Raw genomic sequence first — 115,343 nt, forward strand, 5'->3', positions numbered from 1 at the left:
AACCACCGACACCGGCACCCGCCACCACACCCCACCCACCATCCGGCACCACCCAGCCACAGCAACAAGATCAAACTAAGCTACGTGGCATTGCCGCCGGAGGCGCCCTTGACTGTCGCTCTTGATTTTGACTGTGGCTTTTGACTGTCGCAGTAGACGAAACCACCCGCCCACACCACCGCCGCCCACGCCCCGGCCACCCACAAACCAGTCAGAAGCGCCGTTTTTGCCAGCTACCGGAACCGGTGGGAAGAGGGCTGGAAACCGCCAGGCCAAGAGCAGGTTACCGGGCGATTGTCACAGACCACTGATATACGAGTGAGATATGAGGTGTGACATAGTGCTGCGCGGGGCGTACTCGACGCGCTCCACAGCATCGAAGGGCAAATCATGAACAAGGGCATCAAACTGCTGGCGGCGGGCATCCTGTCCGTCGCGCCGGTGGCGGCCTCCGCAGCCGCCGCGTCGGCCGAGGCGAACCCGACCGCGACGACCTGCAGCCCCTGGAAGCTCAGCGGGGTCCGCTACATCCAGGCCTGTGTGGACGTCACCGGAACGCAGGTGCACACCTACGGCTTTGTCAGCACCCCCGGCGACACCGCCTACTCCACCAACGCGACCATCACCGGCCGCGACGAGACCGCGGGCACCTTCCTCGGCTACCAGCCGAGCGTCGGCGTGCCCACGCAGAACTCCACCGTCCTCGTCGACGGGTCGACCGTGACGGTGCCGGCCGGCAGCAGGGTGCACTCGACGGTGTTCCTGCCCGGTGTCGCCGGTACCGGGACGCTGGTCGGCCCGGACCAGGCCTACTACCACGACCCCGACGTTCCTTCGGGCCCGCAAGGCGTGCCGGGGACGCCTCAGACGGTGACCGAGCAGATCACCGCCTGGGCCACGGTCAACGGCTGACCGTGTTGTCCGCGACCGGCTGAGTCAGCAGCCCGCGACCGCCTCCCTGTCTTCCGGGAGGCGGTCGCTTCGTTTTTCCTAGCTTCCTACCGGCACCTGGCACCGGCTTCTAACCGATCAGTACTGCGCGGAGATGCTCACTCCGCTGAACGCCGTCACCGCGTACAGACTGATGTACCGGTACCCGGCGGTCTGGTTCGTCACGGTGATGCTCTGTCCGTTCACGTTGGCGGCCGCCTGCGCGGTGTGGGTCTGGTTCGTGGCCCAGGTGTCCGGGTCGTAGAGCAGCTCCGCGGTGCCGGTGCCGCCGCTGGCCGTGACGGTCAGGGTCTGCTGTCCGGCGGGCAGGTAGATCCACAGATAGTCGTAGTCGCCCGCCTTCTCCGACTGGCCGCCGCGCGAGCAGCCACGGCCCAGTTCCTGCCGGTTGGCCGAGGTGCACGGCGGGGTCACCGTGACGTACTGCGTGGACGTCGAGGCCAGCCCCTTGGCGTCGTCGACGGTCAGTGCGATGGCGTAGGTGCCCGGCGCGCTGAAGGTGTGGGTGGGAGTGGGGCCGTCGGTGTCGGAGGTGGTGTTGTCGCCGTAGCTCCAGTGGATGCGGGTGACGGAGCTCCCGGTGTCGGTCGAGGTGTCGGACAGGTGCACCGACAGGCCGTGGACGGTCGCGGTGAAGGCGGAGGTCGGCGCGCCCGGGACCAGGCAGGCGCCGGCGGCGCAGGCGTCGAGCCAGGTGTCGAAATCGGCGTCGTAGGCGGTGCCGATGGAGTTGTAGACCTGGTATCCGCCCTGGAAGTCGCCGACGCGGAAGTGGGCGAGCATGGCCTGGACGAGGTCGGGGTGCTTCTCGAGCATGTAGCGCGTGGCCAGGTAGCCCCACACGTACGTGCGGTCGTTGGTGCTGTTGTCGTACGTGGTCTGGAACAGGGTGCTCAGCGCGAACGTGTGCTGACCGGCCTCGGCGATCGACTGGGTGTTGTTGATCCCGCGGTAGGTGTAGGAGTTGTACTCCGCCTCGCCTTCGACCCACCAGATGTCGGGAACGGTCATCTCCTGCGTGAAGTCGCCCTTCATCTCATAGGCGGCTTGCAGCAGGTGTGTGTACTCGTGGTTCAGGTTCCAGATGCTCGCCGGGAAGCCGTCGCCGGGGAACTTGATGTACATGATCGAGATCGGCGTGTTGCCCGGGTCGGTCGGAGTGCCGCCCAGCGTGATCCCGCCGTTGTCGGTGCCGTTGCCGAACAACGCCGTGGAGTACATGGTGTAGGCCCACTTGGTGGCGAAGACGGCGAGCCTGATGGTGGTCTCGTACTGCCCGGGGATCGGACCGTTGTCCTTGGTCAAGGCGTGGTAGTACGTGTCCTCGCCCTCCACGCTCGTGCAGGCGGCGTTCAGGTCCGAGGCGGACATCGCGTAGGTCAGGAAGGTGCGGTTCGAGCCGCAGGCGTAGGTCGTCGGCAGGATGGTCGACTGCAGGGTGGTGAGGTAGTCGCAGACGTTGAAGCTGCCGCATTCCGCGCCGTCCACGTAGTTCGCGACGATCGCCACGCGCAGCCAGATCGGTCCGCTCGGACCGGACAGCGGCGAGGTGCTCACCAGGTTCGCGGCCAGCGGGCGCACCACGGGCTGCAACGCCGGGGTGTCCAGAAAGCGCACGGTCTCGGCGGCGGCATTGGTGTCCAGCGCGTAGTTCGCCCCGGCGAGCAGGTCCTTGTGCTTCAGCGCGAAGGAGTCCAGCGCGGAGATGATGGCCGGGTGCGCGGTGACCGCGGCGATGTACGCGGGGAAGAAGTGGCCCCGGTAGACCGGGTAGAACACGGCGTTCACCGCCGCGTCCATGCTCGGGTAGGCGTCGTAAGAGCTGTTGTAGCCGTTCAGAACCCGCGCGTAGGCGCTCAGGTAGCGTGCCTGGTTATCGGAGCTGTCGCTCAGGGTTATGACATTGCCGAGGACGTCGCCGTTGATCGCGCTGACGTCACGGGAACGGGCCGTGGAGAAGAACGCGTCCAGACCGGCTTGGACCGGCGTGGCGAGGTCCTGGCCGTACGTCCCGACGGCGGCGGCGTTGTTGTACTGCACGTAGTATCCGGCGGTCAGGAAGAGGCCGAGCTGCCAGATGCCTTGTGTGTCGTCGCCGTGGTAGGTCTTCGCCGCCTGGCTGAACGCGTCGGCCACGGCCACCATCTGCGCGTCGCCGAAGACCGCGGCGGCGTCGGTGCCGGCCAGGTTGTACAGGGTATTGATACAGTCGGTGCTGGACGCCTCGACGTATGCGGCCAGCGCACTGCCGCTGCGACTGCCGAAATCGGCCGCGGTGCAGGACTGCGTGCCCGCTGATGGCGCTGCGGTAGTTGCAGTGTGCGCGGCGTCCGGGCCGGCCGGCCCGGAGCGGGCAGTCGCCGCCAGCGACGTGGCCGCGCCGATCGCGACCGGCGGGCTGGCCGGTGACAGCGTGACGCGGGTGCCGTCTTCCGGCCGGCTTTGATCTGCCGACGACTCAGTACTCGCAGTACTCGCAGTACTCGCAGTACTCGCAGTGCCCGCAGCACTCGCAGCACTCGCAGTATTCGGCGCCGGCGCGGCGGGCGCGGCGGCGCTCGCCGGCCCGGCGGCCATCCCGAGCGTCACGGCGCTGATCGCGAGGCCCGCGGCCAGGATTCTGGGCAGGGCGGATCGGTGGCGCATCCAGGGCTCCTTCGTGAAAGGCGGGGGCGTCCGGCGGAACGGCCGCGAGACGTGCCAAGAAGCTCTCACCGGCGCGCGGTGCTGACAACGGATCACGCGATAGAGCTACGGCGCCCGCGCGATAACACTTCCGCCCGATCCGAGCCGTGGGGACGAGTCCTTGACAGTGCTATGTGACATCACTAGCTTGCGTTTCGAACGTGTTTAAGACTGCTGATATCTGAGTGGAATTGTCGGAAGGTGAGAGCAACACCGAGGTCGAGGAGAAGACGACATGCCCAAAATCCGCAGCATCCTGCTGGCCGTGGCCCTGGTGGCCGCGCCGCTGACCGGGATCGGCGCCACGGCGCCGCCGGCATCGGCACTGGCGAACGGCCTGGCACTGACCCCGCCGATGGGGTGGAACGACTGGAACGCCTTCGGCTGCGCCGTGAGCGCGCAGCTGGTGGAGCAGACCACTGACAAGCTGGTCAGCTCCGGGCTGGCCGCCGACGGTTACAACTACGTCAACATCGACGACTGCTGGATGGCGCCGAACCGCGACTCCGCCGGGAACCTGGTCCCGGACCCGGTGAAGTTCCCCGACGGCATCAAAGCCGTCGCCGACTACGTCCACGCCAAGGGGCTCAAGCTCGGCATCTACGAGACGGCCGGCACCAACACCTGCGCCGGATTCCCGGGCAGCCTCGGCCACGAGACGCAGGATGCGAACACCTTCGCGGCCTGGGGTGTGGACTACCTCAAGTACGACAACTGCAACAACCAGGGAGTCCCGTCGCAGCAGCGCTATCGCGCGATGGGGACCGCCCTGGCCGCGACCGGCCGGCCCATCGTCTACAGCCTGTGCAGCTGGGGCACCGAGGACGTGGCGTCCTGGGGCGGCTCGGTCGGCAACCTGTGGCGCACCACCGGGGACATCAGCGCCGGCTACGGCAGCATGCTGTCGAACTTCCACACCAACGTGGCACTGGCCGCCGACGCCGGGCCCGGCGCGTGGAACGACCCGGACATGCTCGAGGTCGGCAACGGCATGAGCGCGGTGGAGGACCAGACCGAGTTCACGCTGTGGGCCGAGATGGCCGCGCCGCTGATCTCCGGCACCGACCTGCGCACGGCGAGCGCGAACACTCTGCGCATCCTGGGGAACCGGCAGGTCATCGCGGTCGACCAGGACGCACTCGGCCGACAGGGCACTGAGATCAGCAGCTCCGGCGGGTTGGACGTGCTGGCCAAGCCGTTGTCCGACGGCAGCGTCTCGGTGGTGCTGTTCAACGAGAACGCCGCGCCGGCCACCATCTCCACCACGGCCGCCGCGGCCGGCCTGGCCGCCGGCGCGAAGGGCGGCTACTCCCTGCAGGACCTGTGGACCGGCCGCAGCACGGTCAGCGGCGGCGTCATCAGCGCCGCGGTACCCGGCCACGCCGCGGTGATGTACAAGGTGACGCCGGCCAAGCACACGCTGCCGCCGAGCACGACGCTGCTCACCACGCTGCCGAGCGTGGGCGCCGGCCAGTCCGGGACCGCGTACTCGTACTTCACGAACAACGGTGTCGCCGCGGTCAGCGACGTCACCCTCGGCATGAAGCTGCCGGCCGGCTGGACCGCCAAGCCGCTGACCGCCACCCGCTTCGGCAAGGTCACCCCCGGGCACATGGCGATCTCCGCCTTCCGCCTGACCGCCCCGGCGACCCTGACCCAGCCGATCCAGACCGCGCAGATCGACGGCACGGAGACCGACCACTGGAGCGGCGGATCCGAGTCGTCCGCCTCGGCCGGCACCGTCCAGCTGGTCAACCCGCCGACCGCCCCGTACAAGGCGTTCACCAGCACCACCGCGCAGATGGGCCAACTCGGCAACGCCGTCTCGATCGTCGGCGCCGGAGCCGACGCCTGGGGCACCACCGACGAGTACAGCTCGGTCTACCGCCCCGGCGCCGAACACGACGGCTCCACCACCGTCGTCGAGGTCACCGCACAGGCCGCCACCAGCAACTGGGCCAAGGCCGGGATCATGGTCCGCGACGACATCACCGGCGTGGACAGCTCCCCGGGCTACGCGATCCTGGCGGTCACCCCCGGCAACGGCTACGTGCTGCAGTGGGACAGCACCGGCAGCGGCCACCTGGACAGCAACAGCTCACCGTCGAACTCCGGACTCGGGTCGGCCGCCTACCCGTCCTGGCTCAAGCTCGTCCGCTCCGGCTCCACCTTCACCGGCTACTACTCCACCGACGACATCACCTGGACCGAGGTCGGGACCGCAACCCTGCCCGGCGTCAACGCCACCCAGGACGTCGGCACGTTCATGACAGCGCACAACGAGGGTTCGGGGGATAGTGGCGAGGTCGACTTCGCGGGGTTCGCCACTTCGTGAGGTCGTGACGTCGTGACGTCGTGAGTTCGTGAGCCCGTGACGATCCGCAGGCCCGCCGCGGTGGCTTCGGCCGCCGTGGCGGGCTCATCGGATCGCCACCCGACCATGCAGCAAGACCGGCACCGCGACCAGAGCCGTCGCGCCGGCGACGAGCAGCACCCCGGCCAGCACCCGGCGGCCGCGGGGCCCGGTGTGGCGGGCGGCCAGCCAGCACAGGACGAACGCGGCCGGCGCCAGCACCGCGTCGTGCAGCAGGACGCCGCCCGCGAGCCACGCGGCCACGTTCCCGGGGTGCCGGATCGCCGGCTCGGTCAGCAGTCCGGCCGCCCCGTAGACCAGCACCGCCGCTCCGAGCAGGATCGTGGAGAAACGCAGGACTCTCATACGATCGCCTCCATCCGTCGGACCCACTTGGTCTGGAGCACGCCCGGGCGGTTCGGCACGATGATCCGCGCAGGATACCCGTGGTCGAGGGTCAGGGTCTGGCCGTTGAGCCGCAGGGCCAGCAGCGCGGCGGGATCGCGCACATACTCGCGCTCCATGACCATCACCGCGTACGCGCCGTTCTCCTCCATCGAGACCACGCGGACGTCGGCGTCGTGCGGGATCCCGGCCATGTCCATCAGGTCACTGATGCGGACGCCCTGCCAGTGCGCGTCCACCGACCAGCCCTCGACGCAGGCGATCGGCAGCGTGGCCGAGGTCTGGGGCAGTGCGGCCAGCTCCTGCCTGCTGAGACTGAGCTGCCGGGTGCCGCCGTCCACCTGCAGTCGCCAGTCCGCCGTCACGGCGGCCTCGGTGATCCCGGCCTGCCCGGCCGTGCGGTTGACCGGCACGCCGAGCTCGCCGACCCCGATGTCGCGCGGGGACAGCACCGACACCGGCCGCAGGCTGTCGACGGACTGCCCGACCGTGGCCACGGTCACCGTCCCGGCCGCGACGGCGGTCGTGGCGATGAACGCCCGGCGGGAGACGCCGTCCCGCCGTTCCTCGACGTCCCGCACCTGGGCCTGCGGCAGCTCCTTCTTCGGGTTCCGGTAGCCGCGGGCGATGGCCGGCGCCTTCACCCCCAGGTGCACGACGAGCGCCCCGACGGTGATCCACGCGACCCGATAGTGGGTCTGGATGAACGGGAACTGGTTGCCCCACACGTACCACTGCGCGGAGTTGAGCAGCCCGGTGACGAGCTCGAAGATCGCCCCCGCGACGAGGACCAGGATGCTCAGCCGTTCCAGGGCGTGGGCGACCGACTTCAACGGCGGCCACGCGAACAGCCTGGGGTACACGGTCCACAGCTTGGCCAGCAACAGCGGGATCGCGGCGGTACCGCTGGCCACGTGCAGTCCCTGCGTGAACCGGTAGCCCCAACTGGGCCGGGTCGGCAGATGATGCGCCAGCCAGGACGGCGGATGCTGGAGGACATGGCTGATCAGCCCCGTGACGAAGGCGGCGGCGAACGCGACGCCGAGCGCGGTGCCGATCAGGGTCGCGGTGCGCTCGTCATGCAGGCGGCTGCGGAAGCGCGGCAGCGGCGGTCGTCTCAGGATGGAGACCAGGTCCTTGGGAATGGCCTTGGGATTGGGTTTGCGCACGGCACCAGGAAACCGCTTGCACGGGCCCCGGCCCATGCTTCGACTCCTTACGAAGTGATGACGCCACCAGCCCCGTGATCAGGTCTTACAGACTGATGACAGCTCGGCGCGGTCCCTGCTGCCCGCACCGCTGTCTCAGCCATGGTGATCCCCATGAAGACGGGAATCGCCCCTGAGCCGCCACCCCACCGACCGCACCGGTACCGCACCGGCGCCGCGCTGGCGGTCCTGACCGCTCTGGTCGCGGGAACAGCCGTCGTGGTCCGGCTGCCCGTCGGCTCGCCGTGGTCGCGCGGGACACTGGGGTTCACCCTGCTGGCCGCTCTGTTCCTGCTCTACCTGAGCGGAGCGTGGCTTGTCAGGTCCCTGAACCGGGCCTGGGCCACGGCGCTGATGCTCGGCGGCGCGGCGGCGATGCAGCTCGCGGCGCTGACCGCGCGCCCTCGGTACTCCGACGACCTGTACCGGTACGTTTGGGACGGCCGGGTCCAGGCACACGGCATAGACCCCTACCGATACGTCCCGGTCTCCTCCCACCTGGCAGGCCTGCGCACGCCGGATCTCTTCCCGGCCACCGCCGGCCCCGGACACTGTGTGACATCGGGCCCTGACATCACCGCGGGCTGCACCCTGCTCAACCGGCCGCTCGTGCACACGATCTACCCGCCGGTCGCGCAGGCCTACTTCTGGGCCGTGCACTGGTCGGGGCCGCGCGGCGTGCAGGTGTTCGCCGCGATCGCGGCCGTGGTGGTCGCCGCCCTGCTCATCCGCGGTCTGCCCGGGCTGGGCGCGGACCCGCGGCAGGCCGTGCTGTGGGCCTGGTGCCCGCTGGTCGCGATCGAGGCCGGCAACAACGGGCACGTGGACGTGGTCGCCATGGTTCTCACCGCCGCCGCGCTGCTGGTCCTCGGAACCCGCCGCACGCTGACCGCGACCCGGGCGGCGGTCGGGGGTGCCGTGCTGGGACTGGCGGTGGCCACGAAGTTGACACCGGCGCTTCTGCTGCCCTCGGCGATCCGTCGGCGTCCGCTGCCGTTGCTCGCCTCGCTGTCCGGTGTCGTGGCAGCCGTCTACCTCCCGCACGTGGCGGCGGTCGGCGGCGGCGTCTCCGGATTCCTCAGCGGCTACCTGGACCAGGAGGGCTACGACAGCGGCAAGCGGTTCGCCGTCCTGGACCTTGTCCTGCCGACGTCCTGGGCCACGCCGGCCGCGCTCGTCGTCCTCGCCGCCACCGCGGTGCTGGTGTGGTGGTACGCCGATCCCGTCCGGCCGTGGCACGGCGCGGTGGTCATGACCGGGGTCGCCCTGCTCGTCGCGGCACCGGGCTACGCCTGGTACGCAGAGCTGCTCGTCCTGCTGGTCGCCTTCGGCGGCCGCTCGGCCGTTCCCTGGCTCGCTGTGCCGTTCGCCGGGTACGCCGGACAGATCGGGGTGAACCTCGCAGGGAGCTACGGCGTGGCAGCCCTCTTCGTTACCGGAGCGTGGCTGGTGCGGCGGCGCGCGGCTTCGAGCGCGGCGCGCGTCCCGGTTACGGTCTCCGCCGCCGACAACGCCAACGCCGACGCCAACGCCGACGCCGGAGCCGAGAGCTCGGTCCTGATCGACGTGATCCTGCCGTGCCTGGACGAGGCCGCGGCACTGCCGTTCGTGCTGGGACGCATGCCCGCGCGGTACCGGGCGATCGTCGTCGACAACGGCTCCGGCGACGGGTCGCCCGAGCTCGCCGCGCGGCTCGGCGCCGTCGTCGTCCACGAGCCGCGCCGCGGGTTCGGCGCAGCCTGCCACGCCGGGCTGCTCGCCGCTACCGCCGAAGTCGTCTGCTTCCTGGACTGCGACGGCTCCTTCGACCCGGCCGACCTGCCCAAGGTGACCGGGCCCGTGCTGGCCGGGCAGGCCGACTTGTTCCTCGGGCAGCGCCGGCCGACGTCCCGGGGCGCCTGGCCGCCGCACGCCCGGCTCGCCAACCGGCTGCTCGCGCACCGGATCCGCCGCACGACCGGCGTGGCGCTGCGCGATCTGGGGCCGATGCGCGCGGCACGGCGGACGGCCCTGCTGGAGCTGGAGATCACCGACCGGCGGTTCGGCTACCCGCTGGAGATGGTGCTCAAGGCCGCCGACGCCGGCTGGCACATCGGCCAGACCGACGTCCCCTACGCGCCGCGCACCGGGAAGTCGAAGGTCACCGGAACCGTCGGCGGCACCGTCAAGGCCGTCGCGGACATGCGCAAGGTCTGGAAGGCGGCCACCGGATGAGCACTCTGATCGTCATCGCCAAGACCCCGGTGCCCGGCCGGGTCAAGACCAGGCTGACTCCGCCGTTCACTCCCCCGCAGGCCGCCGCGCTCGCCGAGGCCGCCTTGGAGGACACCCTGCGGGCCGTCCTCGAAACCGACGTCGAGCACCGGCTGCTGGTCCTGGACGGTGCGCCGCGCGCGCCGTGGCAGCGGGACTTCACGGTGCTGCCGCAGGTCCCGGGCACCCTCGACCGGCGCCTGGCCGCCGCGTTCGCCCAGGCGGCGCTCCGCGATCCCGGTCCGGTCCTGCTCGTCGGGATGGACACGCCGCAGATCACCGCCGGCCTGCTCCGGTCGTGCCTGCCCGGCGCCGAGGACGCCACGCTCGGCCTCGCCGACGACGGCGGGTTCTGGTGTCTGGGGTTCCGAAAGCCGCGCTCGCAGGATCTGCAGGCGCACCTGCTCGGCGTCCCGATGTCCACCGACCATACCGGCCGTGACCAGCTTGGCCGGCTCCGGGCCGGCGGACTGCGCGTGCGGTTGGTGCCGACACTGCGCGACGTCGACACGGTCGAGGACGCGGAGCATGTCGCCGCCCTGGTTCCGCGGTCGCGGTTCGGCGTCCGCTTCAGGACCCTGCGACGCTTCGACGCCCCGGCCGGCGCGGGAAGCCACCGATGACCGCGATCGACCAGGCCTGGACCGGGAGCCGCGCCTATGCCGAAGCCCTCAGCGGCCCGGGACGCCCGCTGGTGCTGCGTACCAGCACCGGCCGGACCCTGGAGTTGGACGCGGCGCGCTTCACCGCGCCGCCGGACCCGGTGGACCGCGCGGTGCTCGACCGCTGCCAGGGCCCGACGCTCGACCTGGGCTGCGGGCCCGGCCGGCTGGTCGCCGAGCTGGCCCGGCGCGGCATCCCGGCCCTGGGCGTCGACGTGGCCCCGGCCGCGGTGCTGCTGGGCCGCGCGGCGGGGGCGACGGTGCTGCGGCGCAGCGTCTTCGGCCGGCTCCCGGGCGCGGGCCGGTGGCCCCATGCCCTGCTGATGGACGGCAACATCGGGATCGGCGGCGACGCGGCGGCCCTGCTGGCCCGGGTCCGGGGCCTGATCCGGCCCGGCGACGGGGAGCTGGTGGTGGAGACCGAGGCCGAGGACGTCCACGAGAACCACGTCGTCACCTTCGAGACCGGGGGCGAGCCGTTCGGCTGGACCCGGATCGGGACCGAGGCGCTGGCCGCGGTGGCCGCCGGCATCGGCCTGCGCAGCATCGCCCAGTGGTCGGCCGGCGGGCGGCGCTTCGTCGCCTTGGCCACCGCATGAGAACGAACCGCACCGAGGCCGGGCGCGAGCCCGGCGGGCAGGAGATACGAACCCTGATGAGAATCCTGGTCACCGGCGCCGCCGGGTTCATCGGATCGCACATCGTGGCGGCGCTGCTCGCCGCCGGCCACGAGGTCGTGGCCCTGGACGCGCTGCTGCCGGCCGTCCACCCGGATCCGGTCGCGGCCCGGAGCCGGCTGCCCGCCCCGGTCCGGCTGATCGAGGCCGACGTCCGGGACCCCGTCGCGGTCGCCGAGGCCCTGGTCGGCATCGACGCGGTCTGCCACCAGGCAGCGATGGTCGGACTCGGCGTGGATCTCGACGACGCGCCGCTCTACGCCGGCTGCAACGACCTCGGCACGGCGGTGCTGCTCTCGCAGATGGCCCGGGCCGGCACCCGACGCCTCGTGCTGGCTTCGTCGATGGTCGTCTACGGCGAGGGGCGCTACGACTGCCCGCAGCACGGCCCGGCCGCCGCCGCGCCGCGCCGGGAGTCCGATCTGGCCGCCGGCCGGTTCGAACCGGACTGCCCGCACTGCGGCGAGCGGCTGGTACCGGGCCTCGTCGAGGAGACGGCGGGGATGGACCCCCGCAACGTCTACGCCGCGACCAAGGCCGCCCAGGAATTCCTGGCCTCGGCCTGGGCGAGGGCGTGCGGCGGAAAGGTGGCCGCGCTGCGCTACCACAACGTCTACGGCCCCAGGATGCCGCGCGACACGCCCTACGCCGGCGTGGCGGCGATCTTCCGCTCGGCGCTGGCGGCCGGCCGCGCCCCGCTGGTGTTCGAGGACGGCGGCCAGCGCCGCGACTTCGTCCACGTCCGCGACATCGCCACCGCCAACGTCGCGGCCCTGGACTGGACGTCCGCCGCACCGGCCGGAACCTTCCGGGCCTTCAACGCCGGCAGCGGCACCCCGCACACCGTCGGCGAACTGGCGGCCGGCCTGGCTGCCGCCGTGGGCGGGCCGGCGCCGCGGAACACCGGACAGTACCGGCTGGGGGACGTGCGGCACGTCACCGCGTCCAACCGGCGATTGCGCGAGGAACTGGGGTGGGCTCCGATGGTCGGCTTCGCCGAGGGACTCAAGGAGTTCGCGAATGACGCCCGCTGACGCCCGGCTCGCGGCGCTCCCCCTCGTGGACGATCCGTACCAGCGCGCACGCGATGCCGCCGACCAGCTCGTCGCTCTCGCCGGACCGCACGATCTCGCGGTCGTGCTCGGCTCGGGATGGTCGGAGACGGTCGACGCGCTCGGCCCGGCGGAGCATGAGATCCTGTATACGAAGCTCCCCGGATTCAGTGCTCCGACAGCGGTCGGACACAGCGGCCGGCTGCGGTCCGTCGTGATCGGCGGACACCGTGTCCTGATTCTGTCCGGACGCACTCATCTTTACGAAGGCCGCGGTGTCGGCGCCGTCGTGCACGCGGTACGGACCGCTGTCGCCGCCGGCTGCGGAACAGTCCTGCTCACCAATGGAAGCGGCGGCCTGCGCGCCGATCTGCGACCCGGGCAGCCGGTCCTGATCAGCGATCACATCAACCACACCGGCGATTCCCCGCTGCGCGGGGCGACGTTCGTGGACCTGACCGACCTGTACTCGGCACGCCTGCGCCGCCTGGCCCGCACCGCCGCACCCGAGCTGACCGAGGGCACCTACCTCGGACTGCGCGGGCCGCAGTTCGAGACCCCCGCCGAGATCCGGATGTTCCGCGGCTGGGGCGCCGACCTCGTAGGCATGTCCACCACGCTGGAGGCCATCGCGGCCCGGGAAGCCGGCGCCGAGGTGCTCGGCATCTCGCTGGTCACCAACCTCGCCGCGGGCATGACCGGCGAGCCGCTGTCCGCCCAGGAGGTCATCGCGACCGGCGAGGCCGCGGCGGGCCGGCTCGGCGGCCTGCTGCACGCGGTCATCACAGGAGCCTGATGGCCTGTTCGGGCCCTGGCATCGGTGCCCCGGTCATGAACTCAATCCAGGAGCGCTGGCACCGATCGCGGTGGTCGGCCCCGGCCCTGGCCCCGGCGCCGGGGCGACGCACATCGCCCCGGCGCCGCTCTCGGCTACCGCTTCGCCGCCGCGGCACCGCACGCGGAGTTCGTCACCACGACGTAGCCGCTGAACGTGCCCCACGACGAGCGCTCACCGGCGCAGTCGACGAAGATCTGGCCGACGACGGTGGTGTGGGCCGGGCTGGAGTAGTAGGTGGTGGTGCAGGCGTAGTCCGCTTTGCACGCCGCGTAGGCGTGCGCCGGCGCCGTCGAGAAGGCGACGACAGAGGTGCCGAGGAGCGCGGCGACGGTGAGACGACGGATCAAGACTGCCTCCGGTCAGGAGCGACGAGATGTTCGCCGACTGGTATCAGTACTCTGAATTGTTCGAGTACTGCTGTATGTGCTACCGCCATCGCCGACCGGCCGCAAGAGGGTCGGCCCGAACACCGGGCGGTGCCGGTTTCGGCCTCGCCGGGGCGCGGGAGGCCCACCACCAGCGCCGCGTTCCGGGCCGGGCGTCGCGGGACCCCGCCGGGCCGCCCGGCCGTCCCACGAATGGCCCGGGACCGCCCGGGTGGTCTTCGCCGCCGCCGCGAATCCCGCCGCCGGCCTCGACGGGCACGTCGGAGCCTTCGTTCCCGGCCGCGTTCCCGGCGGCGTCCCGGGCCGGCGGGCCGCGACCTGCGGTTCCCCGTCCCGCCGCACGTCGGGATCGCGGCCAAGGTGGTGGTCATGGCTATCGACCTCAGGCAGACCGCCATCGATCCTGACGTCCCGACCATCCCTCCGACGCGCAACACCCAGGCCGCCCTCCGGGCCGCCCTGGACGACCTCCAGGGCAACATCCTCAAGAGCCACGGCCGCGACCACAGCAGGCATCTCCTCATCACTTTCAAGACCGACACCCCGCAGGCCCGGAAGGCGTCTCGGGACTGGCTCACCTCGCTGGTCCGGCGCGGCTACGTGACCTCGGCACTGGCCCAGTACGGCGAGGCGGCCGGCTACCGCGAGGTGCTCAAGACCGCCCGGGCCGACGGCGCCGTCACGGCGGCCGGCCGCATGGCGATGGTCCTGTCGGTCAGCCCCGCGTTCGTCGGCGCCATGGTGTCGGCCCAGGGGTATCGCGAGCTCCGGCTCGATACCGCGTTCACGCCGGACGACCCGGCGTTCCTCGCCGGCGCGAAGTCCCAAGTGGGCCTGCTCAACGACCCGCCGGTGACGGCGTGGGAGCCGGCCTTCCAGCGCACCCTGCACGCGATGGTCATCGTCGCCGACGACGACCCGGCGCAGCGCATCGACCCGCTCGTCAAGCTGCTCTCCTCGGAGCTGGCCGCGATGGGCGCCGAGGTCGCCGTCGAGTCCGGGACGGCCATGCGGTTCGGCCCGAACGGCGAGCCGCCGACCCCGACGTCGCCGGTCCACGAGCACTTCGGGTTCGCGGACGGGGTGAGCCAGCCGCTGTTCTACGCCCGCGACATCGAGCGGGCGCGGACCCGGAACGGCGGGATCGACGAATACGACCCCAGCGCGCCGCTGAACCAGGTGCTGCTGAAGGACCCGGCCGGCGGCGACGACGGCTACGGCTCCTATTTCGTGTACCGCAAGCTCGAACAGGACGTACCGGGCTTCCACGGCGACGAGGAGGCGCTCGGCCTGGAGATCGCCAAACACGCCGACGCCAAGGCGCACCAGGCGGCGCCCGAGGACGTCGCCCTGGCCGGCGCGTACATGGTGGGCCGGTTCAAGGACGGCACACCGGTGGTCGACCAGCAGCAGGACGGGCTGGTCTCGCTGCCGAACAACTTCGGCTACGACTCCGACGTCGACGGGGTTCGCTGCCCGGTCCAGGCGCACATCCGGAAGACGAACCCGCGCGGCGACAAGCAGCGGCAGTTCGCCGTTCCGCTGACTCAGGAACGCACACAGCGCATCGCGCGCCGCGGCATCAGCTTCGGCCCGGTGACGCTGACCCCCGGCCCCACGGACAAGGTGGGCCTGCTGTTCCTGTGCGCGCAGAGCAGCATCCCGGACCAGTTCGAGTTCATCCAGAAGGCGTGGTCGAACTTCGAGGACTTCCTGCGCCCGGACTGCGGCCTGGACCCGGTGATCGGGCAGCTGCCGTCCGGGGAGTCGCGGGACGAGGCGGTCGCCCAGCCGTGGCCGAAGCAGTACGCATCCCACAACCAGCTTGACGTCTCGCAGGCCCCGCCGAAGCCCACCGATGTGTTCTTCCGGAAGCGGGTCGGCCAGTGGGTGACGATGCGGGGCGGCGAGTACTTCTTCGTCCCCAGTCTGAGCGGTCTGCTGCGATTCGGGGACCTCGGCGAATCACAGGGAACCCGCAAGGGAGCACCGGCATGAGCACCGACATGAGCACCGACATGACGTCCACCCGGCAGGATCCGATCGTCGTCTTCACCGAGCTGTCGGTCGAGCTGACCGGCTACAACCGGGTGGAGCTGGCCGGCACCGGCCTGATCGAGCAGCACTACGACACCCTGCTCCGGCTGATCGGCGAGCGCGAGGCCGGGCACCTGTTGCAGGCCGCCGCGGACGCTCTGGACGCCGATCGCAAGAACCACGACGGCAAGGCGCTGCGGACCCAGGTCGTCGAGAGCAAGCGCTACGGGCCGGTGGTCATCAACCTGATCAAGCTCTGGTACCTCGGCAGCTGGTATCCGCTGCCCGGCTCCTACGCCGACGTCAACGGCTCGACCGCGGACGACGTCGAACACGTCGTGTCCGCGCAGGCCTACCGCGAAGGGCTGGTCTGGAGCGCCGCCGGGGCGCACCCGATGGGGGCCAAGCCGCCCGGCTGGGGGTCCTGGGCCGAAGCGCCCGCACTCCCCTCGCCCTGAACTGTGTGAGGCGTTCCACGACATCTGGAAGTGCTTCTTTAGGAGAACCCTGACATGGAACGGTTCGACATCGTCATCGTCGGCGGCGGCATCGCCGGCGCCACGGTCGCCAAGACGGTCATCGAGAAGGCCGCCGCCCGCCGCCCGGCCCGGCATCCCCGCATCCTGATCCTGGAGGCCGGGCGCGCCACCGCGATGAGCGCCGACAAGTACGACACCTACGTGGAGTCCTACCAGCAGGCGCTCGCCAAGGTCCCCAACTCCCCTTATCCGCCGACCGTCTCCGCGCCGCAGCCGGACGTGCTCGACATCAGCCGCCCGGTGATGGGCCCGGACGGCACCACGAAGATCCCCGCCGACAACGGCTACTTCGTGCAGATGGGCCCGTTGCCGTTCGGCAGCGACTACGCCCGCGCGCTCGGCGGCACCACGCTGCACTGGCTGGGCACCTGCCTGCGGATGCTGCCGAACGACTTCAGGATGCGGTCGGAGTACGGCCGCGGTGTCGACTGGCCGATCACCTATGAGGACCTGAAGCCCTACTACGAGCGCGCCGAGTGGGACATCATCGGGGTGTCGGCGGACGTCGAGCACCAGTACTACCCGGGCATCGGCGACGACCCGGCGACGTACTTCAAGAGCAAGAACACGACCAAGTTCCCCGGCGGGGAGTACCACTTCCCGATGGAGGAGATCCCCAGCAGCTATCTGGACGAGTACCTGGCGAAGAAGTCCGCCGGTCTGGTGGTGAAGCTGAAGGGGGACGACGGCCGGGAGTACAGCTTCCCGATCCGGATCAGCAACACCCCCGTCGGCCGGAACTCCGCGCCGAGCCCGAAGTACCAGCCGGTCGGCGCGGTCGGGAACGCCGACCGCGGGCAGCGCTGCGAGGGCAACTCCAGCTGCATCCCGATCTGCCCGGTGCAGGCCAAGTACAACGCCCTGAAGACGCTGTACGAGCTGATCGTGAAATACCCGGACCGGGACCCGAAGGAGGGCGAGAAGGAGAAGGCGCGGGTCTCGATCCGCAGCCAGTGCGTGGTCTCCAAGGTCGAGCACACGCAGCGTCCTGAGAAACAGGGCACTGTCACCGGGATCACCTACCTCAGGTACTCCGACGACGGCAGCCCGCCGGTGGAGGCGACGGTGACCGCGGACCTGTACGTCCTGGCCGCCAACGCCATCGAGAACGCCACCCTGTTGCTGGCCTCCGAGGCCGCCAACAACAGCGGGGAGGTCGGGCGGAACCTGATGGACCACCCGTTGCTGCTCACCTGGGGCCTGCTGGACGACAGCGCGGGGGCCTACCGCGGACCCGGGTCGACGTCGGGCATCCCGGCCTTCCGGGACGGCCCGTACCGTTCGGAGCGCACCGCGTTCCGGGTCGAGATCGGCAACTGGGGCTGGAACTTCCCGGAGAACGCGCCCTACGACACGGTCCACGACCTGGTCGGCGGGGCCGGCACCGGTACCGCGCAGCTGTACGGCCGACCGCTGCGCAAGCGGCTCGGCGAGATCCTGCCCAAGCAGTTCCGGATCGCCTGGGAGCTGGAGCAGGACCCTGCGCCGGGCAACCGGGTCACCATCGACGAACGGTACAAGGACGCGCTGGGCATGTACCGGCCGGTCATCCACTACGACCTGTCGCCGTACGTCCGCGCCTCGCTGCCGTGGGCCGCCGAGGCCAGCCGGCAGCTGTTCGAGCGGCTCGGCATCGGCGACAAGGTCCAGCGGCCGGAGTACAAGCCCGGCGACTACACGCACTGGGACGCCGGCGACCCGTCGGAGGTGGACTACGAGGGCAAGACCTACTGGGTCCGCGGCGCCGGCCACGTCGTCGGCACGCACCGGATGGGCGAGGACCCGGAGGACTCGGTGGTGGACAGCTACCAGCGGAGCCACGACCTGCCGAACATGTACATCGTCGGCTGCGGCAGCATGCCGACGCTCGGCACGTCCAACCCGACTCTCACCATGACCGCGCTCGCCATCCGCACCGGCGACCACATCGCGGCGCAGCTGAAGGAGAAGAAGGACGCATGAGCGACCAGCCGATGAAGATCCCCACGCTCGCCGACCTGAAGGCCGCGCTCCAGCTGGCCGTCGGCCTGGAACTCAGCACGATCCCGGTGTACCTGACCGGCCTGTACTCCATCCCGGAGGGCCGCAACACCGACGCGGCCCAGACGATCCGCAGCGTCGTCATGGAGGAGATGCTGCACATGACGCTGGCGGCGAACGTGCTGAACGCCATCGGCGAGGTGCCGAGCCCGGAGCCGGTCGACTTCCTGGACCGCAGGCACCTGAGCCCGATCCCGGCCTATCCGCTGGACAGCCCGCTGATCTCCGGGATCGGCACCCTGGAGCTGCTGCCGCTGTCACCGCACGCCGTGGACAACTACGTGCGGATCGAGCATCCGCTGCACGGGGCCGCCACGCTGCAGGCGATCCCCGCCCGGGCCGGCTCCTATCGGACGATCGGCGAGTTCTACCACGCGATCGACATCGCGTTGAAGGACCCGAAGATCTGCCCGGACCAGCTGTTCGAACCGGTGAATCAGGTCCCGGTCAGCGAGTACTACGGCGGCGCCGGCGACGTGGTACGGGTGTCCGACCGCAAGACGGCGCGCGAGGCCGTGCAGAAGATCGTGGAACAGGGCGAGGGGCTGCCCGAGGAGGACCTGCACAAGCCGGCGAAGACGGTCACCGACGCCGACCGGCTCGGCTCGGGCTGGCAGATGTACTCGCACTACGCGCGGTTCCGGGAGATCCAGGCCGGCCGCAAGTTCCGGCCGGACCAGACCGCCGGCGAGACCCCGGCCGGGGCGATGCTGCTGGTCGACTACGACCAGGTCGAGCCGGCCGAGTTCGAGCCGCGCAACGGCGACGGCGGCCCGGAGGCGGTGGCGCTGGACGAGTTCGACCTGGCGTATTCACTGCTGATCGACGCCGTCTACGCCGCGTTCGGCGGCGGCGGTTCGAACCATTCCGAGCCGCCGCTGACCGGGCTCCAGATCGCCGTGCACGCCATGTACGGCTTGAAGAACAAGGCTGTCGCGCTGATGCGCACCCCGAATCCGGAGCGGCCCGGCCGCACCCTGTGCCCGCGGTTCGGCTACGTGGCGATCGGCGGTGACCGGGACAAGCTCGTTCAGCGGGTCGAGGAACACAGCGGACACCGGTGATCCAACGATGAAGCTGAAGCTGAATCGGCGGCCTCCCCGCACAGCCTGCGGGGAGGCCGCCGCCCGGCGCCGCGGCTCACATCGACGGCGGCTCACCTCTGGGGCAACTCACATCGACGGCAACTCACATCGACGGCAGCGGGAGCGCCTCCGGCGCCTCATGCCGAGGCGGGGTCTGCGCGGGGACGAGCGCCGGGAAGGCCTGTTCGGCCCAGATGATCTTGCCGTGCGGGGTGTAGCGGGTCCCCCAGCGCTGGGTGAGCTGCGCGACCATGAACAGCCCGCGGCCGCCCTCGTCGGTGATCGCCGCGTACGTCAGGTGCGGCGAGGTGTTGCTGCCGTCGGAGACCTCCAGGATCAGGCTGCGGTCGCGCAGGAGCCGGACCCGCACCGGCTCCGAGCCGTAGCGGATGGCGTTGGTGACCAGCTCGCTCAGGGCCACCTCGGTGGCGAAGGACAGCTCGTCCAGGCCCCATTCTTCCAGTGTCGCGTTGCTCCACGCCCGGATGTCGGCGACGGCGGCCGGATCGGAGGGCACGTCGCGCTCCGCGACCCGGTCCGGGCCGAGCACCCGGGTCTTGGCGATCAGCAGGGCCACGTCGTCCTGCGGGTGCTCCGGCAGCAGCGCCTCCAGCACCGCCCGGCAGTTCTCCTCCGGCTCCCGGTCGCCTTGCGACAGCGCCGCGCGCAGCAGGTCCATGCCGACGTCGAAGTCCCGGGTGCGCTCCTCGATCAGGCCGTCGGTGTAGAGCACGATCTGGGTGCCCTCGGCCAGCTCCATCTGGGTCGACTCGTAGGGCATCCCGCTCGCGCCGAGCGGAGGGCCGGTCGGCAGGTCCGGGAAGACGACCTCGCCGCCGGGCGCGACCAGCGCGGGCGGCGGGTGGCCGGCGGTCGCGACGGTGCACACCCGGGTGGTCGGGTCGTAGATCGCGTACAGACAGGTGGCGCCGGTGACGCCGATCCCGCCACCGCTGTCGGTCTCCTCCTGGTCGATCCGGTTGACCAGCTCGTCGAGGTGGCCGAGCAGCTCGTTCGGCGGCAGGTCGAGGGCGGAGAAGTTGTGGACCGCGGTGCGCAGCCGGCCCATGGTGGCCGCGGCGTGCAGCCCGTGGCCGACCACGTCGCCCACCACCAGGGCGACCCGGCTGCCGGGCAGCGGGATCACGTCGAACCAGTCACCGCTCACCCCGGACTGCGCCGGCAGATAGCGGTGCGCGACCTCCAGGGCGCTCTGGTCGGGCAGAGCGCGCGGCAGCAGGCTGCGCTGCAGGGTCACGGCCATGGCGTGCTCGCGGGTGTAGCGGCGGGCGTTGTCGATGCTGACCGCGGCGCGCGCGACCAGCTCCTCGGCCAGCGAGCGGTCCTCGTCGTCGAACGGCTCGGGCTTGCCCGACCGCCAGAAGTTGACCACGCCCAGGATGATGCCGCGGGCGTTCAGCGGGGTGGTGATCAAGCTGTGGACACCGTAGTCCATGATGCGCCTGGTCAGCGCCGGGTCCTGGGCGTGCCAGCCGGGCGCGTCCGCGAGGTCCGGGACGACCTGCGAGCGGCCGCTGTCGAAGCCGCGGGCCATCGGGGAGGACGGGATGTAGGCGGTGAGCTTGCCGACCGGATAGAACGGGTAATCGGCGCGGATGCCGTGGACGGCGGTGCGGCGCAGGTTGACGGCGCCGGCGGTGGGCTCGTCGCCGTGCAGCACCGGGTCGGCGAGGTCGACGGTGACGAAGTCCGCGAAGCCGGGCACCGCGACCCGGGCCAGTTCCTCGGCGGTGCGCTCGACGTCCAGCGTGGTCCCGACGCCGGCGCCGGCCTCGTACAGCAGGGCCAGGCGCTGGCCGGCCACCTCGGCCTTGCCGGACAGCGCGAGCAGCTCGGTGGAGTCGCGGATGGTGGCGACGGTGCCCATGGCGCGGCTGTTCGGGTCGGTCGGCCGCTGGTTGACCACGACGAGCCGGCTGCCGACGTGGAGCAGTTCGTCGGTGACCGTCCGGCCCGACACCAACAGCTCGACCGTCTCCGGGGACAGGCCCGCGATGTCGCCCAGGTACCGGCCCTCGGCCTTGGCGGGCAGGCCCAGCAGGGCCCGTGCCTCGTCGTTGGCCAGCAGCAGCTGCCCGTCCTGGCCGACGATGACCACGCCCTCGCGGACCGCGTGCAGGACGGCGTCGTGGTGCTCGTACATCCGGGCCAGCTCGACCGGGTCCATGCCGTGCGTCTGGCGCTTCACCCGCCGGGCGATCAGCGCGGTGCCGATGGTGGCGATCGCGACGCCGGCGGCGCCGATGCCCAGGATCACCGGCAGCTGCCGGCTGCTGACGGCGGTGACGTGCTTGACCACCAGCCCGGCCGACACCAGGGCCGGGATCGAGCCGTTCGGGGCGAAGACCGGGACGGTCGCCTGGACCTCGTGGCCCAGCGGGCCGTGCACGCTCTCGGTGTAGATCTGCCCGTGCAGCGACGGGCCGATGGTGCCGACGAACCGCTGGCCGATCTTGCTCGGGATCGGGTGCGTGTAGCGGATCCCCTGGTCGTTCATGACCACGATGAAGTCCACGCCGGCCACCTTGCGGGTGGCCTCGGTGATCGGCTGGAGGATGGCCGTGGGGTTCGGCGTCTTGAGCGCGGCGAGCAGACCGGGGGAATGCGCGAAGGTCTCCGCGACGGCGATCGACTTGTTCCTCGCCTCGGCGTCGCTGTTCCGCCGCGACTCCAGAACCTGCGCGACGATCGCCCCGAACACGAGCAGGACCACGACCACGAGTTCCAGCGCGAATACCTGAGTAGCCACGCTTCGCCGGTTTCTCGCGATCAGCGGCTTTCTGAGTACACTCCACCGCCGGTCGACACGCTCGACCATGAAATTGTTTCTACCACTATGTCGGGATTATTCCAGCGGAAAATCTTCGCCGTCTCGCCCCTTGGAATCCGGCGTCCGTCCGGCCGTGGTGCTGGTCGTGCTGGTCGTACCGGTGGGACGGGTGATCACGAATCAGCCGCCTCAGGCACGAGGCCCAGGACCCGGAACGGCTGGCCGCCGTTGTCCACGATGGTCGAGTGCTGTTTGCCGGCGGCGACCCAGTCGATCTCGAAGTCGAACGTGCAGGCCGCGTGGTCGGTGAGCGCGACGTAGAACTCCTCGGACGATCCCGCGGAGACGCAGTAGTAGTCGCCGGAGCTTGGCGAAGGGCTGGCGACGATCTGCGGCGCCGAGGCGTCGAGGTCGACGGTGAACTTCCGTACCGGCTGCTCGCCTCCGCATCCGCCGCAGGGCAGGTACACCAGAACGCCTGCTTTCGGTGCGCTGGAGCGCTGCACGTCGACGACGCGGAATCCGCTGATCAAGATTTGATCAAGACTCTCGGTCTGGATGGTCACCGTCACCGCGCTCTGGGCGTAAATCCGCTCGAGCCCGGGCTCCTGAGTGAGGGGCGTCCCGTTCTCCAACGACGTGTTCAGCGCGGACTCGGTGCCCGGCCAGCAGTAGTCGGCCCCGCTGATGTTCATGCCCAGCACCGACGTCTCGATGGTCGCAGCCGCGGGGCCCGCCGCCGCGGCGGTTCCCGTCCCCGGCTGGCCGGCGGAGGTGCGGTCGGTATGGCCGGTGCGGTCGACGAGGTCCGCCGCTGAAGCCGCGGCCGCCAAGGCGAAGGCCAGCCCGGCGACGGCCACGAACATCCAGGTCGGACCGCCCACCGTGACCGTGGGCCGGTCGCCGGTCCCCACGACCTGCCTGCTCCGCGGTGCGCCGGCGACCTGGGCGACGGGTCCTGGACCGGCGGGCACCGGCCCGAACGCGGCCGATATCGGCCCGCTCGACTCGGCGCTGCGGCGACCCGTATGCGTTTCTTCGCCTGACTGCTCTCGCCGGTCCGCGAAGGTCGGGCCCCAGGCCGCGACCACGGAGACGAGGGCGACGCCGAGCGAGGTGGCCACCACCGACCGGTAGCCGGCGACGGCAAAGAGGCCATGGTGGTTGTAGTCGGCCAGAACGGCGGGACGCCGGGGACGACGGTGGTCGGGCTACGCATTCCGTCGGACGGCAGCAGCTTCTCGGTCCGGATCCTGGCGACACCGAGCCCGACCCGTACCTGATCAGTCAGGAACGGCTGGCGCGGTTCCGGCGGCACTTCGGCGGACCGGCGGTCGGTCGCCATCGGCGGGTGGCAGCTGATCGGGCTGTTCATGCACAAGCCCCCGGCGATCAACTCCGCACGAGCACGTGGTGCTGTTCAGCGGTGGCGCCCTGCTCGTCGGCGCGCCGTCTCTCGGACCGGTCCCGGCGGGCACTGCGGCCTGGAACCTCGGGCTGCGCTGCAACGGCCTCGTCGAGTACCGCTTCTCCGGGGCCACCGTGCGCGTCCGGTTGCTGCGAGCAGCAGACCTCGGCATACGAGGGAACTCAAAGCGGTAACCTCGACGCGCGCCATCCAAGAGCACAGCAAGAACACAGCAAGAACACGGCCAGAGATCGCGATCGGCGAGGCGGGGGAAAGCGAATGCCCGGGCACAGTGCACAGCCAGAAAGACTGCGTGCCGTTCGCGGCGTGGCGGCGGTCGCCGGTGTGGCGATCGCGGTGGCGGTGGTCGCAGGCTGCGCCAGCAGGAACGGGCTCGCGGCGCGGTCGGACAAGTCCCCTGACGGGGCGATCCAGTTCGCGGCAGCTCGGGTCGCCGCGGCGAAGAGCGTCCACGTCCACGGGACGGTCTCCGGCGGTATCTCCGGGACGGTCGACGGTTCGGTCGTCTTCGCGCCGACCCTGCAGGGCGAGCTGACCCTGACGACCGACCATGACGCGGACATGGTTCCCACCCACATCCTCTACGACGGCACGAGCTTCTACACCTCGATACCAAAGGGCTTCGGCGCCACCTCCAAGACCAAGCCGAACGCCTCGTGGTTCGCGATGAACGTGGCCGACCTCGTGCCGAAGAACTCGCGGGTCCTCAGCATGCTGAAATCCGACCCGGCGGCGCTCGTCAAGGAAATCCTGGCGAAGGGCAAGTTCACCCAGGCCGGGACGGGCAAGGCCGACGGCGTCGCCGCGACCCACTTCGCCGCCGACCTCGCCGGCGATGCCGCCGGCCACGCCGACGTCTGGCTCGACGCCTCCGGCCTCCCGGTCGAGATCGTCGTCCAGTCCGCCGCGGACAAGCAGCCCGCCAGCCGCACCGAGCTGCATTTCAGCCAGTGGGGCGAGCCGGTCGCGATCAAGGCTCCCCCGGCCGACCAGGTCCTCACCGAACAGGACGAGATCAACTTCGCGATCTCCGGCCAGCAGTTCAAGATCGGCGGCGACCAGCTGAACGGTTCGACGTTCGCGCAGAACGGCGGCGTCATCATCGGCGACCCTCCGTCGAGCGGCCCGACTCAGCCGATCTGCGTCCCGGTCAGCCTCCCGTCGCAGCCCCAGCAGGCCCAGCCGGCCCCGACGAGCGTGTGCCTCACGTTCTCGTCAACCGCCGGCGCGGTGAAGATCAACCCTTAGCCCCACCACCGCTGCCCACGCGCCTGCCACCACGCATCTTCTGCGCTCGCAGGCGACGGGTGATATCGGAGGGGTCTTCGCGCGTGCGCGGCGCGCCGACGTCGCGCGGCTCCGAGATGACCACCGCCAGCGTGGTCACGAGCAGGATCAGTCCGAGGATCAGCAACGTGGCGAGAAGGCCACCGGCATACATGACGATGTCTCCCTTCGTAGTGTCCAGGCATCCCTTGTGGCCCTGATCGGCGGGCTCAAACGATGGCCCCTCCACCGGATCGTCGACCTCTGGCGATACCCGCGCGGTATCGCCCTTGCGCAATCGGTCTTGGACAGCTGCCGAGGGCGGCTGCTGCACTGGGGTTGATCAAAGGAGTCAGCCATGACCGAATACCCCAACCCCAACCTCGACGCCAGGCGCGCACGCGGCATCGAGGCATACGCCCGGATATTCGGGCTGCCCGCATCGGCCGTGCCCGCAGCCATGGCCGCCCGCGTCGGACCCGTCTTCGCCGAGGAGGCCTTCGCCTCCGCCGGCGGACCGGCATGGTCGCACGAGGGGCTGACCGCCCGAGACCGTAGCATCGCCATCATCACGGCGCTGGCGGCCCAGGGCGTGTCCGGCGACCGCCTCGAAACCCACCTGCGGTTGGCGGGCGAGCACGGAATCGACCACGGCGGACTCACGGCGCTGATGACACTGCTGGCCAACTACATCGGGTACCCGTATGCGTCTGCGGCGATGGAGTCGGTCGAGCGTGCGGCGGAATCCGGTCTGCTGCCGATCTCTGACGGTTAGTACGGGGTTCCCCCTACCTCGAAAGCCATTGATCGGCATGGACGAACCAACGCGCATCCCATTGACTGGTCAACGTGACAGAGGTGAGGCGCCAGCCCAGCGGTCGCGATGGTTTCGCCTGGCCGATCTATGAGTCCATGCTTGGCAACGGCCTGCGGGTGGTGGTCAGCCCCGACCCGGTGGCGCCGATCGTCGCGGTGAACCTCAGCTACGACGTCGGCTCCAGACATGAGCCGCCGGGCAGACACGGCTGGGCCAAGCTCGCCAGCAACCTCATGTTCGAGGGATCCGCTCATGTGGCCAAGGGGCAGCACTTCGAGTGGGTGACCGAGGCCGGCGGGGCCGCTATCAATGCCTCCAGCAGCCAGGACCGCAACAACTTCTACCAGGTCCTGCCCTCCTCGCAGCTGGAGCTGGCGCTGTGGCTGGAGGCCGACCGCATGGGCGGGCTGAGGCCGACCCAGGAGTCCCTCGACAACCAGCGCGAGGTCGTGAAGAACGAGCGGCGCCAGCGCTACTACGACCCGCCGTACGGCCGCTGGGTCGAATATGCCCTCGAACTCACCTTCCCCAACGGCCACCCGTACCAGCACCCCGCCATCGGCACAGAGGCCGAGCTGGATGCCTTGACGCTGCAGGACATCCGGCTGTTCCACGCCACCTACTTCGTCCCCAACAACGCCGTGCTCACCGTGGTCGGGGACGCATATCCCGACCAGGTCATCGAGCTCGCGGAACGCTACTTCGGCGGCATCCGCGCGGTTCCGGCCGTCCCGCCGGCGCCGGACGGGACGCTGCCGGGGCTGAAGATCGGCGCGGCGCACCGCCGCGTCGAGCACGACGGCAACGTCCCGCGCCCCATGACGTTCTTCATGTTCCGCGCACCTGATTCCCGGAGCGGCGACTACCCCGCGGTCGAGGTGCTGGCCGCCGTGCTGGGCCGCGGAAAGGGCTCGCGGCTGTGGCGCAAGCTCGTCGTCGAGGAGCGCCTCGCGCAGCGTGAGAACTCTTACGCATCGTCGTGGAACCTGGCGTACGGCGCATCGGCGATGTTCGGTATGGTCAGCCCGCTCGACGGCGTCGAGCCGGCCGACGTCGAGTACGAGTTCGTGAACGTGCTGGACCGCCTGGCCGATGGCTCCGTCCCCATCTCAGAACCCGAACTGTCCAGGGCGAAGGCCCTGCTGGCCAGCGACTGGCTCAACGGAGTGAGCGAGGTCGGGGGCCGTGCCGATCTCCTTGCGCAGTACGCGCTGCTGAAGGGCGATCCGCGGATGATCTGCGAGTATCTGCCCGATCTGGCGGCGGTCACCGCCGAGGACGTGCACCGCGTAGCGGCGCTGGTACTCGCGCAGGACAACCGTGTGGCGATCGAGTACAAGGTCGCACCTCGCCGATGAGCGAGAACCAGTACCCTGCGATTCTTGTCCGACGTCCGGCAGGGCTGAAGCCGGCGCGCCACGCCGACCCCGCTTCCGCCCGACAGGTGAAAGGCTCGGAACGCCATGATTGAGATCTCGCCGCCGCCCCTCGACGATCGCGCCGTGACCATGGTCCCCGAGATCGTCATCCGCGATACCGGGCAGGATCCCCCGGCCGTCGCGACGGCTCTGAACGGCCGGCTGCGGCTCGGCGGTCCGGTGTCGGCACCCGTCTCGGCGTCGTACGTCGCGGACGACGCCGAGCTGAAGTTGTTCGTCGAGGAGAAGTCCGCGCAGTACCGGTACGACCTCGTCCATCTGGCGCTGACCGTCACCACCGGACCCGGGCAGGACCGGTTCGAGACCGTGGTGATCCGGCTTCGCCTGTCCGCCGACGGCACCCAGGCACCGATCGCCTGGTCGATGAGGCCCGAGCGGGTCACCGGCGAGGCGAAGCTCTCGACGACGTGGCGACTCGGCCCGCAGCTCAAACTCTTCGCCGCGGGGGTGGAGCACACGGAGACGAAGACGGACGGGGCGTGCTACCTGGAGGCGCAGAACGACCTGCGACCTGATCCGGAGTGGACGCTGCACCGCATCCGGGGCAGGGAGATCAGCGGCGTCCATCGGCTGACCCTGATCGTGTGCAGCCCGGTCGGCACCGAGACCACCCTCAGCGGAGCCATCGACGCCACCGTGGTCCGCGGCAAGCGTCCATGGCGGGAACACGCTTCCCTGCCTAACCTGCTGACGCTCTCCGCTGTGCTAAAGTAGCGCTGCGTTACGGTGGGCGCGTCCAACCCTTTACAGCTCCTGAGCGGTCGGGCGAACGAGGGGGCGGAGCTGTGTATGCCAGGGTTCAGCGACGAGGAGATCACAGCCCTCGCGACCGCCTTCGCGACCGGCTCCGGCGCCAAGCGGCTCCTGATCCGGTCCGGATTCCCGGCCGAGCACCTTCCATCGCAGACCACGATGACCGGGTACCAGTTCTGGTCGGAGATCAGCGAAGCGGTGGCGTCCGGGATCCTCGATGAGGGCCGGATCCGGATTCTCACCACGGCCCTCGAGACGTACCCCTACAACCCGGTCTTCAAGAAAGCCATGGCCGAAGCACCGGCCGGGAGGTCACGACCGCTGCGGGTACTCGTGATGGGAGCCGGACTCGGCGCCACCGCCGCCACCGCCGCCACCGCCACCGGCGGCCCGGCCCGCGCGATCCGTGCCGACCAGGAGTCCAGGCTCCTGCTCAAGGTCCAGGAACTCGGGCACCTGGAGGTGGAGCTCCTCCCCGCGGCAACGATCGACGACCTGGTCTTCGACAGGGCCCGGCCCCCGGACGTCCTGCATCTCATCTGCCACGGCGACCGCGGGGCGCTGGTGTTCGGGAACGAATTCGGCGATCCGCGCCGCGTCCCGGCGACCGCGATCGCGGATCTGATCAGGGCGTATGCGGTACGCCTGCGCGGAGTGGTTCTCAACGCCTGCTCCAGCGGCGACTGCGCGGAAGTCTTCGCGCCGCTGGCCGACACCGTCATCGCCCACAAGGGCGCGGTGGACGACGACTGTGCACGATTGTTCGCGGAGGAGCTGTACCGGGCCATGCGAGGTTCCGCCGACCTCGCCGAGGCGGCCGGGATCGCGGCCACGCGGCTGGCGGTGGGCAGCGCTCAGTGCCCCGAACTCCGCGACGGCCTGGTGGTGCTGAGCCGGAATGAGGGCCGCTGACATGGCGACCCGGCCGGACAGCGGTCAGGCCCTGCGGGACTGGGCTGCGGCGCATGCGCGGACCGTGGGGCGGTCGGGGGTGGGGCCTGCTCCGTTGACCGCATTGAACTTCACGTTGAAGCGGAAGATGTTCATCGGCGAAGACCCGGACGACCCGGTGTCCGTCGCCTGGATACGCCATCAGCGGCAACTGCAACTCATAGTCTTGAGTGACTTCATCAGCGTTTGGGATGAGGAGGGCTCGTTCCTCCGTGAAGTCACGATGGACGAAACGCTTGGATTCAATCGCCCAGCCGATGTTCTCGGACACTTCCCCACCTCCGATCTGGTCGCCCTGAACGACGACTACGGAGAGATTTCGTGCGTCGTGGAGCCCGAATCCGGATCCTTGTTCATGGGTGAGGAGATGTCGACGACGTGGTGGCGCGACCCCCATTTCACACTCGGTGCGCGCGGGGTGTTGGGTGGCGCGATTTCCGTGGCCATCAGCTATGGTGGTTCACAAATCAAGGAAGACCGGCTGATCGGCCAACATCCCGACGCGTCCGACCTTCCGTGGATGATGGATTGGCTACCCGGACCCGGACTCCTCCCCCGGCTGGTCGCCATCGACGGCGTCGACGGGCTCCACGTCTTCGACATGATCACCCTGAAACCTGCACGAGTCCTCGAAGTGGCAGGGGCCAGTGCCTTGGCCTGCGCACCGGACTCAGATCGTTCCACACTGGCCGTCGGCGACATGGACGGCGTGATCCATCTCGTTGATGTCGACGCCGGCACCGTGGTCCACACATTGAGCCAGCCGGACAACTTCAACTCGGTCAATTCCCTGTCATGGTCGCCCGACCCTTTGCGTCCCCTCTTGGCAGCGGGCACGGAAGACGGCACGGTACGTCTGTGGAGTCCCGACTCGGGGCGATGCTTGGCAGTCCTCGAGCATCCGGAAGCCATCACCAGCGTGGCACTGACCATCGATGACGCCGGACGAATGCTGCTGGCCACCGGCTGCGAGGACGGCAACGCACGTATTTGGGTCAGCGACACCTCGGCGCCGCAGAGCACTGCCTCCTTTCCCACAGGAGCCGCGGATGGCAAGTTCACCCTCACAGAACGCGCCACCACTGTCACCGATACCCAAATCATGGCGATGGCCTGGGAAGAAACATCCGACGGTGCACGACTGTTCACGGCCGGGACCATCGGATCCGCCTTCACCATCGACGCGACGATGGTGGAGACACGGGATACGGCCCACAACCTGATTGCCGAGGTTCACAAGCTCGAAGCGAAGAACACCGGCATCCGCGCGTTGACCTCCAGACACCGTGCCGGAAGGTCTTTGCTCGCGACTGTCGACGCCACGCGTCAAGCCGCCAGCGTGCGCGTCAGGGAGTACGGCGACTCGATCATGACGACCTACGAGGAGCGAAGCCCCCACTCCGGGGACGACATCCACATCGCCTGGTCGCAGGATCGCACCTGGCCCCTGCTCGCCATAGCTCAGCCAGGTTCCGGTGAAGGGGACGGGGGCACCGACCTCAGCATCCGTAGTTCGCGCGGCTGGGGACCGGCATCCCGGGGGCGGCACACCGATTGGCGCGTCACCGCACTGTCCTGGTCTCACCACCAGGTCAAGCCGTCGCTGGCCATCGGGGGCAAAGGCGGCCACCTCTCGATCTGGACACCGGACGACGGTAGGAAACCGAGCCTCGAATACGAGGTCAGCGGGTCCGTCACGCATCTGGGCTGGTCCCCCGATGGGGAACGCCCGCTATTGGCGGTGGCGACGGCCGTGCCGCACGCGGTGGAGATCTGGGACCCGGACGCCCGCACCCGTATTCGAACTCTGCTGCACCCGAACGACATCAAATCGATCGCCTGGTGGCAAAGCCGAGATGGCCTTCTGCTGTGCACCATGACTGGGGGCGGCTTCCTGCGCCTCTGGGAGCCGGTCACCGGCGAATGCGTGTATAACGACAACACCCTGCCGGTCTCGCGGAGAACCGCTGCCCTCCATCCGGAAGATCATCGACTGTGGTTGGCATCAGATACCCATTCGGGCCTGCGAATCTACGAACTCGCCCTAAAGAACACCGACGCGCCGCCCTCAGGACCCTACACACCCCCGCCGGCAACCCTCTGGGCCGCCGCCCACGGCCTCGTATCCCTCGGCGCCGGCGGCCTGTGGACGCCCCTCGGCGTCCTCGCCGACACCCTCGCGCTCCTGGCGAGCGACCGCCCGCGGCTGCACGACCCGCGCCTGGCTCCCCTGGCCGGCCACCAGGGCCTGGCCAAGCTGCGCTCGCTGCGCTGGCCGGCGCCGGCCCGGGTCGGGCTGGCCGCGCTGCTGCTGGCCGCGCAGCATGCGGCGGAGCGGGCCGCGCCGACCGGGACGGCTCCGGGCGCTCAGGTGGAGGCGCTGGTCAAGGCGCTGGCCACGGCCGTCGGGCCGGTCTCGGCCGGTTCGTCCCCGGTCGGCGCGCTCACCGAGGCGGCCGATGCCGTCAGTGACAAAACCCTGACGCTGCTGCGGATCCTCGGGCCCGAGGCGGTGGCCGCCGACCCGATACTGCCGTTGCGGCTCTCCGCCCATGTCCCGGAGCTTCCGGATCTACCACCGCAGCACACCACGGTGCTGCACAGTGATGAGCTCATCCGGCGGCACGACAGCACCGACCGCGCGGCCACGCCTGGGATCACGCCCGGTGTCGCCGGGGTGTCCCGGCACGGTCCGCTGCACGCCGCGTTGCCGACGCAGTTGGCCCTGCCCGATGACCTGCGCCTGGTCCGCTATGCCCGCGGCGAACTACTGCACCGCACACATCCCGCGCACCGGCCGCCGCCGAGCCGGTCGGTGGCCATGGTCCTGGACACGACCCCTGCGACGTTCGGCCGCTGCGAGGCGCTGCTGCGGCTGGCCGCGCACCTGGTCACCTCCATCGTCTGGCGCGCGGGGCACACCCCGAGCCTGGTCACGCTGACCGATCCGGACCGGGCCCGGGAGCTCGCCGAACCGGAGGACCTGCTGGCGGTGTGGACCAGCCGCACCCTCGAGCCGCCTGATTTCCGGCGCGCCCTGAAGACCGCCGAGGGTACCGCGAAGGACCTCGTCGTCATCCTGACGAACAGCCACGCCGTCCGCGACCGGCTCATGGTCGGCCGGACCACCCTCGGCTCGCGCTACCACCTGCTGACCGCGCACACGCCGACGTCCGCGCCGCCTCCCGCGGCGGTACACCCGAATCACCGGCAGCTGTTGACCACCACGAGCTCCGACCGGCTCATCGCGGTCCTGTCGGCCATCCTGGCGCAGAATCCGGAGGCGGCCCGGTGACCGCACCCACCTGGACGCCCGCGCTGCTCGGCACCGCGCACGGCGAGGGACGGATCCGGTGCGAGCTGTGCCCGCACGCCTGCGACCTGCGCGAGGGCCAGACCGGCTCCTGCCGGGTGCGGCGGAACCGAGACGGGGTGCTGGAGACGGCGACGTTCGCCTCGGCCGTGGCCCACGTCGACGCGATCGAGCGCAAGCCGCTGTACCACGTGCGGCCGGGTACCCGTGTCCTGACGACCGCCGCACCCGGGTGCACCTTCCGCTGCGATTACTGTGTCAACCACCGGCTCTCGCAGTACGGCCGCACGGGCGGCACCGGATGGGTCGGAGCACCTGCCGACCCGGCCGCTCTGGTCAGCAGGGCGATCGCGGAAAAGGCGGCCATAGGCCTGTCCTACACCGAACCGGGGTTGGCTCCCGAGCTCACCCTGGCCCTGGCCGAGCACGCCGCGCCGGCCGCCGTACCGCTGCTGTGGAAGAGCAACGGATTCCTCACCGCGCAAGCCGTCGACCTGGTGGCCCCGGTGCTCGACGCGGTCAACATCGACATCAAGGGCGCCTCGGAGGCCGAGCACCGGCGGCTGACCGGCGCCGCGCTGCGTCCGGTCCTGGACGCGGTGGAACGCTTCCGGGCCGCCGGGGTGTGGGTGGAGATCAGCACCCCGCTGATCCCCGGCGTCTCCGACGAGCTGCATCAGCTTGCTGCGATATCCCGCGAGATCGCCGGCATCGACCCGGGAATGCCATGGCACCTCCTGCGTTTCACCCCGGACTTCCGCATGGCCCGCGCGGCGCCGACCACACCGGACCGGCTCGCCGCGGGCGTCCGGGTCGGGAACGAGGCCGGGCTCGCTTTCGTCTATGTCGAGCGGGCGCTGGACGCGGCGGGCCGCCGGACGCGGTGTCCTGACTGTACGACCGTGCTCGTGGAGCGCGGGATCTGGGAAACACGAGAGCTCCGGTTGATCGGCGGGACGTGCCCCGGGTGCGCACGGCCGATCCCCGGCAGGTGGGAGTGAGCGCGGATGAACACGGACGAGCCCGAGCACGCCTTCGTGGAATCGCTGCCGGACCTGATCGAGCCCGGCGAGTACGCCGCCCATCCCGGCGGCGGCCTGGTCCGGCTGCGGATCGTGGTGAGCGCCGACGGCGTGGAGGTGCTCGGGGACGCGATGCGGCCGGTCAGCATCGAGGAACTGCTCGCCGCGCTCGGGGGCGGTCCGGTGGAGCAGATGCTATGCGGCTGACCGGGCGCGACGAGACTGCCACCGAGGCTGCCGTCGAGACCGCTGCCGAGGCTGCCGCCGAGACCGCTGACGCGCTCGCCTGCTTCGAAGCCGGTCTGGCCGCCGGCCTCGATCCGCAGCCCGCCGCCGGAACAGCGGCCGGAGCGGACGGGACGGCCGTGACGAGCACCTCGTCGTGGTGGAGCGGGCTGGTCTGTCATTCCTGCGGGCACACCTTCCGCCGAGGCGACAAGGTCCGGCCGGCGCCGGGCCGCTCGACCCCGGTCCATGTCGATCCGGCGCTGCGGTGCGGGAGCGCCGACGCTGCCGCGGATCGGCGCCAGCCGGTCGACGACCCCACCCCCGGGGAATTCGCGGCGGGGCTGACCGAGGCGTGGCCACCGCAGGACGGCGTTCCCGCCGTCCGGCTCGAACCCGACGACTGGCACGTCGCCAATGGGGATCGCCGGGGACGTCCGGTCGTGTGCCTGTACTGCGCCCACACGTTCCGGGCCGGCGAATACGTGATCCTGTGCCCGTGCCGGAGTTCGCGGGGAAGCACGTCGTCGGCCGGGGAGGGCTGCGGCGCGGCCGTCCACCGCGACCCCGCCGCCGGTCTGCCCTGCTGGGAGAACTGGTGCCCGGACGGAACAGTCACCGTCTGCCCGGTCCAACTGAACGCGCTCGGCGATCAGGGCCGCTGACCGAACCCGACCAGCCCTGACAGCCCCCTGCCAAAGGAGCGAGCAGCAGCCGATGACATCGAGGACCGAGGACCGCTTCGCCCGGACCCGGCTGGTCGAGGGCTGGGACCAGGACCGTCTGGCCGCGGCCACGGCGGTGGTCATGGGGGTCGGAGCGCTGGGCAACGAGGTGGCGAAGAACCTGGCCCTGGCCGGAGTGGGCCGCCTGATCCTGTGCGACCCGGACACGGTCGCGGTGGCCAACCTCAGCCGCACCGTGTTGTTCACCGAAGCCGACGTGGGCCGGCCGAAGGCGGACGTCGCGGCCGACGCGCTGGCCCGGCTCAGTCCGGGCACCGCGGTCACGGTCCGGCGCGCCGACCTCGTGGCCGGCGTGGGCCTGGGTGAACTGGCCGACGCCGACCTCGTCCTGGGCTGTCTGGACACGCTGCGGGCCCGCATGCGGCTGTTGGGACGGTGCGCCCTGGTCGACGCCGCGCTGGTGGACGGCGGCACCCTGCCGTGGGGCGGCGAGGTACGGCTCCGGCTCGCCGGCGACGAGGCGTGCTACGCCTGCGCGCTGAGCCCGCGCGAGCGCGGCGCGTCCGACCTCCCGTGGAGTTGCGCCGAACCGTTCGACGCGGGCCCGGTACCGAGCACGATCGCCGGGACCGCCGCCGTGGCGTCATGGATGACGTTCGCGGCGCTGGGCGTCCTGTTCGCCACACCGCCCCGATATCGGATCCTGGATATCAATGCTCTCACCGGACGCTCCGGCCCGGTCTCGGTCACCAGAGCGGCCGACTGCCCGCACCACCTGCCGCTCACCGGGCCGGTGGAGCCGATACCAGTCTCGGTGCGGGACACCGTCGGGGCGCTCCTGGAGGCGCTGCCCGCCGGTTCCGACCCGTTGGCATGGAGGGAGTTTCCGCTTCAGGCCCACTGTCCGCAAACGGGCGACTACGATCTCTGCCAAGCAGGTGACCCCGGAGCGGGCGGCTGTCCGGGGTGCGGGACGACGATGCGGACCAGGTCGAGTACACGACTCAGGGATGCCGCAGCGGGGCAGCACCTTGATGCACTGGGTGTGGCACCCGAGGAGATACTGCCGGTTCGATCGGCGAAGGGGGAATATCTGTGGCGCCGTCTGAGTCGATGATGCCGCCCCGCGATCCGGGCGAGGAGCCGGGCGGGTCGCGGCCCACGTTCTGGGACGACGGTCCGGAGATCAACCTCACGGAGGGCGAGGTCGACCGGTTCCGCCATGCGCTCGCCACGGTCTACCACACCGAGGGCAGGATGGCCGCGGTGCTGGAGGGCATCGGGTACGGCCGCGCCCGGTTCCCGGTCTGGGAAACCGCGACCGAGACCTGGCAGCAGGTGTTCTGGGAGTTCCAGAACGGCATCGTGGACCGGCCGTGGCGCCACCTGGTGATCGCGGCCTACGCGGCGTACCCGGGGAACGCAGTCTTCCGAGAGCTCGCCCGGCACTGTCTTCCCGATGCGCCCCAGCCCCAGCCCCAGCCCCAGCCCCGGGAAGACGCGGCGAGGCCCCGCTCTCCGGCGAAGCCGGAGACGGCCGCGCCGCCGGCCGTGGTCGACGACGTGTGCCACGTCATCGTCGAGATCGACGACGGTCAGGACGCCGAACAGATCAGAGCCGAGCTGGACCGCCTGGGCCTGCGGCCTGAAGTCAACTGGGTGGCGGGGAACAACATCTCTTTCCGTGTGGACGACGACGATCCGATCACCCTTCGCACCACCCTGGACGGCATCGGCAACGGCTACATCATCGTCGAGCCGGGCCGCCCCGACTACGTCCTGCAAGCCCTGCTGGTGTGCGGCCCGGACGGAAGGCGTTTCCAGATCACCGGGGCGCCGGCCCAGCAGACGGTGGCCAACATCGCCAACGATGTGCTCTACCAATACCCGACCTTCCGCGACAGGACGCGCCCCACGGTCGTCGATCTCGTCGGGCCGACCGGGCAGGGCGACCGGCTCGACCCGGACGACACCCTGCACGACGCCGGCATCCGGGACGGCGACGAGCTGCGGGTGGGGTTCCAGGCCACGGCCGGCGCCGTCCATCCGCAGCACCGCGAAGAAGCGCTCTACCGCGTTCGCAACCAGATCGTCGCCTACGCCAAGGCCCACGAGGGCTTCGGCGTGGAGGTCGACTGGCCCCAGCTGCCGAGCGAGTACACCCTGGAGTTCCGCGCCCGCAGCTTCGCGCCGAACCCGGACGGCGGCGCCGAGCCGGTGGAGATCGACCGGCCGCACCGGGTGATGATCCAGTTCGGCCCCGACTTCCCGATGACGCCGCCGCAGGTGTTCTGGCTGACCCCGATCTTCCATCCGAACGTCTACCCGATGTACGAATGCGAAGCGGCCCGCAACCAGCCGCACGCGCGCGGTCTGGTCTGTCTGGGCGAGCTGGCTATGTCGTACCAGCCCTCGCTGGACTTCGGCGAGCTGTGCCAGACGCTCGTGGACATCGCCGGATTCCGCAACTACCGGCTCTTCGAGCCCACCGGCTGGGTCGACGCGCACGGCAACCCGCTGGTCGTCGACGACTTCTTCGACGAGGACGCGATGAAGTGGGCCTGGGCCCACCAGGACCGCATCGCCGCCATCGGCGGTCGGTTCGCGGCCCGGCGCGACACCACGACACCGGTTTTCCGCAACTCCATCGAGCCGCTGGACCAATGAGCGTCGACATAGATCTGTACCGGACCGACGACTACGTGCCGGCCGGCCAGCTGCCCCTGGGGCCGATGCTCAGCGCGGCGCTCAGCCCGGTCGTGGGCGAGGACCTCGCCGATTACAGCGTCCTGGTGTCGTTCCTGCCCGTCGCCGAGGAGCAGGAGCTCAGCGGCTCGCCGACGCTGGTGAACCTGCGGGCGCAATGTGGCTACGTCCTGATTCAGATCAACCGCGGGGACGAGGTCGTCTACCGGCACCCGCACACCGTGCGCGAGATCGTGGGCGAGCCCCTGCAGCGCGTGCTCGCCGAGCACTTCCCCGGCGAGTCGCACTGGGGATTCGGACTCAGCGGCCCCGGACTCGAGCAGTTCGCCCTCGTGCGCCCGGCGCCGCGGATCCACAACGAGGTGTCCCTCGGCAGCACGCCGACCCGCCGGCCCCGGCTCAATGTCGAAGAGGTGCCCGAGGAGGAGCCCGCGATCTCGACCCTGGCCGAGCTCGGCGTCGGCGGCGACCCGGCCCGGTCGGACGCTCCCGTCGAGATCGTGGTGCGCGCCGACGTCTTCGACACGCTGGCCAAGAACGGACTGTTCTCGGGCGAGATCGAGGAAGGCGGCTTCCTGGTCGGCAACGTCTATCGGGACGGCGAGAACTCCGGGCGCCACCTCATCGAAGTCACGGCGGCGGCGCCCGCGGAGCGCACCGGGGCTTCGCTGCTCCGATTCACGTTCACCGGGGAGAGCTTCCTGCGCATCGGCGAGCAGATCACCCGCAGACACCGGGGCGAGCGGCTGATCGGCTGGTACCACACGCATCTCTTCCCCGCGACGGAGAACTTCGGACTCTCCTCCATCGATGTCTCCCTGCACCACGGCACCTTCCGGCAGCCCTGGCAGACAGCAGCCCTCGTGAACCTCTCGGACGAAGGCAGGACTCTGCGTTTCTACCGCGCGGCCGGCGACGAGATGCTGCTCACGTCCTACTGGGTGGCCGGGGATGACAGCCGTTAGCCCGGCCCTCGGCCTGGACGCCGAGGCGACCGCTCGCAGAGCCGTGGCCTGGGCCGCGGCGGCCGGCCCGGACCCGGCCCGGCCCGACTCGGGGGCCGGTCCGCCGCCCTACGGGCCGTTGCGCGCCGCCGGGTCGCTGGCCCGGCCCACCCCGGAATCGGTGTCAGCCCTCGGCGAACTCGTCCGCGACACCGCCGCGCGCCTGGGGGCCGGCCGGCCGCCGTTCGCGGACCACGGCGGCGCCGGGCCCGGCGCGCTGTTCCTGGCGGCCGCGGCGGGAGGGCGGAAGGAACCGCTGACGGCGACGCGGCTCACCGAGCTCATCGACGTGCCCGAGCTGGTCGGCTCGGCGCCGGCCGAAGGTGCCTGGCTGGACGCCTTCGCGCGGCACGCCGTCGTCGGCCCCTGGCTCGGCGTCCCGGACAGCCCCACCGAGGCGCTGTTGCTCGCCTCCCCGCTCACCGAGGTGCTGTACCGGCCGGCGGCGGCCCGTGGCAAGACCGGCACGGCCCGGCAGGTCGCCTTGGCGGTGGGCATGCTCGCCCGCCCGCGCGGCACCGAGGTCCTGCGGGCCGCGGCGGCCGGCTGGTCGGCGGATCCGGCGGTCCTGGCCTGGCGCACCGGCCTGCTCAGGCGGCTGGTCCAGGACGGGCCGGCCGAGCGGCGGTTCGTCGCGGACGTCTACGTCACCGCCCGCCTGTGGCACGGAGCCGAGTGGGACCGCCGGGTGCGATGGGCGGGGCGGGCGTTGACGGATCCGAAGACCATCAGCGATCTGGCGATAAGGACCCTGGAGTACTGGGCGCCGCTGGCGGTCCTGGAGCGCGGCGGATCGCTGCTCGTCCGCGAGCGACGTCCGCTGCGCGCGGCCGAGGCCGTGCTCGCGCTGGTCCGGCGGCACCGCCTCGCTTGAGCCGCCGCACTGTCAGGAGAGGAGAAGCACCAGGTGAGTCCAGGCAAGCGCACGATCGGGTTCGTCCCCTTCGAACCGCAGCGGTTCGGTGACCGGTGGCTGATGGCCGAGTTGGACACGCCGGACCTCACGGTCGGCGAGCTGCTGCGCGAGCTGCCCGCGCTGTCGACGGCCCCGTTGACCCCGGAGCACCTGGAACTGAAGGTCTGCAACGTCATCCACGTGATCGAGGCAGCCGGTCCGGACACGCCCTTGTTCGTTCCGCCCGGGATCGCCATCGGCGGACACGCCGAGACCGAGCCTGGTCCGCATCTGCCGCCGGCCGTCGCCGTCGCCGTCGAGAAGCAGCCTCCGCTGTACGCGAAGCCCGGCCATCCGGAGACGCTGAGCGAGCGGGAGGCGGTGCTCTTGGCGCACACCCCGGAGATCAACCGCGCGGCCGCCTACCTGGAGCGCGGCCTGTCGGTGCTGATCCGGTGCGAGAAGCTTCTCGTCGAGCATCTGGCGGGCGAGATGGCGGGCAGGTCGGGCCGGCCGAGCCAGCAGATCCGGGCGGCGGGCACCGATGCGCCGATCCTGCCCGGCCTCGGGTCGAACAGCCGCGCCGACGTGCTCGCCGCGCTCAAGGACGCGGTCACCCGGGCCGCGCCGGGGGACGTCCTGGTCGTGCCGTACCTCGACCTGCTCGCCGGGGGCACCGACAGCGCGTTGTCCAGCGAGGCCCGCGACCTCACCGAAGCGCTCTACGAGCAGGCCGAGTGTGTGCTGCTGGGGTTCATCGATCCATCGCTGAACGTCCCCGAGGTCCTGGCGAACCGGTTCGCGGTCAGGCTGGCCGTGGACATCCTGCCGCGAGAGGTCGCGACCGCGGACGACAGCCGGGTGCCGGTCGGACAGGCCCTGGTGACCCGCGAGGAGGCCGGCTTGTTCAAGGACTTCGACGCCGCCGGTCTGTACAAGCACGTCGCCGGTATGAACGCGGTGCGGCTGCGCCACGCCATCCGCTTCGCGTTCCATCAGCACGCGCGCCAGGACGCGTCCGCCGAGGAGTTGACGTTCGCCGATCTGCTGAACGAGGTCCGGACTTTCAAGGCCCGGACCTCCACCTCGTTCGAGGTGCCGAACGTGACGTTCGACGCCATCGGCGGCTATGACGAGGTCAAACGCGAACTCGCGCAGGCCCTGGCCATCATCGGAGGGGCCGCCGACCTGCCTGAAGCACTGCGTCACGATCTGGTGCCGCGCGGCTTCATCTTCCACGGGCCTCCGGGCACCGGCAAGACGCTGTTCGCGAAGGCGATCGCGAGCACGCTCGGCGGCACCCTGCTCGTCGTGTCCGGGCCGGAGGTCACCGACATGTACGTCGGGGAGAGCGAGCGCAAGGTCCGCGAGCTGTTCGCCGAGGCCCGCCGGAACGCGCCCGCGGTGGTCGTCTTCGACGAGTTCGACTCGATCGCCGCCCAGCGCAGCGGCCGTGACGACGGCGGCAGCCGGGCCGGCAACGCGATCGTCGCGCAGCTGCTCACCGAGCTCGACGGGTTCCGTCCCGAGGTGCCGGTGCTCATCATCGGGACCACGAACCGCCTGGACCTGATCGACGAGGCGCTGCTGCGGCCCAGCCGCTTCCGGCCGATCCGCATCGACCTGCCCGATGCCGCCGCGCGCGTGGAGATCGCCCGCTGGCATGCCGCGCACTTCGGGGTGGCCGCCAGCCCGGCGCTGCTCGAAGCGGTGGGCCGGGCGACCGACGGCCTCAACGGCGACGACATCCGGTCGATCTTCCGCGACGGCCGGGCCGACGAACTCGCCGGCAGCCGCCGCCCGGTCGACGCGCGCCGGCTGGGCGAGCTCGTCGGCGCGCTCCGGCGCGGCCGGCAGCAGCGCGACGCCGACCGGAGCACCGCGGCCACCGCCCGGCGGGCCGCGGCGCGCGGCCGGCAGGAGACGAACGCCCGCGTGGTCCTGGTACCGCGCACCGGAGACGACATGCAGGACGACGCCTCGACGGACCCGCCGGGGGCCGGCCGGCCCGCGGCGACCGGCACCGACCCGGCCAGGGAGGTCTTCCCCCGATGACCGAGAGCAGGACCGACCCCCTTCGCGGCCGGATCGTGGCGCGCACCTTCGCCAGCCGTCTGGACCAGCTGAAGAACGACTTCGTCGGCCGCGGCGAGACCATCGACCTGATCGGCCTGGCCATGCTGTGCCGGGAGCACGTGCTGCTCATCGGACCGCCGGGCACGGCCAAGACGGCGCTGCTGAACCGGTTCGGCGAGCTCCTGGACAGCCCGCCGTTCACCTACCTGCTCAGCCGGTTCACGGAGCCGGCCGAGTTGTTCGGCCCGCTCGACGTGCACCGGTTCCAGCACGAGGGCGAGTACCGGGTCAACACCGACGGCATGCTGCCGCAAGCCCACCTGGCCTTCCTCGACGAGGTGTTCCAGGGCAGCTCGGCGATTCTCAACACCCTGCTGACGCTGATCAACGACCGGCGTTTCCACAACGGCGCCACCGTCGAGCGGTGCAATCTCATCACCCTGCTGGGCGCCACCAACGAGGTGCCGGACGATCCGGTGCTCGCGGCTTTCGGCGACCGGTTCCTGCTGCGCTGCCGCCTGGAGTACGTCGCCGACGACGAGATCGAGGACCTGCTCGCGGTCGGCTGGTCCGACGAACGCCGGATCATCGCCCGGTCCGGCCTCGCCGGGGCTGAGGTCCCACGAGACCGGGCCGTGTTCAGCATGGCCGATCTGCGTGTGCTCCAGCAGTCGCTGGCCGCCGTCGATCTGGGGCCGGTGAGCGCCACGTACGCGCGGATCATCAGGGACCTGCGCGAGCAGGGCGCGGTCTTCTCGGACCGCCGGGCCGTCAAGGCCCAGAAGGTGATCGCCGCCTCCGCGCTGCTCGCGGGCCGCGCGAAGGCGGAGCAGGCGGACCTCGCGGCGTTGGTCCACGTGTGGGCGGACGGCCGCGACGAAGCGGTGTTCCGCCGGGTCGTCACCGGTCACGGCGTCCCGGTCTCGGAGTCCGGGCACCGGGTCCGCGATCTGGCCGACATCAGGATCGATCTGCGCGAACTCCTGGCCCGTCAGGAGCGGCTGGCCGCGCAGGAGGAGTATCACGAGGTGCTGCGGCTGCTGCGCCGGCTGGCCACGGAGGTCCGCAACAGCCACCCGGCCGAGGGCGCGCTGCTGAAGGAGATCCAGGACGAGGTCCGCGGCACCATCACCAGATTCCGTGAGCGGTACCGGGAGGAATTGGACGATGTGTAACCCCCGCCGTGTGCGCGTCACCGCCACCCGCGAGATCGCGGAAGTGTGGGAGCAGCAGGTGCGCAGGCAGATTCAACGCACCGGCCAGGCCGTGGCCGAGGTGCGGATCCGCGAGCCGCTCGGTGCGATGCTCGGCACCCCCACCCTGGCCGCGCTGGCGACCGTGCTCGCCAAGACCCCGGGCTGGGAGCGGCAGGGCGACGCCTACCAGCACGACCTCGACGGCGGGTACGTCCGGTACGACCCGGGCACCCGCGAGTTGGAGATCGTCGCCGTCCGCACCGCGGAGGTCACGGTGACCGCCGAGGCCACGGCCACCGCGGTCGGACGGCTGACGGACGAGCTCCGGGAGGAGGGCGAGGGCATGTACTACGACGACGAGTGGGGCGGCGTCACCGAGCAGGACGCCCGGCGGAGCGCGCAGCAGCACGCCGCCGCGAGGCTCGACGCCACCGCCCGGATCCGCCTGAACGAGGCCCACCGCGAGATCGACGAACAGCGGGGAGCGGAAGTGCTGGCCGAGGCGGAGGGCAAGGCCGACACCGAGCTGTCGGCGGCCGTCGCGGCGCGCTCCGGGCAGCTCCGGGACGAGGCCGCCGAGCGGTTGACCGCGGTCGGCATCGCGGGCCGGAACCTGTTCTATCAGGCGCTCGGCACCGCCTACCGCGACGCGATCACCGCCTATGCCCGGAGCCGTGGCGCGGACCATCTGCACTGCACCGAAGACGGCGGTGTCATCGACATCGAGTTCGAGCTGGACGTGAACTGATGCGGGTCCGGGTCAGATTCCGGTTCGACGCCGCGACCGGCGAGGTCCGGACGTTCCTCGTCGAGGACGTCGACCGCCGCGCCCCGGCCGCCGACCACGACGCCCGGCACGACCGGGTTGCCGCCGAGATCGGCCGGGTCGTCGAACAGCACGCCGTCGTCGAAGAGCTGCCCGCCGGCGTCGCGCCGCCGGAGCGCACCCAGGCCGGTCCGGACCGGGACCGGGACCGGGACCGGGACCGGGACCGGGACCGGGACCGGGACCGGGACCAGGACCGAAGCCGAGACCAGGACCGAAGCCGAGACCAGGACCGGGACCGGGACCGACCGGACGAGGGCGAGGCGCCGCCGCGCACCGAGGGGCGGCCGCTGCGTGGCTGAGAGCTCTTTCCTCCTCGACCGCGCCGCCGGATGCTATCTGGCTGCGGGTGAACGCGCCGAGGCAGCACGCTGCTACCACGCCTCGGGCTCGTACCTGCGAGCTGCCGTCCTGTACTCGGAACTCGGGCTGCACCGCGAAGCGGCCGACGCCTACGCCGCCGCCGACATGGCCGATTTCGCGATCTGGCATCTCGCCCACCACGTCGGCGACATCGCGAAGGCGCGCGCCCTGAAGGCCGCCGGGCCGCCCCGGACCGTCGTCGCGCAGCTGCGCTGGAGACTCGCGCTGGCCCGGTGCGACGTGGCCGAGCAGCGCGCCGATTTCGGCCCGCTGCGGGTGTTGGCCGATGCCTGCGCGTACTTGGAGAAGCCCGGGGGCGTTCCCGACCACTACGTGGAGCAGTGGGCGGTGACCGTCGCGACGTGTATGGGGCGGGAGGATCAGGTGGCACTGCTGTACGCGGCCGGTGTCCGCAGCGGACGGGTCGACGCCGCCGACCGCTGGGCCTCCTGGTCCCGGAAAGTCCTGCAGTGCGAACTCGTGCTGCCCGCTCGGGGGTCCGCCTCCGCCTACTCCGCCGGGCGCTGATCATGGCATATCGACGCGACCAGGACCGACCGAATCAGCGGCCTGCGGCACCGGGCGGGTCCGCGCCGACGCCGAACCCGCCGGCCGAGGGGACCAGGCGTCCGCCGAGGGGTGTCGTCACCGAGCTTCGGGACGACGCGCCGAGCGGCCCGGGATCGCCGCCGCCACCGAGTCCCGGAACCGGCGGCAGCGATCCCGGGCCGGTCTCCCCCGACCGGGTCGGCGGCCGGTTCCACACCGCGGCGGCCACCCTGGTGTTCGCCGGCCAGGTCGGTGATCTCGGCCGCGCCGACACGCTGCGGATCGCGCACTCGCCGTCGGCCGGCGCGTGGTGGGCCGTGGCCGAACTCCCTATCGACGTAGGGCGCGAACTCACGTCCGCGACGCGGGGCACGCCGTATGTGGAGCTCCACGGCGGCCTGGTGCGCGACCGGCTCTGGGGACCGCCGCCGTCCGGCGACGGCCCGGGAGCCGACCCGGACACGCCGCCGGACCTGGGCGATGTCGGTCTGCTGGAGGTGGTCCGCACCGCCGGCCTGCACCCGGCCCCGGCCCGCAGGCGATCCGAGCTGGCGGTGCTGGTGCCCGGGTTCGGGTTGGCGGCGGTCGTGCAGCGAGCCCTGGACCTGGACCTGGCCGTCACCTATCGAGTCGTGACGCTGAGTCCGTTGTTCGACGAGTCCGACCGGCGTGACACGCGGTTCGAAGTTGTCCTGCGCAGCCCGTCGGGACCGCTCCCTCCGGCCTTCATCAGTGCTCTGCGACGCGATCCCTTCGTGCTGACCTGCCGACGGGTCGGCGAGCATCTGCTGGTCCAGGACCATCTGGCCTCCCCGCTTCCCGACCACCACCTCGCGACCCTGGCCGGGCACAGTACGACCGGCACCTGGGTGCTCGCCGAGACCGCCTTCGGCTGCCATGCCGTGACGACCCGGAGCGGCGGGACCTACCACGACGGCGCCGGCCTGGTGCGCCTGACCGACGACTACGAGCTCGTCGACGCCCCACCGGAATCGACCGCCGACGGCACCCGCCCGGACCCGCCCGAGCTCCGCCTCGTGGCCGCGACCACGTCCGGCACGGCCGTGGACGCCATGCTGCTCGACGACGCCGACCTGGCCTGTCTGCCCGACCTGCTGGCCGGCCGGCCCCTCGCGGAGTCCGCCCTGCTCGCCCGCGGCCGCGACCACCACCTGGTCCTGGCCCCCGGCGGCCTGCTCGACCAGCTGGCCGTCGGCGAACCCGTCTACCGGATCGGCCCGGGACCCCTCTACCTGCCGCTGGGCCGCCGCCTTCAACCGGCCCTCCCGCCGGAGGCGCGCCGGCGCCTCTTCCCGACCAGCGAGACACGCGCGGTCGTCGTGATACGCAGCGACCGGGCTCTGGCCTTCGACCTGACCACGTGCCAGCCGATCTGGACCCTGTGGACCGGCAACCGGCCGCCGCTCGACCTCCAAGTTCCGGCCGATGTCGCGAAGGCCCTCGACGCCTTCGACAAGCGCCCGGAACCCGAGCCGGTCATCACCCCGCAGCCGCCGGCCGACCGCGCGGACGTACCGCGCGCCGCTACCGGGCAGGAACGGCAGCCGGTGACCCCGCGCCCGGCCGTCCCGGTGACAGAGCTTCCCGGCTATTCCGAATGGGCCACCCCACAGCCGATGAGCTGGCGCGAGCAAGCCTGGCTCGCCGAACGTAGAGGTGAGTTGGTGCGAGCTGCCGAGATCTATGAGAACAACAGGGATTTCCGGCGGGCCGCGCATCTCTTCGAACTCGCTGCCCGTGAGGCCTCTCAGCATGAAGACGTGCGAAGGCGTGATTCCTGAGGCTGAGCCCCTCGGTCTCTCCGCAAGGTGCGCCCAAGAACTGGCTACACGTTCCGTCAGCTCACGACGCTCGTGGAGCAACCGTCCTGATGACGTCCATGGCTTCGACAACGATCTCCGAGGCCGTAGAGCCCTCGGTCTGCGTCGCCTTGAAGAAGACCACGCCTGCCCTCCCTCTGAATCGAGAGCGCGAAACCGCCCCACTCCCGATCACAGCGCAGCAGACCAGCGCGGCGTCAGGAACAGCGGAAAGCAAGCGCGCGGCACCACTGCGAATCCGCTGACGGGTGCCACGGGACAAGGTCCCTTCGGGAAAGACACAGATACACTCCCCGGCTCGCAAGGTCTCCACTACAGCATCGAGGCCGGCTGAATCGCCTGTCCCCCGCTCGATCGGGAGCTGTCCGAGCCGATCAAGAAGCCTTCCCACAACGGCGATGACCAGAGCGTCCAGTGGGCTGTCATGGTTGGCAATGAGGACCACCGGGCCTGAGCGAGGGACGGCCTCCAGCCCCATAACGCCCAAGCGGCCCTACCCACGCACGAAGACACACCCCACGGCACGACAGACTCGATACGCGAAGGTCATCAGTGACTCCCTGAGACTAGGGGGCGACAAATTCCAGCCCTCCCCGGTGGAGTGCGTGCCATCTGAAACGCTGCCCAGAGCATCCGAGACAGATTCACCGAATAGCGTGCGTATATATCAAGACCGGAATCGAACGAGGCCCGCGGGGTCGGCCTCAGCGGTCTTCTGTTGACGTACGTCCAGGGATCAGTATTCGAAATGACAACCCATTTGAGGTACCGATAAACCTCTTGCTCCGACATCATGATCGACATCTCCGGCCAGTCCGTCCACCCCGAACGCACCGCAGACCAGCGCCGACCTCTGGAGCGCCAAGGCCGGCGACTGCCTCCACGGGCCCACCGGGGCGGTCACCAACGGGCAGTTCAGCGCCGCCGTGCGGCTCGTCCCCTGCTCGTCGCCGGGCGCGAACTTCACCGTCATCAAGCAGATAGCGTCCGATCTCGGCGGCGACTGCGGCGGCGGCCCCGTCGTCTACGACTTCACCCAGCACACCGGCGAACACGAGCTCTGCATCGAGCCGAAGCAGTAGGGACGAAGCAGAAGGGGCGAAGTGTCGCGCGGGGACGCGGCCCAGGCCTACTCTCCCTGCGCCTCCGCCTCCATCCACGCCTGGAAGTGAGCCTCGATCTCGATCTCCTCCGCCGACGGCTGGTACGCCTCGGGCTCCGCGACCCAACCCGCCGCCATGATGAGACCGGATCTGTGGTGCAGCGCGAGGAACCCGAAGGGGCGATCGAACTCGACGCGAACCTGCTTCACCGTCCTCGCGGGCACCGGTGGCCTTCCCCCGGCGGTCACGAGGACGGCGGTCACCGACGCCGCTTCGAATCCGTCGGCGGTGAACATCGCCGCAGCACTCTGTCTTGCCTGGGAGACGGCCAACGGCTCCGGGCTGATCGCGGGGAAGTGGCCGCGGCCGGTGTCCGTCACGGTCGCCAGCCCGAACACCTCGGGGCGGTCGAGGAGGTCGTGGTCGGCTCCGACCCGGAACCGCGGGGTCAGGACCAGGAGCCGGTCGTCCGTCGCGTCGTCGGGAACACGCTCCACGACCAGGCCGGGAGCCGTGTCGCCGATGCGCAGTTCCCCGCCCTTGCGGCCGTATCCGGTGCGGGCGAGCAGGCCCCCTTGAAGCACCTCCCGCGCCGGACGTCCCTCCTCACCGATCACCAGGTACACGGTCACACCGTCCGTACCGACGACCTCCAGGCACGTGACCTCGCCGTACCGTGTCGCCCCGACGCTGACGCGGTCCAGGATCCGGGTGACAACGGCGCAGCAGGCAATAGCGCTGGTCTTCCCACGGACCGGCGTCGCCCCTGATCGGCAGACCGACATCGGCGAACGGCCGGGCCCAGCGCGTCCGTACTGACATCGCCGCCGCCAGGAGCAGCTGCGTGTCCGGGGACACCGCGCCCGGCATCGTGTCGATGAGGCCGTCGGTGTGCTTCCCGGCCCAGTCGTCGAGCAGCGGGCCGTCCACAGCGGGTTCCCCGGTCAGCAGGCCGACCGTGCCGAGCGGCAGCCCGGCCGTCCACTGCGGATCGAGCGGGAACCGCTCCCCGACCCACAGGCCGAGCGCCGATCGAACGGACGTCATGCCGCGGAGCAGGCCCAGCACCTGGAGCGCCCCGGCCCGGCTGTCGGTGGCCGGCAGCCCGACCGCGTGTTCCAGTTCCCTGCGGCCGGGGCCTTCCGCGGCGCCGGCCAGCAGCGCGAGCAGCGGCCAGGTCGACGGGGCGCAGAACACTGACGACTCGTCCGAGCAGTTCCGGATCCAGCGTTGGGTCATCCGATTGACCGCGCGGGTCGGCTGGACGAGCCGCGAGCTGCCCATGTCAGGCTCCAGTGATAGGCGCTACCGTCGTCCGACATACTCCCATCCGGTTCCGCGCATGATCGAAGCGTTTTCCCGCCGCAGACGGCTCAGGACGGAGGGCATGCAGACCCCACTCGTGACCACCACCTTCGTCCTGGTCCACGGTGCCTGGCACCGCCCCTCGACCTTCGACCTGCTGCGTGCCGAACTCGACGCGCTCGGCCACCCCAGCACCACGGTGAACCTGCCCACCGCCGGCCCCGACCCGCACGGCGGCCTGGCCGAGGACGCATGGCGAGCAGCCACTCGCGGGGTGGCCCGCTCGACGTTCTATCTGCACTTCCGCGACAAGACCGCGCTGTTGCTGCAGCTCATCGAGAACCTCGCGGACGGCGCCTTCGACCTGATCGCCGGTGGACGGCCGCGACGGCTTCGTCGAGGCGGTGGTGCGCGACGTCGCCTACTACCGGCAGCGAGGTGACCGCCTACGACCCGACCGCGCGCGAGGTATGGAACGGCGCTACTGGACCAACAAGCGCTTGACGGCTTTCGCCGCGAAGCACCGGCCTCGGATCGCCCAGAGTCCGACGGCGCCCCACGCCCCGTCCGCCAGGACGATGCGGACACTTTGCGCCGCGTTCGGGTGCAGCCGGTACTTGTGCGGCTCGGCGCCGCGGAGCAGCGACATCTCCGGAAGTCCTCGTTCGGTGGTCCACGCCATCGCGGTACGGGTGATGGCGAGGAACACGTCTATGCGGGACCTCGTGCTCGGCAGGTAGCCGTAGAGGTACCTGCCGACCATGGACCTGCCGACGATGAGGAAGTCGGAGGCGACATGCTCCACTTCGAGCGTTTCCTTGTTCTTCAGCGAGAACTCCGCGAGCAGGGCCTGGAAGCCGCAGCTCTCACCGGCCTCGGTCGACGCCTGCAGAACAGTGGTGAGATGCCTCCTGAACCGCTCGGTCAGGTGCTCGGCGTTGACCGGACGATCGGCCCACTGGCGACGGTGCAGGTCGAGGAACCTGACCATCGCGTCCTCGGACTCGGCCACCGGCACCAGGCGGACCTCCACGCCGACCCGGTCGAGATCGCGCAGGCTCTTGCGCAGCCGCTGCCGGGTCTTGGCGGCGTCGATCGCCTCGACGTGCTGCTCCATCGGGATGCCGGGAAAGGACAGACACGTCTCGCTGGGGATCTCCGTCGACCCGCTCCCCCAGGCGTCGCGGACCCGGGCCAGGACACTGTCCGGGCGTACCTCGGGGAAGTCCAGCAGGTCGAAGCACAGCTCACTGCGGATCGCCGAGGTCAGGCGTTCGACGATCGCCGGCGCCTCCGGCACGCCGTCGCCGGAGTCGTCGAGGAGGACGTCGCAGAAGTCCGATTGGTCCACACCGACGGGGCGAAGCACCCGCCACAGCCGCAGCCTGGTGAGCACGAACGCTGCGGCGGCGACCAGGACACCCTGGTGCCGCACACCGACCACGCACAGCCGACCGCTCGCCGACCCGTACCACCGGCACCAGGACGAGAGCCAGATGCGGGACTGGAACGGAGTCGCCGCCGAGCAGCGCATGTAAAGCCGGTCCCAGTCCTCCCCGAGGGTGTCCAGGGCATCGGTTCCCCAGATGACCTCTGCGGTCCAGTCTGGTTCCCGTTTGGCCGACGCCGACACCACTCGTACCCCCAGTTCAGATGCTCGCCCCTCTGGGCGGCGGTTCATCCTAGGGGTGTGGCCGGTGATGTCGCGATAAAGGGGCGTAGTGATTTCGGTCTAGTCGAAAGGTATGAGGCGCCGACCGCCACCACCACCACGGGCAGTGTCGGGTCCGTCGGCTACGCCGCGGCGACGGGGATCTTCACCGTCACCGTCACCGCGGCGACCACCGAGGAGGCAGTCATCACCATCACGCCCTGACCCGGTGTCAGGGTTCTTTCACAGTGCGGTTCCTTCACAGCGCCTTGAGAATGTCCTCCACCCGGTCCTTCGCGTCGCCGAACAACATGGCGGAGTTCTCCCGGAAGAACAGCGGGTTCTGGACACCGGCATAGCCGGAGGCCATGGACCGCTTGAACACGACCACGTTCTCGGCCTCCCACACGGTCAGGACCGGCATCCCGGCGATCGGGCTGGCCGGGTCCTCCGAGGCGGCCGGGTTCACGGTGTCGTTGGCGCCTATCACCAGGACCACGTCCGTGGCGGCGAAGTCGTCGTTGACCTCGTCCATCTCCAGCACGATGTCGTACGGCACCTTGGCCTCGGCCAGCAGCACGTTCATGTGCCCCGGCAGGCGGCCGGCGACCGGGTGGATCCCGAACCGGACCTCGACGCCGTTGGCGCGCAGCTTGCGGGTGAGCTCGGCGACCCCGTGCTGCGCCTGCGCCACGGCCATGCCATAGCCGGGCGTGATGACCACGCTGCCGGCGTCGCGCAGCATCTCGGCGACGCCGTCGGCGGTGATCTCCCGGTGTTCGCCGTAGTCCCGGTCCTGCGCGGGGCCGGCCTCGATGCCGAAGCCGCCGGCGATGACGGAGATGAACGAGCGGTTCATCGCCTGGCACATGATGTAGGACAGGTACGCGCCGGAGGACCCGACCAGCGCGCCGGTCACGATCAGCAGGTCGTTGTCGAGCAGGAAGCCGGAGGCGGCCGCGGCCCAGCCGGAGTAGCTGTTCAGCATCGACACCACCACCGGCATGTCGCCGCCGCCGATCGAGGCGACCAGATGCCAGCCCAGGGCCAGCGCCAGCGCGGTCAGCACGGTCAGCACGACCGCGGACGGACGGGCGACGTAGACCACGGTGAGCACCGCGAACGCCGCCAGCGCACCGAGGTTGATCAGGTTCTTGCCCGGCAGCATCAGCGGACTGGACCCGATCCGGGCCGACAGCTTCAGGTTGGCCACGATCGAGCCGGTGAAGGTCACCGCCCCGATGAACACGCCGACGGCGACCTCGGCGGAGTGGATGCGCGCCAGCGACTGCAGGTCGTACGACGGATGCTCCAGATGGCCCGACCAGCCGACCGCGACCGCGGCCAGGCCGACGAACGAGTGCAGCAGCGCGATGAGCTCCGGCATGCCGGTCATCTCCACGATCCTGGCCCGCCACAAGCCGATCGCGGCGCCGACCGCGATCGCGCCGAAGAGCAGGACGACCGGCAGGACCTCGTCGGCGCCCTTCACCGCGAGCCAGACGGTGGCGGTCAGGGCCAGCGCCATGCCGACGATGCCGAAGCGCAGCCCGACCCGGGACGTCTCGTGCTTGGACAGTCCCGCGAGGGACAGGATGAACAACAGCGCGGCGACGATGTCCGCGGCGCCGACGACGGATACCACGGACATGTCAGTCGTCCCCCTTGCTGAACATGGCCAGCATGCGCCGGGTCACCGCGAAACCGCCGAAGATGTTGATGCTGGCCACCAGGACGGCCACGGCCGACAGCACGGTCACGGCCCGGTCGTGCGAACCGATCTGCACCAGCGCGCCGACCACGACGATCCCGGAGATCGCGTTGGTCACCGACATCAGCGGGGTGTGCAGCGCGTGCGCCACGTGGCCGATCACGTAGTAGCCGATGACGATCGCCAGCATCAGCGTCGAGAAGTGCGCCGGGATCGGCGCCGGTGCGGCGGCCAGCACCAGGAGGAAGGCCGCGAGGCCGCCGCCGAGCAGGCCCCACTTCACCGCCGGGCTGGTCGTCTTCTCCGCCTTCGCCACGGCCGGGGCGGGTGCGGCCGGCGTCCGGGCCGGGCTGGCGGACACCTGGACCGGTGGCGGCGGCCAGGTCGACTCACCCTGCCGGACCACCGTGATCGAGCGTTGCACGACGTCGTCGAAGTCCAGGACCAGCTCGCCGTCCTTGCCCGGCGTCATCAGCTTGAACAGGTTGACCAGGTTGGTGCCGTACAGCTGCGAGGCCTGCGCGGGCAGCCGCCCGGCGAGGTCGGTATAGCCGATGACGGTCACCCCGTTGGCGGTGACGACCGCCTGGTCCTTGACGGTGCCCTCGACGTTGCCGCCGTTGGCCGCGGCCATGTCGACGATCACCGAGCCCGGCTTCATCGAGGCCACCATCTCCGCGGTGATGATGCGCGGCGCCGGGCGGCCCGGGATCAGGGCCGTGGTGACGATGATGTCGACGTCCCGGCACTGGTCGGCGTAGAGCTGCGCCTCCAGGACCTTGTAGTCGGCGCCCATCTCCTTGGCGTAGCCGGTGGCCGACACCTCGACCTCGGGCGAGGTGATCGACAGGTATTCCCCGCCGAGCGACCTCACCTGGTCGGCCACCTCCGGACGCGGATCGGTGGCGCGCACGATCGCGCCCAGCGAGCCCGCCGCGCCGATCGCCGCCAGCCCCGCGACTCCGGCGCCCACCACGAGCACCTTCGCCGGCGGGACCTTGCCCGCGGCGGTGACCTGGCCGGTGAAGAACCGGCCGAACACGTGCGCCGCCTCCACGACCGCCCGGTAGCCGGCGATGTTGGCCATCGACGACAGCACGTCCAGGGACTGGGCCCGCGATATGCGCGGCACGGCGTCCATCGACAGGGCGGTGATCGGGCGCCGGCCCAGATCCTCGACCGTCTCCGGGTTCAGCGCCGGGGCCAGCAGCGCGATCACCGTCGCGCCGTCCTCGACCGCGTCGAGCTGGACCGCGGTCGGGGCGTTGACGCCGATGACGACGTCGGCGTGCACCACTGAGCCGACGGTCGCTCCCGCTTCGGCGTACGCGCTGTCGAAGAAGCCGGACTTCTCCCCCGCACCGGGCTCGACGATCACGTCGTATCCCAGCTTCAGCAGCTGGGCGGCGGTCGCGGGGGTGGCGGCGACCCGGGTCTCCCCGGCGCGCGCCTCTTTGAGCACCCCGATCAGCACGGCAGCTCCACCAAGGGCTTGCCGGCTTTGCCGATCGGGGATGGTGCGGTGGCGACGGTGACGGCTTCGAGCATCGTTACTCCTCCACGGGAAACGGGACGGACGTACGCGAGCTGACGATCAGGGCGACCCGTCAACTACTTTCCCCGACGACGTCCGCCTTCACGCAGCTGGGGGGTGTGTGAGATCGGTCATGTACCAGCGCATCTCAGGGTTCGTCCATACGCACCGGTACGCATAGCCCGGCGCGCCGCGAGTGCCGACCATGGATGACGGGGGGTCGCACAAGCGACCAACCAGTCCATACCGCCATGAATCCTTGGAGGAATCATGAACAACGTCCTGGGCCTGGCCGAGCTCGTGATCGACGACGACACCGAGCGCGGCCTGTTCGGCACCCCGTCGTTCAGCTGCGGCCAGACGAGCGCGGTCAGCGACCACTGCTGACCGACCATCTCCCCGAGGTGCCGGCCGGCCGCACGGCCGGCCGGCACCGCCGTGTGGGAGCCCGAATCCAAGGGATGTGTGGGGGAGAACGATGCGCAGGTTCGATGGGTATGTCAGCGCCGCGAAGGCGGATCCGCGGTTCTACGACGTCCTGGCGCGGCTGGCGACCGAGGACGACCTCGCCGCGCGGATGGCCGTGGGGATCGGCAGGAACGCCGAGGTCCACATCACGGACATCTGGGCGGTCGCGCGGTCCGGCCGGCTTCCGGAGCTGCCCGACCACGGATGGAAGATCCATGTCTCGGCGCGGGCCGACCAGGCGCCGGCGGCGCTGGACGCGGTGTGTGCCCACTTCCGGGACAAGCCCTTCAACTTCAAGTGCCTGCGGGACCTCCGCTTCGTCCGGATGAGCTCGGCCCGCTGGTGGGCCCCGGGACAGGTCGGCAAGGTCATCGCGATCTATCCGCGCTCCGCCGAGGAGTGCCGCGAGCTGCTCGCCGAGCTCGCACCGTCACTGAAGGACATCCGCGGCCCGTATGTGCTCACGGACCGCCGCTACGAAGGCTCCGAAGCGCTGTTCTACCGCTACGGCGAGTTCCGCGCGCTGGGCCGGCGCAGCCCCGACGGTGACCGGATCCCGATCGTCACCGGCCCGCACGGCCAGACCTGGCGCGACGAGCGCGCCCCGGTCTACCGCCGGCCGCCGTGGGTCGACGAACTGCTTCCGGAGGATGAGGCGGAGGCGGAACAGCAGTCTCATACGCTGCACGGCTACCGGGTTATCAGGCTTCTGCACTACTCCGGGACCGGCGGCGTCTACCTTGCCGAGCGGGTCAGCGACGGTCGCCAGGTGGTCCTGAAGGAGGCACGCGCCGAAACCGGCTTCAGCGAGACCGGAACCACCGCGCAGGACCGGCTCCGCCGCGAGTTCGACGCCCTGACCCGGCTCAAGGGCAGCGGTGTGGCGCCGGAGCCGATCGAGCTGTTCGAGGAGTGGGAGCACCTGTTCCTGGCCGAGGAGTTCATCGACGGCCTGGCCCTGATCAGCTTCATCGGGGCGAACCACCCGCTGACCCGCAACATCGACGACCCGGGCACCGTACGGCGCTACCGGTCGGTCATCGCCTCGACCGTGGCGGGCCTGCGCCGCGCGATCGAGGCCTGCCACGCCGTCGGCCTGACCTACGGCGACCTGTCGCTCACCAACATCATCGTCGACCCGCGGACCCATGACGTGCGCCTGATCGACTTCGAGTCCGTACGGCCGCTGGCGGAGGACCAGGAAGGCTATCCGCACACAGCGGGGTTCGCACCGGCCGACACCGCCGGCATCCGCGACGGCCGGATCATCGACGGCTACGGCATCGACGCGGCGGAGCTGGCGATGCTCATGCCCCGCCCCACCTACCGCGACCTGGACGCCGCGGCGTTGGCGCGGTCCGCGCAGTTCCTCGCCGAACGCCTCGGCCGCCCCGTCGGGGAGCTGCTCGACCGTCTGGGGATCGCCACCGACACCGCGCTGGACGAGCTGCCCGGCCCGGCCGAGCTCGCCGCGCGGGCCATGGACTTCGCCGCCGCGGTGGCGACCCCGGAGCGCGACGACCGGCTCTTCCCGGCCGATCCCGCGGCCACGGCGACGAATCCCTGGTCGGTCGCCTATGGCGCGGCCGGCGTCGTCAGGGCTCTACATCGCATCACCGGCGAGGTCCCCGAGCCGGTCCGGGACTGGATGCGCCGGTCGGGCCCGGCTTTGGCGAAGGTCCCGCCCGGGCTGTACACGGGCCGCGCCGGGGTGGCGTGGACGCTGCACGACATCGGCGAGACCGAGTGGGCCCGCGAGATCCTGGACTCGGCGCTGGCCGATGCCGCGGGCTGGCCGGAGATGCCGGCAGACATCCTGTCGGGCTGGGCCGGAATCGGGACGGCGTGCCTGGCGCTGGGCAGTGCGCCGGGCGGCGAGCGCTTCCTGGAGCACGCCGAACGCATCGGCCGCGACCTCGCCGCCTCGGGCCAGGACGACGGCCAGGGCCTGCACTGGCCGGTCGCCGGACGGACCTCCCGACCGGTCGGCTACGACCGGGGCTCGGCCGGTGTCGCCACGTTCCTGCTGTCCCTGTCCTGCCTGACCGGGGACAAGCGCCACCTGAGGATCGGCCGCCGCGCGCTCGATCACGACCTGGCCCAGGCCATCGAGCACGACGACGTGATGGTGTCGTTCCCACAGCGGGTCGGCGGCGGCACGTCCACCCCGTACTGGTCCGGGGGCGCCGCCGGCATGGGGACGGCGCTGGTGCGGTTCTGCCGCGTGACCGGCGATCCGCGGCTGCGCGCGCTGCTGGACCGGCTGATGCGGTCGCGGGTCGCCGGGATGAGCGTCAGCCCGGCGCTGTTCAACGGCATGGCGGGGATGGCGAACGCGGCTCTGGACTACGCCGAGCTGCTCGACGCGCCGGAGTACCGGCAGAACGCGACGCGCATCTGCGCGGCGATCCGCAGCCTGGCGAGTCTGCAACCGGAAGGAGTGGCGTTCCCCGGCGAGTCCCTGGTGCGGTTCAGCACCGACTACGCCACCGGCAGCGCGGGGATCGCGCTGGTCCTGGACCGCCTGGAGCGCACGCCCGGCGATTTCAACTTCACCGTCGACCACTTGCTGGACGGCCACCATGCTTGACCGTGCCCTGTCAGTGATCGTCTGCGGATCCAGCGCCGCGTTGTCGCTGCCGCACTACCTGTCCAGGATCCGGCGGCAGATCGGCGAGGAGCCGATCAGGGTCCTGGTGACGCACTCCGCCCAGCGGTTCGTCTCGCCGGACATCGTGAACTGGTATGCCGACGAGTGCTTCGCCGGCGAGGATCCCCGGCTGAATCCGACCGAGTTCGCGCTGCGTTCCCGGGGCGTGGTCGTGCTGCCGGCCACCGCCCACACGCTGGCCGCCGCGGCGGTGGGGCTGGCCGGCACGCCCGCGCAGACCGTGTTGCTGACGGCCGAGCCGCCGACGCTGTTCTTCCCCAGCATGAACCAGGTGATGTGGCGGCGGGGCACCACGCGCGAGCATGTGAGCGTGCTGCGCGCCGAGGGGCACGTGGTCGTCGATCCGCAGCCCGGGCAGGCGTACGAGATGTGGCAGCGGCGCATCGTGGAGAGCCTGATCATGCCGGGGCCGGACGAGGCCGCGGCGATCGTCGGCCGCTGGTGGGAGCAGCGTGATGGCTGACCGGGCGGCGCGGACGTTGTTCGGCGACACGACGTTCCGGAGGCTGTGGATCGGGGCCGGGCTCTCGGCGTTGGGATCGCAGTTCACCGCCTTGGCCGTCCCGCTGCTCGTCCTGCGCCAGACCGGCTCGCCGCGGCTCGCGGGGGTGGTCGCGACGTGCCGGTTCGTGGTCTTCTTCGCGGTGCAGCTGCCGTGCGGCGTCATCGCCGACCGGCTTGCGCGGCGGGCGGTACTGCTGACCGCCGACGCCGTCCGGGCGGTGGCGCTGGCGGTGATGACCGGGGCCGCTCTCAAGCGGCCGGGGGACATCGTTCTGTGGCTGATCATCTGCCTCACCGCCGAGGGCGTGTTCAGCGCGGCGGCCAACGTGGCGGCGATGGCGGCGATGCCGGAAGTCGTGCCGGAACCGCGCCGGGCCACGGCGTTGGCGCTGGGACAGATGCAGGGTGCTGCGGTCCAGCTGGCCGGACCGCTGCTGGGCGGCCTGCTGTTCGCCGCCGGCCCCGCCGTGCCCTTCGCCGTCGACGCCGCGAGCTATCTGGCCAGCCTGGCGCTGCTGCTACTGGTCCGCCGGCCGCTCGGCGGTGGCGGGAAGGACGAGGACTTCACGCTGCGCGGGGATCTCGTGGTCGGGCTCGCCTTCGTCCGCCGCTCGCGCTATCTCATGATCCTGATGCTGTGGTCGGCGCTGATGAACTTCGGCACGGCCGGCCTCGGCTTCGTCGTGGTGGTGGCGGTGGGCGGCGAGCACCACGGACGGCTGCTGGGTCCGGCCCTGGCGCTGGCGGCGCTGGGCAGCATGGCCGGGGCCGCGCTCGCGCCCCGGTTCGGGGAGGTGGACGAGGACCGGATCATCAGAAGCGTCACCGCGGGGATCGTGCTGCTCACGCTCGGCGCCACGGCCGCTGCCGAACCGGTCGTCGTCGCGGCCTGCTTCGCCGGCGTCGCGCTCCTGGGACCGATCGTGGTGATCCCGAAGAACGTCCGGGTCTACACGCTCGTGCCGGCTGAGCTGACCGGCCGGGTGCAAGGAGCGCTGTTCCTCATCGGCGGAAGCCTCTATCCGTTCGCGGCGCTGGTCAACGGATTCCTCGTCGAGCGCTACTCGACGCGCGCCGCGCTGGGACTGGACTGCGCGGTGCTGTCCGTCGTGCTGGCTCTCAGCATGGCGCCGGCCTTCCGCCGCACGACCGCGCTGGCCGAGGCGCACCCGGCAGCTCCTGATCTGTCGGCTGTTCCGCTGAGTGGAACACATGACGCGCATATCGGACGCGGGTGAATATTCTCTGCGCATCGGCCTGACCGCCCACGGCAGGCGCTGGACATCGGGGGAGGAAGAACGATGTCGGCTTCGGAGCTGTCGCGCGGCGAACTTGCGAAGGTCCTGGACCTGGCGGTGTTCCTGCTGGAGACCGCGGACCGGGTCGAGCCGGTCCAGTCGATGCGGTCCCATCTGGCCGAGCACTTCTGCTTGGAACCCGGCGCCATCGTCCTGAGCCGGGACGCGATATGGGACCAGATCTCGTGCCCGGACAGCGAATGCCGGCACGACGGCGTCTGGCCGCTGCTGGACCGCCATCCGCTGGTGGCGCACTACGCACGGACCCGGGATGAGCGCATCCTCGCCCCCAGCGGCACCGCCCGGTCCGACCTGGCCTGGTCGCCGAGCTGGGACGAACTCGTGCGGGAGGCCATCGGGTGCGAGACATACCTGTCGATGCCGCTCCCGGCCCCGGCGGGTCAGTCCCACTTCTACATCCTCGGGACATCCCGCCGCGGGTTCCCCTGGCACCGATCCCTCCTGGCGACCCTGAAGCCGTTGACGGCGGCCGCGGTGAAGAAGTCGCTCAGCACCCACCGCGCGGGTTCGGAACCTCTGAACCCTGATTCGCCGACGGGCGGGAAAATCAGCATCCTGACCCAACGCGAGCACCGCGTCCTCGAACTCCTGGCGCAGTCCCTGACCGTGGACGCGATGGCCCACCGCCTGGAGTGTTCCAAGCGCACAGTGCACAAACACCTGCAGAACATCTACCGCAAGCTCGGGACGGTGGACCGATTGCAGACGGTGCTGGCGGCTCAGGAACTGGGCCTGGTCGGCATTCCGGCTGCTCCTGGCGGCTCATCCGCCGACATGGATGTGCGCAGCCCAGAGGCTGGGCCGGCCCGGGTTGCGTGATCGCAGGGCTTTCACCGCCGAGTGCACCGCTGTCGGACTCAGTCTTGGATCGATGCGGCGATCGCCTCCGCCGGGGTCCGATGCCATCGCGGCATAGAGTTCGCGCACCATCCTGACCGCGATCAGGTCGTTCACCGGCCACCAGGATCCGACGACGTTGCGGAATCCGGCGACGTGCATGGCGGTGGCCAGGGTGAGTCCCTCGTCGAGCGTCTGCAGGGCCGAGGTCAGGCTCAATGCCGTGTTGCACGCGGACAGGTAGGCGAGTTCGGCGTGCGGGAGGTCGAGGCGCGCGAGTTCGCGCACGGTCAGGGTCTGTGACGGCCCGAGCCGGAAGCCGGAGCCGTGGGGATCCGTACGGTCCCACTCGCCGTGACAGGCGAGGTGCGCCACCCGGCATCGGGCAAGGCGCTCGACCACATGTTGCGAGGGCAGGTCCGCCTCGGTCAGCACGACGCCTCGGCTGCCTTGGGGCACGTAGTCTTCCAGGATCGCGCGCTCTCGTGGCAGTCCGGGCAGGGAGGGGTCGTCCGGTGCGATGACGACGACGTCCGGATCCTGTCCGGCGTCCTCGGCTGCGTCCTCGACGGGTCGGCGGCCCCGGTTGACCAAGCCGCGCAGCGTCGCCGCGTAGGACGGGACGACCCGGTCCAGCACCGAGTCGGACCACCGTTCGGCCTCCGGATCCCACCGTCCTGCGGCGTGCAGTGGCAGCAGGGCGGTGAGCCCGCACGGGATCCACCACATCCGGGGCAGGGGTCCCCGCTCGTCCGGCGGCGAAGGGCCGTCGAAGCCGAGGGCGTCGAGCACGGGACGCGCCACGGTCTCCCAGATCCGGCCGAGAACATCGACGACGGCGGACTCTCCCTTGATACGAGGCTCACCGGGGTTCTCGCCGAGGGCTACGCCGAGCCCCTTGTACAAAGCGCTCGCGGCATCGACGACCCAGTCCCGGTCCATCTCCAGCGGAACGACGACCAGACGCTTTCGGTGCACGGCGACGCAGTGGCCCCGGTGCTCACTCACGACGATGTAGGCCACCGTGCGGTCGCCGGCGTCCGCCAGGAGATCCTTGATCGACGGCAGCCGGTGGAAATCCGGAATCAGCATACGGATGCGCGCGAGCGTCTCGCGCCAGACGGCGGGGTCCACCGCCGCGTCCCCGTCGCTCAGGCGCCGCTCGTAGATCTGCCAGAGCACGGGGTCGAGCGCGCGCAACGCGGCGTCGTCACCGGTCCCCAACGACTGCTCGGCGAGCACGCCGCGCGCCTGTTCGAGCAGCTCGACGGTCTTGCGCGCCCGCTCGGGCCCGGACGTCATCAGCGCGCAGTCGGCCGCCGCGTCGGGCAGGCCGAAGACCATGGCCATCACCTCGAGCCGGTCGCCTGGCCGCAGGCGGGGCACGGCGACCTCGGCCAGGAGCGCCACCGCCGCCTGAAAGCCTTCCAGCGCCCGGTCCCACTCCCCCAGCCTGGCCAGCGAACGCCCCCAGGCGTAGGCGGCCCTGAGGCGGTGCAGCAGCCTTCCGCGGAGGACCTCGGAGGCGGAGCGGTACGCGAGAGCGGCGTTCTCCAGATCCGACGCGTCGCCCACCGCCTCGTATCGCCGCAGGTATGCGTGGGCCAGATGGCCGAACTGGACGGCCGCATCAGGATCCTGCGGATCCATCGAGTCGCGGATCCGTTCGAAGAGGGTGACCGCACGGTCCACGGCGACCCGGTCGCCGGTGACCTGGTGGATGGCGCTGAATGTCAGAGCCCTGTCGGAGGCGAGCCGGCGCCGGGAGACGAGGTCCCGGTCCACGGCGATCAGATCCCGGTAGATGCGCGCGCTGCGCACCAGCATGCGGGCGTCGTGGTCGGCCAGCCCCGCCTGGTAGAGCGACGACGCGTAGTTGTTGCGGATCGAGGCCTCACCCGGGACCCGGCTCGACGGCTGGTCCGCCGTCACGTTCTCGCGGCCGATGGCGAGTGCGTCGTCGAGATCGGCCCGGTCGTGGTTGCGGGCGTAGCGGGTGTTCAGCGCGGCCATGAGGCCGGAGCGGAACATGCGAACCTCGGCCTCCTCGCGCGAGGGCGAGGACACGGACGGATGCAGGCGCTCGAAGGATGCGATCGCCTCGCGGCGCCACATGATGGAATCGTCCAGGTCGGCGCTGTTGCCGACCCACTCGTAGCGCTCCGCCAGCATGACGCCGAGCTTGTGGAGGGCCAGCGGGTGCCGCCAGTCGTCGGCGGGGATCTCGGGGGCGACGCGTCGGCCGATCTCGATCGCGGCGTTGAGGTGGCGCTCGTCGCCGTCGCGCGAGCCCAGGCGGTGCCAGGCCCCGGCGAGGTCCAGCAGACGGAACGGCCGGAACGCCGAGTCGGCGGGTTCCAGACGGACGGCCGCGCGCGCGGCGGTGACCAGCAGGTGCAGATCCCGCAGGTCCCCGCCGACGGCGAAGCGCAGCGTCAGCGCCGATTGGAGCGCGCTGAGCAGGTCGCCCACCAGCGGATCCTCGCGACGCAGCGACACCAGGGCGGACCGCACGGCGCCCACCATCGACTCGATGGTGGTCCGGGGATCCCCTTCCAGCAGGGGATGGCCGGTGATGTCGCGCACCGACCCCTCCGGCCCGAGGATCCCCTTGATGCTCACGCTGACGGCGGCCACCAGCTGACCCCGGCGCGGATGGGTCTCGGGCAGATAGCCGATCAGCCTGCTGAGGAGGCACAGGAGCTCGGAGTATCCATTCCCGCCCGCGGCGACGCATTCCGGCATCGCCCGGCCGACGGCTGCCAGAGCACTGATGTGCTCGGCCTCGGACTCCGCGGCCGGCACCACACCGGTCGTGTCCTCGATGAGCGCCCCGAAGGTACTCCATGCCTGTTCAAGGAACTGTCCGGTTTGGCCGTCCGCAACCTCATCCACATCCACGGTCCGTTCCGTATGCGATACTTCCCGTGACCAAGCTAGCCCAGTCCGGCCGGCTGAAAGCGGATGATTGCAGAGTCCTATGACAGAAGGCGTATTCCCGGCAGACTTGGCCGACGCGAACTTTCTGCTGGAGGTGTTGGCGGAGAGTCGGCTCGATGCCGCGGATTGGGAAGCTGTCGCCGAGCCGCTCGCCGAACTGCGGGCCGCGTGGCAGAACGAGGACGCCGACCGCTTCAGGACCGTGGTGGAGGAACTCTCGGTCTTCACGACGCAGCGCGCGGCCGTCAAGGTGACGCAGCCCGCTGATCCGCCGCCTCGGGAGATCCTCGAAGTCATCAACTCACTGGTCCGAACCATCTCGCCGCCAGCGCAGACCAAGCCCGGCCAGGCGAAGAATGCCGCCGGCCGCTGAGACCGCACGGAGCGCCGGCCTCCAAATCCACGCGTTCCTCCCGGCCGACTTCGTGCAGCGGGCTTCGTCGCCCGAACGTCGATACCTCGACCAGCTGTGGGAAGCCTGCGGCGCCCTCGGCCTGACGCGCGGGCTCGATGGCGGCTCCGCGCCGGACGACATCCCCGAAAGCCTGCCCGCTGCGGTCGACGGCTTTCGCCTGATGGCCGGGCGCGGCGCCGAAGGGCCCGACACCCTTCAAGCGTTCGTCTACCGCTTGCACGACGTCGTCGGCTTCAGCCTGATGCTCTCGTACGTGGAGCCGGTGCCCTGGCGAGATCTCGACGAGCTCTGGTCCGCCAGCGCTCCCGTTCCCGGCGACGACGTTGATGTCTTGGGCTTCATACGGCTGTACCGCGCGGTGTCGACATCCACGGCGCGCCGCTCGCGGGGCAGACACAGGACGGAGGACGACCTCCGGCAAGCTTTCCCCGACGCCGGATCGAGCCGGCTGGTGTGGCGCGGACCGCAGACCCTGGCCGATGCCACCACGGCGCCGTCACCGGTCCTGGTGTGGGAGGCGGCTCCGGAGTCCGCGAGCCGGCTGGCGCCCGAGCGCAGTTTGGCGGTGGTGGCCGAACCATCCGCCGGCGTCCCCGATCCCGAGCCCGCCGTCGACGCGTGGACCTGGAGCGCGACCGGCGCGCCGGAACTGGCTCCGTTGGGCCGTGCTCTGCTGCACGCCGCGAAGATCCGTTACGAGGCGCGCGTACTTCGCGCCGACGATCGCTTTCGCGCCGACCGCGCGGAAGCAGAACAACACGTCGACTCGCTCGTACAGCTCATGGCCGCACCCGCGACAGATGTCAGCACCCTGCTCGCCGTCCAGCGGGAGCTGGGGGTGCTGGAGGCCGGGGCCACCGGGCTGATCACCGCGCGGACCCGGCTGCGGGCCATGCGGCGGGCCGTCACGATCGCCGACCAGAACCTCGTCGACGCGCTCGGCGCGGACGACGGCGACGGCGGCGGTCGCGGCGGCGGTCACGGCGCGGTGCTCGGCCGGGACCGGGAGACCGCGCGGTGGGTGACGCGCCAGATCGACGCCGACGAGGATTACCTGGCGGCGACCAGTGAACGGGTCCGCGAGATCGCCGCGTCGGTCTCCTCCGCCGTCCGCGAACGCCAGGACCGGCGCCGGGAGCAGGTGACGGTGCTGCAGGGCTCGTTCCTGGGGGCCGTGATCATGGCGCTGACCGCGGTCCAGGCGCTGGGCTACCACGTCCCGGTCCGCGCGTCGGTCCAGCCGGCGCTCATCGCGTTCCTCGCCGCCACGGCCCTGGTGCTTCCGCCCGCGGTGCTGCGCTGGCCGCGCGGGCTCGGCGGTCCGGCGGTGTTCGCCTGGCCGGATCTGCTCGGCGTGGCGGTGTGGGCCGCGTCCGGTTCGTGGTTCGTGACCGCCGTGTGGGAACGGGGCCACGGGCATCGTCGTTCTTCTGTGCCGACTGTTCTGATCTGCGTCGGCACGGCAATCGCGGTGGTCGCGGTGGTGTCCGCGATCAGGGGATGGCGGCGGCGACGTGATCCAGGGTCGAGTTGGGTGATCGAGGCCGATCGTCCAGACGGAAAAGGCACGCGCTTTGCAAACGAACACCTGGTCAGTACCGGGGTAGACCAGAAGTATGAGGTTCTTGGACCGGATGCATCGTGACCGGGTGGCCGTGGCGGCGGCGCTGCTGCTGCCGCTCGCGGTCGCGACGATCCTGCTCCCCTGGCGCGGCTCCATCGCGAACACCGATGTGGCGCTGCTTCTGGTCGTGGCCATCGTCGCGGTGGCCGCCGACGGCAATCGCACGGCCGGCATCCTGTCGGCGTTCTCGGCGGCGGCGTGGTTCGACTTCTTCTGGACCGTGCCGTACCAGCGGTTCACCATCACCCGGCACACCGACCTGGAGACCACGGTGCTCCTGGTGGTCGTCGGCGCGGCGGTGAGCGAGCTCGCCGTCCGGGGCCGCCGGGCCCGGCGGGTCGTCGTCCGCGACAGCTCCTATCTGGAAGCCCTGCGCACCACGTCCGCGCTGATCGCCGACGGCCGCGACGAGCGCGAGATCATCGGCCACGTCCAGGCCCAGCTGGTGATGCTGCTCGGGCTGCGCGCGGCCCGCTTCGAGCAGGGCCGGCTCCTGGGCCACCCGCCGCGCCTGACCGACGACGCCACCCTGGCCTGGGGAAAGGTCCGCTGGGACATCGACCAGTACGGGTTCCCCGACGAGGACGTCGAACTGCTGGCCCGCTCGGGCGGCCGCACGCGCGGACGGTTCATGCTCACCCCGGTGCCCGGCAGCGCGCCGTCGCCGGAGGCCCGGCGGATGGCAGTGATGCTCAGCGACTTGGTCGGGGCGGTCCTGGCCGGCGCGGCGGCGCGGTCGACTGTCGGCTGAGGCACCAGACCGGGCAGCAGGACGACGCCCACGGTCCCCCATTCAGCCCAACGCGCCTCGGCGCCCGGTCCTGTGGACAAGATCGGTCGAGCGCGGCGATCTACCGTGGAAGTATGCCGCCAATTCCGTGGTGGGCGCTGCTGTCATCCGGCGCAGCCCCGGTACTGATGATCGGCGGCTGGGCGGTCGCTTCGGAGCTCCAGCCCACAGGCTTCGATCCGCTCAGCCAAACGATCAGTGCGCTGGCCGCTGACGGGGCAACGGACCGGTGGGTGATGACGTGGGCATTCGCCGGGATCGGGATGTGCTACTTCGTCACGGCGTGCGGGCTCAAGCGGGTGCGGCCGGCGGGGCGGGTCATGCTGCTGCTCGGCGGTGCCTGTTCGGTCGCGGTGGCGTTCTTCCCGGAGCCGGGCGACGGCGGCACCACGCCGCAGCACGTCGTGGCCACCGGGCTCGGCTTCACGACGCTGGCGGTCTGGCCCTGCCTGGCCGTGGAGCACAGCCCGTCGGCGCCGTGGCCGCTGCGGCCGGCGGTCTCAGCCGGGTTCACCGCGGTGGTGCTGGTGAGCGCGGCCTGGTTCCTGCTCGCCCTGAACGGTCACGGCGAGGCCGGGGTCGCCGAACGTGTCGTGACCGGGCTGCAGGCGCTGTGGCCGTTGATCGTCGCCGCCGGCCTTCGGTACTCGGCCGGTCAGCAGGGTCGCCGTCATGCCTACGACGAAGCCGGCCAGCGCCGGGCCCGGCAGGCCGCCGTGCGGTGCGAAGCCGTCGACGGCGAACATGGCCAGGCTCTGAGCCGCTGCGCCGATGCCCACCACCAGCAGCACCGGTGACCACCAGCCGGCCGGGCCGATCCCGCCGGGCAGGCGCAGCATCGGGCGCTCGGCCCAGGTGATGGCCGCGACCAGCGGCGCGAGCAGCACCGTGAGCAGGGCCAGCCAGGCCAGCCGCAGCTCCCACCACTGCCCACTGCCGATGGCCGGCTGCGCGAACACCCCGGTGGCGTAGAAGGCCACCGCGACGATGAGCGCCGGCGCGAAGTGCCACAGGTAGACGTTCATGACCACGCTGTTCAGGCGCCGCACCCGTGGCCAGAGGCGCGGCCCGGTCAGCCGCCGGGAGGCCCACGGCTCGGCCGCCAGCACCAGGCCCGACTGCGCCGCGGCGAACGCCAGGAAGGCGATGGAAGGCGGGTTGGTGTTGCCGGAGCCGACCATGTCGACCTTGTACGCCCCGGACGCCACCAGCCCCACCAGCAGCGCGGCCCCGGTCCCGGCCAGCGCGTACGGACGCCACCGCGGCGTGGTCAGTCTGCCGTCCAGCCACGAGAAGCCCCACTGGTGGATGCAGCCCCAGACGAACAGGTAGTCGGCGTAGCCGACGAAGTGCAGGCCGGGCACCGTCTTGACGGCCGAGACCAGCCCGGTCGCCACGGCCATCGCGGCCGGCACCGCCAGACCCCAGCGCCGGTGCGCGGCCAGCAGGACCGGCGTGAGCGCGTTGAGCAGCAGGTAGACCGGCAGGAACCACAGGTGCAGGGCCATCAGCCAGGCGATCTCGGCGAGCTCCGCGGAGGGCACCGCCGCCGCCCGCGCGATCACCACCGCGACGAGCGCCACGGCGATGTAGACCGCGGTGGGCCACAGCAGCCGCATGACCCGGTCGCGGACCCACCGGGTCCAGTCCTCGCCCTCCGCGTGGTGCTTGGACCAGGACCCGGCGTTGACATAGCCCCCGACCAGGAAGAACACCGGCATGACCTGCATGCCCCAGGTGACCCAGCGCCCCCAGCCGATGTAGTCGATCGCGTCGACGCCGGACAGCCGCCCGTGCTGGTAGGTGACCGAGACCAGCAGCCAGTGGCCGTAGACCACCCCGCTGATGGCCAGGACCCGCAGCAGGTCCGCGTAGCGATTCCGCGCCATGCCGCTCGCCTACCCGCACTGGGGGAATTTATTGGGCTGCTATGTATCTGATCCCTCCGCTGACCGTCGCCACACCTGCGGCGACGGCGACGAGAATCGGGAACGCCAACAGGGCGGCGTGCCCGGCGATGTGGGCGAGGAGGAATCCGGCCGTGGCCGGCGCGAGGGCGGCGGCCGAGGTGGCGGCCAGCAAGATCACACTGACCACACGGCCTTGCAGGTGATCGGGGGTGACGGCGGCCTGGTAGCCGAACAGGGCGGCATTGGCGCTGGGGCCGAGGAAGACGGCCGCGGCCAGCGGCGCGGCGGCGCCGATGCCCGGGGCCAGCAGGACGCTGACCGTCATCAGGGCGGCGGTGGACCAGCAGATCAGCCTGATCAGCGTCGGCAGCCGCAGCCGGCGTTGCAGGGCCGGGGCCAGGAAGGCGCCGAGCAGGCCGCCGACGCCGATGATCGCGGTGGCCAGGCCGATCAGGGCCGGCGGCTGGCCGGCCCGGCGCAGCTCGAGGGTCAGGGCGAAGATCATGCCGGTGAAGGCCATGTTGAGGGGGGTGGCGATGGCGATCAGGGCGCGGAGGAAGGGGTTGGCCGCGACGAAGCGGAGGCCCTGCCAGCCGGATCTGCCACCGGCGACAGCGACTGCGACATCATCACCAACACCGACACTGGTGTCGTTGGCGTCGGCGTCGGCGTCGGCGTCGCTGGCGTCGGCCGGTTCGGGCATCGGCTCCGGCCTGGCCTGTTGCAGCGGCCGTCGAATGCACACCACGGCCACCAGCGAGAAGCCGTAGCTCAGCGTGTTGCCGAGGAACGGCAGCGCCCTGCCCAGCCCGAACAGCAGGCCGCCCAAAGGCGGCCCGGCCAGCGAGGTCCCGTACGACCGCGCCTCGTTGCGCGCGACGGCCGTGACGATGTGGTCCGGGCTCACCAGGGCGCGGACGGCCGCGAATTCGGTGGTGCTGAACACGGCGGTCGCCGCGGCGCCGGCGACCACCACGGCCAGGATCACCGGCAGGGTGGCCGCCTTCGCCATGACGGCCCAGGCCAGAGCTGCGTAGCCGGCAAGGCGGATGGCGTCGCAGACGATCAGCAGCCGGCGGCGGTCGAAGCGGTCGGCCAGGACGCCGGCGGGCAGGCGGCAGGCGGTGGCGATGGTCAGGCCCACCGTCCCCACCAGGCCGGCCCGGGTCGGCGAGCCGGTCAGTTGGAGGACCAGGAGGGGAAGTGCCAGGTCGGACATGGCGGTGCCGAGGTCCGACAGGCACTGGCCGCCCCAGAGCAGGTTGAAGTCGCGGTTGCGCCACAGACCGGGCGGGCGGCCGGGCTGTGGCTGCGACTGTGGACGTGTTTGCGGCTGCGCCTGTGCCTCGCCGAGGTCCGTGCCGCTGTCGGCGCGGACCTCGGCGACAGCGTCGGCGCCACCAGCGGTGACGGGTTCGGTCACGTCGCCTCCGTCGTGGGAATGACCAGCGTCTTCGTCACCGTCCCGTCGTCGCCGACGACGTCGCGCAGGAACCGGAACCCCAGCCGCCGGCACATCTCCAGGCTCGCGGTGTTCTCCGCGCCGACCATCCCGTAGACCTCCTTCAACCCGAGGTTGTCGGCGGCGTGGCGTAACAGCCCGCGGACCACCTCCGAGCCCACTCCCCGGCGCCAGAACGGCGGGCTGAGCGCGACGACCAGCTCGTATCCCTCGACGTTCCCGGTCTTCTTGCACTCGGCGTGGCCCGCGAACTCGCCGTCCATCCACAGGCCCCAGACGTCGAACAGCTCCTTGGGGTACACGTCGTCGCGGATCGCGCGGAACAGCGCGCGCAGCTCCGGCTCGCTCACGAGGTCCTGGCCCATCCAGTGGCACACCTCCTCGTTGCGCAGCAGGGTGACGAAACAGTCTTCGTCCTCATCTCGGTAGGGGATGTAATCCAGGCGGTCGGTGCGCAGGACAGGGGTCACGGTGACCTCCGTGAGATGTGGGCCGGGCTGTGCCGCCCGCCGGCAGTGCGCGCGGGCGGCACGGGGGTGACCGGGCGCCGCACGGTGGTCCACCGCCGGCGCCCCGTCTCGCGGTCGATCAGGCCTCGGCCTCGGCCATGCGCTCGCGCAGGCTGCGCGGCCGCATGTCGGTCCAGACCTCGTCGACGTAGGCGGAGCACTCCGCTTCGGTGCCCTCCTTGCCGACGGGCTGCCAGCCCGCGGGCACCTCGATCTCGAGCGGCCACAGCGAGTACTGCTCCTCGTCGTTGCGCAGCACCTGGTAGCGGGTGTTCTCGTCCATGTCACATTCCTTCGTCATCGCTGGGATCGTCCGGGGGAAACACCGGGCGGCCGGGGGTGCCCGGCAGCGGCGGGGGCGAGGCCGTGGTGGCATCAGCGGCCTCCTCGGGCGTGCCGGGCGATCTGCCGCAGCGCTTGGCCGAACTCCTCGGCGACCCGCCGCACCGCCGGCGTGCTGTGCACGGCGGGCCGGTGGTGCCAGGTGAAGGCCATCCGGCCGTCCCGCACCGCGCCGACCACTTCCAGCAGGTGGGAACCGCCGTCGCGGGGGTCGTGGTCCTGTCCGAACGACCCGTGCTCGGCGCGCACCAGGCCGCCGCCGGGCTCCTGCGATCCGCTGTCCGAGCGGGCGTCCCACTGGCCGAGGTAGTTGAAGACCACCTCGCTGTGCCCGTGGCGGTCCGCGGCCAGCCGCTCGCGGACCTCGGGCGAGCCGAACGTGCGCAGCGCGCCGAAGCCCAGACCGTTCGCCGGCACCGTGCGCAGTTGGCGGCGCACCGACTTCACCAGGGACCGCCAGTCGCGGTCCGGGCCGAAGCCGTCGGGGGCCGGGACCCGCACCGTGACCGGGTAGACGGTGGTGAACCAGCCGACCGTCCGGGACAGATCCACACCCTTGATGACCTCTTCGCGGCCGTGCCCCTCCAGGTCCAGGCGGACCAGGTCGCCGCCGCGCCACCGGGCCAGCGCCAGGGTCAGCGCGGCCAGCAGCACGTCGTTGACGGCGGTGCGATAGGCCGCCGGCGCGGCCCGCAGAAGGGCCGTCGTGTCCTGCTCACTCAGCTCGACGGTCACGGCCGCGGTTTCGGCGGGCGGGAACGCCGCGAGGCCGAACGGGACGCCGGACTCGACGGCCACCGCCTGCTCCCAGTACGGCACCTCCTCGTCCAGGCCGCCCCCGGCGACGTGCGCGGAAAGCCCCAGCGCCCACTCCCGGAAGGAGGTGCTCCGCTCCCCCAACGCGGCCGGTTCGCCCTGCACCGCCTGCTGGTAGGCGCACTCCAGGTCGTCGCGCAGGACGCGCCAGGAGACGGCGTCGACGACCAGGTGGTGCGCGACCAGCAGGAGGTAGACCGGCCGATCGGGGTCGCCGGTGAACAGCGCCGCCCGCAGCAGCGGGCCGTGGGCCAGGTCGAAGCCGGCGTGCAGCTCGTCGGCCGCCTTCGTCATCGCGGCATCGGCCTGCTCGGACCCCAGGCCGCTCAGGTCGTGGCGGACCAGGACGTCGTCGCTGGGGGCCGGCGGCGGATTGAACTGGTGCCAGCCCTGTTCGTCCCTCGTGAACCGCATGCGCAGCGCGTCGTGGTGCTCCAGCAGGGCGTTGAGAGCCGCGAGCAGCGCCTCCGGATCGGGGGCGGCTTCCAGTTCCAGCAGCGTCGACTGGTTGAAGTGGCTGTGAGCCGCGCGCGGGGTGGTCAGGAACCATTCCTGGATCGGGGTGAGCGGCACCTCGCCGGCCGTGAAGCCCTCGCCGCCGCGCTGCGGGGCGTCGCGCACGACGGTCGCCAGCTCGGCCACCGTCTGGTGGCTGAACAGGTCACGGGTCGCCAGGTGCAGACCGTCCCGGCGCAGCCGGGAGACCACCTGCATGCTCAGGATGGAGTCGCCGCCGAGGACGAAGAAGTTGTCGTCGGCACCGACGTCCGCGACGCCCAGCACGTCGCCCCAGATCCGGGCGATCCGCCGTTCGACATCGGTGCGCGGCGCGACCCGCGACCCGGCGGTGGGCACCGCCGGTCCGGGGTCGGGCAGTGCCGAGCGGTCGAGTTTGCCGTTCGGGGTGAGCGGCAGGCGGTCCAGCGGCACGAAGATCGACGGGACCATGTACGGCGGCAGCAGTTCGGCCAGTTGGGCGCGCAGTTCCGCGACCGGCACCCCCGCGTCGGCGGACTGCTCCGCCAGGACGATGTAGGCGACGAGCCGGGCCGGGCCGGCGGCCGTCCGGCCCTGCGAGGCGTTGTCCGAGCCGGGGGCCGGACCGCCGGCCGGACCGCTGGCCGGACCGCCGGTGAACACGGTGACGACCGCGTCGCGCACCAGCGGCCCACGCCGCAGCGCGCTTTCGATCTCCCCGGGCTCGATCCGGAAGCCGCGCAGTTTGATCTGGTCGTCCGCGCGTCCGGCGAAGCGCAGCTCGCCGTCGGCCTGCCGGCGTGCCAGGTCGCCGGTGCGGTACATGCGCTCCCCCGGCGCGTCGAAGGGGTCTGCCACGAACCGGGAGGCGGTCAGGCCCGGGCGGCCCAGGTACCCGCGGGCCAGGCCGGGTCCGCCCAGGTACAGCTCCCCGATCACGCCCGGCGGGACCGGCCGCAGGGCGGCGTCCAGGAGGTAGACCCTGGTGGCGCCGGCGGGGAAGCCGATCGGCGGCGTTCCCGTGCCGGCCGTCAGCGGGCCGGTCCAGGTGGCGACCACGGTGGACTCGGTGGGGCCGTAGGAGTTGACCATGCGGCGGCCCGGCGCCCAGCGGTCGACCAGATCGGCCGGGCAGGCTTCGGCGCCGACGATCAGGGTGCGCAGCGCGGGCAGCGCGCCGGCCGCCGCGGGCTCGACGGTGGCCAGGGCCGCCGGGGGAATCAGGGTGTGGCTGATCTCCCGCTGCGCGAGCACCTCGGCCAGCCGCTCCCCGACCAGCGGCCCCTCCTCGCCGGTGACCAGCGCGGCCCCGCTGAGCAGCGAGGTGCACAGCTCCAGCACGCAGGCGTCGAAGCTCGGCGAGGCGAACTGCAACACCCGGTCGCCGGGGCCTGATCCGTACCGCTCGGCGGCGGAGGCGGCGAAGCCGGCCAGCCCGCGGTGGGTCACCATCACGCCCTTGGGCGTCCCGGTGGAGCCGGAGGTGTAGATGACGTAGGCCGGGTGGGCGAGGGTGAGCTCCGTAGCGCGATCGGCGTCGGTGGGCGCGGTGTCCGCACCGTCCGTACCGTCCGCGGCCCACACCTCGGCCGGGTCGTCGAGCACCAGGAAGGCACCCGCGTCGCGCACCATGAACTCCCGCCGCTGCGGCGGGTAGTCCGGGTCGACCGGCAGGAACGCGCCGCCGGCCTTGCTCACGGCGAGCTGCGCCACCACCGTCTCGGCCGCGCGGGGCAGCGCCAGAGCCACGATCCGCTCCGGTCCCACGCCCTTGCCGATCAGCCGGTGCGCCAGCCGGTTGGCCACCCGGTCCAGCTCGGCATAGGTCAGCTCGCGCTCGCCGGCCACCAGCGCCACCGCGTCCGGCGTGCGGGCCGCCTGCCGTTCGAACAGCTCCGGCAGGGTCGCCTCGGCGACCGGGGCGAACGGGCCGCACGCCTGGGCCAGCAGGGTCTCCAGCTCGCCGTCGCGCGCCAGCGGCAGGGTGCCGATCAGGCGTCCGGGGTCCTCGGCGACGGCGGTCAGCAGGGTGCTGAGCTGACCGGCCATCCGCTCGGCGGTGGCGGCGTCGAACAGATCGGTGTTGTAGGTGAGCGAGCCGCGCAGGTCTCCGGAGTCGGTCTCGGCGAACTCCACCGTGAGGTCGAACGGCGCCTGCTCCACCTCGGTCTCGACGTCGGCGACCGCCAGACCGGGCAGGTCCAGGTCGGCGGACGGGGTGTTCTGCAGGACGACCATGACCTGGAACAGCGGGGTGCGGCTGGTGTCGCGGACCGGCTGTACTTCGTCGACGACCTTCTCGAACGGCACGTCCTGGTGCGCGAAGGCGTCCAGCACCGTGGCCCGCACGCCGCCGAGGAGGTCGGCGAAGGACTGCCGCGCCTCGACCCGCGAGCGCAGCACCAGGGTGTTGACGAAGAACCCGATGAGGTGCTGGATCTCCGCCCGGTCGCGCCCGGAGGTCACGGTGCCGACGGCGATGTCGGTGTCCCCGCTGAGCCGGGCCAGGTAGGCCTGGGTCGCGGCGACGAGCGTGGTGAACAGGGTGGCATCCTGGCTCCGGCCGATCCCGGCCAGTCGGCGGACGGTGGCGGCGGGCACGTGCAGGCTCGCGGTGGCGCCGTTGCCGGTGCGCACCGCCGGCCGGGGGCGGTCGGTGGGCAGCTGAAGCGGCTCGCTGCCGGCCAGCTGGTCCTTCCAGTAGGCAAGCTGCTCGTCGCCGGCGGTGTTGCCCGTGCCGCCGCCGTCGCCGTCGCCGGTGCTGCCGGTCGAGCGCTGCCAGTGCGCGTAGTCGGCGTACTGGACGGCCAGCGGCGGCAACGCAGGCTCGTCGGAGCCGAGTTCGGCGCGGTACAGGTGCGCCAGGTCGGTCAGCAGGACCGAGGTCGACCAGCCGTCGGTGATGATGTGGTGCAGCTGCAAGGCCAGCACGTGGTCGCCCTCGGCCAGCCGGACCAGACCGGTGCGCAGCAACGGTCCCCGGCGCAGGTCGAAGGGCCGGGCTCGGTCCGCGGCGAGCAGCCGGCGCAACGCAGGCTCCTGCTTCTCCTCGGGCAGCACGGACAGGTCGTGCCACGCCGGCCGCACATGGTACGGCGGGTGCACGAGCTGGACCCCGTGCCCGTCGACGCTGTCGAAGGTCGTGCGCAGCGACTCGTGCCGGGTCACCAGGGCGCTGAGCGCGGCGCCCAGGGCGTCCTGGTCCAGCGTGCCGCGCAGGCGCAGGGCCAGGGCGGTGACGTACTCGGTGCCGCCGGGCGCGAACTCCTCCAGGAACCACAGACGCTGCTGTGCGTACGACATCGGCGCAGGGTCCCGGCGGAAGACCGGGACGATCGCGGAGCGCCGGCCGGCGGACGGTCCTCCCGGCCGGCCGTGTTCCTCGGTGAGCAGCCGGGCCAGCGCGGCCGGCGTGGGATGGGTGAACACCGCGCGCGGTGTCAGGACCGTGTCGAAGGCCTCGGACAGCCGGGAGACGAGACGGATGCTCAGGATCGAGTCACCGCCGAGGGCGAAGAAGCCGTCCTCGACGCCGGGCGGCGCGATGCCCAGTACCTCGCCGAAGACCTCCGCCGTGCGGCGCTCGGCCTCGGTGCGCGGCGCGACCCGCTCCTGCTGCCCGGGGACGCCGTCCGCGTCCGGCGCCGGCAGCGCCGCGCGGTCGACCTTGCCGTTGCGGTTCAACGGGAGCGCATCGAGCGGGACGAAAGCCGCGGGGACGAGGTAGTCCGGCAGGGCGCCGGCGGCGAAGTCCCGCAGCCGCGGCAGGTCCTCCCCGGCCGCGCCGACGACATAGGCCACCAGGCGCTTGACGCCGGGCCGGTCCTCGCGGGCGACCACGGCGACGTCGGCGACGCCCGGGCCGTCCGCGAGCACGGCCGCCACCTCGCCGGGCTCCACCCGGAAGCCGCGGATCTTCACCTGGTCGTCGGTGCGGCCCAGGAACTCGACGGTCCCGTCCGGCCGCCGCCGGGCGACGTCGCCGGTCCGGTACATCCGGGCTCCGGGCGGACCCGCGGGATCGGCCAGGAAACGGGCCGCGGTCTGGCCGGCCCGGCCCAGGTAGCCGCGGGCCAGGCCCTCGCCGGCGATGAACAGCTCGCCCGCGCAGCCCGGCGGGACCGGGCGCAGCGCGGCGTCCAGGACGTGCACGCGCTTGTCGTCCAGGGGATGGCCGATGGGCACCGGGTCGGGCACCGCCGCCGGGTCCGGCAAGGGGAACGAGGTCGCGAAGGTGGTGGTCTCGGTCGGGCCGTAGCCGTTCACGACCCGCAGGCCCGGGCAGGCGGCCAGGACCCGGCGGACGGCCGCGGCGGGCACCACGTCGCCGCCGGTCCACAGCTGGCGCAGGCCCGCGAAGCAGTCCGGCGCGTCCTGGGCGAGCAGCCGGAACAGGCCCGCGGTGAGCCAGATCGCGGTCAGCCCGCCGCCGCCGGCCAGCCGGCGCAGCAGCGCGGCGTCCACCGGCCCGTCGGGGGCGACGACCACGCAGCCGCCGGTCAGCAGCGGGGCCCACACCTCGTAGGTGGAGGCGTCGAAGGCCACCGGGGAGTGCAGCAGCACCCTGGCACAGTCGCCGTCGGCGAAGCGGCTGTCGGTCGCCAGCGAGGCGACGTCGCGGTGCCGGACCGCCACGGCCTTGGGTTCTCCGGTGGAGCCGGAGGTGAACATCACATACGCCAGCTGGTCGGGGTCGGCTGCCGGCCGGCCCTCGGTGAGCGGTTCGGCCGGTTCCGCCGGCCCAGCTGGTTCGACCGGTTCGGCCTGTTCGGCGTCCGCGGCGGCGACGTGCTCGGCCCTAAGCGACCGGACCGCCCCGGCGAGAGTGAGCAGCGCACGGCGCCGGTCCTCCGGCGCCCGGGCATCCACCGGCACGTAGACGCCGCCGGCCTTCAGGACGGCCAGCTGCGCGACGACCAGTTCGGCGCAGCGGTCCATCGGCAGCGCCACCCGGTCCTCTGCCGCCAGACCGTCGGCGACCAGCCGCGCGGCCAGCCGGTCGGACCATTCGGCGAGCCGGCGGTAGGTCAGCTCCCGGTCGCCGTCGCGCAGCGCGACCGCGTCGGGGGTGCGGCGGACCTGCTCGGCGAACAGATCCACCGGGCTGCGCGGATCCACCGGACGTGCGGCGTTCCGCCATGACGCCAGCAAGGCCCGGTCGGCCTCGGTGAGCGGGTCCAGGTCGGCCAGATCGCCGTCGAGACCGCCGGCCAGCGCGGTGAGCACGACCACGAGCCGGTCCGCCGCGCGCTCCACGGTGCCCCGGTCGAACAGCGCCGGGTCGTAGGCCAGGTCGAAGCCGAGCCGCTCGGCCAGGTGGACCCGCAGGCACCAGGGGAAGGTGGTGGCGTCGTCGGTGCGCACGTCCTGCACGCCGACCCCGGTGCGGGCCGTGACGGACTCGTCGACCGGGTAGTTCTCGAACACCACCATGCTGTCGAACAGCGCCTCGCCGGCCGGCAGCTCGCTCAGGGCCTGGATGCGGGGCAGGGCCAAATGGTCGAAGGGACGACCGTCGCTCTGCCGTTCTTGCAGGTCCCGCAGCCACGGCCAGACACCGCCGGCGGGGATCCGCACCCGGGTCGGCACGGTGTTGATGAACATGCCGATCATCGACTCCACGCCCGGCAGCTCGGCCGGGCGGCCGGAGACCGTGGTCCCGAAGACGACGTCATCACCGCCGCTGTAGCGGGCCAGCAGCAGCGCCCAAGCGCCTTCCAGCACCGTGTTGACGGTCAGTCCGGCGCGCGCCGCGCTCTCCCGCAGCCGGTGGGAGACCTCCTCGTCCAGCTCGTGGTGGACGGCTTCGGCGGAGCGGGCGCGGTGTGCCTGCGCCGGGGTGCGGTCGTAGGGCAGCGGAGTACGCGCGGTGAAGCCGTCCAGGGCGCCGGCCCAGTGGTCTTCGGCTGCCTGCTCGTCCTGGTCGGCCAGCCAGCGCAGGAAGTCCGCGAAGGGGCGGCGGGCCGGCGGACGCTGCTGCGGGCCGCCGGTGAGGGCGAGGTACTGCTCGCAGACCTCTGTGAGGAGTTGGCCGGTGCTCCAGCCGTCCAGGATGAGGTGGTGGGTGGACCACAGGAGCATCAGCTCGTCGTCGGGCAGGGCGGCCAGCATGAGCCGGGTAAGCGGCGCGGTGGTCAGTTCCATGCCGGCTGCGCGGTCTACGGCGAGCAGTCGTTCGGTCTCGGCCGGCCACCGTTCGGGCGGCAGCGGTCGCCAGTCCAGCTGGGTGACCGGCAGCTCGGCGCGGTTCAGGACCACTTGGACCGGATGCGGCAGACCGCGCCAGTGCACTGCGGTGCGCAGCGCGGGGGTGCGGTCGGCGACCTGCTGCCAGGCTTCGGCGAAGGCGTGCGGGTCTGCCACGCCGGACAGCCGCACGGCGATCCGGTCGAAGTACAGGCCTTCGGCGTCGACGAGTCCGTGGAAGAGCATCCCGGACTGAAGCGGAGTCAGGGGCAGGACATCGGCGATCTGCCGTCCGTCGCCGATGAGCCGGTCCAGCTGTTCTTGGGACAGGGCGGCGAGCGGGAAGTCGGATGGCGTGCGGCCGCCGGCTTCGGGGCGCGCGCAGTGCGCCACGATCTCGCGCAGCGCGGCGCACATCTGCTCGGCCAGGTCACGGACGACGGCCTCGTCGTAGACGGCCGTCGGGTAGGTCCAGCCGAGCTCCAGGCGGCCGCCCTGGACCACTCCGGTGATGTCCAGCAGGTAGGGACGGGCTTCGTCCGGGTCGGTGTCGCGGCCGGCCGGGGGCAGCGCGGCGCGGTACAGGCCCTGCCCGGCGCCGGTGCCGGCCGACGCGCCGGTGCTTTCGGCGTCCCACTGGCCGTGATAGTTGAAGCCGATCTGCGGTGCCGACGCATTGGTCAGTGCACTGTCGGGCAGCAGGTGGCGCAGCGCTCCGTAGCTGAGTCCGTGCAGCGGAATGGCGCGCAGCTGCTCCTTGACCGCGCGCAAAGTGTCGTGCCACCCGCCATCAGGGGCAACGGTCAACGCGAGCGGGAATTCGGCGGTGAACCAGCCCACGGTGCGGGACAGGTCCACGTCGTCGAAGAGGTCTTCCCGGCCGTGTCCCTCGACTCCGACCAGTACGGTCTCGCGCTCGCACCAGCGGGACAACGTACGGCCTAGCGCGCTGAGGAGGACGTCGTTCACCTGCGTGCGGTAGACGTCAGGGACCTGACGCAGCAGCGCGTCAGTGGTCTGCACGTCCAGGGCCACGGTGACGGTCGCCGCGCTCGCGTAGGTGTTGGCACCGGAGCGGCCGACGGGTAGTTCGGCGGGAGCTGCGGCTGTGCGCGTCCAGTACTCGACATCAGTATCGAGCGCGCCGGAGCGGGTGTGCCGCTCCAGCCGGGTGGCCCAGTGTCCGTAGGAAGTACCTGCCGGGGGCAGTTCGACCGCCCTATAGGCCGTCTCGAAGTCGGCCAGCAGGATGCGCCAGGAGACGCCGTCCACGGCCAGGTGGTGAATGGTGATGACGAGCTGGCCGGACTGCTGCTCGCCGCGATCGAAGAAGAGCACGCGGATCATGCGGCCCTCGACCGGATCCAGTCCGGCCTGAGCCTGGTCGGTGGCCTCCTGGACCGCCGCCTCCAGCGCTGCGGAATCGAGCTCGGCCACGTCGTGCCGAGTGAAGACACCGTCCGGCGCGTCGGCGAGTACCTCCTGAAGCCAGCCGATCTCGGTGTGCTGCATACGAGTACGCAGCGCCGCGTGGCGGCTTGTCAGTGATTCGGTCGCCCGGCGCAGGGCGGAGGCGTCGGCCCCGGGAGCCAGCTCCAGCCGCTGGGTCATGGTGAAGCGCAGCGGGTCGCCGGGACGGCGCGCGTCGAGGTACCAGCGCTGGATCGGGGTGAGCGGCGCCTCGGTGGGCGCGGTGTCCTCGCCGGCTTGCGACGGCTCGGCCACGGCACCGGCTCGCAGAGCGAGTTCGGCCACTGTCTGGTGCCGGAAGACGTCCTTGGTGCTCACGGCGATCCCCGCGGCCCGGGCCCGGGAGACGATCTGGATGCTGAGGATGGAGTCGCCGCCGAGCGCGAAGAAGTTGTCGTGCGCGCCGACCCGGTCCGTGCCCAGCACCTCGGCCCAGATCGCGGCGAGCCGTTCCTCGGTCCCGGACTGCGGCGCCACGTACTCGGTACCGCTGTCGGGCTGCGTGGCCGGGGCGGGCAGCGCGCGCCGGTCGGTCTTGCCGCTGCTGGTGCGCGGGATCCGGTCCAGCGGGACGAACGCGGCGGGGACCATGTAGTCCGGCAGCGTCCGCCGCAGCAGCACTCGCAGGTCGTCGGCGGGCGGCACCGGCTTGCCGGCGGCGGCCACCAGGTAGCCGACGAGCATCGGCCGGCCGGCGTGTTCGCGCACGACGACCACGGCCTCGGCGACTTCCGGGTGGTCCAGCAGGGCGGCCTCCACCTCGCCGGGCTCGATCCGGAACCCCCGGATCTTGACCTGCTCGTCGGAGCGGCCGAGCACTTCGAGCAAGCCGTGCGTGTCCCAGCGGGCCCGGTCGCCGGTGCGGTACATCCGCTCGCCCGGCGTGCCGAACGGATCGGCGAGGAAGCGCGCGGCGGTCAGGCCCGGCTGGTTCAGGTAGCCGCGCGCGACCTGGGCCCCGGCCAGGTACAGCTCTCCCGGCAGGCCGGGCGGCACCGGCTGTAGCGCGTCGTCGAGCACGTAGGCCCGCAGGTTTCCGCCGGGACGGCCGACGTTCGGGCGGTCGGGGCGGTCGGGGCGGTCCGCGCAGCGGCCGTAGAAGGCGTCGACGGTGGTCTCGGTGGGGCCGTAGACGTTGTAGGCGGCCACGCCGAGGTCGCGCTCCGCGGTGCTCAGCTGCCGCCAGACGTCGCCGGGGACAGCCTCGCCGCCGACCATCAGCACTCGCGGGAGGTGGCGTTCCGGCGCGAGCAGGCCGGCGGCGATCAGTTCGCGCAGGTAGGAGGGAGTGACGTTGACGACGTCCAACCGGTGGTCGGCGATCTGCGCGCAGAACGCCTCCGGATCCAGCCGGACGTCCTCGTCGATGAGGTGGACCTCCTGCCCCAGCGCGAGCAGCAGCGGGCCCTCCCAGCTGGTGTCGAAGGAGAACGCGGCGCTGAGCGCCATGCGCAGCCGTCCGTCGGCGATGTGCGGTGCCAGGAGGCCGGCGCGGTGGTCGTGCCAGAGGTTGACCAGCTGGCGGTGCTCGACCGCGACGCCCTTGGGCCGGCCGGTCGAGCCGGAGGTGTAGATGATGTAGGCGGCGTGCGGGGGCAGCAGCGGGCTGATGCGGTCGGCGTCGGTGAGGTCGTGGCCGGGGAGCCGGTCCCAGAGCACTTCACGCAGGTCGTCGGGGGTCAGGAGCATCCGGGGCCGGGCGTCGTCCAGGAGGAGTTCGGCGCGTTCCTCGGGCAGTCCGGGATCCACGCACAGCACGGTGCCGCCGGCCTTGAGCACCCCGAACAGGGCGACCACAGCGTCGGAGACGCGCGGCAGCCGGATCGCCACCACGTCTTCCGGACCGACGCCCCGTGCGACGAGGTGCCGGGCGAGCTGGTTGGCGCGCTTGTTGAGGGCGGCGAAGTCGAGGGTCGCGTCGCGCGCGACCAGCGCTGTGGTGTGCGGGGTGCGGGCCGCCTGCTGCTCGAACAGCGCCGGGAAGACGGTGCCCGGCGCGGACAGCTGTTCGCCGAGCCCGGTCCGGAGCACCTGCTCGCGTTCGTCGGCGCTGGTCAGCGACAGGGTGTTGACGGCGCGCGCCGGGTCCTGCGCCACGGCCTCCAGCAGGGTCCGCAGACAGGCGGCCAGGCGCTCGGCCGTAGCCGCCTCGAACAAGCCGGTGCTGTATTCCAGGTAGCCGGTCAGGGAGCCGTCGTCCTCAACGTTTTCGACGAAGTCGAAGGAGAGATCGAAGGTGGCGTTCCGGACCGGCGGCGTCACCGGTTCCACGCGCAGACCCGGCAGCCGGGGTACTTCGGCGCCGAGGTTGTGCAGGGCGACCATGACCTGGAACAGCGGGGTGCGGCTGGTATCGCGCTCGGGCTGGAGGGCGTCCACCACGTGCTCGAACGGGACCTCCTGGTGGGCCAGCGCGCTCAGGAAGGTCTCCCGCGAGGCGGCGAGCAGGTCGTGGAAGGACGCCTGGGGGCGTACATCGGCGCGCAGCACCAGGGTGTTGACGAACATGCCGACGACGTCGTGGAGCTCGGGCCGCTCCCGGCCGGCGGTGACGGTGCCCACGGCGAAGTCCTGCTGCCCGGACCAGCGGGCCAGCAGGATCTGGCAGGCGGTCAGCAGGGTCACGTACAAGGTGGCGTCGGCTTCCCGGCCCCGCTCACGCAGTCGCGCGGTGAGCTCGGCGGGCACGGTGAAGGCGACGAGGGCGCCTTCGCGGGTGCGGACGGCGGGACGCGGCCGGTCGGTGGGCAGCTCCAGCGGCGGGACGCCACTAAGAGAACTGCGCCAGTGCGCCAGGTCGGCCTCGGCGCGGTCGGTGCGGCCGCGCTGCCAGGCGGCGTAGCCGGTGTAGCGCACGGGGATGTCGGGCAGCTCGGGCTGACGGCGCTCGCAGGCTGCCGCGTAGAACTCCCCGAGGTCCCGGCCGAGGACGCCCATCGACCAGCCGTCGGTGGCGATGTGGTGGACGGCCAGGATGAGCACGTGCTCGTCCGGGGCTGTGCGCACCAGGCGGGCACGCAGCAGCGGTCCGGTGCTCAGGTCGAACGGGGCCGCGGCCAGGGTTTCCAGCAGGGAGTCCAGGGCTGCCGGGGGTTCCTCGGCGAGGTCGACGATCTCCAGACCGGCCGGTCGCGGCCGGTGCACGACCTGCCGCGGGTGTCCGTCCTGCTCGGCGAAGGTGGTGCGCAGCGATTCGTGCCGGCCGACCAGGGCGTCCAGGGCGGCGCGCAGGGCGTCCTGGTCGAGGTCTCCGTGCAGGCGCAGGACGGACATGGTGGTGTACTCGGTGCTGCCTGGCTCGAAGCGGTCGAGGAACCACAGCCGTTGCTGCGCATAAGAAAGCGGCGGCTCGGCGTTCGGGTCGGCGGCGGGGATCAGGTCGTCCGACGAGCCCAGTTCGCCGAGGGCCACGGCCAGATCGGCGAGCTTGGGGTGGGTGAACAGCAGCCGCGGGGAGATCTCGGTGCCGAACGCCGCGCGCAGCCGGGAGATGACGCGGACGGCGAGGATGGAGTCCCCGCCGAGGGCGAAGAAGTCGTCTTCGATGCCGATCTCGCGGGTGTCGAGGACATCGGTCCAGGCTGCGGCGACGAGGTGTTCGGCGGGAGTGCGGGGCGCTGTGTGCTCGCGGTCGGAGGCGAAGCCGTCGGGGCCGGGTGCGGGTAGGGCGCGCCGGTCGAGTTTGCCGTTGACGGTGAGCGGCAGTGCCGCCATGGGGACGTAGGCGGCGGGGACCATGTACGCGGGAAGCAGCCGCTCCAGGTGAGCCCGCAGCTCGGCGGCCGACGGCGCGGCGACAGAACTCTGACCACCTGCCCCGACCACGTGCGCGACCAGCCGGCGGGTCCCGGATGAGTCCTCGTACACGCCCACGGCGGCATCGCCCACGCCCGGGTGGGTGTGCAGGGCGGCCTCGATCTCGCCGGGCTCGATCCGGTAGCCGCGGATCTTCACCTGCTGGTCGGCCCGGCCCAGGTACTCCAGCGTGCCGTCGGCGCGGCGGCGGACCCGGTCGCCGGTGCGGTACATGCGGGTGCCGGGGCGGCCGAACGGGTCGGCGACGAAGCGGGTGGCGGTCAGGCCCGGCCGGTTCAGGTAGCCGCGGGCCAGGCCCTCCCCCGCGACGTACAGCTCGCCGACCGCGCAGGGCGGCAGCGGGGCCAGGGCGGTGTCGAGCACGTACAGCCGCAGGTCGGGGATGCCGATGCCGATCGGTCCGGGGCCGCCGGCGCGGGCGGTGGCCCGCTCCAGCGCGGCCCAGGTGACGTGCACGGTCGTCTCGGTGATGCCGTACATGTTCACCAGGCGCGGCGCGGTGTCCGGGTGGCGGTCGTACCAGTCGGCGAGCCGGGTGACGTCCAGCGCCTCGCCGCCGAAGATCACCGTGCGCAGCGCCAGGCGGTCGCCGGGCTCTGGGCTCTCAGGATTCTCGGGGTTCTCGGCGTCGGCGCGCACCAGGGGGTAGAACGCGGAGGGGGTCTGGTTCAGGACGGTGACCTGCTCGTCGGCCAGCAGCCGGAGGAAGTCGTGCGGGGAGCGGGCGGTGTCCTCGGGTACGACGACGAGCCGGCCGCCGTGCAGCAGCGGTCCCCACAGTTCCCACACCGAGAAGTCGAACGTGTAGGAGTGGAACAGGGTCCAGACATCCTCGGCGCCGAAGTCGAACCACTGCCGGGTCTGCTCGAACAGGCGGACCACGTTGGCGTGCGGGATCACGACGCCCTTGGGGCGGCCCGTGGAGCCGGAGGTGAAGATGGCGTAGGCGGGGTGGTCCGGCAGTGGACGGTGGGCAGCGTCGACTCCGGTGGCCGGACACCGTGTGAGCTCGGCGCGTACCTCCGGGTCGCCCAGCGGTACGACGGGCACCCCGCCGACCGTGTCCGCCGCGTTGTGCTCGGTGCGCGTCACCAGGGCCACCGGCTCGGCGTCGCCGAGCAGCGCTTCGACGCGCTCGGCCGGCAGCGCGGGGTCGATCGGCAGGTAGGCGGCGCCGGTCTTGAGCACGGCGAGGACCGCCACCACCAGGTCGACCGAGCGCGGCAGCGCGAGCGCCACGAAGCGCTCGGGGCGGGCGTTCAGGGCGGCCAGGCGGTGCGCGAGTCGGTTGGCGCGCGCGTCCAGGGTGGCGTAATCGACGCGCTCGTCGCCGTGGCTGACCGCCTCGGCGTGCGGGGTGCGGGCGGCCTGCGCCTCGAAGAGGTCGACGAGGGTCTTGTCGGGCCGGCCCTCGGCCTCGCCGTTCCACTCGACCAGCACCCGGTGCCGTTCCTCGGCGGTGGTCCAGGCCAGGTCGCGCAGCGGGCGGTCGAGGTCCTCGGCCAGCTCGGCGAACAGCAGGACCAGGCGCTCGGCCAGGGTGCCGGCGGTCGCGGCGTCGAACAGCTCCGGGTCGTAGGCCAGGTCGAAGCCGAACCGCTCGCCCTGGTAGGCACGCAGCACCAGCGCGAAGTTGGTGGCGTCCCGGGAGGCGACCTCGGCCAGGCGCACACCGGAGTCGGCCGCGGCCTGGTCGAAGGGGTAGTTCTCGAAGGCGACCATGCTGTCGAAGAGCGCACCGCCGGAGGGGACGCCGCTCAGGCCGGTCAGCTCGGCCAGGGAGACCGCGGCGAAGCGGCGGGCCTCGGCCTGGGCCTGCTGCAGGTCCCTGAGCCAGGCGGCCGCGGTGCGGTCGGGCTCCACCCGGATCCGGGTGGGCAGGGTGTTGATGAACATCCCGATCATCGACTCGGCGCCGGGCAGGTCGTCGGGGCGTCCGGAGACGGTGGTCCCGAACAGGACGTCCGGCTCGCCGCTGTAGCGGGACAGCAGCAGGGCCCAGGCGCCCTGGACCAGGGTGCCGAGGGTCAGCCCGGCCTGCCGCGCGGTCGCGGCCAGCCGCCGCGACCGCTCCTCGGAGAGCCCGGCGGTGTGGACGGCCGCCGAACGGGTGCGGTGGACGCCGCGCGGAACACGGTCGGCGGGGAGCGGCGTCGGGTCGGCGAAGCCGTCCAGGACCGCGCGCCAGTGCTCGCGGGCGGCCCCGGCGTCCTGCTCGGCGAGCCAGCGCACGTATTCGCCGAAGGGGCGGCGCACCTCCGGCCGCGCCTCGGCGCCGGTGGTGAGGGCCGCGTATTCGGCGAAGACGTCGGCGAGGACCTGGGCCAGGCTCCAACCGTCCAGGATCATGTGGTGCGAGGTCCAGAGCAGGTGCAGGCGGGCGTCGGGGAGGCGGATGAGGGTGAGGCGCATCAGGGGTGCGACCCCGGTGTCAACGCCTTGAGCCAGGTCCTCGGCCCGCAGTCGCGCCAGCTGGTCGGCGCGTTCCGCCGGGCTCGCCGCGCGCAGGTCGATCTGGGTCACGGGGACGCGGACCGTGCGGTGGACGACCTGAAGCGGGACGGGGACGCCTTCCCACACGACCGAGGTACGCAGGGCGGGAGTGCGGTCGGCCACCCGCTGCCAGGCGGCGGCGAAGGCCTGCGGGTCGCTGACGCCTTCCAGGAGGAGCGCGGCCTGGTCGACGTAGACATCTTCGTCGCCGCCCACGAGGCGGTGGAAGAGCATGCCCTCCTGGAGCGGGGTCAGCGGCAGCAGGTCCTCCACGTCGCGACCGTCGCCGGCCACCCGGTCCACCCCGGCCTGATCCAGGCGGGCCAGCGGGAAGTCGGACGGGGTGCGGCCGCCGGCTTCGGGGCTCGCGCAGTGTTCGACGATGGCGGCGAGCGCGGCGGTCATGGCGTCGGCGACGCGCTGGACGGTCTGCGCTTCGTGCACCTGGTCGCTGTAGTACCAGGTGAACTCCAGCTCGCCGTCGGCCACCAGGGCGGAGACGTCGAGGAGGTGGTCCAGCGGCTCGTCGGGCGCGATGTCCCGGCCGAGGGTGCCGGCGGCGGGGGTGAAGTCGCCGTCCTGGGGAGCGGTCCACTGGCCGTGGTAGTTGAAGGAGACCTGGGGCAGCGGCGCGTCGCGCAACGCCCGGGCGGAGTCTGCGGGCGAGCCGAGGCGGGCCAGGGCTTCGTAGCTCAGGCCGCGGCGAGGTATGGCGCGCAGACGTTCCTTGACGTCCTTGAGGGTGGCGGCCCAGCCCGATTCTCCGGCGGGGAGGGTGACAGGGTACTGGCTGGTGAACCAGCCGACGGTGCGGGACAGATCGAGCTCATCGCCGAGGTCTTCGCGGCCGTGGCCCTCCAGAGCAACACTCACCCGGTCGGCGCCGGCCCAGTCCGCGAGCGCCCGGCCCAGCGCGCTGAGCAACACGTCGGCGATCTGGGTGCGGTAGACGGCGGGGACCTGGCGCAGCAGCGCCTCGGTGGTGGCGCGATCGAGGCGCGACTGGACGGTGCGCACGGAGCCGGCGAGCGGTACCCCGGGACGATCGACGGGCAGCGGAGTGCGCGTGGCGAGGGCCTCGGCGGTCCAGTAGGCGAGGTCGGAGTCGAGGTCGCCGGCGCGAACCCGGCCGGTGAGGTGGTGGGCCCAGTCGGTGAACGCGGTGTTTTCCGACGCCAGTTGCGGCAACTCGCCCGACGCCGCCTGCTGATAAGCCTCGGCCAAGTCGGCGAGGAGGATGCGCCAGGAGACGCTGTCCACGGCCAGGTGGTGCGCGGCCAGGAAGAGCTGGGGCCGGGATTCGCCCGCCGACCGCAGCAAGACCGCTCGCAGCAGCACACCGGCGGCCGGGTCGAGAGCGGCGCGGGCGGCTTCGGCTGCGGCGACGGCTTCAGCGCTGGTGTCAATATCGGCGGCAGCGGTGACACCGGCAGCGAAGTCATACCGGCTCAACAGCCCCCTGACCGGCCCGGCAACCGGCTCCTGCCGCCACCCGTCCGCACTCCGCGTGAACCGCGTCCGCAGCGCCGGATGCGCCTCGACCACCGCCGCCAGTGCCTGCTCCAGGGCTGCCTCGTCGAGGTCGCGCGGGAGGTCGAGGAGCATCGACATGCTGAAGTGGCGGAGCAGGCCGTGGGTGGCGAAGAACCACTCGTGCACCGGGGTCAGCGGTGCGGGGCCTTCGGTGTGCGGGCGCGGGGCCGGGGCCGGGGTGGTCGTGTGGCTCGCCGCCGCCGCGAGGTCGGCGACCGTCTGGTGCCGGAACACGTCGCCCGAGCTGAGGTGCAGGCCGGCGGCGCGGGCTCGGGAAACGGCCTGGATGCTGAGGATCGAGTCGCCGCCCAGCTCGAAGAAGTTGTCCGTCACCCCGACCCGGGTCAGGCCCAGCACCTCGGCCCAGATGCCCGCCAGGGTCTCCTCCTGCGGAGTGCGCGGCGCGACGTACTCCCGCCGGCTCTCCGCCTCCAGATCCGGAGCGGGCAAAGCGCGGCGGTCGAGCTTGCCGCTGGTGGTCAGCGGCAGCGCGTCCAGCGCTGTGAATGTCGACGGCACCATGTGGTCCGGCAGCACCCGCCGCAGCGCCGCCCGCAGTTCGGCCGCGGGTGGCAGGGCACTGTCGGCGGCGGCCACCACGTACGCCGCGAGCCGCGCGTGCCCGTGGGCATCGGGGACGGCCACCACCGCCGCCGCGCCGACCTCCGCCAGCTCCAGCAGCGCGGCCTCGATCTCGCCCGGCTCGATCCGGTGCCCGCGCACCTTGACCTGCTCGTCGGCGCGCCCGAGGTAGTCCAGGCGGCCGTCGGCGGTCCAGCGCGCCAGGTCGCCGGTGCGGTACATCCGGCTGCCAGACGGGCCGAACGGGTCGGCGACAAAGCGTTCCGCCGTCAGTCCCGGGCGTCCGGCGTAGCCGCGCGCCACCTGCTCGCCCGCGAGGTACAGCTCGCCGCCGACGCCGGGCGGCACCGGCCGCAACCGGGCGTCGAGCACATAGGCCCGCATGTTCGGCAGCGGCCGGCCCACCAGCGGCCGGTCGGCGTCCGCGATACGGCAGGACAACGCGTCCACCGCGCACTCGGTCGGGCCATAGAAGTTGTAAGCGGCCACCCCGCGGTGCCCGGCAAGCTCCCGCCACAACCCGGCGCCGACCGCCTCGCCGCCGAGCATCAGGACCCGAGGACAGTGCCGCGAGTCCGTGAGCAGCCCGGCGGGCAGCAACTGCCCGAGGTAGGACGGCGTCACGTCCAGGAAGTCGACCCGGTGCCGCACCACATACTCGACCAACGCCGCCGGATCCATCCGCATCGCCTCGTCCACCAGGTGCAGCGGATGACCGTCGGCCATCAGCAGCACGCCCTCCAGCGACGTGTCGAAGGAGAACGACGCGGTCAACGCGACCCGCAGCGAACCACCACCGGCATCGGCATCGGCATCGCCACCGGCATCGGCGACAAAACCCGCCCGATGCGTGGCCAACAGATGCATCGCAGAACGGTGCGACACCGCAACGCCCTTAGGACGCCCGCTCGACCCGGAGGTGTAGATGACATAGGCGACGTTCGCCGAATCCAACGGCGCCCGCCGGTCGGCATCGACCGGGTCGGTGTCCGGGGAACCCATCGGCACCGTCAGCAGCGCCGCCTCGTCCAGGACCAGCGCCGGCCGCGCATCGTCCAGCAGATAGCGAACCCGCTCCTCCGGCAGCGCGAGATCCACCGGCAGGTACCCGGCGCCGGCCTTCCAGACAGCGAGAATCGCCACGATCATGTCGGCGGTCCGCGGCAGCCGCAACGCGACCAGCCGTTCGGGACCGGCGCCCAGCGCGATCAGATGGTGCGCGAGCCGGTTGGCGCGAGCGTTGAGCGTCGCATAGTCGAACTCTGAGTCCCCGGCGACCAGCGCCAGAGCGTCAGGAGTCGAGGCAGCCCGCCGTTGGAACAGCTCCGGATACGTGATGTCCTCGACGTCGAGCTCACGACCGTTCCAGTCCTGCGTCACCCGGCGGATCTCCGCCTCGGAGAGCAGATCCACCGTGCCCACCGGCCGCTCCGGCTCGGCGGCGGCACCGGCCAGCAGTCGCAGCAGCTGATCGGCCATCCGCTCCGCCGTGGCGGCCTCAATCAGGTCACTGCGATACTCCAGCAGCCCCGTCAGCCCCTCCCCGTCCGGCACGAACTCCACGCTCAGGTCGAACGTCGCAGCCTGCCGCGGCACCCCGACCGGCGCGACGTCCAGCCCATTCGGGGCGGCGGCAGCCGGCGGCGCGGGGTGTAGCAGGACCATGACATCGAACAGCGGATTCCGCCCGGCCTCGCGAGCCGCGCCGACCGTCTCCACCAAACGCTCGAAAGGCGTGTCGCCGTATGCGAACGAGTCGTTGACGGTCGCGGTGGCAGCAGCCAGCAGCTCGCGGAAGGAACCCGTCGGCTCCACCGGCGTTCGCAGCACCACCGTGTTGACGAAGCAGCCGACAGCCCGCTCCAGATCAGTACGGGACCGCCCCGGCGTCAACGACCCGACGGTCACGTCGTCCTGACCCGACCACCGGGCCAGCAGCGCCTGCGTGCCGGCGACCAACACCGTGTAGAGCGTGGTGCGCTGCCCGGTGGCGAGCTCCCGCAGCCGAGCGGTCAAAGCCGCGGGGACGCTGAAGGCATGAACCGCCCCCGGACCGGATTCCTCGCCGCGCCGCGGATGGTCCAAAGGCAGATCAGGCGCCACCGCTCCGGCCAGTCGGCCCTTCCAGTAGGCGAGCTGCTTCTCCAGCCGCGGACCGGAAAGCTGCTGCCGTTGCCACGCCGCGAAATCCGGATACTGCGTCGCCACCGGCGCGAGGTCCACAGAAGCGCCGCGGGCCAAAGCGTCGTAGGCGGTACACAGCTCGTCCAGCACCACCCCCATCGACCAGCCGTCGGTGACGATGTGGTGCGCGGTCACCAGCAACACGTGCGCGGCATCCGTCTCCCGTACCAACAGCGCGCGCAGCAACGGTCCTCGGCGCAGGTCGAAGGGCCGCGAGTACTCCGCCAACAGCACAGTCTCAAGGCTCTGAGACGAGGTCAGCTCGTGGACCGGCATCGGCACCGGCTCGGCCGCACGCACAATCTGCGCCAGCCGCCCGTCCGTCTCCTCGAACGTCGTCCGCAACGCCTCGTGGCGGGCCACGACCGCACTCAGCGCCTCAGCGAGCGCCGCGCGGTCCAGCATCCCGCCGAACCGCACCGCGACGGCGCTGTTGTAGCGGGAGTCGCCGGGACGCAGCTGGTCCAGGAACCACAGGCGCTGCTGGACGAAGGACAGCGGCAGCGGGACGGAGCGGTCGGCACGCGGGATACCCCGGCCGGCACCAGCACCAGCAGCGGCGCCGGCCGCCGACCCGCCGGCCCGGCCGGCCAACCGGCGGCGCAGCGCCTCCTGCAGGTCGGCGGGCAGTGCGGCGGCGCGGTCGTGTTCGGAAGCCGTCATATTCGTCGGAACCTCACCGTTCGTCATCGTCGGTACCGCCGTACGCGGCTGCTTCGAGTTCGCTGAGCACCATTTCCTGCACCAGCTCCGCCAGGGCGGCGATGGTGCGGGAGACCATGACGTCCCTGGGGGTCAGCGAGACGTCGAAGGCGTCGTTGGCGCGGGAGGCGATGAGCAGCGCGCGCATGGAGTCCCCGCCGAGCAGGAAGTAGTCGTCCTCGACGCCGACCGACGTCTCAAGGCTCTGCGTCCAGATCTCGGCCAGCACCTCCTCGGCGGGGGTGCGGGGGGCCACCTGATCGGTGCTCTCCTGTTCCTCCGGTGGCGCGGGCAGCGCGGCCCGGTCGGTCTTGCCGCTCTCGGTGAGCGGGAAGCGGTCCAGGACCGCGAACGCCGAGGGGACCATGTACCCCGGCAGCGAGCGCGCGAGCAGCGCGCGCAGCTCGATGCCGGCCGGTGCCGCGGCGCCGGGCTCGGTGCGCAGGTGCGCGACCAGGCGCGGCCGTCCCGGCTCGTCCTCCCGCACGCTGACCACGGCGTCCAGCACCGCCGGGTGGCGCACCAGCGCAGCCTCGACCTCGCCGGCCTCGATCCGGTGGCCGCGCAGCTTGAGCTGGTGGTCGGTGCGGCCCAGGTAGTGCAGCTCGCCCTTGCGGTCGCGGCGCACCAGGTCGCCGGTGCGGTACATCCGGGTGCCGGGCGGGCCGAAAGGGTCCGCGACGAACCGCGACGCGGTCAGCCCGGGCCGGCCCAGGTAGCCGCGCGCCAGCGCCGGTCCGCTCAGCCACAGGTCGCCGGGCACGCCGCCGGCGACCGGCCTGAGCCGGGCGTCCAGGACGTAGACGCCGAAGCCGGGCAGCGCGCGGCCGATCGGCGGCGCGGAGCCGTCCGGCTCCAGCGGCGCGGACCAGGTGGCGACCACGGTGGCCTCGGTGGGGCCGTAGGAGTTGACCATCCGGTGGTGCGGCGCCCAGCGCGCGACGAGGTCCGCGCCGCACGCCTCGGCACCGACGATCAGGGTCTTCATATCGGGCAGGCTGCCGGGGGTGTCAGCGGGCAGCGTGGACAGCGCCGCCGGCGGCAGCAGGGTGTGGGTGATCCGCTCCTCGCGGAGCACCCGGGCCAGCTCGTCGCCGAGCAGCGGACCGGGGGCAGGCACCACCAGGCGCGCGCCGTAGGGCAGGGACATACACAGTTCGAGCACTGAGGCGTCGAAACTCGGTGTGGCGAAGGCCAACACCCGGTCGCCGGGTGCTACCTGGTAGTGCTCTGCTTCGGCGGCGGCGAACCCGGCGATGCCGCGGTGGGTGACCACAACGCCCTTCGGCGTCCCGGTGGAACCGGAGGTGTAGATGACGTACGCCGGGTCGTCCAGGTCCAGCGGCCGGATCCGGTCGGCGTCGGTCGGCCGGTGGCCGCGTGCCCCGTCGGACGGCGCGGCCAGCAGGTCGGCGATCTCCTTGGCTTCCAGGGTGAGCGCCGGGGCCGCGTCCCGCAGCATCATCTCGACCCGCTCGTCCGGATAGCCGGGATCGACCGGCAGGAAGGCGGCGCCGGCCTTCGTGACCGCCAGCTCGGCCAGCACCATGTCCGCCGAGCGCGGCAGCAGCAGGGCGACGACGTCGCCGGGGCCGGCGCCGCGCGCGATGAGCCGGTGCGCCAGCCGGTTGGCGAGCGCCTCGACCTCGGCGAACGTCAGCTCCCGGCGGTCGGCGCCGAGCGCCGGGGCGTCCGGATGCCGGTCCACGGCGGCCTCGACGAGCGCGGGCAGCGTGGCCGGGGCGACCGGGCCGAGCAGCGGACGAGCGGGGCCGCGCAGCAGGCGGGCGCGCTCGGCGTCCGGCAGCACGTCGATGTCGTCCAGCCGGACGGCGCCGTCCGAGGCGGCCAGGGCGGACAGGGTGTGCAGCAGCTGGTCGGCCATCGATGCGGCGGTGCCCGCGTCGAAGTACCTCGGGTCGTAGCCGAGTTCCACACTGAGTCGCTCGTCCGGTGAGACGACGACGGTGAGCGGGTAGTTGGTGGCCTCCCGGGCGTCCAGCTCCCGCAGCAGCAGACCGTGCGCCCCGGCGGTGGCGTCGCCGACCGGGTAGTTCTCGAAGACGACCAGGCTGTCGAACATCGACGTGCCGGGCGGCAGGTCGCACAGCCGGCGCAGCTCGGACAGCGGCACGTGGTCGTACCGGCGGTCCTCGGCCTGCGCCTGCTGCATCGCGCGCAGCCAGGCGCCGCTTTCGGCGCCGCCGTCCACCCGGACGCGGGCCGGCAGGGTCGTGATGAACAGCCCGACGATGGTGTCGGCGCCGGCCAGGTCGGCGGGCCGCCCGGAGACGGTGGTGCCGAAGCACACCTGCGACTGGCCGCTCCACCGCGACAGGAGCAGCGCCCACGCACCCTGTATCAGGGAGTTGAGCGTGAGGTGGTGCCGGCGGGCGAATTCCTGGAGCCGGCTGGTCGCGGCCGGGTCGAGCCGCTGCGAGAGCCAGGTTCCGGAGCGCGCGGTCGCGGTCGGGGCGGGCCTGCGGTCGTAGGGCAGCGCGGTGGGTGCGGTGAGATCGGCCAGGACGGCCCGCCAGTGGTCGGTCGCTCCGGCGCCGTCCAGGCCGGCGAGCCAGGCGGCGTAGTCCGCGAAGGGCCGGCGCTCGGGCAGGTCCGGCTGCTCGCCGCGGACGAGCGCGGCGTGCGCGGCCAGGACGTCGGCCAGGACGTGGAAGACGCTCCAGCCGTCCAGCAGGACGTGATGGAAGGTCCACGCCACGCGCACCGCGTCCGGTCCGAGCCGGATCAGGGCCAGCCGCATCAACGGGGCCTGATCCAGGGGCATCGGGCGGCTGCGCTGTTCGCCGAGCACACGCTCCAGCTCCGCGGCGCGCTGCTCGGCGGACAGAGCGCTCCAGTCGTGCTCCGTGACTGGCAGCGTCACGTCCTGGTGCACCACCTGCACCGGGATCGGCATGCCATGCAGCGCCACGGCGGTGCGCAGCACCGGGGTGCGGTCGACCACGTGCTGCCAGGCGGCGGCCAGCACATCGAGGTCGCGGGCACCGTCCAGCACGAAGGTGATCTGCTCGATGTACAAGCCGTGTTCGGCCTCGTCCAAACCGTGCACGACCATGCCGGTCTGCGTCGGCGTCAGGGGGTAGACGTCTGCGACGCCCGCCCCGGTGCCGACCAGCCGGTCGACCGCCGCCTGGTCCAGGGACGCCAGCGGGAAGTCGGACGGGGTGCGGCCGCCCGCGCCGGGCTCGGCGCAGTGCCGGATGATCGCCCGCAGTTCCTCGGCGAGCTCGGCCGCCAACCGGGCGACGGTGTCGTGCCGGTGGACCTCGGAGGAGTACGACCAGGTGAAGTCCAGCCGCCCGTCGCTCACCGTCCCGAGGACGTCGAGCAGGAACGGCCGCTCGGCCGTGCGGTCCATGCCGCCGGTCAGCGCGCCCTGGTTTTCCCGCGGGTCTTGCCGACCGAGGTAGTTGAAGCTGATCCGGGGCAGGTCCGGCAATTGCACGATGCTGTCGGAGCGCAGGTAGCGCAGGGCACCGTAGCCGAGTCCGCCGCGCGGGACGGCCCGCAGGTTCTCCTTGACCGCCTTGAGCGCGGTGGCGGTGTCGGCGTCGCCCGGGACGTCCAGGGCCACCGGGTACATCGCGGTGAACCAGCCGACGGTGCGGGTCAGATCGACGCCGTCGAGCAACTCCTCGCGGCCGTGCGCCTCCAGCGCCACGGTCACCCGGTCGCGGCCGGTCCAGCGGGCCAGAACCCGGCCCAGCGCGCAGAGCAGGACGTCGTTGATCCGGGTGAGGTAGACCTCCGGCACGTCCTGGAGCAGCGCGCGGGTCTCCTCGTCGTCCAGGCCGACGGTGAGGGTCTGCTCGGTGGCGGCGGTGTTGGCGCCGTCCAGATCGGTCGGCACCGGAGCCGGGGCGGCGAGATCGCGCCAGTAGGCGAACTCGTCGTCGAAGCCGCCGGCCTCCGTGTGCTCAGCGAGCCGCCGGGCCCAGGTGCGGAACGAAGTGCTCTTCGGTCCGAGGGCGACGGGCTCTCCCGCGCGCAGGGCCTCATAGGCCGATTCGAAGTCTTCCAGGATCAGGCGCCAGGACACCGCGTCCACCACGAGGTGGTGCGCGGCCAGCACCAGGAGCGGGCGACGCTCGCCGCCGAAGCGGCACAGCGCGGCCCGGAGCAGCGGTCCGGCGGCCAGATCGAAACCGTCGATGAGCCCCTCGGTCAGCTCCTCGACCAGCTCCTCGATATCAGCTTCCTGATCACGAACCATCAGATCCACCGTGCCATCGGGCGCGGTGCCGTACTGCCGCCACTGCCCGGGCCCGGCCGGTTCGTACCGCTGGCGCAGCGCGTCATGCTGCTCCAGGACCGCGCTCAGCGCGGCACGCAGCGCCGACTCTTCGACATCGGGCGCGAGCTCGTAGGAGATCGCCTGGGTGAACCGCGCGTCGGCGCCGAGGGTCCGGAACATCCAATGCTGCACCGGAGTCAGCGGCACGTCGCCGACCACCGCGCCCTGCTCCGCTGTGATCTGCGCGCTCGGGGCCTGCTCGGCGGCCAGCGCGAGCTCGGCCAGGGTCTGGTGCGTGAACAGGTGCCGGGGAGTCAGGGCGAGCCCTGCCCGGCGGGCGGCCGAGACCAGCTGGATGCCCAGGATCGAGTCGCCGCCGAGCGCGAAGTAGTTGTCGTCGGCCCGGACCTCGGGCACGCCGAGCACCTCGGACCAGATCGCGGCGAGGGTCTTCTCGGCCTCGGTGCCCGGCGCCCGGTCGCCGCGCGCGGCGGGGACGGACCACACCGGCTCGGGCAGCGCCCGCCGGTCCAGCTTGCCGGTCGCGCCGAGCGGCAGCCGCGCCAGCGGTACCACGAGGGCCGGTACCAGATGGTCCGGCAGCCCGCGGGACAGGAACGCACGCCAGTCGGCGGCCTCCGGCAGCTCGGCGTCCGGGCGCGGCACCGCATAGCCCACCAGACGCTTGTGGCCGTCGTGGTCCACCACCCGCGCCGCGGCCGCCGCCACCGCCGGATGGCGGGCCAGCGCGGCCTCGACCTCGCCGAGTTCGATCCGGAACCCGCGCACCTTCACCTGGTCGTCGGTGCGGCCGAGGTAGATCAGGTCGCCTTCGGCACTCCAGCGCACCAGGTCGCCGGTGCGGTACATGCGCCGGCCAGCCGGGCCGAAGGGATCGGGCAGGAAGCGGGACGCGGTCAGTCCGGGACGCCGCAGATAGCCGCGCGCGACACCGGTACCGGCCAGGTACAGCTCCCCCGGCGCGCCGACGGGGACCGGACGCATCCGGTCGTCGAGCACGTACGCCCGCGTGCCGCCCACCGGTCGGCCGATCGGCGGCTCGCGGTCGGGGTCGTCGGGGTCGCACAGGAAAGCGGCGGCGTAGACGGTGGCCTCGGTCGGGCCGTAGATGTTCATGACCCGGCAGCCGGGCACCGCCGCGCGCACCTGGCGCACGGTCCGCGCCGGCAGTGCCTCGCCCGCGAGCACCACAGTGTCGGCGCCGACGTGCACGACATCCTCAGCTAGCAGCCGTCCCAGCGCCGAGGGCACCGCGCTGAGCAGGCCGGCGCGCCACGGCTCGGTCCGATCGGCCAGGGCCAGCACGTCGTGCACGACCTCCACGCAGCCGCCGGACAGCAACGGCGAGAAGATCTCGAACACCGACACGTCGAAGTTCAGCGACGTGGACGCCACGACGTGCTCCAGCCCGCGGCCGGCGAACTCGGCCACGGCCCAGTCGACGAGGGCCAGGACCGAGTTCTGGGCGACCACGACACCCTTGGGGCGTCCGGTCGAGCCCGAGGTGTGGATGACATAGGCGGGGTGCTGCGGCAGCAGGGCACTGCGACGCTCGCGGTCGGCGAGTGCGCCGGTGTCCGCGGCGGCCAGCCGCTCGGCGCAGGCGGGATCGTCCATGTCGTCCAGCACGATCCGGGTGACCGCGCCCTCCGGCAGCCGGTCCGCGGTCCCGGTCGTGGTGATCACGGCGTCCGGCCGCACGTCCGCGAACAGGAAGGCGATGCGTTCGGCCGGATATCCCGGATCCACCGGAAGGTAGGCGGCACCGCTCTTGAGGACCGCGATCAGCGCGACGATCAGATCGGCGGTGCGCGGCAACGCCAAGGCGACGAAGCGCTCGGGTCCGGCTCCGGCTTCGATCAGCAGCCGGGCCAGCCGGTTGGATCGCTCGTCGAGCTCTCGGTAAGTAAGGACTCTGTCTGCGAACCGGACCGCGGGCGCCTCGGGCGTGAGGGCGGCCTGGCGCGCGAAGACCTCGGGCAGGGTGCGCGCCGGTGCCTCGGCGACCGTCCCGCCGAACCGGCCGAGCAGTTCGCGGCCCCGGTCCGCCGCCAGCAGCGGCAGGTCGGCGAGCGGGCGGTCCAGGTCCTCCGCCAGCGCCGTGAGCAGCGTCTCCAGACTCGCTCCGAGCCCTTCGACGGTCGCCGCGTCGAAGGCGGCGGGGTCGTAGTCGAGGTTGACGGCCAGGGCTTCGCCGGGCTCCACCACCACGCTGAGCGCGTAGTTGGTCGGCTCGACGTCCCGCTCGGATTCGACGGCCAGGCCGTGGCGGGATGCCGCGTCGGCGTCGAACGGATAGTTCTCGAAAACCAGGATGCTGTCGAACAGCGATGTCCCGCCGGGCACCTCGCTCCAGGTCTGAAGCTGCGCCAGCGAGACGAACTCGTGGCGCCGGTCCTCGGACTGGACGGCCTGCACCTCGCGCAGCCACTCCCGCACCGGCCGGCGGCCGTCGATCCGCACCCGGGTCGGCAGGGTGTTGATGAACAGCCCGACCATCGAGGTCACCCCGGCCAGGTCGGCGGGCCGGCCGGAGACGATCGTGCCGAACACCACGTCGTCCCCGCCGCCGTAGCGGGACAGCAGCAGCGCCCAGGCGCCCTGCATGACGGTGTTGACGGTGAGCCCCGCGGCCTGCGCCGTCTCGCGCAGCCGCGCTGACACGCCGCCGTCGAGGATCACCTTCACCGACTCGGAGGAGCTGGCCGGGTGCGCTTCGGCGGGACGCCGGTCCCGGGGCAGTTCGGTGGGGGCGGGGAACCCGGCGAGGGCCTCGCGCCAGTACCGCTCGGCCCTGGCGGAGTCCTGCCCGGCCAGCCAGCGCAGGTAGTCGCCGAAGGGCGCGCGCTCGGGCAACTGCGGCCGGCGTCCGGAGGAGAGAGCGGCGTACCGTTCGCAGACCTCGTCGAAGAGCTGGGCCGCGCTCCAGCCGTCGAGCAGGACGTGGTGGAAGGTCCACACCATCCGCACCCGGGTCGGCGAGAGGCGGATGAGCGCCAGCCGCATCAGCGGCGCCACGCTCAGGTCGAAACCGGCAGCCCGGTCCGCGTCGAGCAGCCGGGCGGTCTGCTGCTCGATCCGGTCGGCCGGCTGCCCGGTCCAGTCGTGGCGGGTCACCGGGATGACAGCCCGCTGCTGCACGACCTGGACCGGCTCGGCGCTGTCCTGCCAGCTCAGCCGGGTACGCAGAATCGGGTTGGCGTCCGCGGCACGTTGCCACGCCTCGGCCAGCGCATCGACGTCGGTGACCCCGGAGAGCACCAGTTGGACCTGGTTGAGATAGGTGCTGCTGTCCGGTTCGAGCAGGCCGTGGAAGAGCATGCCGGCCTGCATCGGCGTCAGCGGGTAAAGGTCGGCCACGGCGCGGCCGTCACCGACGATCCGGTCCACGGCGGCCTGGTCCAGGCGCGCCAGCGGGAAGTCCGAGGGGGTGCGTCCACCGGCGCCCGGGCTGTCACAGTGCTCGACGATGCCCTCCAGAGCACGCAGCATGTTCTGCGCCAAAGCGGTGACGGTCTGCTCGGAGTGCCGGCCGACGCTGTAGTGCCAGCTGATCTCCAAGGTGTCGTCCTCGACACGGGCGACGACGTCCAGCAGGTGCGCGCGCGCCGTGTCGGGGTCCTCCGCGCCGCCGAGGCCGCCGGGGACGGCGCGGACCAGGACGGCGTCGTCCGCCGACCAGTCGAACCGGCCCAGGTAGTTGAAGCTGACGCCGGGGTCGGGCACGCCCGCGAGCTGTTCGTCGCGGGCGATGTACCGCAGCGCGCCGTAGCCGAGCCCTCGGTCGGGCACCGCCCGCAGCTGCTCCTTCACGGACTTCAGCACGGTACCCCAGTCCCCGTCGGGGACCTGGAGGGCGATCGGGAAGCAGGTGGTGAACCAGCCGAGGGTGCGCGAGAGGTCGACGTCCTCGAAGAGCTGGTCCTCGCGGCCGTGCCCCTCCAGGTCGATCGCGACGGTGTCCCGCCCGGCCCATTCCCCGAGCACCCGGCCGAGGGCGGCGAGCAGCACGTCGTCGATCCGGGTGCGGTAGACGCCGGGAACCTTGCGCAGCAGCTCGTCGGTGCGCGCACGGTCCAGACGGACCGTGACGGCCCGGACGTCGGCGGCGGTGTTGCCGCCGCCGACGTCCATCGGGAACGGCGTCGCGCAGTGTTCTGCGACTTGCCGCCAGTGGGCTCGCTGGTCAGCGAACCCACCAGTCTCGGTGTGGGCGCGCAGCCGCCGCGTCCATTCCTGGACGGAGGTGGTGCGCTCGGGCAGGCGAAGCGTGCGGCCGGCCAGGGCCTGGCGGTAGGCGGTTTCCAGGTCCTCCAAAAGGACCCGCCAGGAAACCCCGTCGATCACCAGGTGGTGCACGACCAGAAGCAGCCGGGCCGGCTGGTCGCCGCCGGTGAACAGGCGGGCGGTGAGCAGCGGGCCGCAGGCCAGGTCGAAACCGGCGTGCGCCGCCGCCGTCGCCTGCTCCTCGGCGCTGAAGTCGCAGACCTCCAGCAGGTCGGGAGCAGGGTCCTGCGAAGGCGTGCAGAACTGATGCCAGGCGCCGTCTTCACCGATGACGAACTGGCACCGCAGCGCGTCGTGGTGCGCCCACAAGGCTTTCAGGGCGCGACGTAGGGCGTCCGGATCGACCACATCAGGGGCCTGCAACACGACCGACTGGTTGAAGAACGCGGCCTGCGCCGGACGCGGGTCGAGGAACCAGGACTGGATCGGGGTCAGCCCGACATCCCCGCTCACCGGCTCGGTCCCGGCGACGGTCCGGGCGGTGTCGGTCGCGGCGGTGGCCAGCGCGGCGATGGTGGGATGCCGGAACAGGTCGCGCGGGGACAGCGCGAGCCCGGCGCTGCGCGCGCGAGAGACGACCTGGATGCTCAGGATCGAGTCGCCGCCCAGCATGAAGAAGTTGTCGTCGGCGCCGACCCGGTCCACCCCGAGCAGGTCGGCCCAGATCGCGGCGAGCACCGTCTCGGTCTCGGTGCCCGGGGCGCGGTAGGCGGTGTCGCCGCTGCCCGCCGCCCAATCCGGCGCGGGCAGCCGCCGCCGGTCGACCTTGCCGTTGGCGGTCAGCGGCAGCTGCGGCACCGCGACGAACGCGGCCGGCACCATGTAGTCCGGCAGATCCGCTTCCAGATGCGCCCGCAGCTCGGTGGCCGAGGGCACCTCGGCGCCGTCGGCCGGCACAAGGTGGGCGGCCAGCCGCTTGCGCCCGGCGTCCTCGTACAGCGACACGACCGCCTCGGCGACAGCTGGATGGACCCGCAGCCGCGCCTCGATCTCGGCGGGCTCGACACGGAAACCGCGGATCTTGATCTGGTCGTCCACCCGGCCGACGAAGTCCAGGTAGCCGTCCTGGCTCCAGCGGACGACGTCGCCGGTGCGGTACATCCGGCTCCCCGGCACCCCGAAGGGGTCGGCGAGGTAGCGCACGGCGGTCTCCGCGGGCCGCCCCGCATAGCCCCGAGCCAGCCCGGCGCCGGCGATGTACAGCTCGCCGGCGATGCCGGGCGGCTGCGGCTGCAGGGCCTCGTCGAGCACGTACACCCGGGTGTTGTCGAGCGGGCGCCCGATGGGCAGCACGGCGAACAGCGGGTCGCCGGCGTGGAAGATCCGCCGGGTGGCGAAGGTGGTGGTCTCGGTCGGGCCGTAGACGGCGATCGCGGTGAGCTCGGGGCAGGCCGCCAGGACCCGGCCGACCACCGCGCCCGGCACCGCCTCGCCGCCGGTCCACACCTCGCGCGCACCGCGGAAGCAGCCCGGGTCCTCCTGCGCGAGCAGGCGGAACAGGCCGATGGTCAGGAACAGGAAGCGGACGCCCCGCTCGGTGATGGCACGGCGGACCCCGGCCGCGTCCAGGTCTTCCGGCGGGGCCAGGACGGCGGTGCCGCCGCGCAGCAGCGGGGTCCAGACCTCGTAGGTGGACGCGTCGAACGCGTGCGGGGAGTGCACAAGGACCCGGTCGTGCTCGTCGAAGGCGCGGTCGAAGGCAAGGGCGACGACGTCGCGCTGGCGGACCGCGACACCCTTGGGGTTGCCGGTCGAGCCGGAGGTGAACATCAGGTACTGGATGTTGTCGGGATCGACGGTCGGGATCGGCGTCGTGGCCACGGCTGCGCCGGTCGGCAACGGCTGGTCGTCGGCCGCGTCCAGTCGCAGGACACTGTCAGCGGAGGTCAGCTCGCCCGCGATCCGCTCCCATTCGGCGTCGGTGAGCACCAGCTCGGCGCCGGCCTTGGCCAGCATCGTGCGCAGCCGCTCCTGCGGCGCCCGGCCGTCCAGCGGCACGTAGATCCCGCCGAGCCGCACCAGGGCCAGCTGCGCGACGATCAGCCACACCGAACGGTTCATCAGCACGCCGACCGGACGCTCGACCCCGACTCCGCGCGCGGCCAGCCGATCGGCCAGTGCGGCCGCCCGCGCGTCCAGTTCACGGTAGCTGAGCTGCTCGTCGCCGGCGTCCAGGGCTACCGTGTCCGGCGTGCGGCGCACCTGCTCGGCGAAGAGTTCTGCGACGCTGCCGGCGGGCAGTTCGGCCGCGGTGTCGTTCCAGACGTCGAGCACCTGCGCGCGCCGCTCGGCGGTCAGCAGCGGCAGCCGGGACGGCGCGCGCCGCGCACCCTCGGGCATGCCCTGGAGCAGGACCCTGAGGTACTCGGCCATCCGCCGCGCGGTGCCGGCGTCGAACAGCTCCGGGTCGTAGCACAGCCGCAGGCCCAGCTCGGGGCCCGGATAGGCGACCAGGGTGAGCGGGTAGTTGGTGGTCTCGGCGCCGTCCAGACCACTCAGGCGCAGGCCGTGCGCGGCGGCGAGGTCGTCGTCCACCGGGTAGTTCTCGAAGACGACGATGCTGCCGAACAGCTCGGCGCGCTCCGGCAGCTCGGTGAACGACCGCATCCGGGTCAGCGGGACGTAGTCGAACCGCCGGTCCTCGCTCTGGTCCTGCTGCAGCCGGCGCAGCCAGTCCAGCAGAGTGCCGGCGGCCGGTACGGTGGCGCAGGTCGGCAGGGTGGCGATGAACAGCCCGGTCATCGCCTCGGAGCCGGGGAGCTCCGGCGGGCGGCCGGACACCGTGGTGCCGAACACGACCTCGCGCCGTCCGGCCTGGCGGCCCAGCAGCAGCGCCCAGGCGCCCTGAACCAGGGTATTGATGGTGAGACCGGAGGATTTCGCGAAGCTCTCCAGGGCTCGTGTGGTGTCCGCGGGCACGGTCATCTGGATCGAGTGGCTGGACTCCGCGCGGTGGCTCTCGCGCGGTTCGCGGTCCCAGGGCAGCGGCGTGGCCTCGGTCAGAGCACCGAGGCGGGCACGCCAGTGCCGCTCGGCCTGGGCCCAGTCGCGCTCGCGCAGCCAGGCCACGTAGTCGCGGTAGGGAGGACGGTCCGGCACGGTCTGCGGCTCCGGAGCGAATCCGGACAGCTCGGCGTGGCGGGCGAAGACGTCCGTCAGCACCTGGAACAGGCTCCAGCCGTCCAGGACCAGGTGGTGGAAGGACCACACCACGCGCACGCCGGTGTCGCTGATCCGGGCGAGTGTCAGCCGCTGGAGCGGCGCCTTGGCCAGATCGATGCCGGTGGTGCGGTCCAGGCTCAGCAGGTCGTCCAGCCGGCCGCCGCGCTCGTCCGGCGTCAGCGCGCGCCAGTCCAGCCGGGTCACCGGCACCTGGGCGCGGCGCTGGATCACCAGCAGCGGCTCGGGCACGTCCTGCCACACGACCCGGCCGCGCAGCACCGCGGTCCGGTCGGTCACGTGCTGCCAGGACGCGGCCAGCTTGTCCGGGTCGGGCACGCCGTCCAGCACGAACGTCAGTTGCTGGAAGTAGGCGGCGCTGTCGTGGTGGGACAGGCTGTGGAAGAGCATGCCGGCCTGGGTCGGCGTCAGCGGCAGGACGTCCTCCACCTCGCCGGGATCGCCGTCGGCGATCCGGTCCACGGCGGCCTGGTCGAGGCGGGCCAGCGGGAAGTCGGACGGGGTGCGTCCGCCGGCGCCGGGCTGCGCCGCGTGCCGGGCCAGACCGGCCAGGGCGTCGGCGAACCCTGATGCCAAGGTCTCGACGGTGGCCCTGTGGTGCCGCTGGTCGCTGTAGAACCAGGTGAACTCCAGCACGTCGCCGTCCAGCTGCCCGACGATCTCCAGGGCGTGCGGGCGCGCGGTCAGCGGATCGACGTCCAGCTCGAGCGACCGGAAGGTGGCGCGGTACAGGCTGTCCGGGTCGTGCGGGAACGCCATGCGCCCCAGGTAGTTGAAGCTGACCTCGGCGGCGGGACGGGTCTTCTTGAGCCGGCCAAGCCCGTCGAGGACGTCGTGGCCGATGCCGTGCCGGGGGACGGCACGCAGTTGCTCCTTGACCTGCTTCAGGACCGTGTCCCAGTCGGCATGCGCCGGCACGGCGAGGGCGACGGGATGCCGGGTGGTGAACCAGCCGAGGGTGCGGCTGATATCGAGGTCTGCGAAGAGCTCTTCACGGCCGTGCCCTTCGATGTCGACCAGCACCTGGTCCTGGCCGCTCCAGGCGCACAGCACCCGGCCCAGCGCGCTCAGCAGCACGTCGTTGGCCTGAGTTCGGTAGGTGTCGGGCAGGGTCCGCAGCAGCAGGGCGGTGTCCTCGGGGCTCAGGCGCGTGGTGACCGAGGCGACCGAGGCGTAGGTGTCGGCGCCGTCCAGATCAGCCGGAAGCGGGTCCGCGGAGTCCGGTATCGCGCGCGACCAGTACTCGATCTCCTCGTCGAAACCACCTTCGGCGGCAAGCGCGTCAAGCCTTTGTGCCCACTGCCGAAGCGGCGAGGACTTGGTTGGCAGCGTCGCGCCCCGGTAGGCCCGGTCGAGGTCTTCCAGCAGCACCCGCCAGGAGACTCCGTCGACCACCAAATGGTGCACAGCTAGGTGCAGGACCGGCGGCCGGCCGGGTCCGCGGTCGTGAAGGACCGCGCGCAGCAGCGGGCCGTGGCTCAGATCGAAGGGCCCGAAGTGGGGGGTGTCGGTGTCGGGACCGGCATGCCGGGTCAGGCGTATTCGGGGCTGCTGGTCCTCAATGCGCCACCGCGCTTGCCCGGCGGCGGCGTCGGCACCGGCGCCCGCGTCGGCCGGGAAGACCGAGCGCAACGCGTCGTGGTGGGCCGCCAGGTCGTTCAGCGCGTTCTCGAGCGCCTCGGTGTCCACGTCATCGGGCACCTGGAGGGACAACGCCTGGGCGAAGTGGCCGGCTCGTCCCGCGGCGCTGTCGAACCACCAGCGCTGGATCGGTGTCAGAGGGCTGTCTCCGATGGCCTCCGGCGCGGCGGGTGCCGCGGTCCGCGCGCGGCCGGCAGTGTCCGCGCAGCGGGCGAGGGCGGCGACGGTCTGGCAGCGGTAGACGTCCCGGGAGGTCACCGACAGACCTTCCTGCCGGGCGCGGGCCACCACCTGGATGCTGAGGATGGAGTCGCCGCCGAGCTGGAAGAAGTTGTCGTCCGCGCCGACCGGCTCGACCTTCAGGATGTCCGCCCAGATGGCGGCGAAGGCGCGCTCGGTGGCGGTGCGGGGCGGGACGTGGCGCACGGTGTGCGCGGCAGGACCCGGATCGGGCAGCCGGTCGCGGTCGAGCTTGCCGTTGGGATTGAGCGGCAGCGCCGGCAGCACCACGACGGCCGACGGCACCAGGTACCCGGGCAGGGTCAGACCGAGCTCTCGCCGCACGGCCTCCGGCTCGGGCTCGGCGGAGCCGTCCGGGACGGCGACGACGTAGCCGATCAGACGCCGGTCCCCGTCGCGCTGGGAGACGGCGGCCGCCGCCTCGCCCACGCCCCGGCAGCCGCGCAGCGCCTCCTCGACCTCGCCGAGCTCGATCCGGAACCCCCGGACCTTGACCTGCTGATCGAGCCGGCCGATGTACTCCAGACCGCGCTCGGCGCTCCAGCGCACCAGATCCCCGGTGCGGTACATGCGCTCCCCCGGCACCCCGAAGGGGTCTGCGACGAAGCGGGAAGCGGTCAATCCGGGCTGGCCGAGGTAGCCGCGCGCCAGGCCGCCGCCACCGAGATACAACTCGCCCTCCACCCCCGGGGGCTGCGGGCGCAGTGCCCGGTCCAGGACGTAGGCGCGGGTCCGCGCCACCGGCACGCCGATCGGCGGCGCCTGCCCGGACGGCCCGTCCTCGGCGAACCAGGCGGTGGCGTACACGGTGGCCTCGGAGGGCCCGTAGAAGTTGGCGACCCGGGAGCCGGGCATCGCGGTCCGCACGTCCCGCACGACCTGGGCGGACAGGGCCTCGCCGGCCAGCACCACGGTGTCGGCACCGACCGGCGCGGTCCCCCCGGCGACGAGGTGGGAGACGACCGAGGGCACACCGCTGATCAGCCCGACCCGGCGCGGATCCGGCGCGTCGGCGAGCGCCGGCAGGTCGGCGACGATTTCGAGGCCGCCGCCGGCCAGCAGGGGGCAGACCAGTTCGAAGACCGACACGTCGAAGTTGAGCGAGGTGGAGGCGATCACCTGGTCCAGGTCGTGGAGGCCGAAGCGCTCCCGGACCCAGGCGGCGAGCGCGACGACGCTGCGATGGGTGACCACCACGCCCTTGGGACGCCCGGTCGAGCCCGAGGTGTAGATGACGTAGGCGGGGTGGTCGGGCATCAGCGGCCGGAGCCGGTCGGCGTCGGTAAGGTCGGCTTCGAGCAGGTCGGCGTCGCTGGTCTGGTCGCCGTCGGTCAGGGTGCTGTCATTCAACGAAGTGTCAGGCAGGATCAGCGGATCCCAGCCCTCGGGCAGCGCGTCCGCGGTCTCCCGGGTGGCGATCACCAGGGCCGGATCAGCGTCCTGAAGCATGAGACGGACCCGCTCGACCGGATACGCCGGATCGATCGGCAGGTAGGCCGCGCCCGCCTTCAACACCGCCCACAGAGCCGAGGGCAGCTCTGCGGAACGCGGAAGGCAGAGCGCGACCAGCTTCTCCGGACCGGCGCCGCGCGCGACGAGCAACCGGGCCAGCCGGTTGGCGCGCCGGTTCACCTCCGCGTAGTCCCGCCGCAGCGAGCCGCAGACGACGGCGGTCCGGTCGGGGGTCCGTAGCACCTGCTCCTGGAACAGGTCCGGCAGAACGCTGCCGACCAGGTCGCCCTCGCCGGGCGCCGGCGGGTTCCAGGCGTCGAGCAGCGCGCGCTGCTCCGGTTCCGCCATCAGGGGCAGCTCCGCGAGCCGGCGCTGCGGGCCGTCCGCCATCTCCGCCAGCAGGCGGTGCAGGTGGTCGGACATCCGGGTCACGGTCTGGGCGTCGAACAAGTCGGTGTTGTACTCGACGGTCAGCACGCAGCCGCCCCGCGCGTCCGGCGCGAACTCCAGGACCAGGTCGAAGCGGGCCGCCGGGCGGGGCAGCGGGTGGTCCTCCCAGCGCAGACCGCCGGCGGCCGGGAGGTCGGCGGCCGCCTGCTGCTGCACGACGAGCGCCTGCACCAGCGGGGTGCGGCTGGGGTCCCGCGGCGGCGCCAGTTCCTCGACCACCCGGTCGAACGGCACCCCGGCGTGCGCGAAGGCGTCCAGCACGGTGGCGCGCATGTCCTCGACGAACCGGTCCACGGTGACCGTCTCGTCCACATCGGCCCGCAGCACGACGGTGTTGGCGAAGAAGCCCACCACCTCTTCCAGCTCCCGGCGCTCGCGCCCGCTGGTGACGGTGCCGAACGCCACGTCGTTCTGGCCGGAGTAGCGATGGAAGAGCAGGGCCGACGCCGCCGCGAACAAGGTGAAGACGGTCGTGTCGCGTCCGCCGGCGAGGTTCCGCAGCCGGGCGACCAACTCCGCCGGGAGGGGATGCCGGTGCGCCGCGCCGGCCGTGGTGCGTACCGGCGGCCGGGACCTGTCGGTGGGCAGCGCCAGGTGCTGCAACCCGGACAGGCTGCGCTTCCAGTAGGCCAGGTCTGTGACATCGGCGTCGGCGTCGGCGGACTCGGCTCCGGTGGCGAGCCTTCGCTGTTCCCACACCGCGAAGTCCGGGTACTGCAAAGCCGGAGCGGCCAGGCCGTCCGCCTCACCGGTGACCTCGCCGTGGTAGAGCGCCGCCAGCTCGCGAGTCAGCACGCCGACGGACCAACCGTCGGTGGTGATGTGGTGCTGTCCCACCAACAGCAGGTGCTCGTCCGCGTCGAGCCGGACCAGCAGCGCCCGGGCGAGCGGACCGGTCGCCAGGTCGTAGGGGCGGCTCAGGTCTTCGGTCAGCAGCTTCTCGGCCGCCTCGGCGCGCCGGTCGGCGGCGACGTCGGACAGGTCGGAGATCTCCAGCGGCACGAAGGCGTCGGCGGCGATCCGCTGGACGCCCCGTCCCTCGACCGTGGCGAACGTGGTGCGCAGCGAGTCGTGCCGGGCGGCGAGCCGGTGCAGGGCACGGCGCAGCGCCTCGGGATCCGGTGTCCCGAGCAGCCGCAGGACGAAGCCGGTGTTGTACTCGTTTCCGCCGACGGTCAGATCGTCCAGGAACCACAGCCGCCGCTGCGCGTTGGACAGCGGGAGATCCGCCTCGCGCGGGGCGGGCGGGATCGGCTCCGGCGGCGCGGCGGTGTGCCCGGCGTCGGCACGGGCGTCCAGCATGGGGGCCAGGGCCGCGACGGAGCGCGCGGTGAAGACGTCCCGGACGGCGAGCCGATGGCCCGTCTCGTCCCGGAGCCGGGCCAGCATCCGGGTGGCCAAGATCGAATCCCCGCCGAGGTCGAAGAAGTCGTCCGTCCGCCCGACCGCGTCCAGGCCCAGGACCTGCGCCCAGATCGCGGCGAGGCTGCGCTCCTGCGGGGTCAGCGGCGCCTGCGACTCGCCGGCGGCGGCGCTCTGCCGGACCGGGGCCGGCAAGGCCCGCATATCAATCTTGTTCTGCGCAGTGAGCGGCATCGCCTGAAGGACGACGACGGCGGAGGGCACCAGGTGCGCCGGCAGCTCGGCGGCCACCGCCGCGCGCAGCGCCGCCGGGTCCGGTGCCCGGCCGGCTTCGGCGGGGGTCACGTAACCGACCAGACGTTCCGCGCCCGGCTCGTCCTCGCGGAGCACGACCACGGCCTCGCCGACCCCGGCCTGCCGGCGCAGGGCCGCCTCGATCTCCCCCGGTTCGATCCGGAAACCGCGGAGCTTCACCTGCCGGTCCACGCGCCCGAGGAATTCCAGCTCCCCGTCGGCTCTCCAGCGCACCCGGTCACCGGTGCGGTAGAGCCGGGCGCCCGGCGCGCCGAAGGGGTCTGCGACGAACCGCGCGGCGGTCAGGCCGCCGCGGTTCAGGTAGCCGCGCGCGACGCCGTCGCCGCCGATGTACAGCTCGCCGGCCGAGCCCGGCGGCTGGGGCCGCATCGCCGGGTCGAGGACGTGCACGGCGGTGCGGGGCAGCGCGCCGCCGATCGTCGGCGTCCCGGTGTCGGCCGACAGCGGCCCGGTCCAGGTGGCCACGATGGTGGCCTCGGTGGGACCGTAGGAGTTGATCATGCGCCGGCCCGGCGCCCAGCGGTCGACGAGCGCCGCCGGACAGGCTTCCGCGCCGACGATCAGGGTGCTGAATCCCCGCAGCGCGGCCGCCGCCGAGGACGGGACGGTGGCCAGGGCCGCCGGCGGGATCAGGGCGTGGGTGATGCGGTGTTCGTCCAGGACGGCCGCGAGTTCCTCCCCCAGCCAGGGACCGTTCGGCGGTACCACGAGCGTGGCGCCGGCCAGGACGGAGATGAACAGCTCCAGCACCGAGGCGTCGAAGCTGGGCGAGGAGAACTGCAGCACCCGATCGCCCGGCCGGACCGCGTAGCGCTCGATGGCGGCATCGGTGAACGCGCCGATCCCGCGGTGGGTGACCGCCACGCCCTTCGGCGTCCCGGTGGAGCCCGATGTGTAGATCACGTATGCGGTGTGGTCGGGGCCGACCGCCGGGGCCGGCGCCTCGGCCGCTTCCTCGGCCACTTCCTCGGCCACTTCCTCGGCAGCACTGTCCATCAGGGCTCGAAGACCGGCCAGATCGTCGAGGGTCACCGCGGGTGCCGCGTCGGCGAGCATCATCACCCGCCGCTCGGCCGGGTAGGAGGGGTCCACCGGAAGGAAGGCCGCGCCGGCCCGCGCGACGGCCAACTCCGCCGCGATCAGCTCCATCGAACGCGGCAGGACCAGCGCCACCGTCCGCTCCGGCGCCGCACCGCGTCGCACCAGGTGGCCGGCCAGCCCGTCGACCCGGGCCGCCAGCTCCCGGTACGTCCAGGTGCGCCGGCCGTCGCTGAGCACGGGCGCGTGCGGTGTGCGGGCCACCCACGCGGCGAACAGCCCACCGAGCGTCGGGTACGCCTGCGGCCCGCTGGAGGCGGCTGTGGAGTGGTCGGCCATGATCGATGTCCTTCCGGAGCGGAGCAAGGCGGCAGGCGCCTCCCGACCTGCGGCGGCGGTTCGGGCGGCGCGGTGGTGTGGCAGTGCGGTGGCGCGACGGCGCGGCAGCGCGGCAGCGCGGTCGCGCAGTGATGCGGCAGTGCGGTCGCGCAGTGATGCGGCAGTGCGGTTACCCAGTGATGCGGCAGTTGCGTGCAAGTCGGGTGGCAGTGCGGGCTCAGGCGAAGGTGGTGCGGCGCGCGGTGCGCCCCGATATCTGCACCCGGTCGATGACACCGGTGTCCGGGTCGCGGTGGAACCGCCCGCCGGGCTGCCTGCGGCCGGTGGCCGGGTCGACCAGATCGCAGGACAGGTCGGCGTAGCACAGCAGCGGCAGCGCCAGGTCTCCGTCGATGGACAGCGTCGGGGACCCATCGGGCTGGAGCGCGATGCGGTACCGGGTGCCACCGTTGGCGTAGGTGCCCGCGCAGTCGGGCAATGCCACCGGGTCGCCCGCGTCCGACGGCGCCATCCCGGCCGGCACCGCCATCCCGGTTATTCGGGCCAGTTCCTCGGACAGGTCTTGCCACAGCGCAGTGCCGGCGCCGGCGTTGCCCGTGAAGGCGACCACCACGCCGCTGTCCGGCTCGAAGCGCAGGTGGCATGAGGTGCCCTGGGCGTTGCCGTCGTGGCCGCACCACGTCTGGTCGCCCTGCTCGAACAGGGCCAGGCCCAGCCCCCAGCCGTCCGCGAGCGCACCGGGTTCGGCGCCGGGCTCCGCGCCCCTCATATTCTTGACGATCGCAGAGGGCAGGCATAGGCTTTGCCCAGCCACAGCACGACCCAGAACGCCGAGGTCGATGGCGCTCGCGAGCAGCGCGCCGGCCGGAGCCTCCAGCGCGGCCAGATTCTGTTGAACCGGACGGGTCCGGCCCGTCGCGATGTTGAAGCCGTGCCCGGCTGCCACGGGACGCCTGGCAGCCACACCGAGGAACGCAGGCGTTATCCCCATAGGTTCGAGGAGCAGTGCACCGACGGCTTCGTGCCACGGCATTCCGGTCACCGTCTCGGCGAGCCGTCCGGCGGCGACATAGCCCGCGTTGGAGTAGGAGAAGTCGGTCCCGGGCGTGAACAGCAGATCGCGCGCGGTGCACACAGAGGTGAGGTAGCGGGCTGAGGTAGTCCGTCCGGCGGTGTCGGAGTCGGGTCCGGTCGGCAGACCGCCGGTATGGCTGAGCAGGTGGCGGATCGTCACGGCGGGGACGTCCCGGAGCTCCGGGAGGTACTCGGCGGCCGAGTCGTCCAGATCCAGGTCGCCGTCGTCGGCCAGGAGCAGCACGAGCGCGGCCGTACAGGGCTTGGTCAGCGATCCCAGAGGGACCGCGGTGTCCGCGGTGAGGGGGGTGCCCGTGGCGACATCAGCAGTACCGGTGTGCACGGCGACGATCTCCGAGCCGGTGTCGACCACCAGTTGGGCACCGGGCACCTTGTGGGCGCGCGCGAGGGTGTCCAGGCTTTGCTGCAGTTCTTGGCGCAGCAGGAACGGCGTGTGTGTGGGGTTCATGAGGAAAGCACTCCCGTTGACATGGGTATCAGCTGGCTGGTTCTCATGCGCGGGTTCGGCGCCGACGGCCGGCGAGCACGGCGCGGGCGCGACGGTGCTGTGTCTACATCCTGGCGACCTCGACCGGCAGCCGGCGCACGCCGAGCAGAACAGCAGGGTTCTGATACGTGACGTCTTCGTAGGACGGGATCGTCAGGGTCCGGTACCGCTCCTGCAGCGCGAGCAGCGCGATCCGCGCCTCGAGCCGGGCCAGCGGCGCGCCGAAGCAGAAGTGGATGCCGTGGCCGAAGGTCAGGTGCGGGTTGGGACTGCGGGTGACGTCGAAGACGTCGGGCGCGCCGAAGTGCGCCGGATCGCGGTTGGCGGCCCCGAGGTGGGTCATCAGCATGCTGTCGACCGGCAGTTCGTGACCGCCGAGCACCACCGGCCGGGCGACGCGGCGCCCGAGTTCGGGGAAGGGCGGAAGCCAGCGCAGCACCTCCTCGATCGCGCCGGGCAGCAGACCCGGATCGGCGCGCAGCGCCTCGTTCGTCCCGGGCTGCCGGTCGAAGGTGACGATGGCGTTGCCGAGCAGCGCGGTCGTGGTGACGTGCCCGGCCACCAGCAGCAGCGCGACGAACCCGACCATCTGCTGGTCCCGCAGCCCGACGCCGTCCACCTCGGCGGCGATCAGCCGGCTGGTGAGGTCGTCCCCGGGATGCGCCCGGCGGGTGCGGATGTGCTCGAGCATGTACCCGTTCATCTCCCGGACCGTTGGGGCGATGGCCTCCAGCGCCCGCTCCAGATCGGCGGCGTCGGGCGCCTCGCCGAGCTGGTCGCCGCTGAACAGGACGCTGGCCCACTCCTGGAACAGCAGGTGCTCCTCGGCGGGGATGCCGAGCAGTTCGGCGATGACGATGATGGGCAGCGGGTAGGCCAGCGACTCCACGAGGTCGAACCGGTCCTGGTCGGCGACCGCGTCCAGCAGCTGCGCGACCAGCGCCTCGATGCGCGGCGCGAGCCCTTGCACGACCCGCGGCGTGAACGCCTGGCTGACCAGCGCGCGGAGCCGGCGGTGCTCCGGCGGGTCCATGCCGACGAAGTTGCCCTGCGTGAAGGTCTCGAAGTCCTCCTGGGTGGGGGCCAGGGAGGACAGGTCGGAGGAGAAGGTCTTCGGATCGGCCAGCACGGCGGCGGCGGTGTCGTAGTCGGAGACGCGCCACACGCCCAGAGCCTCGTCGTGGCACACCGGGCCGGCCGCGCGCAGGGCGCGCCAACGCTCGGGGATCTCCTCCAACGGGATCGTCGGAACATGCACTGGTTGGGCGGTCACATTCGCTCCTTGGGTCACGGCGCGCAGGCATGGCGAAGCCCAGGCGGGGATGACGGAAACACGGCAGCACGCAGCGACGGGGCCACGGGCGCGGCGACAAACATCCGCAGCCGACCACCGGCCAGGGGTGATCGGATACGAACAACCAGTTGTCAGCCGAGTCTTATAACTGCGGTGTACAGCGAAGTAAAAAGCCGTATACTGTAGAGGGGATGGACTCCCACAGTCGGCCTTAGCTCCACGTTCGGGCCCGCACAGCGGACCAACCCGGCATAGGCATTCCTTTCAGTGATCCATACAGCGGGGCCCGTACCGCGGACGATGCACGACAGACGCCGCGGGGAGAACTGTGCCCGAATCGGGCACTTTCCCACGTCCAATGCGGCACAGTCTTCACGATAGGTCACGCCAAGGCAACCCCCCGGAGTCGGCGGAGACCCAAAGCTCTGATTCGCCATGGCCGGCCGCGCTACCCCCTACCCGATCGTCACAAGCCATCGGTCCAGGTGGCGCAGCACGCCGGCACCGCAGGCGCGGGGGCGCGCGACCCGGCGGCCAGGCCTGGCGAAACACCGCCGCTGTCCCCCGATTCGCCTAACGCCCGGCCGGCGCCGGACGGCGCCGCTTAGGAAATCAGAGTTCTGGGTAAGAGGCCGCGCGGGATGCACGATCCACGGTCGGCGCGCGCGGACGCGAAGGAGGACTCTGATATGCGCTGTTGACAACGATGTGGCGTCACCTTGACCCACACCGTTCAGCCAGTCCGTTACAGAGTCCTGACAACCCGATCGGCTTCCTCCGCGGTCACTAGTTCCCGAGAGCACTAAGCCCCGGCCGACGTCCAGCCGGGGTCTTAGCCATGATCTGGAGGAACGCTTGTGGTAAACCGCATCCGCCGAGTCTCAGCCCTGGCGACTGCCACGTTCATCGGTCTGGCCACCGCCGGCGCGGCCGCGGGGACCGCTGCCGCCGGGACCGCTACCAAGGGGACCGTCACGCTGCCGAACGGCGACCGGGTGATCACCGCGGGCTCCGGGCGGGCGGCCACCGTCTCGGTGCTGTCGCCCGACGGGCACAGTGTTCCGGCGATGCGCTATTCGCCGAACCCGGCCCACAGCTATGTCATCCCCTACTCCGTGACCTCGTCCGGGCAGGCATATCAGCCGGCGCAGTACGACGTCGCCGCGTTGCACAGCGGTGCGCAGCCGAACCTCGCCCCGCACTATCCGATGCACATATTGCAGATCAATGCCGTCGATTCGACCGGCGCGCCCGCGAACGTCACGACATACCTTTTCGACGTCGACGACATGACGCGGTGGTCCGCACCGATCCCGGTAGTCAACGGGGTGGCGCGGGTCGCGGTCCCGGCCGGGCACTATGCGGCGTACACGCCGTTCACGACGTTCAACCCGGACAGCTTCACCGGCACCCTGCACATGGTCGCGCAGACCGACCTCACCGTCGACGGCGCCGGCGTGACGACCCTGAACGCCGACGAGCGCACCGCGACGTCATTGGTCGGCGTCCACACTCCGCGGCCGAACACGACGGACTTCACGTACACCGTCTTCGGCCGTACCGATGCCGACGGCCTGAACGGCTTCCTGACCAATCCCAATGTCGCGTCGGTCTACGTCAACGCACAGCCCGCGGCGCAAGTAGGCACCGCCAGCTTCCAGGTCCTCGGCTGGAGCGGAACGAGCCCGACCGGAACGGCGGACCCGTACCGCTACGACTTGATGTTCCCCGCCTCCGACCACATCGACGCCGACCAGACGTACCAGGCCGATCCCCAGCGGATCACCACCGTCCACAACATCATCGACACCGACGCGGGCAACCCCCAGCGCCAGGGCGAGTACATCATGGGCCCGTTCAGCCCCGAGAGCGGCGGAAACCAAACAGCCTCCTTCTTCTCGGTCCCGACGAACCTGACCACCTACATCGGCGCCCCAACCGGCGACGCCCAGTGGTTCCGCAGCATCATGAACGCCCTGCCGAGCGCCACCTCCGGAATACCGGCCGCCCTGCAGTTCACCAAGGACGAGGACGCCTACCAGGGCCCGGTGGAGCTGTGGCGGACGTGGGGCCACGGCCCGCTGACGGCTCAGGTCGGCCAGTACCAGCAGGCGCACAACACCCTGTGCCGGTCCTGCACCGACGGCGGCACCGTCGACCTGGGCCTGAACCCGGTCACGGACAGCGACCCGGACACCAACGCAAACCTGCTGGGCCCCGGCAGCGACCACTTGACGGTCTACCGCGACGGCACCCAGATCTTCTCCCAAGACGGCGCCTCGAGCACCGAACTCACCGGCCAGGCGCAGACCCCCGGCACCTACCGCATGGTGTTCGACCTGGACCTGAGCCAGTTCCCGATCACCCAGTCCACGGCGTCGCACACTGATATCACGGTGCCCTACACCCCGACACCGGACGCGAAGCCGAACCCGGCGTCGACCCTGCCGGCCGGCGACTTCTGCCAGGCCCAGGGCACCGGCACCACACCGTGCTCGATCCTGCCGGTCCTGAACCTGAACTACCAGCTGGCCACCGACGACACGAACACCAGCCACGGCCCGATCGCGGCCCTGCTGCTGACCGTCGGCCACCAGTCCTACGGCACCGCCGGCTCGCAGGCCCCGGCCACCGGCGCGACCGTGTCCGTGTCCTACGACAAGGGCGCGACCTGGACCCCGGCCTCGGTGATCCCCGCCGGCCAGAACCGCTACGCCGCGCTGTGGAAGAACGGCGCCAAGGGCGCCACGCCCTGGCTGAAGGTCACCGCCACCGACGCGCTCGGCGGCTCGATCACGCAGACGGTCGCGAACGCTTACACCGTCGGCTGACGTCAACGGTTTCGGCGACGTCTCGGGGGCTTCATCCTCACTCCCGCCGCTGCTCAGCCACCGCGGCCGGGGGGGTGAGGATGGGACAACGGGGCAGAGCGGATGTAGGAAGCTCGAGGCGATCCGGGGAGAAGGCAGCGTGGACGTCATCCAAGAGTGGTCGGGAAGCCTCGCCTGTGCACTTCAAGCCGCACTCCGAATGACTGACGAGGGGTTCGCGAACCGTCTCGGCGTCGCCGTCCATACTGTCGCCACGTGGCATGCGGAGCCTGGCGCCGTGCTCGGACCACAGGTTCAACAACTCCTCGACACCACGCTGGAACAGGCACCCGATTCCGCCCGAGCACGATTCAGGTTGCTGGCGGATGTCACGGCCGTTCTGTCCCGGGTCGGTGATCCGGCGGCCCAGGCGCTGCGCGTGGCGATAGCCGTCGTAACGCGGGAGGACGAAGTGCTGCTCGTCTGCCGGCGCGACGACGGCGGCGGGATCACGTGGCAGTTCCCGGCTGGAGTCGTCAAGCCGGGCGCGTCCCCGTCGACGGTCGCCGTCCGGGAGACCCTGGCGGAGACAGCGGTCCACTGCTCTGTACGGAGGATGCTCGGCAGCCGGCTTCACCCGATCACTGGCGTGATGTGCGACTACTTGCTATGCGACTACCTCGCAGGTACGGCGGTCAACGGCGATGTGGTCGAGAACGTCGAAGTCCTCTGGGTGGCGAAAAGCAGCGTCACTCGCTTCATACCGGCTGAGAGAATCTATCCGCCCGTGCTCAAAGCCTTGGAGGAAGAGACATGACCGCTGAAGCCCCCGAGAAGCGGCCCGGCATCGCCGCGGCCGTGGTCGTCGACGACGGTCGCGTGCTCCTCGTCCGCCGACGGGTCAAGGAGGGCTCGCTGTCCTGGCAGCTCCCAGCAGGGGGGATCGAGGACGGCGAGACGGTCGAACAGGCTGCCGTACGGGAGACCAAGGAAGAGACGGGCCTGACGGTCTCCGCTGTGAAGGTCCTCGGCGGACGACTGCATCCGGTCACCGGACGCCACATGTCCTACGTCGTCTGCGCGGCCGAGTCCGGCACAGCCCACCTCGCCGATGCCAACGAACTCGCCGAAGTCCGGTGGAGCGACCGGAAAGAGGTCGCCGAGCGAGTGCCTGACGGGTTTTGGGAGCCGGTCCAGGCATACCTGGACTCGGCGTTGGCGGACGGAATGTAGACCCCTAAGCGAGCCATAGTTCGGCACGCCGGGCGACGGCATAGATCCGTTGGTGCATGTCAGGGCTGAGTATCTGCGGAGCTGCGAGGAAGACGCGCTCCAGCCGTTCTCCTGGAACGATGAACACGTCCTCGGGCTGTTCCTTCACGTCCAGGGAGTGCACCCCGACGAAAGCGAGAACGCCGGCGACCCCGACAGGCAGACCACACGCTGAGGACAGTCGCCTGGCCGCGGCAGATGCCTCGTGCCTGCTGTTTCGTACATAATGGTTGAGCTGGCCGTTGACGCGGACGAAGTCGCCCTTGCAGGTGACCCGTGCGCCAGGGTGATGCTTCGTGTTGACTGTGAATACCCCGCCGGGCCCGATGACGATGTGATCTATGTCCGCGCCGCTCTTGAGCGGTATGGAATGAAGAACGTTCCAGCCGTGCCCCTTAAGGCGATCGAGACGACCACCGACGCGACGCTCGCCAGCCGCTCCCACTTCCCAGGACGTCGCTTCCGTTCGGATTCCTAGGATCTTCGCAGCGATACGCTGGAAACGCCCCGGGGAAAGCTCCGCAGCCCGCTCGCTGACGGCACTCCCGGCGATGTTGTTCGTCAGATCCGTGTCGGCCGTCGGCGCGGTTGAGCCGATCACGTGAGCCAAGGCACTGATATCCCCGCCCAAGAACGGCGCCAGGGCTTCCAGCGCCCGATATCGCATGTCCGGATCCTCGACATGCAGCTCGCCGGTCTGGCGATCGTAGTAGCCGATGTTCACACCGGTGGCGGTATGGGCGACGTACAGGCGGTCCTTGCCGTACCGCTTCCAAGCCTTGACGATCAGCTCCACCAGGGCACCTTATCAGGACTCTGAATTCCTTGGCTCGCGCTGCCGAATCACGCCATACTCGCATCGTGGCCGAGTGGACTTCCCTGATCGTCGCCGGAGTCGGTGTCGGTGGCACGCTCTTCGCGCCGTTGCTGACACAGCGATCCGCGCGAAAGGCCCGGCAACTGGAAGCTGAGATCCAGAGCCGGGAGAGCGCGCGCGAGCGCGACGAGCAGAAGGCTAAAGACGACCTGGCACAACGGCGGGCCATCTACACGGACCTGATATCAACCGCCAGGAACTACCGCGGATCCCTGGTTGACTTCTATGCCAGCTGGTCCGGGAAGACCTGGGATC

At 71.6% G+C, this 115,343-nt stretch carries 67 protein-coding genes and 3 pseudogenes; 47 read left to right on the forward strand and 23 right to left on the reverse strand.

What is annotated here, in order from left to right:
• Positions 1–390 precede the first annotated feature (390 nt).
• Positions 391–912 carry a hypothetical protein gene (locus ABH926_RS10305; protein WP_370365202.1) on the forward strand — a complete coding sequence of 174 codons (522 nt, stop codon included), beginning with the start codon at positions 391–393 and terminating at the stop codon, positions 910–912.
• A gap of 117 nt (positions 913–1,029) precedes the next feature.
• Here the strand turns inward: ABH926_RS10305 and ABH926_RS10310 are convergent, their stop codons facing one another.
• Positions 1,030–3,597, reverse strand: coding sequence for a collagenase (locus tag ABH926_RS10310; RefSeq protein WP_370365203.1), 2,568 nt, complete (start codon positions 3,595–3,597; stop codon positions 1,030–1,032).
• Between the two features lie 274 nt (positions 3,598–3,871).
• On the opposite strand from ABH926_RS10310, the pseudogene ABH926_RS10315 reads away from it, so the two are divergent.
• Positions 3,872–5,344, forward strand: a pseudogene (locus ABH926_RS10315) (NEW3 domain-containing protein); the annotation flags it as partial.
• A gap of 711 nt (positions 5,345–6,055) precedes the next feature.
• On the opposite strand, the gene ABH926_RS10320 reads toward ABH926_RS10315, so the two are convergent.
• Both ABH926_RS10320 and ABH926_RS10325 read right to left on the reverse strand, forming a co-directional pair.
• Positions 6,056–6,355 (reverse strand): hypothetical protein, encoded by a 300-nt coding sequence (locus ABH926_RS10320; protein ID WP_370365204.1) that lies wholly within the window; start codon positions 6,353–6,355, stop codon positions 6,056–6,058.
• Entirely contained in the window at positions 6,352–7,563 is a 1,212-nt protein-coding gene (locus ABH926_RS10325; protein ID WP_370365205.1) for a molybdopterin-dependent oxidoreductase, read from the reverse strand. Before ABH926_RS10325 ends, ABH926_RS10320 begins: the two co-directional genes overlap by 4 nt.
• 414 nt (positions 7,564–7,977) lie before the next feature.
• On the opposite strand from ABH926_RS10325, the pseudogene ABH926_RS10330 reads away from it, so the two are divergent.
• The 6 genes and pseudogenes from ABH926_RS10330 to ABH926_RS10355 form a co-directional block, all read left to right on the forward strand.
• Positions 7,978–8,865 (forward strand): annotated as a pseudogene (locus tag ABH926_RS10330) (glycosyltransferase 87 family protein); the annotation flags it as partial.
• 297 nt (positions 8,866–9,162) lie between these two features.
• Positions 9,163–9,816, forward strand: a complete 654-nt coding sequence (locus tag ABH926_RS10335) for a glycosyltransferase family 2 protein (protein WP_370365547.1) — start codon at positions 9,163–9,165, stop codon at positions 9,814–9,816.
• Complete coding sequence (locus tag ABH926_RS10340) at positions 9,813–10,478, forward strand: DUF2064 domain-containing protein (RefSeq protein WP_370365206.1); 666 nt, start codon at positions 9,813–9,815, stop codon at positions 10,476–10,478. Before ABH926_RS10335 ends, ABH926_RS10340 begins: the two co-directional genes overlap by 4 nt.
• On the forward strand, positions 10,475–11,116 hold the full coding sequence (locus ABH926_RS10345) for a class I SAM-dependent methyltransferase (protein WP_370365207.1): 642 nt from the start codon (positions 10,475–10,477) through the stop codon (positions 11,114–11,116). The genes ABH926_RS10340 and ABH926_RS10345 overlap by 4 nt, the downstream gene beginning before the upstream one ends.
• Before the next feature lie 56 nt (positions 11,117–11,172).
• Complete coding sequence (locus tag ABH926_RS10350; protein WP_370365548.1) at positions 11,173–12,228, forward strand: NAD-dependent epimerase/dehydratase family protein; 1,056 nt, start codon at positions 11,173–11,175, stop codon at positions 12,226–12,228.
• Positions 12,215–13,042: a purine-nucleoside phosphorylase gene (locus tag ABH926_RS10355; protein WP_370365208.1), complete on the forward strand. Its 828-nt coding sequence runs from the start codon at positions 12,215–12,217 to the stop codon at positions 13,040–13,042. The genes ABH926_RS10350 and ABH926_RS10355 overlap by 14 nt, the downstream gene beginning before the upstream one ends.
• A 134-nt stretch (positions 13,043–13,176) precedes the next feature.
• Here ABH926_RS10355 and ABH926_RS10360 read toward each other — a convergent pair whose 3' ends face one another.
• Positions 13,177–13,431 carry a DUF6289 family protein gene (locus ABH926_RS10360; RefSeq protein WP_370365209.1) on the reverse strand — a complete coding sequence of 85 codons (255 nt, stop codon included), beginning with the start codon at positions 13,429–13,431 and terminating at the stop codon, positions 13,177–13,179.
• A gap of 408 nt (positions 13,432–13,839) precedes the next feature.
• Between ABH926_RS10360 and ABH926_RS10365 the strand changes: the two genes are divergently transcribed.
• The 4 genes from ABH926_RS10365 to ABH926_RS10380 are packed head-to-tail and all read left to right on the forward strand — an operon-like array spanning position 13,840 to position 19,150.
• Positions 13,840–15,468: a Dyp-type peroxidase gene (locus ABH926_RS10365; protein WP_370365210.1), complete on the forward strand. Its 1,629-nt coding sequence runs from the start codon at positions 13,840–13,842 to the stop codon at positions 15,466–15,468.
• A complete protein-coding gene (locus ABH926_RS10370; protein WP_370365211.1) occupies positions 15,465–15,965 on the forward strand; it encodes a hypothetical protein in 501 nt (166 codons plus the stop codon). Before ABH926_RS10365 ends, ABH926_RS10370 begins: the two co-directional genes overlap by 4 nt.
• A 54-nt stretch (positions 15,966–16,019) precedes the next feature.
• Entirely contained in the window at positions 16,020–18,008 is a 1,989-nt protein-coding gene (locus ABH926_RS10375) for a GMC family oxidoreductase (protein ID WP_370365212.1), read from the forward strand.
• Positions 18,005–19,150 (forward strand): ferritin-like protein, encoded by a 1,146-nt coding sequence (locus ABH926_RS10380; protein ID WP_370365213.1) that lies wholly within the window; start codon positions 18,005–18,007, stop codon positions 19,148–19,150. The genes ABH926_RS10375 and ABH926_RS10380 overlap by 4 nt, the downstream gene beginning before the upstream one ends.
• A gap of 124 nt (positions 19,151–19,274) precedes the next feature.
• Here ABH926_RS10380 and ABH926_RS10385 read toward each other — a convergent pair whose 3' ends face one another.
• On the reverse strand, positions 19,275–22,010 hold the full coding sequence (locus ABH926_RS10385; RefSeq protein ID WP_370365214.1) for a SpoIIE family protein phosphatase: 2,736 nt from the start codon (positions 22,008–22,010) through the stop codon (positions 19,275–19,277).
• A gap of 125 nt (positions 22,011–22,135) precedes the next feature.
• Positions 22,136–23,086 carry a hypothetical protein gene (locus ABH926_RS10390; RefSeq protein WP_370365215.1) on the reverse strand — a complete coding sequence of 317 codons (951 nt, stop codon included), beginning with the start codon at positions 23,084–23,086 and terminating at the stop codon, positions 22,136–22,138.
• Between the two features lie 33 nt (positions 23,087–23,119).
• Here ABH926_RS10390 and ABH926_RS10395 point away from each other — a divergent pair, with 33 nt between their 5' ends.
• The 3 genes from ABH926_RS10395 to ABH926_RS10405 all read left to right on the forward strand — a co-directional run bounded on the left by ABH926_RS10395 (position 23,120) and on the right by ABH926_RS10405 (position 24,639).
• Positions 23,120–23,245 carry a hypothetical protein gene (locus ABH926_RS10395; RefSeq protein ID WP_370365216.1) on the forward strand — a complete coding sequence of 42 codons (126 nt, stop codon included), beginning with the start codon at positions 23,120–23,122 and terminating at the stop codon, positions 23,243–23,245.
• Between the two features lie 130 nt (positions 23,246–23,375).
• The gene (locus ABH926_RS10400) at positions 23,376–23,564 is read left to right on the forward strand and encodes a hypothetical protein (RefSeq protein ID WP_370365217.1); all 189 of its coding nucleotides are present in this window, start codon (positions 23,376–23,378) and stop codon (positions 23,562–23,564) included.
• A gap of 133 nt (positions 23,565–23,697) precedes the next feature.
• Positions 23,698–24,639 carry an LppX_LprAFG lipoprotein gene (locus ABH926_RS10405; protein ID WP_370365218.1) on the forward strand — a complete coding sequence of 314 codons (942 nt, stop codon included), beginning with the start codon at positions 23,698–23,700 and terminating at the stop codon, positions 24,637–24,639.
• Here ABH926_RS10405 and ABH926_RS10410 read toward each other — a convergent pair.
• Positions 24,629–24,991: a hypothetical protein gene (locus tag ABH926_RS10410; RefSeq protein WP_370365219.1), complete on the reverse strand. Its 363-nt coding sequence runs from the start codon at positions 24,989–24,991 to the stop codon at positions 24,629–24,631. The two genes, ABH926_RS10405 and ABH926_RS10410, sit on opposite strands and share 11 nt — an antisense overlap.
• 24 nt (positions 24,992–25,015) lie before the next feature.
• On the opposite strand from ABH926_RS10410, the gene ABH926_RS10415 reads away from it, so the two are divergent.
• The 18 genes from ABH926_RS10415 to ABH926_RS10500 all read left to right on the forward strand — a co-directional run bounded on the left by ABH926_RS10415 (position 25,016) and on the right by ABH926_RS10500 (position 45,280).
• Positions 25,016–25,432, forward strand: coding sequence for a carboxymuconolactone decarboxylase family protein (locus tag ABH926_RS10415; RefSeq protein WP_370365220.1), 417 nt, complete (start codon positions 25,016–25,018; stop codon positions 25,430–25,432).
• Between the two features lie 74 nt (positions 25,433–25,506).
• Positions 25,507–26,832, forward strand: a complete 1,326-nt coding sequence (locus tag ABH926_RS10420) for a M16 family metallopeptidase (protein ID WP_370365221.1) — start codon at positions 25,507–25,509, stop codon at positions 26,830–26,832.
• A gap of 144 nt (positions 26,833–26,976) precedes the next feature.
• Positions 26,977–27,627, forward strand: coding sequence for a hypothetical protein (locus ABH926_RS10425; protein WP_370365222.1), 651 nt, complete (start codon positions 26,977–26,979; stop codon positions 27,625–27,627).
• Positions 27,628–27,702: 75 nt separating this feature from the next.
• Complete coding sequence (locus ABH926_RS10430; protein ID WP_370365223.1) at positions 27,703–28,578, forward strand: effector-associated domain EAD1-containing protein; 876 nt, start codon at positions 27,703–27,705, stop codon at positions 28,576–28,578.
• Position 28,579: 1 nt separating this feature from the next.
• Positions 28,580–31,912, forward strand: a complete 3,333-nt coding sequence (locus tag ABH926_RS10435) for a hypothetical protein (RefSeq protein WP_370365224.1) — start codon at positions 28,580–28,582, stop codon at positions 31,910–31,912.
• Positions 31,909–32,931, forward strand: a complete 1,023-nt coding sequence (locus tag ABH926_RS10440; RefSeq protein ID WP_370365225.1) for a radical SAM protein — start codon at positions 31,909–31,911, stop codon at positions 32,929–32,931. Before ABH926_RS10435 ends, ABH926_RS10440 begins: the two co-directional genes overlap by 4 nt.
• Positions 32,932–32,937: 6 nt before the next feature.
• On the forward strand, positions 32,938–33,159 hold the full coding sequence (locus ABH926_RS10445; RefSeq protein WP_370365226.1) for a radical SAM-modified peptide, FtsH ternary system-associated: 222 nt from the start codon (positions 32,938–32,940) through the stop codon (positions 33,157–33,159).
• On the forward strand, positions 33,150–33,842 hold the full coding sequence (locus ABH926_RS10450; protein ID WP_370365227.1) for a hypothetical protein: 693 nt from the start codon (positions 33,150–33,152) through the stop codon (positions 33,840–33,842). Before ABH926_RS10445 ends, ABH926_RS10450 begins: the two co-directional genes overlap by 10 nt.
• 52 nt (positions 33,843–33,894) lie before the next feature.
• Positions 33,895–34,980 (forward strand): ThiF family adenylyltransferase, encoded by a 1,086-nt coding sequence (locus ABH926_RS10455; protein WP_370365228.1) that lies wholly within the window; start codon positions 33,895–33,897, stop codon positions 34,978–34,980.
• Positions 34,959–36,530 carry an effector-associated domain EAD1-containing protein gene (locus ABH926_RS10460; protein WP_370365229.1) on the forward strand — a complete coding sequence of 524 codons (1,572 nt, stop codon included), beginning with the start codon at positions 34,959–34,961 and terminating at the stop codon, positions 36,528–36,530. Before ABH926_RS10455 ends, ABH926_RS10460 begins: the two co-directional genes overlap by 22 nt.
• Positions 36,527–37,534, forward strand: a complete 1,008-nt coding sequence (locus ABH926_RS10465) for a JAB N-terminal domain-containing protein (RefSeq protein ID WP_370365230.1) — start codon at positions 36,527–36,529, stop codon at positions 37,532–37,534. Before ABH926_RS10460 ends, ABH926_RS10465 begins: the two co-directional genes overlap by 4 nt.
• Complete coding sequence (locus tag ABH926_RS10470; RefSeq protein WP_370365231.1) at positions 37,521–38,447, forward strand: hypothetical protein; 927 nt, start codon at positions 37,521–37,523, stop codon at positions 38,445–38,447. The genes ABH926_RS10465 and ABH926_RS10470 overlap by 14 nt, the downstream gene beginning before the upstream one ends.
• 33 nt (positions 38,448–38,480) lie before the next feature.
• Positions 38,481–40,523: a 26S protease regulatory subunit gene (locus tag ABH926_RS10475; RefSeq protein ID WP_370365232.1), complete on the forward strand. Its 2,043-nt coding sequence runs from the start codon at positions 38,481–38,483 to the stop codon at positions 40,521–40,523.
• Complete coding sequence (locus ABH926_RS10480; protein ID WP_370365233.1) at positions 40,520–41,719, forward strand: AAA family ATPase; 1,200 nt, start codon at positions 40,520–40,522, stop codon at positions 41,717–41,719. Before ABH926_RS10475 ends, ABH926_RS10480 begins: the two co-directional genes overlap by 4 nt.
• 10 nt (positions 41,720–41,729) lie before the next feature.
• Positions 41,730–42,488: a molecular chaperone DnaJ gene (locus ABH926_RS10485; RefSeq protein ID WP_370365234.1), complete on the forward strand. Its 759-nt coding sequence runs from the start codon at positions 41,730–41,732 to the stop codon at positions 42,486–42,488.
• Positions 42,488–42,868 carry a hypothetical protein gene (locus ABH926_RS10490; RefSeq protein ID WP_370365235.1) on the forward strand — a complete coding sequence of 127 codons (381 nt, stop codon included), beginning with the start codon at positions 42,488–42,490 and terminating at the stop codon, positions 42,866–42,868. The genes ABH926_RS10485 and ABH926_RS10490 overlap by 1 nt, the downstream gene beginning before the upstream one ends.
• Positions 42,861–43,457 (forward strand): hypothetical protein, encoded by a 597-nt coding sequence (locus ABH926_RS10495; RefSeq protein WP_370365236.1) that lies wholly within the window; start codon positions 42,861–42,863, stop codon positions 43,455–43,457. The genes ABH926_RS10490 and ABH926_RS10495 overlap by 8 nt, the downstream gene beginning before the upstream one ends.
• 2 nt (positions 43,458–43,459) lie before the next feature.
• Positions 43,460–45,280 carry a hypothetical protein gene (locus ABH926_RS10500; RefSeq protein ID WP_370365237.1) on the forward strand — a complete coding sequence of 607 codons (1,821 nt, stop codon included), beginning with the start codon at positions 43,460–43,462 and terminating at the stop codon, positions 45,278–45,280.
• A gap of 61 nt (positions 45,281–45,341) precedes the next feature.
• Here ABH926_RS10500 and ABH926_RS10505 read toward each other — a convergent pair whose 3' ends face one another.
• Positions 45,342–45,797, reverse strand: a complete 456-nt coding sequence (locus tag ABH926_RS10505; RefSeq protein WP_370365238.1) for a lysophospholipid acyltransferase family protein — start codon at positions 45,795–45,797, stop codon at positions 45,342–45,344.
• Between the two features lie 448 nt (positions 45,798–46,245).
• On the opposite strand from ABH926_RS10505, the gene ABH926_RS10510 reads away from it, so the two are divergent.
• On the forward strand, positions 46,246–46,401 hold the full coding sequence (locus ABH926_RS10510) for a hypothetical protein (RefSeq protein ID WP_370365239.1): 156 nt from the start codon (positions 46,246–46,248) through the stop codon (positions 46,399–46,401).
• 47 nt (positions 46,402–46,448) lie between these two features.
• Here ABH926_RS10510 and ABH926_RS10515 read toward each other — a convergent pair whose 3' ends face one another.
• Positions 46,449–47,048 carry a serpin family protein gene (locus ABH926_RS10515; protein WP_370365240.1) on the reverse strand — a complete coding sequence of 200 codons (600 nt, stop codon included), beginning with the start codon at positions 47,046–47,048 and terminating at the stop codon, positions 46,449–46,451.
• Positions 47,029–47,706, reverse strand: coding sequence for a serpin family protein (locus ABH926_RS10520; protein ID WP_370365241.1), 678 nt, complete (start codon positions 47,704–47,706; stop codon positions 47,029–47,031). Before ABH926_RS10520 ends, ABH926_RS10515 begins: the two co-directional genes overlap by 20 nt.
• Positions 47,707–47,809: 103 nt before the next feature.
• On the opposite strand from ABH926_RS10520, the gene ABH926_RS10525 reads away from it, so the two are divergent.
• On the forward strand, positions 47,810–48,169 hold the full coding sequence (locus ABH926_RS10525) for a hypothetical protein (RefSeq protein WP_370365242.1): 360 nt from the start codon (positions 47,810–47,812) through the stop codon (positions 48,167–48,169).
• 39 nt (positions 48,170–48,208) lie between these two features.
• Here ABH926_RS10525 and ABH926_RS10530 read toward each other — a convergent pair whose 3' ends face one another.
• Positions 48,209–49,363 (reverse strand): GNAT family N-acetyltransferase, encoded by a 1,155-nt coding sequence (locus ABH926_RS10530; RefSeq protein WP_370365243.1) that lies wholly within the window; start codon positions 49,361–49,363, stop codon positions 48,209–48,211.
• 54 nt (positions 49,364–49,417) lie between these two features.
• Between ABH926_RS10530 and ABH926_RS10535 the strand changes: the two genes are divergently transcribed.
• Positions 49,418–49,603, forward strand: a complete 186-nt coding sequence (locus ABH926_RS10535; RefSeq protein WP_370365244.1) for a hypothetical protein — start codon at positions 49,418–49,420, stop codon at positions 49,601–49,603.
• A gap of 34 nt (positions 49,604–49,637) precedes the next feature.
• On the opposite strand, the gene pntB is transcribed toward ABH926_RS10535, so the two are convergent.
• Both pntB and ABH926_RS10545 read right to left on the reverse strand, forming a co-directional pair.
• On the reverse strand, positions 49,638–51,029 hold the full coding sequence (gene pntB, locus ABH926_RS10540; protein WP_370365245.1) for a Re/Si-specific NAD(P)(+) transhydrogenase subunit beta: 1,392 nt from the start codon (positions 51,027–51,029) through the stop codon (positions 49,638–49,640).
• Position 51,030: 1 nt separating this feature from the next.
• A complete protein-coding gene (locus ABH926_RS10545; RefSeq protein ID WP_370365246.1) occupies positions 51,031–52,563 on the reverse strand; it encodes a Re/Si-specific NAD(P)(+) transhydrogenase subunit alpha in 1,533 nt (510 codons plus the stop codon).
• Positions 52,564–53,101: 538 nt separating this feature from the next.
• Between ABH926_RS10545 and lanKC the strand changes: the two genes are divergently transcribed.
• From lanKC to ABH926_RS10565, 4 genes are all read left to right on the forward strand, one after another.
• Positions 53,102–55,681, forward strand: coding sequence for a class III lanthionine synthetase LanKC (gene lanKC, locus ABH926_RS10550; RefSeq protein ID WP_370365247.1), 2,580 nt, complete (start codon positions 53,102–53,104; stop codon positions 55,679–55,681).
• On the forward strand, positions 55,674–56,225 hold the full coding sequence (locus tag ABH926_RS10555) for a flavoprotein (RefSeq protein WP_370365248.1): 552 nt from the start codon (positions 55,674–55,676) through the stop codon (positions 56,223–56,225). The genes lanKC and ABH926_RS10555 overlap by 8 nt, the downstream gene beginning before the upstream one ends.
• On the forward strand, positions 56,218–57,504 hold the full coding sequence (locus ABH926_RS10560) for an MFS transporter (protein ID WP_370365249.1): 1,287 nt from the start codon (positions 56,218–56,220) through the stop codon (positions 57,502–57,504). Before ABH926_RS10555 ends, ABH926_RS10560 begins: the two co-directional genes overlap by 8 nt.
• A gap of 63 nt (positions 57,505–57,567) precedes the next feature.
• A complete protein-coding gene (locus tag ABH926_RS10565; RefSeq protein WP_370365250.1) occupies positions 57,568–58,404 on the forward strand; it encodes a response regulator transcription factor in 837 nt (278 codons plus the stop codon).
• Here the strand turns inward: ABH926_RS10565 and ABH926_RS10570 are convergent.
• The gene (locus ABH926_RS10570) at positions 58,348–61,323 is read right to left on the reverse strand and encodes a CHAT domain-containing protein (RefSeq protein ID WP_370365251.1); all 2,976 of its coding nucleotides are present in this window, start codon (positions 61,321–61,323) and stop codon (positions 58,348–58,350) included. The genes ABH926_RS10565 and ABH926_RS10570 overlap by 57 nt on opposite strands.
• A 106-nt stretch (positions 61,324–61,429) precedes the next feature.
• Between ABH926_RS10570 and ABH926_RS10575 the strand changes: the two genes are divergently transcribed.
• The 4 genes and pseudogenes from ABH926_RS10575 to ABH926_RS10590 form a co-directional block, all read left to right on the forward strand.
• A complete protein-coding gene (locus tag ABH926_RS10575) occupies positions 61,430–61,735 on the forward strand; it encodes a CATRA system-associated protein (protein ID WP_370365252.1) in 306 nt (101 codons plus the stop codon).
• A complete protein-coding gene (locus ABH926_RS10580; RefSeq protein ID WP_370365253.1) occupies positions 61,719–63,422 on the forward strand; it encodes a CATRA conflict system CASPASE/TPR repeat-associated protein in 1,704 nt (567 codons plus the stop codon). The genes ABH926_RS10575 and ABH926_RS10580 overlap by 17 nt, the downstream gene beginning before the upstream one ends.
• Entirely contained in the window at positions 63,394–64,152 is a 759-nt protein-coding gene (locus ABH926_RS10585) for a DUF4118 domain-containing protein (RefSeq protein ID WP_370365254.1), read from the forward strand. The genes ABH926_RS10580 and ABH926_RS10585 overlap by 29 nt, the downstream gene beginning before the upstream one ends.
• Before the next feature lie 167 nt (positions 64,153–64,319).
• Positions 64,320–64,766 (forward strand): annotated as a pseudogene (locus ABH926_RS10590) (DUF998 domain-containing protein); the annotation flags it as partial.
• Here ABH926_RS10590 and ABH926_RS10595 read toward each other — a convergent pair.
• From ABH926_RS10595 to ABH926_RS10630, 8 genes are all read right to left on the reverse strand, one after another.
• Positions 64,692–66,080, reverse strand: a complete 1,389-nt coding sequence (locus ABH926_RS10595; RefSeq protein ID WP_370365255.1) for an acyltransferase — start codon at positions 66,078–66,080, stop codon at positions 64,692–64,694. The pseudogene ABH926_RS10590 and the gene ABH926_RS10595 sit on opposite strands and share 75 nt — an antisense overlap.
• 28 nt (positions 66,081–66,108) lie before the next feature.
• Positions 66,109–67,524, reverse strand: a complete 1,416-nt coding sequence (locus tag ABH926_RS10600; RefSeq protein WP_370365256.1) for an MFS transporter — start codon at positions 67,522–67,524, stop codon at positions 66,109–66,111.
• A complete protein-coding gene (locus ABH926_RS10605; protein ID WP_370365257.1) occupies positions 67,521–68,033 on the reverse strand; it encodes a GNAT family N-acetyltransferase in 513 nt (170 codons plus the stop codon). The genes ABH926_RS10600 and ABH926_RS10605 overlap by 4 nt, the downstream gene beginning before the upstream one ends.
• A 118-nt stretch (positions 68,034–68,151) precedes the next feature.
• Entirely contained in the window at positions 68,152–68,355 is a 204-nt protein-coding gene (locus tag ABH926_RS10610) for an MbtH family protein (RefSeq protein WP_370365258.1), read from the reverse strand.
• 92 nt (positions 68,356–68,447) lie between these two features.
• Positions 68,448–88,634 (reverse strand): non-ribosomal peptide synthase/polyketide synthase, encoded by a 20,187-nt coding sequence (locus ABH926_RS10615; RefSeq protein WP_370365259.1) that lies wholly within the window; start codon positions 88,632–88,634, stop codon positions 68,448–68,450.
• A 13-nt stretch (positions 88,635–88,647) separates the two neighbouring features.
• Complete coding sequence (locus tag ABH926_RS10620; RefSeq protein WP_370365260.1) at positions 88,648–107,253, reverse strand: non-ribosomal peptide synthase/polyketide synthase; 18,606 nt, start codon at positions 107,251–107,253, stop codon at positions 88,648–88,650.
• A 217-nt stretch (positions 107,254–107,470) separates the two neighbouring features.
• Entirely contained in the window at positions 107,471–108,796 is a 1,326-nt protein-coding gene (locus ABH926_RS10625; RefSeq protein WP_370365261.1) for a serine hydrolase domain-containing protein, read from the reverse strand.
• A 103-nt stretch (positions 108,797–108,899) separates the two neighbouring features.
• Complete coding sequence (locus ABH926_RS10630) at positions 108,900–110,108, reverse strand: cytochrome P450 (protein WP_370365262.1); 1,209 nt, start codon at positions 110,106–110,108, stop codon at positions 108,900–108,902.
• 878 nt (positions 110,109–110,986) lie between these two features.
• On the opposite strand from ABH926_RS10630, the gene ABH926_RS10635 reads away from it, so the two are divergent.
• The 3 genes from ABH926_RS10635 to ABH926_RS10645 all read left to right on the forward strand — a co-directional run bounded on the left by ABH926_RS10635 (position 110,987) and on the right by ABH926_RS10645 (position 114,172).
• The gene (locus tag ABH926_RS10635) at positions 110,987–112,960 is read left to right on the forward strand and encodes a hypothetical protein (RefSeq protein WP_370365263.1); all 1,974 of its coding nucleotides are present in this window, start codon (positions 110,987–110,989) and stop codon (positions 112,958–112,960) included.
• A gap of 139 nt (positions 112,961–113,099) precedes the next feature.
• The gene (locus ABH926_RS10640; RefSeq protein ID WP_370365264.1) at positions 113,100–113,756 is read left to right on the forward strand and encodes an NUDIX hydrolase; all 657 of its coding nucleotides are present in this window, start codon (positions 113,100–113,102) and stop codon (positions 113,754–113,756) included.
• Positions 113,753–114,172, forward strand: a complete 420-nt coding sequence (locus ABH926_RS10645) for an NUDIX hydrolase (protein WP_370365265.1) — start codon at positions 113,753–113,755, stop codon at positions 114,170–114,172. The genes ABH926_RS10640 and ABH926_RS10645 overlap by 4 nt, the downstream gene beginning before the upstream one ends.
• A gap of 4 nt (positions 114,173–114,176) precedes the next feature.
• Here the strand turns inward: ABH926_RS10645 and ABH926_RS10650 are convergent, their stop codons facing one another.
• A complete protein-coding gene (locus ABH926_RS10650; protein WP_370365266.1) occupies positions 114,177–115,007 on the reverse strand; it encodes a nuclease-related domain-containing protein in 831 nt (276 codons plus the stop codon).
• Positions 115,008–115,343: the final 336 nt, after the last annotated feature.

Source organism: Catenulispora sp. GP43 (assembly GCF_041260665.1).
In the GTDB taxonomy this organism is placed as follows: domain Bacteria; phylum Actinomycetota; class Actinomycetes; order Streptomycetales; family Catenulisporaceae; genus Catenulispora.

Bases quoted from the DNA above. Each gene is read 5' to 3' on its own strand.
- ABH926_RS10305 (WP_370365202.1), top strand. From the start codon at position 391: ATGAACAAGGGCATCAAACTGCTGGCGGCGGGCATCCTGTCCGTCGCG.
- ABH926_RS10310 (WP_370365203.1), bottom strand. From the start codon at position 3,597: ATGCGCCACCGATCCGCCCTGCCCAGAATCCTGGCCGCGGGCCTCGCG.
- ABH926_RS10320 (WP_370365204.1), bottom strand. From the start codon at position 6,355: ATGAGAGTCCTGCGTTTCTCCACGATCCTGCTCGGAGCGGCGGTGCTG.
- ABH926_RS10340 (WP_370365206.1), top strand. From the start codon at position 9,813: ATGAGCACTCTGATCGTCATCGCCAAGACCCCGGTGCCCGGCCGGGTC.
- ABH926_RS10345 (WP_370365207.1), top strand. From the start codon at position 10,475: ATGACCGCGATCGACCAGGCCTGGACCGGGAGCCGCGCCTATGCCGAA.
- ABH926_RS10350 (WP_370365548.1), top strand. From the start codon at position 11,173: ATGAGAATCCTGGTCACCGGCGCCGCCGGGTTCATCGGATCGCACATC.
- ABH926_RS10355 (WP_370365208.1), top strand. From the start codon at position 12,215: ATGACGCCCGCTGACGCCCGGCTCGCGGCGCTCCCCCTCGTGGACGAT.
- ABH926_RS10365 (WP_370365210.1), top strand. From the start codon at position 13,840: ATGGCTATCGACCTCAGGCAGACCGCCATCGATCCTGACGTCCCGACC.
- ABH926_RS10370 (WP_370365211.1), top strand. From the start codon at position 15,465: ATGAGCACCGACATGAGCACCGACATGACGTCCACCCGGCAGGATCCG.
- ABH926_RS10375 (WP_370365212.1), top strand. From the start codon at position 16,020: ATGGAACGGTTCGACATCGTCATCGTCGGCGGCGGCATCGCCGGCGCC.
- ABH926_RS10380 (WP_370365213.1), top strand. From the start codon at position 18,005: ATGAGCGACCAGCCGATGAAGATCCCCACGCTCGCCGACCTGAAGGCC.
- ABH926_RS10385 (WP_370365214.1), bottom strand. From the start codon at position 22,010: ATGGTCGAGCGTGTCGACCGGCGGTGGAGTGTACTCAGAAAGCCGCTG.
- ABH926_RS10395 (WP_370365216.1), top strand. From the start codon at position 23,120: ATGGTGGTTGTAGTCGGCCAGAACGGCGGGACGCCGGGGACGACGGTG.
- ABH926_RS10415 (WP_370365220.1), top strand. From the start codon at position 25,016: ATGACCGAATACCCCAACCCCAACCTCGACGCCAGGCGCGCACGCGGC.
- ABH926_RS10430 (WP_370365223.1), top strand. From the start codon at position 27,703: ATGCCAGGGTTCAGCGACGAGGAGATCACAGCCCTCGCGACCGCCTTC.
- ABH926_RS10435 (WP_370365224.1), top strand. From the start codon at position 28,580: ATGGCGACCCGGCCGGACAGCGGTCAGGCCCTGCGGGACTGGGCTGCG.
- ABH926_RS10445 (WP_370365226.1), top strand. From the start codon at position 32,938: ATGAACACGGACGAGCCCGAGCACGCCTTCGTGGAATCGCTGCCGGAC.
- ABH926_RS10450 (WP_370365227.1), top strand. From the start codon at position 33,150: ATGCGGCTGACCGGGCGCGACGAGACTGCCACCGAGGCTGCCGTCGAG.
- ABH926_RS10455 (WP_370365228.1), top strand. From the start codon at position 33,895: ATGACATCGAGGACCGAGGACCGCTTCGCCCGGACCCGGCTGGTCGAG.
- ABH926_RS10465 (WP_370365230.1), top strand. From the start codon at position 36,527: ATGAGCGTCGACATAGATCTGTACCGGACCGACGACTACGTGCCGGCC.
- ABH926_RS10470 (WP_370365231.1), top strand. From the start codon at position 37,521: ATGACAGCCGTTAGCCCGGCCCTCGGCCTGGACGCCGAGGCGACCGCT.
- ABH926_RS10480 (WP_370365233.1), top strand. From the start codon at position 40,520: ATGACCGAGAGCAGGACCGACCCCCTTCGCGGCCGGATCGTGGCGCGC.
- ABH926_RS10490 (WP_370365235.1), top strand. From the start codon at position 42,488: ATGCGGGTCCGGGTCAGATTCCGGTTCGACGCCGCGACCGGCGAGGTC.
- ABH926_RS10500 (WP_370365237.1), top strand. From the start codon at position 43,460: ATGGCATATCGACGCGACCAGGACCGACCGAATCAGCGGCCTGCGGCA.
- ABH926_RS10505 (WP_370365238.1), bottom strand. From the start codon at position 45,797: ATGGGGCTGGAGGCCGTCCCTCGCTCAGGCCCGGTGGTCCTCATTGCC.
- ABH926_RS10520 (WP_370365241.1), bottom strand. From the start codon at position 47,706: ATGGGCAGCTCGCGGCTCGTCCAGCCGACCCGCGCGGTCAATCGGATG.
- ABH926_RS10525 (WP_370365242.1), top strand. From the start codon at position 47,810: ATGCAGACCCCACTCGTGACCACCACCTTCGTCCTGGTCCACGGTGCC.
- pntB (WP_370365245.1), bottom strand. From the start codon at position 51,029: ATGTCCGTGGTATCCGTCGTCGGCGCCGCGGACATCGTCGCCGCGCTG.
- lanKC (WP_370365247.1), top strand. From the start codon at position 53,102: ATGCGCAGGTTCGATGGGTATGTCAGCGCCGCGAAGGCGGATCCGCGG.
- ABH926_RS10555 (WP_370365248.1), top strand. From the start codon at position 55,674: ATGCTTGACCGTGCCCTGTCAGTGATCGTCTGCGGATCCAGCGCCGCG.
- ABH926_RS10560 (WP_370365249.1), top strand. From the start codon at position 56,218: ATGGCTGACCGGGCGGCGCGGACGTTGTTCGGCGACACGACGTTCCGG.
- ABH926_RS10565 (WP_370365250.1), top strand. From the start codon at position 57,568: ATGTCGGCTTCGGAGCTGTCGCGCGGCGAACTTGCGAAGGTCCTGGAC.
- ABH926_RS10580 (WP_370365253.1), top strand. From the start codon at position 61,719: ATGCCGCCGGCCGCTGAGACCGCACGGAGCGCCGGCCTCCAAATCCAC.
- ABH926_RS10585 (WP_370365254.1), top strand. From the start codon at position 63,394: ATGAGGTTCTTGGACCGGATGCATCGTGACCGGGTGGCCGTGGCGGCG.
- ABH926_RS10595 (WP_370365255.1), bottom strand. From the start codon at position 66,080: ATGGCGCGGAATCGCTACGCGGACCTGCTGCGGGTCCTGGCCATCAGC.
- ABH926_RS10610 (WP_370365258.1), bottom strand. From the start codon at position 68,355: ATGGACGAGAACACCCGCTACCAGGTGCTGCGCAACGACGAGGAGCAG.
- ABH926_RS10615 (WP_370365259.1), bottom strand. From the start codon at position 88,634: ATGACGGCTTCCGAACACGACCGCGCCGCCGCACTGCCCGCCGACCTG.
- ABH926_RS10620 (WP_370365260.1), bottom strand. From the start codon at position 107,253: ATGGCCGACCACTCCACAGCCGCCTCCAGCGGGCCGCAGGCGTACCCG.
- ABH926_RS10625 (WP_370365261.1), bottom strand. From the start codon at position 108,796: ATGAACCCCACACACACGCCGTTCCTGCTGCGCCAAGAACTGCAGCAA.
- ABH926_RS10645 (WP_370365265.1), top strand. From the start codon at position 113,753: ATGACCGCTGAAGCCCCCGAGAAGCGGCCCGGCATCGCCGCGGCCGTG.